The organism is Pseudarthrobacter sp. NPDC059871, assembly GCF_042731175.1.
GTDB lineage: Bacteria > Actinomycetota > Actinomycetes > Actinomycetales > Micrococcaceae > Arthrobacter.
Genome location: NZ_JBHWJV010000006.1, coordinates 54,768 through 167,257, shown reverse-complemented (window position 1 = coordinate 167,257; position 112,490 = coordinate 54,768). Strand labels below are relative to the sequence as shown.

Below are 112,490 nucleotides of genomic sequence, written 5' to 3'. Positions count from 1 at the left end.
CGGATCAGACGCGAGCCGAAAGCCTCCGCAGGACATCCCGGCTGAGCAGTCCGTCCTGGGCGGCATGATGCTGTCCAAGGATGCCATCGCGGACGTTGTGGAGATCCTCCGCGGCCAGGACTTCTACCGCCCCGCCCACGAAACCATTTACGAAGCGATCATCGATCTTTACGGCCGCGGTGAGCCCGCGGACGCCGTCACCGTCTCCGACGAGCTGACCAAGCGGGCCGAAATCAACAGGATCGGTGGCCCGGCCTACCTGCACGAGCTGATCCAGACTGTTCCCACGGCAGCCAACGCCGGCTACTACGCCGAAATCGTTGCCGAGCGTGCGGTGTTGCGCCGTCTCGTCAACGCCGGGACCAAGATCGTCCAGCTGGGCTATGGCTCTGACGGCGAAGTAGAGGACCTGGTCAACCAGGCCCAGGCCGAGGTCTACGCCGTTGCCGAGCGCCGGACGGCTGAGGATTACGTGGTCCTCAAGGACGTCATGGAATCCACCGTGGACGAGATCGAGGCCTCCGGCCACCGCGGCGAAGGCATGGTGGGTGTGCCCACCGGCTTCTATGAGCTCGACGAACTTACCCACGGCCTGCACCCGGGCCAGATGATCGTCATCGCAGCCCGTCCTGCGGTGGGCAAGTCCACCTTCGCGCTGGACTTCGCCCGCTCGGCGGCCATCAAGAACAACCTGGCTACCGTCATGTTCTCCCTGGAAATGGGCCGGAACGAGATTGCCATGCGCCTCCTCTCGGCCGAGGCCACCATCGGGCTGCAGGATCTCCGCAAGGGCACCATCAAGGACGAACAGTGGTCCAAGATCGCCACCACCATGGGCCGCATGAACGACGCTCCGCTGTTCATCGATGACAGCCCCAACATGTCCCTCATGGAGATCCGGGCCAAGTGCCGCCGCCTGAAGCAGCAGCATGACCTCAAGCTCGTCATCCTCGACTACCTGCAGCTCATGAGCTCCGGCAAGAAGGTGGAGTCGCGTCAGCAGGAAGTCTCCGAGTTCTCCCGTGCCCTGAAGCTGCTGGCCAAGGAACTCCAGGTTCCGGTCATCGCCCTGTCCCAGCTGAACCGTGGCTCCGAGCAGCGGCAGGACAAACGCCCCATGGTCTCGGACCTGCGTGAATCCGGCTCCATCGAGCAGGATGCCGACATGGTCATCCTGCTGCACCGTGAGGACGTCTACGACAAGGAATCCCCGCGCGCCGGTGAGGCCGACATCCTGATCGCCAAGCACCGTAACGGCCCCACCAAGGACATCGTGGTGGCGTTCCAGGGCCACTACTCCCGTTTCGCGAACATGGCCGGTGACGCCGGCGGCGGCGGAGGCTTCTAGGCCGGGCGCCGGAGCGGCCGGCCCGGGGTCAGTCCTTTGCCAGAAGGTGGTTCGGCAGCCGGTTCCCCGGCGCCGTGCCCCTGATCTCCAGCAGCTCCCGCGCGTGGGCGTGAAGCCGCTTGTCTTCGTCGCTCACCGGCACCCAGGCCGGGATGGGCACTGAGTTGCCTGCGCCGTCGCGTGCCACCATGACCGTGAGGCAATACGTGGTGAGGTTCAATTCACGGCCCTTGGGATCGCCGGAGCGGACGTGTACTGCGATGTGCATCCCCTTCGTGCCGGTGTAGACGAGGCGGGCCTCCACCTCCACCACGTGCCCGATCAAGAGGGGCCGGTAGAAGCGGACACCGCCGGAAAACACGGCCACCGTGTCCTTGCCGCAGTAGCGTGACGCGCAGACATAGGCGGCCTCATCGATCCACTTCATGACGATTCCGCCGTGTACCTTGCCGCCCCAGTTCACATCGGTGGGCGCAGCCATGAAACGCAACGTCACCCGCTCGGCCGTTCCGGCGTCGGTATATTCCTGATGGTTCATAGCTTCGACGATCTGTTCCCGGACCTTGATGCGGGCCAGGGCGTGGTCGCGCTGTTCGATCTCCGCGGCGCTGACCGGCTCAAACTGCTTGACCGGGATGGGCTTGCCGTCCTCGCCCACCGCCACAAAAATCACCATGCACTGGCTGCGCATGGTGGCGGGGCCGCCCTTGGGGTCGCTGGAGGAGACGACGGTGCGGATGTGCATCGAAGACCGGCCGGTGTAGACGATGGTGGCCTCCACCTCCACCATGTCGCCGCTGTTCACGGGATCCGCGAAGTGGATGTTGCCCACGTATGCCGTGACGCAGTAGGACTTCGCCCACCCTACGGCGGCGGCATAGGCGGCCTTGTCCACCCACTCCAACACCGTCCCGGCATCCACGGAGCCGCTGTGGCCAACGTCGGTAGGTGCCGCCAGGAAGCGGAGGGTCACGGAGTTGGGCGCACCGGTCTCAGTCATGCTGCCGATCATACTGACGCTGCCGGTTACCGGCCGGTTCGGCTCCGGCGCCGGTTAAACCACGACGGCGGCCACGCACCGTGGTGCGCAGCCGCCGTCGGGCGTTTCGTCTTTAGGCCAGGACTGCCAGCTTGGAGTTCCTGCGGCCGAAGAGGGCGCGGTCCACGGAGACGCGGCCGGCGCCGGTAAGGGCCAGTGCAAACGCGGCAGCTGCCAGGAGCAGAACCAGCTCGTAGCCGCCGTTGGCAGCGAAGACCCCGGCGGGAGCGTGCACCAGGAAAAGGGCGCCCAGCATGTTGAGGGCCAGGAGGGCGGCCACCACGCGGGTCAGGATGCCCAGGATCAGGGCGATTCCGCCGGCGAGTTCAAGGACGGCAACTGCCGGGGCCATTACGTCGGCGGCAGGCACGCCCATCTTGGCGAAGGACGCCTGGGTGCCGGCAATTGTCCACTCGTTGAACTTCTGCCAGCCGTGGGCTGCGAAGAGGAAGCCCAGGACAATGCGGAGGGCCGTGATGGCGGTGGTGGTCAGGCGGGACTGGTTCATGGGGTTTCACCGTTTCGGATATCGGTCGGAGCTGGACACATGCAAGCAGGGGCCGGATCGCAGCGTTGAACCCTTCCAGTGTTCCGCAGTATTGGTTGAAGAGTCAACCAATTGCGGGATACTGTGGGATATGTCATGACCGTGACGTCACACTCTCCGGGCTTCCCGCGCCGTCGACGTTAAGCTGGCACGGTGTCCCAACCCTCCACCTCCGCGCCTGTAGCGTCACGCCGCGGCAATGCCCGTGAGATTCTCCGGCTCGCCGTTCCCGCGTTCGGTGCCCTCGTGGCCGAACCCCTGTTCCTGCTGGCGGACTCCGCCATCGTGGGGCACCTGGGAGTGGCCCAACTGGCGGGCGTGGGTCTGGCTTCAGCCGTGCTGCACACTGTGGTGGGGCTGATGGTTTTCCTCGCCTACTCCACCACCCCTGCCGTGGCCCGGGCCATCGGCGACGGCCAGCTTGGGAAAGCGCTGGCGGCAGGGCGCGACGGCGTGTGGCTGGCCATGCTGCTGGGCGTCGTCCTGGCGGCAGCCGGCTTTGTGGCCGCAGACCCGCTGATCGGGCTCATGGGCGCCCAAGGCGAGGTGCGCGCCTTCGCCGTCGACTACCTCCGTTGGTCCATGCCGGGACTCGTGGCGATGCTGCTGGTCTTTGCCGGGACCGGGGTACTCCGCGGACTCCAGGACACCCGCACCCCGCTGGTGGTGGCCACTGCCGGCTTCGGGCTGAACATCGTCCTGAACCTCTGGTTGGTCTACGGGCTCAACTGGTCCGTCACCGGCTCCGCCATAGGCACCAGCGTGGCGCAGTGGGGCATGGCGGCCGTCTATGTGCTGATGGTGCGGCGCAACGCTCTCCGGCATGGCGTGTCCCTGTTGCCCAGCTGGCGCGGCATCCGCAGCATGACCAGGGTGGGGTCCTGGCTCATGCTGCGCACCCTCAGCCTGCGGGCCGCCATCCTGGTGACGGTCCTGGTGGTCACCGGGCAGGGTGCCACCAACCTGGCGGCACACCAGCTCGCCATGACCATCTTTTCCTTCCTGGCCTTCGCCCTGGACGCCCTGGCCATCGCCGCGCAGGCGCTGATCGGCAAGGAGCTCGGCGGTTCCAACGCCGCCCGGGCCCGGGCGCTCACCACCACCATGATCCGCTGGGGCATCGGCTTTGGCGTTGTCACGGGGCTGCTCCTCGCGGCCGTGGCGCCGTGGGCGGGCGCCCTCTTTACCCCGGACCGGGATGTGCAGGCGGCCCTGGCGGTTGCCCTGTGGATCCTGGCCGCGGGCCAGCCGATTGCGGGCTACGTGTTTGTGCTGGACGGAGTGCTGATCGGCGCGGGGGATGCCCGCTACCTTGCCCTGGCCGGCCTGATGAATGTTGCGGCGTATGCCCCGATGTTGGCAGCTGTCGCATTCTCCGGAGTTTCAGGGGTTGCGGGGCTTGGTTGGCTTTGGGCGGCATTCTCCATCGGATATATGGCTGCCCGGGCGCTCACCCTGGGCCTGCGCGCCCGGAGCGACCGGTGGATGGTGCTGGGTTCGGCCTAACCGGGACACGCAACTAAACTGGACCGGTGACACAACCCTTGACACCCGCAGGCGCCGCCCAGGGAACCGCCCCCCGCACCGACCTGTGGAAGCCGGTCCTGCTGCGCTCCGCCGCCTCGCTGGTCTTCGGAGCCGTAACGATCTTTTGGGCAACGCCCTCCGTGGAAGCCATGGGCTGGGCAGGCGGCCTGTACCTCCTGGCCATCGGCGCCATCACCCTCTGGGGTATCCCGGCCACCGGCTTCGGGCGCGACTCTGCGTCAGGCAAGCTGCTCTCGGCTGCCGGATCCGTGCTGGCGGGCGCGGGGTTCGCGGTGCTCCTGCTGCACAGCGACCTCCTGTTCGGTGTCATCGCGGCGCTGGGCCTCGGCGTCGCCGGAGCCCTGGAGCTGGCCTGCGGCATCCGGAACCGCGGCCGGCACGTCCTGGCCCGCGACTGGATCACCTCGGGCCTCATCAGCCTCGGAACCGCGGTGATCCTGCCGTTCTTCGTCAGCCTCGGTGCGCACGCGCTGCTGGGCGTGGCCGGCGGCGGGGCCATCATTCTCGGTGTGCTGTGGGCGCTGTCCGGGCTGACGCTCAGGCACGATTCCCGCAGTACGGCCACGAAGCCGTAAACTAGGAAGGTCCCGGTTCTACTCGTTGTAGAAATTTCGCCGGGGCCACCCACAACGTACACCGGGCAGGCCATCCATGCCGCCCGCAGGGAGGACTTACCGTGGCAGACCAGCACCAGGGAAAACCGCGCAAGCTGCGGACCTCTGTGAAGGGCCCGCTGATGTTCTCCGCGTTCTGGGCCGTCGTGGCCTTCTTCGCCGTGGTGATTTTCGCTTCCGGCGGCAGCGCCCGCGCTCCGCGTTTCGACCTTGCCTTCACGGGTGCCGGGATCGCCTTCATCGTCACCCTGGTGATCGCCGCCATGCTGTCCATGAGCCACAAGGACAATGCCGAGCACTTGGGCAAGGGATCCGGCGTAAACCTCAGCTCGGCAAAGAACACGTCCCACGGCTTCGGGGGGACCAAAGCCCCGGGCTCGCCTGAGCAGCAGGACCCCGACGGCGGCACTGAAGGTTCCGCGGGCCGCTGACCAACCGCCGGTCCCGCCGTCCGCGCCAGGCTTATGAAGCCAACTCGCCGGACGTCGAGAGCTGGCGCGCCACTAGCCCGCCGCCGCCTGCCGTGCCCGGTAGGCCGCCACATGCGCCCGGTTGGCGCAGTTGCCCGTATCGCAGTAGCGCTTAGAGCGGTTTCGGCTGAGGTCCAGCACCGCCGCGTCGCAGTCCTCGGCCTCGCAGACGCGAAGCCTGTCCATCTCCTTGCTGCGCACCACATCCGCCAGCGCCATTGCGGCCTCCGTGCTGATCCGGTCCGCAAGCGGGGCCTCGGGCGTGGTGGCGTGCAGGTGCCAGTCCCAGCCATCGTGCCTGACCAATTGGGGGAGGGCGTTGGCGTCGCGGAGCAGGCGGTTGATTGTCTCTACGGCACCGTCTTCCCCGGCTACCCACGCCCCGGCCAGTTCCCCGCGCAGCCGCCGGACGCTGGCCAGCTCTGCCTCGTCCCTGGCCCTGGAACCTGAGAACTGCTCCGCCGCCAGGAATCCGTCTAGATCCTGCTGGGATCCCAGGCTCTCGCGCCCGTTGGCGCCGGAATTGATGAGGTTGACCACGCTGCGCAGCGCAACCTCAGTGTCAGGGGCAAATACCATCTTGACTCCTTACAGCGCCGAAGCGTACTGTCATGACCAATACCCCACTTTACTCCTGACAGGAGGCGACGGTGCCTGCCGCAAAGAACCATCCCGCCACGCCAAGCCCGGTGGCACCCCGCCGCAGTTTCCTGGCCTCCGGCCTGGGCGTCGCCCTGTTCTCGTCCGCCGTCTTCGGCACGTCGGGATCGTTCGGCAAGGCGCTCCTGGAAACGGGATGGTCCCCGGGCGCCGCCGTCACGGCACGCCTCACCGGCGCCGCGCTCATCCTGGCCATCCCGGCGGTCATCGCCCTGAAGGGCCGCTGGCACCAGCTGCGGGACAACTGGCTCACTATTGTGCTTTTTGGCCTGATCGGCGTGGCCGCGTGCCAGTTGTTCTATTTCAACGCGGTGGAGCGGCTTTCCGTCGGGGTCGCGCTGCTGCTCGAGTACCTTGCCCCGGTGATCATCGTCCTCTGGATCTGGGCAGCCAGCCGCAAGCGTCCGCGCGCGCTCACTTTCGGGGGAACCCTGCTGTCGCTGGCTGGCCTGGTGCTGGTCCTGGACCTCACCGGTGCCGTGAAGGTGGACCCGGTGGGGGTCCTCTGGGGTATGGCCGCAGCGGTCTGCCTGGCCATGTATTTCTTCATTACGGCCAAGGAAAATGACACCCTGCCGCCCTTGGTGCTGGCATCCGGCGGCCTGATGGTGGGCGCCGCCGTTATGTGGCTGGCCGGCGCCACCGGACTGTTGCCGATGGCGTTCAACACGGCGGACACCACACTCGGCCCCTGGGTGACCCCGTGGTGGGTTTCGCTGGCTGGATTGGTGGTCCTGGCAACAGTGCTGGCCTACGTCTCCGGAATCATGGCGGCCCGCGCATTGGGCTCCAAGGTGGCCTCGTTTGTCTCACTCACGGAGGTGCTGTTCGCCGTGATCTGGGCGTGGCTGCTGCTCGGCGAGCTGCCCGGTGCCATCCAGCTTGTGGGCGGTGTCCTCATCGTGGGCGGCGTCCTCCTGGTCCGGCTCGACGAACTCCGGGCTCCGGCCCCGCAACCCTCAGCCGGCCAGCCCTCGTCCAACGAGCCAGCGGCGAAGGCGGCCTCACCGCTCGAGCACGCGAACGACGTCGAACCCGTACCCTGAGTGCCCCGGCGTGCGCTGTCACCCGCGCATGGCCGTCCGGGGTAGCGGAGTTGGGCAGGTCCGCCGGCACCCGAACCGTGGTTAAACGGGGGAGGGCCCGGACACCTTGCGGTGCCCGGGCCCTCGCCGTTTACTAACAGGTTCCTGGTGACAGGACCTGCGCAGCCAGTGCTTAGCGGGAAGCCTGGTCCTGCTCTTCGGCGTTGCGCTTGGCCTTGTCGCCGGCTTCCTTCAGTGCTTCAGCAACCTTGGTCAGCATGGTGGTGTGCTGGCCCGACCATTCGTTGCGGAACTTCTCAGCGTCGGGGCCTTCCCAGTTGGTGCTGCTCAAAACCTTGGTGAGAGTGGACTTCTGCGTCTCAATCTCGGACGCACCTGCCTGAAGCTTGCTGCCCAGCTGACGAAGCTGCTGAACGTCTGCACCCCAAATAGCCATCAGTATCTCCTTGTTGGTAAGTGGATCCGAACCAGGTCGGCATCCCCAGCGGCCCCCCGGCTCATCCGGAAGATCCATTGCCTAAAACCTATCCCGGCCCTCAAAGGAGTGTCGATGGGCACCCCTGCCCATGCTGTCCTCCCCATGGACGGACCTCCTCAGCCTGCCGGTAAAGCAAGCCTCGAAGGGTCGATCTTAGGCGCTCCAGAGCCTAGCATGGGCCTATGTGCCGGAACATCCGAACCCTTCACAACTTCGAACCGCACGCCACCTCGGAGGAGGTGCACGCCGCCGCGCTGCAGTACGTGCGCAAGATCAGCGGAAGCACCAAACCGTCCAAGGCCAACCAGGACGCTTTCGATGACGCGGTCCACGAGATCGCCCACATCACCCAGCACCTCCTGGACGCGCTGGTGACGCAGGCGCCGCCGAAGGACCGCGACGAGGAAGCCGCCAAGGCCCGGGCGCGCGCCGCCGTCCGCTACGGCGCAGCCTGAGCCCGGGCTGCGTCGGCTGTAAAGAAGCCGCTACTTTCCGAAGCTCCGGAGCCGCAGCGAGTTGGCCACCACCAGCACCGAACTGGCGGCCATGGCTGCGCCCGCGATCATGGGGTTGAGCAGTCCGAGCGCGGCCACAGGGATCCCGACGGCGTTGTAGAAGAACGCCCAGAACAGGTTCGTCTTGATGGTGGCCAGGGTCCTGCGGGACAGCTCGATGGCCTGCGCCACCTGGGCAAGGTCGTTGCCCATCACCGTGAGGTCCGCAGCCTCGATGGCCACATCCGTTCCGGACCCCATCGCGATCCCCAGGTCCGCCTGCGCGAGGGCGGCGGCGTCGTTCACGCCGTCACCGGCCATGGCCACTGTTGCGCCCGCTGCCTGCAGCCTGCGCACGGCCTCCACCTTGCCTTCCGGCAGCACTCCCGCGAAGACATCGGCAGGGGGAATCCCGACGGCGGCAGCCACCTGGGCGGCCACGGCGGCGTTGTCTCCGGTCAGCAGGATGGGGCGCAGGCCGAGTTCCTTCAGGCGTGCCACCGCAGCGGCAGAGCCTTCCTTGACCGTGTCCCGAAGGCTGATGATTCCTGCGGGGACGCCATCCACCGCCACCCAGACGGCGGTGGCACCCGCCGCTTCTGCTTCCGCCAGTGCCTCCAGTTGCCCCGGGGAGGGCTCGATGCCGTTGTCGCGGAGCCAGCCGGACCGTCCGGCCAGGACCACCCGCCCCTCCACGGTTCCGGTGACGCCGCCGCCCGGTGCGGAACGGAAGCCCTCGACGCCGGGCAGGCGGCCGTCGTCGTGCGCGGCTTGGCCGGGGTGGGCCGGAGCGGTCCCTTGGGCCGCCGCCGCAATGGCGCGTGCCACGGGGTGTTCCGATGCCGCCTCCACCGACCCAGCAAGCCGCAGCACCTTCTGCCCATCGAAGGGGCTGAACGCGGTGGTGGAGCCCACCGCCAGTACACCGGTGGTCACGGTGCCCGTCTTGTCCAGCAGGATGGTGTCCACCGTGCGGGTATCTTCAAGGACCTGCGGCCCCTTGATGAGGATGCCCAGCTGGGCCCCGCGCCCGCTGCCCGTCAGCAGCCCCACCGGTGTGGCGAGGCCAAGGGCGCACGGGCACGCAATCACCAGCACCGCGACTGCGGCGGTGAATGCCTGGCGCAACCCGGCGCCGCCGGCGTCCGGACCGGCTGCCAGAAGCCACAGCAGGAACGTTGCCGCTGCAATGGCCAGCACCACCGGGACGAAAACGGCGCTGATGCGGTCCGCCAGGCGGGCAATGGGGGCCTTGCCGGTCTGCGCCTGCGAAACCAGGCGGGCCATCTGCGCAAGGGTGGTTTCGGCGCCCACGCGGGTTGCCCGGACCAGCAGCCTGCCCGAGGTGTTGATGGTGGCGCCGGTGACCTTGCTGTCGGGGCCCACCTCCACTGGCACGGACTCGCCGGTCACCAGTGAGGCGTCCACCGCTGAGGTCCCGTCGAGGACCACGCCGTCGGTGGCGATTTTCTCGCCCGGGCGGACCACCAGGACATCCCCCACCTGGAGCCGGTCCGCCGGAACCCGGTATTCCACCCCTTCGCGAAGGACTGCGGCGTCTTTGGCGCCCAGGTTGAGGAGGGCCTTGAGGGCATCCCCGGCCTTTTGCTTGGCATTGGCCTCCAGGTAGCGGCCCAGGAGCAGGAAAGTGGTAACCACTGCTGCCACTTCAAAGTAGAGGCCGCCCGCGTCCATGCCCTCCATGCCCGGGTGCTGGGTCATCCGCGGATCCGTTGCCAGCTGCCAGGCCGAGAACAGGTAGGCTGCCGTGACGCCGATGGAGACCAGTGTGTCCATGGTGGAGGCCAAGTGCCGGGCATTGACGGCCGCGGCGCGGTGAAACGGCCAGGCCGCCCACGTGACTACCGGCAGCGCGAGGGCTCCTGCCGCCCAGCCCCAATGTGGAAACTGGAACACCGGAACCATGGATACCAGGAACACGGGAACTGTGAGAATGGCTGCCAGGATCAGGCGTGGACGCAGCTGCGCGGCCGTGCCGCCGTGCGCCATGTGATGGTCAGCGCCACCCGCTTCCGGTCCGGCGGTATCCGCGGGGGCCGGCGGGGTGCGCACCGTGGCGGTGTAGCCGGCGGCGTTGACCGTGGCCACCAGCTGTTCGTCGGTGATTCCCTCTGGTGCCGTGACGTGGGCTGATTCCAGGGGGAGGTTGACCGAGGCCGCCACGCCCTCCAGTTTGCCGAGCTTCTTCTCCACCCGGTTGACGCAGGAAGCGCAGGTCATGCCCTCGATGTCCAGTTCCACCACGCGGATACCGGACGGTTGCAGCAGTTCCTGGTGGGTCATGCCGTCCTCTCAGGGTTGGTGCGGTGCGCGGGGATCCCTACGCTTCGTTGGCGACGACCAGGTAGCCGGCCTCGGCCACGGCTTCACCGATTTCGGAGGGTGACAGTTTGCCCGTGGAGGTGATGGTGACGGTGGAAATGCCGCCGGCGTTGAGGTCCACGTCCACGGCTTCGACGCCGCTGAGGGCTTCGAGCTCCTCACTGACGGCGGAAATGCAGTGGCCGCAGGTCATACCGGAGACGCTGACCTTCGTGGTGGTGGGGGAGGTGGTGCTCATGGCTGCTCCTTCGTAGCGCCCGGCGGGTGGCCGGGATGGGTGGTGGGTCTGGCGTGGAAAATTTTGACTGGCTCTCAGCGGAGCAGGCGGCCGATGGCTTCAGCAGCTTCCTTGACCTTGGCATCGATGGCCTCGGCGCGTGCTTCCGGGTCCGGCTCAGCAGCGGCGCCCACCACGCAGTGGCCGATGTGCTCTTCCACCAACCCCAGGCTGACGGCGTGCAGGGCCTTGGTGACGGCGGAAACCTGGGTGAGGATGTCGATGCAGTACTTGTCCTCGTCCACCATCCGCGCAATGCCCCGGACCTGGCCTTCAATGCGTTTGAGGCGGCGCAGGTAGGCGTCCTTGTTGGCTGTGTATCCGTGCTCCGGTGCGTGCTGCACCTGCTCCTGCGCTAATTCCGAGGGTGGCGCGGCTTCTGCTTGCTCAGTGGCGTCCATGGCTTCAACATATACCCCGTTGGGGTATCGGCACAAGTACCCCCAGGGGGTATCTGAAACTTCCGCTTTGGGCACAAAAAAGCTCCGGAGTGCGTTATTGGGGGATACGCACTCCGGAGCAGCTCTTGGGCAAGCCCGGCATCCACTCTCCGCGGAACCGGCCTGCTTGATTCAGCTTACTGTCTGGTAGGGAACTCCGCCACCACCCGGAATAACTACTTTCGCTTTATTTTATCGGGCCTTGTTTGACGCTCACATCGAGGCCCTTCAGACCCCTTACACCTTCCTCCGGCGCGTGCCTGCCAGTACATCAGCTGTCCTGGTGCGCCGGCATCCTGTAAGGAACCACCAGAACCGGCAGGCTCTGGTGGTGGCTGAGCCAGGCGCCCACCGAACCGTTGAGCGCCTCCGAAAGCCGGTGCGAGAATCCCCGCTCCGAGGTGCCCACCACGATCATGGGTGCGTTGGTTTCGGCGGCCAGCCGGGCCAGCGCCCGCGCGGGATCCCCGGCGAGCGTCCGCAGCGTCCACGCCACCGTTCCAATGCCGGCAGGGACCTTTTGCACAGCTGCCATAATGTCCGCCTTCAGCCCGGTGGTCAGGGCGCGGATGTCCTCGTCATCGGCGTCCGGATGGAGGGACAGCCGGTGGGCGGAGCGTGCAGGGTCCCATTCCACCAGGTAGCTGGCCTCGTCCACATAGGCGCAGACCAATGGCTGGCCCAGCCGGGCGGCCAGGTTGGCAGCTGTGAGGAGGACTTCCGGATGCTGCTTAGGCATGATGCCCACCAGCAGCGGGGCGGTGCCGCTGAACCGTTCCGATGTCATAGCCCATTGTCCGCCCGGGATGCGGCAGGTGAACAGATCCCGCCGGCCCTTGTCAGGGGACTGCGGGGGAGGCGGTCACCACCACGTTCTTCCCCCACGGATCCTGCGTGTAGCAGCTGATGAGGACCAGCCTGTTGGGGACGATGTCCCAGATGGGACTGTCCTTGAGGCTGGCCTTCACGTAAGTGGTCACGCTGTCCACCCGGTAGGGGATTGCTCCCGTGCCGGTCTCCACCGTGAACGTGTCGCCCACGTGGGCGGCTGAACTCAGGTGGTTGAAGGGGGCGTCCGCACCGTCCCAGCTGTGGCCGACGACGTACGTGGTGTTGGCGGAGTTGTTGCCGGGTGTTCCGTAGGGGGTGAGCCAGTAGGCGTCCTTGGTTTCCGGCGGAACGATGGTCCGGTTGGCAGCCGCGGCTGAATCAGGTTCCAGCGGGTGGACCGGGACGTCGAGATCGGCGGATGCGTAGCTGATGCGGACCGGTGCCGCCGCTTCCGGAAGTGCAGGCTGCGGTGCCGCCCGCACCGGTATCCCTGTGGCAGGCAAGCCAAGTGCCGGCGTCGTACTGGTGGACGCGGCAGCCGCTACGGGCGCGGGAGTGGCGGAAGGGACGGGTTCGGCGGTTGCCGGTGCGGCCGCCACGGCGTTGACGACGGCGGGAGGCGGGCCCTGCTCCAGGAGCGGGGCGCCGAACGTGATGCCCATGGCTGCTGTGATGCCGCACAGGAGGATCGCCAGGTCAGTGCGGTTCAGGCGACGCCACCGCCGCCCTGGCCGCGCGGCGCGGCGGCTGTTCTCCTCGGCCATGGCACTCCTCCGGTGGATCGCTGGTGATGGAAGGAAGGCGTCCCGCCGGGCACTGGCGGAACGCCTTCCTTGTCAGGGGCCGCAGCGCTGCGGCGTTGACGACGGCGTCAGCGGGCCATCGGGGAGGAAGCCGACCGGCGGCGGATGGCCACGGCAGCCCCGGCGGCAACCATTGCGCCGATGCCGCCCAGCCAGGCCGGTGAGGCCGGGTTGCCGCCGACGGCGGTCTGGGCGTTGTAGCCCTGGTTGGTTCCCCTGCTGACGGGCGCAGCGGCCACCGCTCCCGTTGCCTGCTGCACCTGGGTGGCTGCGGGCTGGGCGGGCACCACCGGAGTCACCGCTGCCGGAGGCGCCACTGCCGGCGCTGCGGCGGGCGGGACAACCGGCGTCACTGCCGGCGGGACGACGGCCGGCGGGTTGTTCACGGGTGGATTGACGACGGGTGGGTTGTCGACCGGGGGATTATCCACCGGAGGATTGTCGACCGGGGGGTTGTCGACTGGAGGATTATCCACCGGAGGATTGTCGACGGGCGGGTTGTCCACCGGCGGGTTGTCGACAGGAGGCGCCGCACAGCCGTTGTTGTAGATCGCCTGCCCGGCAGCGTCCCAGTTCTGCCCGTTCTTCAAGCCGTCGTTGGGCGGAATGATGTCCTTGCCGTGCTTGCCATGCCCGTTCAGGGATGGGACCGCAACCCAGTTCACCGTGTAGTGATTGGCGTTGGAGCCCGAGCCTGCATGGCAGATGATGACCTTGTCGTCGTCGCTCCAGCCGCGGTCGGCCACTGCAGGGGCAGCGACGACGAGTGCCGCCAGGCCCACGGCGCCGAGTGTTCCAATGGTGCGTTTCATTGTTCTCTCCCCAATTTTTGGCGTGAAACGGACCATGGTGGGGAAGGCCAGCGGTGGCGCCCGTATGCCCCAGCGGCACGGTCAGCTTGCTTGAGTTTTCAGGCTAGGGCGGCGCCCGGGGCAGGTCCTCAGTAGGGTGTACTCGTCTTTTCCGGACCTGCCGGCCGCCAGGTTACTTGCCGGTACCCGATCTGTGCCCGCAACTACCTGTGGGGGAGCGCGGAGCCTTGTCCCGGAATTCGCCCGCGCCTAACGTTGATTTCGTAGAAAGGCAGGTGGATCTGGCATGGAAATCTTCATGTGGTGGCTGGACCTGGACCTGGACAGCAAGGAGTGGCTCCGCGAGAACCTTCGGACCGGTGAACTGCCCTTGCCGGTGCTTCAGGGCATCGCCGAAGCCGGCGGACCGCACCCGGACAACCCTGCTGCCGTGCTGACGGCCGCCGACTGGGACTTCATCGAAACGCAGTCCGAGTTCGTCGATTAGGGCCGCCGGCGGGGCGGGCCCTCTTTTTCCCGTGCGCCCAAACCGTTGCGGCCTGCACACGGCGGTGGTTGCATGGTGGGCATGGCAACCGCAGAGAACTTTGTCTTAGCGATCGGGACCAAGAAAGGCCTGTGGCTGGCCACCAGCCAGGACAGGCGCGAATGGTCCTTCACCGGCCCCCACTTCCTGATGGCGGAGATTCCCAGCGTCGGGATCGATACCAGGGGCGGCCGCACCCGGATCATGGTGGGAGTCCGCAGCGAACACTGGGGACCCACCGTGGCCCACTCGGACGACCTGGGCGCAACCTGGTCCGAACCCGAACAGGGGGCCATCAGGTTCCCCGAGGACACCGGAGCCGCCGTGGAACGGGTCTGGCAGATCTACCCGGACGCCGAGTCCCGGCCGGGCGTGGTGTGGGCGGGGGCGGAACCCATCTCCGTGTGGAAATCCACCGACGGCGGTGAACACTTCGAATTGAACCGCGGCCTCTGGGACCATCCGCACCGCAGCGACTGGGGCGCCGGCTACGGTGGCGCGGCAGCACACTCCATCGTGGTGGATCCCGCCGGGGACACGGTCCACGTCGCCATGAGCACCGGCGGCGTTTACCGATCGCTCGACGGCGGCACCTCCTGGGAGCCCCGCAACAAGGGTATTTCGGCGTACTTCATGCCGGACCCCAACCCCGAGTTCGGCCAGTGTGTCCACAAGATCGCGGCTGATTCCGCTGTGGAAGGCCGCCTGTACGCGCAGAACCATCACGGTGTGTACCGCACGGACGACAATGCGGACACCTGGACGTCGATCGCCGACGGCCTGCCCGCGGACTTCGGGTTCGTCATGCTCACGCACCCCCGCCGGGAAGGAACGGCCTGGGTGGTTCCGCTGAAAGCCGACGGCGAACGCATCCCTCCGGACGGGGACCTTGCAGTGCACCGGACGGACGACGCCGGAAGCTCGTGGAAGCGGCTCAGCACCGGCCTGCCAGGCAAGGAGTACAACAGTGTGCTGCGGGACGCCGCGTCGGTGGATACCGCAGAACCGGCAGGGGTGTACTTCGGCACCCGCGGCGGGACGGTGTACGCCAGCGCCGACGAGGGGGAGACGTTCTCAGAGGTGATCGCGCACCTCCCCGACGTCCTGTGTGTCCGGGCGGCTGTGGTGGCCGGTGCCTGACATTACGGTGGTGCTGCCCAGCGTCCTCCAGCCCCTGGCCGGCGGGCAGTCCGTACTGACTGCGCCCGCCGACGGGCCGGTGACAGTGGGGCAGCTCCTCGATTCGGTCACTGCCGGGTTCGCTGTGCTCGCCCGGCGGCTCCGGGATGAAACAGGTGCGCTGCGCCGCTTCGTGAACGTCTACGTGGACGGTGACGAGGTACGGCGCTTGCGGGGGCTGGATACCGAGGTGTCTCCGGGCCAGGAGGTGCTGGTGATCCAGTCGGTGGCCGGCGGCTGACGGTTAGCGCCGTGGCTTCGGGCAGTCCTTACTGACTGCGCCCGAGGCCGCGCCACTGGTGTGCCGCCGTCGTGCGTCAAGAAACGGGTCAGGCCACGCGCCAGACCGTGCATTCGTCTGTATTGATGGCTTTGCGGAGGCCCGTGATCCGGTCCATGATCCAGACGACGCCGATTCCTGGCGCTGTTTCCTGGACGCTGCCGCGGCGGATCACCACATCGTCGTAGGAGGGCCCCACGGACAGCCGGGCTTCGATTTCGTCGCCGCGGTGGAGCTGGTCCAGGGTGCGGACTCTGGTTACATGCGTGGTCGCCTTCTTCAACATCCGGGCCTCCTGGCTGGAGCTGGTGCCGGCTCTTGCCTGCATTCACCAGTGTGGGCTGCGAATGTTGCGTGCCCGTTTCCCCGCGGTTAGCTGCCGGTTAGTTCTTGGCGCCGGACCTGTAAATGTCCGGGCCGCGCCTATGGTGGTGCCATGGAGATTCTGCAGGGGATCTGGGCCGTGGTGCTCGGGGCGGCGTCCCTGGCGCCCCTGGCGACGTTCGGCGTCGTCCTCGTTGCCTACCTGGCATACCGGCAACGGGACCGCGCGGACCGGCGGGACCAATGGTGGAAACGGGCACAGTGGGCCATTGATGCTGCCTTGGACGGCCGTGACCCGCAGCGCAGGCTCGCGGGACTGAAGGTGCTGGTCCAGCTCATCGGCAGCGACCTGGCAACGGCGGAGGATGCCGACCTGATGAGCGCCCTGGCCGTGGGAATCCGGGAGGAAGAAGGCAGCGGCCGGCAAGGGGCGGCCGTCCCGCCGCCGGTCCAGGGACTGATCGTGGCTGAGGCTGAGCGGCTGATTAAGGCCGCAGGGGCCAAAGGCCGTCCCTGACCCCGGGCGTTTTAGGCCGCTTCGCGGTTGCGGTAGGTGGCCAGGAACGTCGAAATCCGGCGGACCGCTTCCTCGATGTCCAGGACGGACGGGAGGATCACGAACCGGAAGTGGTCCGGCGTGGGCCAGTTGAAGGCCGTGCCGTGGGACACCAGGATTTTCTGGTCCTTGAGCAGGTCGATGACGAACTGCTCGTCGCTGGCGATGGGGTAGAGCTCCGGGTCCAGGCGCGGGAACAGGTACATGGCCCCCGCCGCGGGGACGCAGGTGATGCCCGGGATGGCGGTCAGCAGCTTGTAGGCGAGATCGCGCTGTTCGCGGAGCCGGCCGCCCGGCCGCACCAGGGCTTCGATGCTTTGGTATCCGCCCAGGCAGGTCTGGATGGCGTGCTGGGCGGGGACGTTGGGGCACAGCCGCAGGGACGCGAGCAGTTCCAGGCCTTCCCGGTAGGCGGCGGTTGCTGCGAGGGGTCCGGTGACCGCCACCCAGCCGGCCCGGTAGCCGGGCATCCGGTAGGCCTTGGAGAGCCCGCTGAAGGTCAGGCAGCACACGTCCTCGGCCACGGCTGCGGTGTGGATGTGCACGGCATCCCCGTAGAGGACCTTCTCGTAGATCTCGTCGGAGAACAGGACCAGGTTGTGCTTGCGGGCAAGGTCGGCGAACTGCTCCAGGATGCGGCGCGGGTAGACGGCGCCGGTGGGGTTGTTCGGGTTGATGATCACGATGCCCTTGGTGCGGCTGGTGATCCTGGCTTCGACGTCGGCCATGTTGGGCCACCAGTTATCGTCCTCGTCGCAAAGGTAGTGAACCGGTGTGCCGCCGGTCAGCGTCACGGCTGCGGTCCAAAGCGGGTAGTCCGGTGCGGGCACCAGGATCTCGTCGCCGTTCTCCATGAACGCCTGCAGGCACATGGAAATCAGCTCGCTGACGCCGTTGCCGATGAAGATGTCCTCCACGCCAATGTTCATGAGGCCGCGGGTCTGGTAGTACTGCGAGATCGCTGTCCGGGCGGAGAAGATTCCCTTCGAATCGCTGTACCCCTGGGCGCCCCGCAGGTGGTGGATCATGTCCACCACCACGGACTCGGGAGTCTCCAGGCCGAACGGCGCAGTGTCGCCGAGGTTCATCTTCAGGATCCGGTGCCCCTCGGCCTCCATGTTCTTGGCTGCCTGGAGGATGGGTCCGCGGAGTTCATACCGGACGTTCTGGAGTTTGCTGGAGTGTTGCATGGCGCGCATGGTTGATTTTTTCACAAAGCACGACGACGGGAGTCCGGTTCGCGGGCGAGTCCCCGCCCGGGCCGGTGCGCGCGCAGGAGAAGTCCCGTGCCGCCGTCGAACGTGGTGGTGTGAAACCGCGCGGCGCGGGCCACTTCGACGAAGCCCCACGCGCTGTGCAGGCCGATCGATGCGGTGTTTCCGGCGTTGACCACGTACCAGGCGTCCGGGGTGCGGTCCCAGATCCAGTGGAGCCGGGCCGCCGTGAGGGCGGCCCCCACGCCGTGCCGGCGCTGCGGCGGCCGGACGGTCACGCCGCCAAGGTAGTGGCCGGCGGGTGCGGGGCCGTCCGGATAGTCCCAGTAGTGGGTTTTGCCCCAGCCCACCACCTCGCCCCCGGATTCCGCGACCACGACGAGCCGGTTTGGGTCTGACAGGGCAGCGGCCAGTGACGCCAATGTTGAAGGATTCCGGCCGCTTTGCCGGTCGGTGTCGAGGATGCCGGGCAGGTCCCCCTCTTCCGCTGGACGCACCGTAGCCATCCTTAACGTCTACCCTTCCGGGCCGGTCTGTGTCGAGGACGTGGCTTGCGATACACGGCGGGACATACTTGACCGATAAGTTTGGTACTTGTAATACCGCTGGGACTGCGCCGTGCAGGAACGCGGGACGGGAAAGGAAGTATCCCTATGGGCGGCGTGCTGGTGGGGCTGGCCGTGATCGGTGCGGTGATTGCCGTGGGCTATCTGGCCGCGCGGTGCGGACTGGGTGACGAACACACGGTCTCGGCGCTGACGAAGATCGCTTTCTTCATCACCAATCCGGTGCTCCTCTTTACCGTGGTGCTGGAATCTGACATCTCGGTGGTGTTCTCCGCCTACGTCCCGCTGGCCTTGCTCACGGCCACCATCACCGCGCTGCTGTACGTTGCCGCCAGCCGCATTTGGTTCCGCCGCCCTATGGCTGACACGGCCGTGGGCGCCATGGCCAGTTCCTACGTCAACGCCAACAACATCGGCATCCCCATCACCCTGTACGCCCTGGGCGACGCCACGCCGGTGGCCCCGGTGCTGCTGGTCCAGCTGCTCCTGCTGGCGCCCCTGGTCCTGACCGTCCTGGACCTCTCCGCTGCGGGCCGCTTCTCCCCGCGGCTGATGCTGACGCAACCCTTCCGGAACCCGATGATCATTGCCACCCTGCTCGGAGCCGTCCTGGCCGCCTTCCACGTGAAGTTGCCCGAACCGGTCATGGCACCTTTGACGCTGCTGGGCGGTGCGGCGGTGCCGGTGGTGCTGCTGGCCTTCGGGATGTCCCTCCGCGGCACGCGGATGCTCCGAAGCGGCGGGCACACGGCCGAAATCCTCACCGCCACCGCGCTGAAGTCCGCGGTGATGCCGGCGGTGGCCTACGTCGTCGGCCGCTTCCTTTTCAACCTGGAACCGCACATGCTCCTGGGCGTGGTGCTCATGGCCGCACTCCCGCCGGCCCAGAATGTGTTCCTCTTCGCCAGCAGATACGGCCGGGGCATGGCGGTGGCGCGGGAGACTATCCTCATTTCGACGGCGGCGGCCGCCCCGGTCCTGGTCCTGATCGTCTGGCTCCTGGCCGGCTGAGTCCGCTGAATCCGGCGAAGGCCGCGCCGCGCCGGGCGTCCCTGGGGTACCGCCCCCGCCACCTGCCGGGCAAGAATGGGCACATGGAACTTCCCGTGATGCCGCCCGTCCCGCCCATGCTTGCCAAGGCCGTCAGCGGCATCGACGGCATTCCGAAAGGCGGGGACCTCAGCTACGAACCCAAATGGGACGGATTCCGGTCCATCATCTTCCGCGACGGGAACGAGCTCGAGATCGGCAGCCGCAACGAAAAACCGATGACCCGCTACTTCCCCGAACTCGTGACCGCACTCAAGGAGAACCTCCCGGAGCGGTGCGTGGTGGACGGTGAGATCATCCTGGTTGGTGCCTCCGGTGACCGCCTGGACTTCGACACCCTGCAGCAGCGCATCCATCCCGCCGCCAGCCGGGTGAAACTCCTGGCCGAGCAGACCCCCGCCTCCTTCGTTGCCTTCGACCTGCTGGCTCTGGACGGTGAAGACTACACCGGCAGGCCCTTCGCCGAACGCCGGGCCGCCCTGGAAAAGGCGCTCGCGGCCAGCAAGGCCCCGGTCCACCTCACCGCCGCCACCAGGGACAAGGGCACGGCGGGCCAGTGGTTCGAGCAGTTTGAAGGTGCCGGGCTGGACGGCTTGGTGGCCAAGCGCCTGGACGGGACGTATGAGCCGGACAAGCGCACGATGTTCAAGATCAAACACGAGCGCACCGCCGACTGCGTAGTGGCCGGCTACCGGCTGCACAAGAGCGGCCCGGATGTCATCGGGTCACTGCTCCTGGGCCTGTACAAGGACGACGGCGGCCTGGCCAGCGTGGGCGTGATCGGCGCCTTCCCGATGAAGCGCCGGCAGGAACTCTTCCAGGAAGTGCAGCCGCTGGTGACCGACTTCGACAACCATCCATGGGCCTGGGCAAAACAGGAGGAAGGGGAACGGACACCCCGCAACGCCGAGGGCAGCCGCTGGAGCGCCGGCAAGGACCTGTCCTTCGTGCCGCTCCGGCCCGAACTGGTGGTGGAGGTCCGCTACGACCACATGGAAGGCGAGAGGTTCCGCCACACCGCCCAGTTCAACCGCTGGCGGCCGGACCGGGACCCGGAGTCCTGCACGTACGCGCAGCTGGAGGAGCCGGTGAACTTCGATCTGGCGTCCGTGCTGGACACCGGCCGGGGGTAATTCCTTGCGGCCGTCGTGCAGTCCTGCCCAGTTGCCGGCACCCCAACGCCGCCGGTGGCATGGAAAAGCCCGCCACCTCCGGGTTTTCCGGAAGATGGCGGGCTTTGTCCGGTCAAGTAACCGGGAAGGAATGTACGCGCTGGGCGCCTACTTGAGGCCGAGCTGCTTGGTGGGGATCCTGTAGGACTCCTTGGCCGTCATGGCCGAAACAGCAGCGATGACGCAGATGACAGCGGTGAAGATGCTGATCTGCACCCAGCCGCCGGGCTTGATGCCACCCATCGCGGCCACGATGGCCGGGGCGAACCCTGCCATCAGGAAGCCCAGCTGGGTGCCGATGGCCAGGCCGGAGAAGCGGACCTTGGTGCTGAACATTTCGGCGTAGAAGGACGGCCATACGGCGTTGGCGGCGGCGTAACCGCAGGAGAACATGCCGATCGCGGCCAGGAACATCAGCGGGACGTTGCCGGATTCCAGGCTCAGCAGGAACAGCGGGGTGAGCACCGCACTGGCCAGGGCACCGTAGATGTAGACGGGCTTGCGGCCGATCTTGTCTGCCAGCATGCCGAACAGCGGCTGGGTGCCCAGTGCCACCAGGTTGGCGCCCACTACGAGCCACAGGGTGGTGGTGCCGTCCACGCCGGCCACGGTCTTGGCGTAGCTGATGGCGAGGGTGCCGAACACGGTGGACACGGCGGCGATGAAGGCGCAGCAGATCACGCGGAGCACATCGCGCCAGTGGCCCTTGAGGAGGTCGGCCACGGGAAGCTTGGAGATCTGCGCGGACTTCTGGGCTTCGGCGAAGGCGGGCGGCTCGTGCAGGGTGCGCCGGATGAAGAACGCCACCACAACCACCACTGCGCTGAGCCAGAACGGGATGCGCCAGCCGATGCCGTACTTGATCTCGTCCGGCAGGGCCAGGACGGGGATGAACACCAGGGCCGCGAGGATCTGGCCTCCCTGCGTGCCGGTCAGGGTCCAGGACGTGAAGAAGGACCGGCGGTTGTCCGGGGCGTGCTCCAGGGTCATGGAGGAAGCGCCGGCCTGCTCACCGGCGGCGGAGAGGCCCTGGCAGAGGCGGGCCAGCACCAGCAGTGCGGGAGCCCACCACCCCACGGTGTTGAAGTCCGGCAGGCAGCCGATGAGGAAGGTGGACGCACCCATCAGGACGAGGGTGAACATCAGGACTTTCTGCCGGCCCACCCGGTCGCCGAAGTGGCCCAGGATGACGGCGCCCACCGGCCGCGCAACGTACGCGAAGCCGAAGGTGGCGAAGGACATGATGGCCGCGTTGGCGTCAGCGCTGGGGAAGAAGACTGTGGGGAAGATCAGTGCGGCCGCCGAGCCGAAGATGAAGAAGTCGTAGTATTCGACGGCGCTGCCCAGGAAGCTGGCGAGTGCGGCTTTCTTGGGGGTGCCGGCATGCGTGGCGGTGCCCGCTCCGGCGGAAGGAAGTGTCTGGCTCATGGAGTTCCTTTGTGTGACGACATTGTCGCGGATGGTTCAGGAGTCGCAGCCGCCGCGGCCTGGGTGCGGGCGGGGCGCGATGCGGCTGGAGTCCTTTCAAGACCCGAGCGAGTAGCCACATGGTGAGAGCTACTTGTGCGATACAGCAATGATGGCTGTGAGGGGTGTCACTTGTCAAGAAAATAATCACCATCTAGAAATAGCTCTCACATTGTGGCAACATCGACGTATGAGTGTGAATCAAGCCACAATGGCCGATGATGTCCAGGGTGATCCGACGGGCGAGGATAGCCCTGCCGGCGCCCCGGACATGCAGGGCGAATCCCCGGACGCGGCCAAGGGTGCGGGCAGGAAAAGTGCCGAGCGGACCGACATGGTGGGCAAGGCCCTTGGCTTGCTGGTGCTCCTGGGCGATGAGCCGCGCGGTGCCAGTGCGGCAGAGATTTCGCGGCGCGCGGAGCTGCCCTTCAGCACCACTTACCGGCTCCTCGGTTCGCTCGCCCGTGACGGGTTCGTGGACTATGAGCCGGATGGCCGGCGCTACCACCTGGGCCTGCGGATCTTCCAGCTGGGCCAGCGCGTTTCCAACCATCATGGTTTCGCCGGAGCCGCAATGCCGGTCCTTCGCCGGGTCACGGAACAGACCGGCGAGGCCACCATCCTCAGCGTCCGGGACGGCCATCACCACCTGACGGTCAATAAGGTGGACGGCCCGCAGATGTTCCGGGTGACCAGCGACCCCGGCCACCTGGGCTCGCTGTCCGCCACCGCCGTCGGCAAGGCGCTGGTGGCCTTTGCCGAGGACGCCGAGCGCGAAAAGCTCCTCGCGGAGCTGCCGCTCGAGCCGCTGACGGAAAAGTCCATCACGGACCGCGATGACTTCCGCCGGGAGATCGACCAGGTGCGCCGCCAGGGCTACGCCGTGATGGACGAGGAAAACGAGATCGGCATGCGTGCCGTCGCGGTCCCGCTGCTCAACAGTCAGGGGCACGCCTTTGCGTCGCTGGCGACGGCGGCTCCGGTCTTTCGGATGACCCTGGACGAGCTGAAGGCGCACGTATCACTCCTGCAGGATGCTGCGGCCGAGCTGGCCGCGCGGCTTCCGCAAAGGTAGACCCGCGCCACTAGTGTTCGCTAGTCGAACACTAGTGCGCAGAATGAACAATTGCTGTACTGTAATCCCTGTCACCGGCGTGCCGTCCCGCGGCCCGGTGCCGTTACCAAAGGAGCTGCACGGATGAGCCTACGAACTGAGTCCTACCTGGTGGGACTGGTTGGAGATGGCGTGACGCCATCGCTCACCCCGCCCATGCACGAACGGGAAGGTGACGTGCAGGGCCTGCGCTACCTGTACCGCCCCATTGACCTCCTCGAACTTGGCCTGGCGGGGGACTCTGTGGGCGAGGTCCTCCGCAGCGCCCGCACGCTGGGCTTCAACGGCCTGAATATCACGCATCCCTGCAAGCAGCTGGTCCTGCAGCACCTGGACGAGGTGAGCCCCGATGCCCGCCGGCTCGGCGCCGTCAACACCGTGGTCATCCGGGACGGCCGCTTCATCGGCCACAACACCGACTTTTCCGGCTTCGCCGCAGCCCTCGCCTCGGGTCTCCCGGGCGCCCGGCTGGACCGCGTGGTGCAGCTCGGCGCGGGAGGTGCCGGGTCCGCCGTCGCGTACGCCCTGCTCAGCGCGGGCGTGACAGTGCTGGACCTGGTGGACATGGATCCCGAACGGGCGGCCGCGCGGGCCGCGGAACTGTCCGGCTTCTTCCCGGACAGCACCGTCACGGCGCGCACCACGGCGGAGCTGCCGCAGCTCATGCCGCTGGCCGGTGGCCTGGTGCACTGCACCCCGGTAGGCATGGCCGCGCACCCAGGCGTTCCGCTGGACCTCGAGCTGCTCGAACCCCGGCACTGGGTTGCCGACATTGTCTACCGGCCCATCGAGACCGAGCTGGTCCGCGGCGCCCGCGCCAAGGGCTGCGACGTGCTGGACGGCGGCCGCATGGCCGTGGGCCAGGCCGCCGACGCTTTCCGGATCTTCACCGGCCTCGACGCCGACCCGGAGCGGATGCGCAGCCACTTCCTTGAGCTTGTGGCTGCCGAGGTGGCCGCCTGATGCGTACGGGTATCGCCACCGTCTGCCTTTCCGGCACCTTGAAGGAAAAGATGCAGGCCTGCGCCATCGCGGGCTTCGACGGCATCGAAATCTTCGAACAGGACCTTGTCACTTCTCCGCTCAGCCCGGAAGACGTCCGGAAAATGGCTGCAGACCTGGGGCTCGGCCTGGACCTTTACCAGCCTTTCCGGGATTTCGACGGCGTCACCCCGGACCTGCTCAAGGCCAACCTCAGGCGCGCCGAGGCCAAGTTCAAGCTCATGTCCCGCCTGGGCATGCACACCGTCCTGGTGTGCTCCAACGTTGCCACCGCCACCATCGACGACGACGGCGTCCGCGCCGAACAGCTGGCCCAGCTTGCCGGACTGGCCGGGGACCACGGCATCAAGGTGGCCTACGAGGCGCTGGCCTGGGGCAAGTACGTCAACGACTACGAACACGCCTACCGCCTGGTGGAGATGGTGGACCACCCCAACCTGGGCACCTGCCTGGACTCCTTCCACATCCTGTCCCGCGACTGGGATACCGCACCGATCGAGCAGATCAACGCGGAGAAGATCTTCTTTGTCCAGGTGGCGGATGCCCCCAAACTGTCCATGGACGTCCTGTCCTGGAGCCGCCACTACCGGGTCTTTCCGGGCGAAGGGCAGTTTGAGCTCGCTAAGTTCATGGGCCACGTGGTCCGCGCCGGCTACACCGGGCCGGTGTCACTGGAGGTCTTCAACGACGTCTTCCGGCAGTCCGATGTGGAGCGCACGGCCGTCGATGCGATGCGCTCGCTCATCTGGCTGGAGGAACAGAGCGCCAAGTGGCTCGCCGACAACGCCGGGAACGGCATGGACGGTGCGGCGGGCGGCGCCGGGCTCCGGCGTCGTTATCCCATGGAACTGGCCACGCTCCCCAAAGTGAACGAACCCGCGGGCTTCAACTTCGCCGAGGTGAAGGCGGACGACACCGCACAGCTGGAGAAGCTCCTGGGCCAGCTCGGCTTCGGCTTCGAGGGCCGGCACCGCACCAAGGATGTCCAGCTGTGGACCATGGGGCAGGCCCGGGTCATCATCAACGAGCAGGCGGCCTCGCACGCCGAGCCCTCCATCGCGGCCCTGGGGTTCGACGTCGATTCCCCAGTGATTGCCTCAGCCCGTGCACAGCAGCTCAAGGCACCGGTGGTGGCCCGCAAGGTCCAGGCCGACGAGGAAGTCTTCCAGGGCATCTCCGCCCCGGACTCCACCGAGATCTTCCTCTGCCAGGGCAGCCCGGACGGCACTGCCGCGTGGACCCACGAGTTCGGGGAAGGGCTCGAGCACGCACGTTCCGCGCAGAATGCGGTGATCGACCACGTGAACCTGGCCCAGCCGTGGCAGCACTTCGACGAGGCCGTGCTCTTCTACACCAGCGCCCTCGCCCTGGAACCGCAGCCCTTCGCCGAGGTCCCCAGCCCCAGCGGCCTGGTCCGCTCCCAGGTCATGGAAACGGCCGACGGCGCGGTCCGGCTGGTGCTGAACCTCGCCCCGGTGCAGCAGGCCCACGGCCCGAAGACCTACCAGGAACACATCGCCTTCGCGGTGGACGACCTTGTGGCGGCGGCACGGGCAGCCCGGGCCCGCGGCCTGGACTTCCTGCAGATCCCCGCCAACTACTACGAGGACCTGGACGCCCGGTTCGACCTCGCCCCCGGCTTCCTGGCCACACTCCGGGAGCTCAACCTCCTGTACGACCGGGACGCGGACGGCGAATTCCTTCATTTCTATACAGCCACCGTGGGCAGCGTGTTCTTCGAAATGGTGGAACGCCGCGGAGCCTACAGCGGCTACGGCGCCCCGAATGCGCCCGTCCGCCACGCCGTCCAGTACGACTCACTGCACCGCTGACCATCCAACGCACCAGAGAACACCCCCAGAAAGGAGCCGGACGTGCCGGAAGAGACCAACGCCCAGCCTGAATCGGACGAATCCGTACCGCCCGCCGAGCCGAAGGCGGCCCACCTGCCGCTGGACAAGGCCATCGAGACCCAGGCCGACCTCAGCGCCGAGATCAGCTCCATCGGCGAGGCCTACCGGCGCGCGCTCAAGGACGGTGCGCAGCCGGAGGTCCAGCCGCGCCTGGACTACCCGCCGTACCGGAGCAGCATCCTGCGCCACCCCACCAAGAGCCTGCACCACACGGACCCGGAAACCATTGAGCTGTACTCGCCGGCGTTCGGGCACCAGGACGTGCACGCGCTGGAATCGGACCTGACCATCCAGCACAACGGTGAACCCCAGGGTGAGCGGATCATCGTGGCCGGCCGCGTCCTGGACGGCGACGGCCGCCCCGTGGCCGGGCAGCTCGTGGAAATCTGGCAGGCTAACGCCTCCGGCCGCTACATCCACAAGCGGGACCAGCACCCGGCACCCATCGACCCCAACTTCACGGGAATCGGCCGCTGCATCACCGGCCCGGACGGCTCCTACCGCTTCACCACCATCAAGCCCGGCGCGTACCCGTGGAAGAACCACCTGAACGCCTGGCGCCCGGCACACATCCACTTCTCGCTGTTCGGCACCGAATTCACGCAGCGCATCATCACCCAGATGTACTTCCCCGGTGACCAGCTCTTCCCGCTGGACCCCATCTACCAGACCATCGTGGACCAGGACGCCCGCGACCGGCTGGTGGCCAGCTACGACCACAGCCTCACCGAACCCGAGTGGGCCCTGGGCTACAACTGGGACATCGTACTGACCGGGGCCAAGCGGACCTGGACCGAAAACGAGGCACTGGGTGCCGCCGGCGACGACGACAACGAATAGGCAGAGGACCACGCACATGAGCAACTCCACCAAACTCGTTCCCACCCCCGGCCAGACGGTAGGCCCGTTCTACGGTTACGCGCTCCCGTACGAGAAGGACAATGAGCTGCTGGCCCCCGGTTCGCCTGGCTCCATCCGCCTGCAGGGCACAGTGTACGACGGCGCCGGCCAGGCCATCCCGGACGCCATCCTGGAAATCTGGCAGCCTGACTCTGACGGCAACGTGGTCCACCGCACCGGCTCACTGGTCCGTGACGGCTACACGTTTACCGGCTGGGGCCGCGGCGCCGTGGGCAACTCCGGCGTCTACACCTTCACCACCGTGAACCCCGGCCCCACCAAGCCCGGCTCGGCCCCGTTCATTTCGGTGGCCATCTTTGCCCGCGGCCTGACCAACCGCCTCTTCACCCGCATCTACCTTCCGGAGGACACCGAGGCCCTGGCCAACGACCCCCTGCTCAGTTCGCTGGATCCGGAGCGCCGCAGTACGCTGATCGCCCGCCGCGACCCCGATGGCGGCCTCACCTGGGATGTCCGACTCCAGGGTGAGGGCGAGACGGTTTTCCTGGACTTCCAGTGACGCATCCCGCCCCCGGAGACCTGCACCCCTTCGCGGACGGAGGCGACGCCGGCCTGCTCAGTCCCGTCTCGGCGTCGCCCCTCGTGGCGGCGCTCACCGGCGACCGTGCCGTGCTGGCGGCTATCCTCGCCGTCGAATCCGGTTGGGCCGCCGTGCTGGAACACGCCGGCCTGGCACCTGCCGGGTCCGCCGCCGTCGTAGCCTCCGCTGCCGAGGCCGGGCGCTACGACGTGGCGGACATCGCCCGGCGGGCCCAAGGCGGCGCCAACCCGGTGATCCCGCTGCTGGCTGACCTCCGGAAGAACGTCGCGGCGCTGGACACCGCCGGGATTGGGGCCGGGAAAGCCGTGCACACCTCGCTGACCAGCCAGGACGTGCTGGACACGGCCCTGATGCTGCTGGCCAGGAACGCGGCCCACGCCGTGCTCGCGGATGTGAAAGCTACAACGACGGCGCTCGCCGCCTTGGCGGGGCAGCATGCGGAAACGCTGTGCGTGGGCAGGAGCCTGACGCAGCATTCGCTTCCCTTCACCTTCGGGCTGCGGGCTGCGCAGTGGTTCCAGGGTGTGGCCGCTGCAGGCCGGCAACTGGAAAACCTGGACTTCCCTGTCCAGTTCGGTGGTGCGGCGGGAACGCTCGCTGCCGGGACAGTGCTGACGGACGGTACCTCCGCCACCCCGTTCACCCTTGCCGATGCGCTGGCGGCCCAGCTGGGCCTGGCTCCGGCCCCGGCTCCGTGGCACACCAACCGCGTGGCCATCACATCCCTGGGCCATGCGCTGGCCTCCGTACTGGATGCTTTCGGCAAGATCGGCGCCGACGTCCTGTTCCTGAGCCGGCCCGAGGTGGCTGAGCTCGGAGAACCGCGTGCGGCCGGACGGGGAGTGTCCTCCGCCATGCCGCAGAAACAGAACCCTGTGCTGTCCGTCCTGGCCCGCAGCGCCGCCCTGCAGGCACCCCATTTGGCCGCCCAGCTGCATGTGGCGGCCGCCAACTTCAATGACGAACGCCCGGACGGCGCCTGGCACACCGAGTGGCCGGCCCTGCGCCAGCTGCTGGCCCTGGCCCTCGGCGCCGCTGGCCACATCCGCGAACTCGCCGAAGGCCTCCGGGTGTTTCCGGACGCCATGCGCCGCAACCTTGACCTCTCCGGCCCGCTGCTGCTGGCCGAGGGCGTCGCCGCCGCAGTGGCACCCCTGCTCGGAGACCAGGACGGCCGCAGCGGCAAGCAGCAGCTGCAGGACGTGGTGGACCGGACCCTCCAGGCGTCGCCCGCCGAGCAGGCCGGCACCTACCGCAAGCTGTTCCGCGAGGCCGACCCCGCCGTCGTCGTTACCGATGCCCGGCTGGAGGAACTCCTGGACCCCGCCAACTACTTGGGCCAGGCGGCGGAAATCTCCCGCCGCATCCTGGCGGCCTACCCCGAATTTGCTACCCCTACCGACGCGAATGGAGCTCCCCGTGGCTAAGCCGGCACTGAAGGCAGCGCTGCTGTCCCCCCAACGACCCCTGGGCGAGCACCCCCTTCTGTTGGTGGGCCCGTCCCTGGGTACCTCCTCCATCCTCTGGAACAGAACCGCATCCCTGCTTGGCACTGACTACGACGTGGTGGCCTGGGACCTGCCCGGCCACGGCGTTTCGCCAGCAGCGACCGAAGCGTTCGACGTTGCAGCCCTCGCGGACTCCGTGGTGGACCTGGCCGACTCCGTTGCCCCGGGTGAAAACTTCCACTACGCCGGGGTCTCCCTGGGCGGTGCGGTGGGCCTGCAGCTGGGCATCAAGCACGGAGCACGGCTGAAAAGCCTGTCCGTGCAGAACAGCGGTGCCAAAATCGGAACCCCTGAAGGCTGGCTGGAACGCGCCGAAACCGTCCGGACCCAGGGCACGCCGGTGATGATCCAGGGCTCCGCCGAGCGCTGGTTCGCCCCCGGATTTATGGACAGCCAGCCGGAACTGAGCAGCCGCCTCCTGCACGCCCTGCGCGATGCCGACCGGTTCAGCTACGCGTTCTGCTGCGAAGCGCTGGCGGCGTTCGATGTCCGGTCCGAACTCGGCAGCATCCGGGTTCCCACCCAGGTGATCGCCGGTGCCCTAGACGGCGTCGCCACGCCTGCGATGGCCGATGACGTGGCCGCAGGAATCACCGGCGGCGGCGGAACCGCCACGGCCGTCACGCTCGAAGGCACCGCCCACCTGGCCCCCGCCGAAGCTCCCGCCCACGTGGCCGAGCTGATGCGCGGGCTGATCAGCTGGGCCGAATCACAGGTGGCAGCAAAGTGAGCGGCCCCGGACAGCCTGATCCGGCGCGCAACGGCGTGGTCCAGCCCGGTGCCACCAGCCAGGACATTTACGACGGCGGCATGGCCGTCCGGCGCGAAGTCCTCAGCGACGAGCACGTGGACCGGGCCAACGCCGCCAAGGACGGGTTCACCGAGGACTTCCAGGACATGATCACCCGCATCGCGTGGGGTGGCATCTGGACCCGGCCCGGCCTGACCCGGCAGATGCGATCCGCCGTCACCATTACCGCCATGGTGGCCCACGGCCACTGGGAGGAACTGGCGATGCACATCCGGGCGGCCCTCCGGAACGGCCTCAGCCGGGACGAGATCAAGGAAATCCTGCTGCAGACCGCTATCTACTGCGGCGTCCCGTCCGCCAACACGGCCTTCAAAACCGCACAGCAGGTCTTCCACGAAGTGGACAACGCTGACATCGATACCACCCACGTGGACGACTGACTCCCAAAACCACGCCCCCAAACTAGGTAGCGCAAAGTGCCGTTTTGGACCCTCATAACGGCACTTACTGCTACTTAGTTGGGTCCCCAGAGAACCAGAGGAAATGATGAACCAGGCTTTTGTGTACGACGCGGTGCGCACTCCGTTCGGTAAGTTCGGCTCCGGCCTTGCCGGGGTGCGTCCGGATGATTTGGCCGCTCACGTGATCAGGGAGTCGGTGCAGCGCGTGCCGGGCCTTGATCCGGAGCGGATTGACGAGGTGGTGTTCGGGAACGCGAACGGCGCCGGCGAGGAGAACCGCAACATTGCCCGGATGGGTACGCTGCTGGCGGGCTTGCCGGTCTCGATTCCCGGGACCACGGTGAACCGTTTGTGCGGGTCTTCGCTGGACGCGGCGATCATTGCGTCGCGGCAGGTCAACGCCGGCGACGCCGATCTGGTCCTGGTGGGTGGTGCTGAGTCGATGTCCCGCGCGCCGTGGGTGTTGCCGAAGACGGAGAAGCCGTACCCGGCCGGGGATATGACGCTGGCGTCCACGACGCTGGGCTGGCGGCTGGTGAACAAGACGATGCCGAAGGAGTGGACCATCTCCCTGGGCGAGGCCACCGAGCGTTTGCGCGAGAAGTACGGGGTGACCCGGGAGGCGCAGGATGAGTTTGCTGCGAACTCGCACAACCTCTCCGCAGCTGCGTGGGATGAGGGGTTCTACGACAACCTGGTCACCCCGGTCCCGGGCACGGACCTGGTCCGTGACGAGGGCATCCGTGCCGGTTCGTCCGCGGAGAAGCTCGCCGGCCTGAAGACGGTGTTCCGTGCCGAGGACGGGACGGTGACGGCGGGGAACGCTTCGCCGTTGTCCGACGGCGCCTCCGCGGCCTGGGTGGGCAGTGAAGCTGCCGCGGGGCTGCTGGGCCTGGACCCGCTGGCTCGCATCGCCGGCCGCGGTGCGCATGGCAACGATCCCCAGTTCTTTGGGTACGCACCGGTGGAGGCGGCGAACAAGGCCCTCGCGAAGGCGGGGATCGGCTGGGACCAGGTGGGCGCCGTCGAACTTAACGAAGCGTTCGCCGCGCAGTCCTTGGCCTGCATCAACGCCTGGGGCATCGACCCGGGAATCGTGAATGCCCATGGCGGGGCGATCGCGATGGGCCACCCGCTGGGTGCGTCCGGGACCCGGATCCTGGGCACCCTTGCCCGGTCCCTGCAGGCCTCCGGGGAGCGCTGGGGTGTCGCGGCGATCTGCATCGGCGTGGGCCAGGGACTTGCCGTGGTCCTCGAAAACGTCACTGCTTCCGGTAACAACGCAGGAAAGGCTTAAGCGCATGCTGACTTTTGTTGATTCGGTCCGGGAGGCCGTGGCCGGGATCCAGGACGGTTCCACCGTGATGATCGGCGGGTTCGGCAACGCCGGGCAGCCGTTCGAACTGATCGACGCGCTCCTCGAATGCGGGGCGACGGGCCTGACGGTGGTGAACAACAACGCCGGGCAGGGCGACCAGGGCCTCGCTTTGCTGATCAAGGAAGGCCGGGTGCGGAAGATGATCTGCTCGTTCCCGCGGCAGTCCGATTCCTGGCACTTCGACGCAAAGTACAAGGCCGGCGAGATCGAACTGGAGCTGGTGCCGCAGGGCAACCTGGCCGAACGGATCCGCGCCGCGGGCGCGGGGATCGGCGGGTTCTTCACCCCCACCGGGTACGGGACCGTGCTCGCCGAGGGCAAGGAAACCCGGATCATCGACGGCCGCGGGCAGGTCTTCGAAACACCCATCCACGCCGACGTGGCCCTGGTCAAGGCGTTGAAGGCGGACGGGAAGGGCAACCTGGTGTACCGCAAGACTGCCCGTAACTTCGGCCCGATCATGGCAGCGGCGGCGAAGCACACCATCGTCCAGGTCTCCGAGATTGTGCCCACGGGCGGGCTGGACCCGGAAAACGTGGTCACCCCCGGGATCTACGTCAACAGCATCGTGAAGGTGGCCGGCAGCGGCGCGGGCACCGCAACCGCAGAAGGGCAGGTGGCCTGAGATGAGCCTCACCGAAACGTCCATCCAGACCTCCGAGACCCCGCTGGGCCGGGACGACCTCGCCCGGCTCGTGGCGCGAGACATCGCGCCGGGATCCTTCGTGAACCTGGGCATAGGGCAGCCCACCCTGGTGTCGAACTACCTCACCGAGGAACAGAACATCACCCTCCACACGGAGAACGGGATGCTCGGCATGGGCCCCGCCGCCGAAGGGGACCAGATCGACGGTGACCTGATCAACGCCGGCAAGATCCCCGTCACCGAACTCCCCGGCGCGTCCTACTTCCACCACGCCGACTCGTTCGCGATCATGCGCGGCGGTCACTTGGACATCTGCGTCCTGGGCGCGTTCCAGGTCTCCGCCACCGGTGACCTCGCGAACTGGCACACCGGGGCACCCGGGGCGATTCCCGCCGTCGGCGGTGCCATGGACCTCGCCACCGGCGCCAAGGACGTCTTCGTCATGATGACCCTGCTGACCCGCGAAGGCGCGTCGAAGATCGTGGAGTCCTGCACCTACCCGCTCACCGGCGTCGGCTGCGTGACCCGCGTCTACACCGACAAAGCCGTGTTCCTCACCGGCCCCGACGGCGTCACCGTCCGCGAAACCTTCGGCACCACCCTCGAAGAACTCCAGGAACTCCTCCCCGTCCCCCTCAAAGCCGCGCCCGCGGGCGGGCGCCGGGACCCGGGCGCACCCTAGGATTGGTAACCATGACCGACGCCGTCCGCATGGACACCCAGCCACCGCAGGCCAGCGACCAGTACGTCCAGTCGCTGGCCCGCGGGCTGGCCGTGATCCGGGCCTTCGACGCCGACCGGCCCGTCATGACCCTGAGCGAGGTGGCGGGCCAGACCGGCCTGACCCGGGCCACGGCGCGGCGGTTCCTGCACACCCTGGTGGAGCTGGGATACGTCCGGACGGATGGGAAGACGTTTGCCCTCACGGCCAAGGTCCTCCAGCTCGGCTACGCCTATCTGTCCGGGCTGTCCCTGCCGCAGCTGGCCCAGCCGCACCTGGAAGAGCTGTCCCTGAAACTGGGGGAGTCGACGTCGGCCGCTGTCCTGGACGGCGTGGACATCGCCTACATCGCCCGGGTGACCACGCGCCGGATCATGACCGTCGGCATCACCGTGGGTACCCGCTTCCCTGCCTACGCCACCTCCATGGGACGGGTGCTGCTGGCCAACCTGCCGGCCCCGGCCCTCAAGGAATACCTGGCCGCAGCTGAGATCCGGCCGCTCACACCCCGGGCGCTCGGGACGGTCCCGGAGCTGCTGGCGGTACTGGAGACCGTCCGGGCGCAGGGGTGGTGCCTGCTGGACCAGGAACTGGAACCGGGGCTGATGTCCGTGGCGGCACCGGTGTTTGACGGAGCCAAGGTGGTGGCGGCGGTCAACGTGTCGCTGCAGGCCCAGTCGGTGGCAGCCCGGGAGGACCCGGAAGCCTACCTGGCATCGGTGGCGCAGGAGATCACGGCCACCGCCAAGCTCATCTCCGCGGACCTCACCGCCCGCGGCTGATTTCCCCCGGCCAAGCCACAGGCAGGCCCAGGCAGCGCACCCCGAAGGTAACTGTTTGCCCTCCAAGCCCGCCGCACTACTCCCGCAGCAGCAGCCCGCGCTCTAGACTCAACCCAACTGTGCGCAGCAGAGCGGCTGCCGCAAGACTGCCGGACGGCGGCAGGAAGGGAGCGTGCGGGTGAAACTGGGCATTCCGCGGGAGCGCCGGGACGGCGAACGGCGCGTGGCCGCGTCTCCCGACACGGTCAAGCAGTTGGCCGGCATGGGCCTGGATGTCCTGATCGAGGCGGGTGCGGGCGCAGCCGCAGGGCACCCGGACCGCGACTACACGGAGGCCGGCGCCGCCGTCGTTCCTGAACTGGACACCGGTGCCGTGGATATCCTGGCGCACGTCCGCCCGCTGGACCCGCGCACGGCCGCCGGGCTGAAGAGGGGAGCGGTCACCGTGGGGCTCGCGTCGCCGTCGTCCGAACTGCCCACCGTGCAGGCGCTCGCGGAGGCGGGGGCCACGTCCTTCGCCCTCGAGCTGGTGCCGCGCATCTCCCGCGCCCAGTCCATGGACGCGCTCAGCTCCCAGGCCCTGGTGGCCGGGTACCGCTGCGTGCTGGAAGCCGCCATCCGGCTGCCACGGTTCTTCCCCCTCTACATGACCGCCGCCGGCACGGTCCCGCCCGCACGCGTCCTGGTTCTCGGCGCAGGCGTGGCCGGACTGCAGGCGATCGGCACGGCCAAACGGCTTGGCGCCCGGGTGTCCGCCAACGACATCCGGCCCGCCTCCGCGGACGAGGTCGCGTCCATGGGCGGCACCTTTATCCGCCTGGACCTGGAAACCGCTGAGGCTGCCGGCGGCTACGCCCGCCAGCTCAGTTCCGACGCCGGCACCCGGCAGCGTCAGTTGCTCGCTCCGCACGTGGCGCAATCGGACGTCCTGATCACGACGGCGGCCGTGCCGGGCAGGCGCGCACCGCTCCTGGTGACCCGGGACATGGTGCAGGGCATGCGGCCCGGGTCGGTCGTCGTCGACCTCGCAGCAGAGTCCGGCGGAAACGTGGAAGGCGTGGTTCCCGGCGAGGACCTCGCCGTCCCCACCGCCGACGGTGCCGGCCACGTGATCCTGGTGGGACTGAAGGACCCGGCCTCCGCCATGGCGTCCGACGCCTCCCGCCTCTATGCCAAGAATGTGGCCAACCTCCTGGCGCTGATGGTCCGGAACGGGGAACTCGTCCTGGACTTCGATGACGAAGTGGTGGCGGGGGCCTGCTTTACCCACGCCGGCGAAGTGCGGCACCGGCCCACCGCAGAGCTGCTCGGTGAAACAGCCCGGGCCCGGCAGGAAGGGGTGCTCTGATGGACGGAATGAGCCTGCTGACCATCACGGTCCTGGCCGTCTTCGTGGGATTCGAGGTGGTGTCCAAGGTCTCCAGCACCCTGCACACCCCGCTGATGTCCGGCGCCAACGCCATCCACGGCATCATTTTGGTGGGTGCCATCATCGTTGCCGGCCAGGCCACGGACCCGTGGGTCCTTTCGGTGGCGCTGCTCGCCGTCGTCCTGGCCACGGCCAACCTGGTGGGTGGCTTCGTGGTGACGGACCGGATGCTGCACATGTTCCACGCGAAGAAGGAAATTCCGCGTACGGGCCGCGCGCAGCCGGGTGCCACGCAGTCCGGTGCCGCACCAAAGGCGGACGGCAAATGAGCATCCTCGACCCCGCCTGGACCGCCCTGCTGTACCTGGCCGCCTCGGTCTTCTTCATCCTCGCGCTGCGCGGGCTCAGCTCGCCCCGGACCGCCCGCCGCGGCAACCTGATCGGCGCCTTCGGTGCCCTGATCGCCGTCGTCACCGTGTTCCTCTCCGCCCGGCTCGAGAACATCCCCTGGATCCTGGGCGCCATTGCTGTGGGATCCGCGGTGGCGGCGCCGGTGGCGCGGCGCGTGAAGATGACGCAGATGCCCCAGCTGGTAGCGCTGTTCAACGGTGTGGGTGGTGGTGCAGCGGCGTTGGTGGCGCTCCTGGAACTGCCCCACGCGGACGGTCCCTGGGTGCGGCTGGCCATCGTGTTCACCCTCCTCGTGGGTGCGGTTTCCTTCGCCGGTTCCGGGGTGACGTTCGCCAAGCTGCAGGAACTGATGACCACGCGGCCGGTGCTGTTTCCCGGCCTGCCTGTGGTGATGGCCGCGGTACTGCTGGCATCCGTGGCGGCCGCCATCGCCGTCGTGATCACCGGATCCACGGCGTTCGCGGTGGTGCTGCTGGTCCTGGGCCTCGCGGCCGGCGTCCTGCTGGTGCTGCCGGTGGGCGGCGCGGACGTGCCCATTGTGATTTCGCTGCTGAACGCCTTCACCGGCCTGGCCGTTGCGGCGTCGGGCCTGGTGCTGGGCAACGTGCTGCTGGTGGTGGCCGGCACCCTGGTGGGGGCGTCCGGCACCATCCTGACCCGCGCCATGGCGGCGGCGATGGGCCGCAGCGTGGCGGGCATCCTGTTCGGCGCGTTCCGGGGAGGCTCGACGGCGGGATCCACCGCCGTGAGCGACCGCCCGGTACGCTCGTCCACACCTGAGGACGTGGCGGTGCTCCTGCGGTATGCGCAGCGGGTGATCATTGTTCCCGGGTACGGCCTGGCGGTGGCGCAGGGGCAGCACACTGCGGCGGAACTGGCGCAGGCGCTGGAGGCCCGGGGGATCGAGGTGGACTTTGCCATCCACCCCGTGGCCGGCCGGATGCCCGGGCACATGAACGTGCTCCTGGCCGAGGCCAACGTGCCCTACGAGTCGCTCAAGGAAATGGTGGAAATCAACCCCGAGTTCAAGACCGCGGATGTGGCGCTGGTGGTGGGCGCCAACGACGTGGTGAACCCCGCGGCCAAGACGTCCTCCGGCTCACCGATTTACGGCATGCCCATCCTGGAGGTCTCCGCCGCGCGCCAGGTGGTGTTCCTCAAGCGCTCCATGCGCCCCGGGTTCGCCGGGATCGAAAACGAACTGCTGTACGAGCCGCAGACCTCCCTGCTGTTCGGCGACGCCAAGGATTCGCTCGCCCAGGTGTTGGGGGCGGTCAAGGCCCTCTAGTGGGAATTGGCCGGAAGGCGGCGGCGGGCAGGCTACTCTTCTCTCAGAAGCTTGCTTTCCATTCCGCCACTGAAGGACGCCATGACTGCCAACAGCTCCACTTCTCCCAAGCGCGCCGCCATCATCGTCAACCCGTCCAAGCCGGTGGAGTTCGATGTGCGGGGCCTGGTGGCCAAGCACTGCGTGGAAAACGGCTGGGGCGAGGCCATCTGGCTGGAAACCACCAAGGAGGATCCCGGTGTGGGCCAGGCGAAAGAAGCCCTGGAGCAGGGAGCGGACATCGTCATCGCCGCCGGCGGCGACGGCACCGTCCGGTGCGTGGCCGAGGTCCTGGCGGGCGGCGACGTCCCCATGGGCCTCCTTCCGCTGGGCACCGGTAACCTGCTGGCCCGCAACCTCGGCATGGACGTCACGGATTACGACGGCGCCATGGCGGGGGCCCTGAGCGGCACCGAACGCAAGATCGACGTGGTCCGCGCCAAGCGCAACGATCCGGACAAGGAACAGATCTTCCTGGTGATGGCCGGCGTGGGCTATGACGCCACCATCATGGCGGACACCAACGAGGACCTGAAGGGCAAAGTGGGCTGGCTGGCCTACGTCGACGCCGGTATCCGCAACCTGCCCGGGAAACCGGTCAAGGCCACCGTGGTGATTGACGGCGAGACGGTGCTGCACCGCGGTGTCCGCAGCGTGATGGTGGGCAACTGCGGCAAGGTCCAGGGCGGCCTGGAGATCTTCCCCGATGCCAAGGTGGACGACGGGCTGCTGGACATTGCCGTGCTGGCCCCGCACCACGGCAAGCTGGGCTGGCTCTCCGTGCTGGCGGGCATCATCGGCAAGGGCCGCAACCGGGACACCGCCGTCGAGTACTTCCAGGGCAAGGCCGTGGAAATCACCCTCGAACATGCGGACAACTACCAGCTGGACGGCGACCACGAAGGCGAGGGCAAGCACGTCCTGATGACCATGGAGCCCGGCGCCCTCACCCTCCGGATGTAACCCCCAACTGAGTAGCGCCAAGTGCCGTTTTGAACCGTCAAAAGGGCACTTCGCGCTACCTAGTTGGGGGTGGCAGTGGCGGACTTGTGGGCCAGGATCTCCGCCAGTTCGGCCAGCCGGTGGGCGCGCGCTGATTCGGCCGGGGTGAAGGGCTCCCCCGGCCGGGCGAAGATTAGCGGCCCGTGCCATGCCGTGGGGACCTTGAGATGGGTCCCGTCGTCGGGCATCTTCACGGGAACGCCCGACGACGGCACGATCCGCGCGCCCAGCAGCTCTGCCACGGCGTGGGGCAGTTCGTCGGGGGCGCCGGCGATCCGGGCCGCCAGGCTGAGCGCCCTGGTCTGGCCGTCAGCCATGGCCAGCGCCGTGGTGGGCCACACGTGCGCCCGGCTGCCGCCGCCGTCGTGCAATGCCTCCAGCAGTTCCCGCTCACCCAGGCTGCCGGGGGCGGACAGCACAAACTCATCCAGCACGCCGCCCGGGACCGGGTGGACGTGGATGCCCAGGATGTTGATGCCGTTGCGGGCCAGGGTGCCCGTGATTTTCTCCAGCGAACCGGGCTCGTCCCGCAGGAGCGTGCGCGCCCGCCACAGGGCCGGCGCGGCTCCAAGCTTCCGCCGGTGGCGCAGCGCAGGAGCGTGCAGCCAGCCGCGCAGGATCCGGGCGGCGGACGGTTCGGCCACCCAGATCACCAGCACGGTGGCCGTCAGTGTGAGCACCAGCACCTTGGCCACGTACGGCAGGTGGGTTTCCACCACCAGGGCATGGACCACCAGCTCGATGGGCAGCATCACGGCCACGTTGGCCATGGTCAAACGGGCTTTGGGCGGCTCGGGCATCATTCCGCAGACTTCGCAGCTCAGTTCGGCGGCGGGCGTGGCCCGCGGTGCGTGCTTCATGACCCAAGCATCCGGGGGCGCTGTTTCTGCCGCATTGCCTGCCGATTCCATTCAAGGGAATTTAATGGGCGGGTCCGGCGGCCCCCGCCGTACGATTTACCAGGAACGTCAGTGCGGCCGGCCGCCCATCAGGACAACCGGTTACCGCAGGAAGGCGCTGCCCACGTGAAGTTGCTTGCTGAGATGTTCAGCATTGGTCCAGGCAACAAGGACCACCACCCCGCCCTCCGCTGCGCCACCGGCGTGTTCGTCCCGCTGATCACCCTGGTGCTCCTGGGCCGGCTGGACTTGGCCATTTTCGCGTCCTTCGGCGCTTTCACGGGAATCTACGGCCGCGGCGAACCGCACGCCGCCCGCTTCGCGCTGCAGCTGCGCGCCGGGCTCCTGATGCTCCTGGTGATGCTGCTGGCCGCCCTGTCCGCCCGGATCGAAACGGCGTGGGGCCTTGACCGCACCGCCACCACCTGGCTCCTGGTCCTCGCCACCACGCTGGTGGCGGGCGGCTGTTCCGTGGCCATTTCCTGGCTGCGGCTGCGCCCAGGCGGCTCCCTGTTCCACATCTTTGCCTTCGCCGCCATCGCCTCCATCCCCAACCAGCCGCCACTGTGGCAGGGCATGCTGGTTGCGGTCCTCACCACCGTGCTGTGCCTGCTGATCGGCTTTTCGTCGCGGATCCTGCCCAGCCACCGCACCCCGTGGTCGTGGCCGCCCCGCATCCGGCGCACGCCGGCGGAGAAGCGGACCGCCTGGCTTGAAGGCCTCGGCTACCTGGTGGCGGCGGGCCTGGCGGGATCGCTGGCCACCTGGGCCGGGCAGCAGCTGGGATTCGGGCACAACTACTGGGCCATGGTGGCCGCTGTTGTGCCTCTGGTGGGCCACACCACCCGGCACCGGATCCGGCGCGGCGTCCAGCGAATCGTCGGCACAGTCCTTGGCCTGCTGGTCCTGGCGGCGGTCCTGCTGCTCGGCCTGGAGCCGTGGCAGACCGTGCTGGTGATGGCCCTCTGCCAGTTCGGGGCGGAGATGTTCATCATCCGCCAGTACCTGCTGGCCCAGGTCTTCGTGACGCCCCTCGCCCTTATTTCAACCCTCCTGGTGGTCCCCGCCTCGCCGTCCGCACTGCTGCGGGACCGCATCATCGAAACCGTCATTGGTGCCGCCGTGGGCATTGCCGTGGTGCTGGCTCCCGCGGCGTGGCGCCGCCTCAGGCCGGGCCCAGGGCAGCGTACGACGCCGGCCTGACCGCCTTCCAACCCCGGCGGGCCTTCCGGGGCGCAGTCTTTCTGAGGGCCTGCCGCGGTACGCTGGACTTCCCATTGAACGGAAGGTGTGGCGGTGGCGAACTCACAGTCGGGCGACTCGGTGGTGGACCGGATAGTCCGGCTGATCTCCGCCTTTCCGCAGGACGTCGGCGCCCTGCAGCTTTCCGACCTGGCCGCACGGGCCGGGCTGCCGCTGACCACCACCCACCGGCTGGTGGGCCAGCTCGCCGGCCACGGGCTGCTCGAGACTGAACCCGGCGGCATGGTCCGGCCCGGCCTCCGGCTCTGGGAGCTGGTGAACCGTGCCTCGCCGGCTTTGGCGCTGCGGCAGGCAGCCATGCCGTTCATGGAGGACATCCAGCACGTCCTCAACCAGAACGTGAACCTGGCGGTGCTGGACGGGTGGGATGCGCTGTTCGTGGAGCGGCTCTCGCGACGCGGCTCAGTGGCCAACCGGGCGCAGGTGGCGGGCAGGATGCCCATCCACATCTCCTCCGCCGGGCTGGCACTGATGGCGCACCAGGACAAGGGGCTGCAGGCGGACTATCTCGCCCAGTTTTCCAATCCGGACGGGAGGCTCACCAGCGGTGATGTGCGCACGCTCTTGGCCGAGACGTCGCACCAGGGCTTCGCCCAGCTGAAGGGTGTGGTGGATCCGGACACGTGGGGCATTGCCGTGCCCGTCCTCAACCGCCGCCAGCGCGCAGTGGCCTCGCTCGGCGTCGTGGTTCCTCTCCAGGAGATGCGGCTGCAGGCGCTGGTGCCCGCGCTGCAGACGGCGGCCCGGGGCATCGCCCGCCGGCTTGCGGATTCCTGACCCATTCAACGGAATCTCTGTAACGCCGGTCACTGGAGGTGGCCCACACTGGGTGCCAAGCAATCCTCTGGCCTCCGGGCCCGCAACGAAGCGAGACGCAGCCATGGCACGGAAAACCATCACCACCCAGGTAGCCATCATGGGCGCCGGCCCCGCCGGACTCATGCTCTCCCACCTGCTGGCCAAAGCAGGCATCGAATCCACGGTGATCGAGGTCCGCAGCCATGACGAGATCGCCCGCACCGTCCGCGCCGGGATCCTGGAGCACGGCACTGTCAACCTCCTGGTGGACAGCGGGGTTTCGGACCGGGTCCTGACCCACGGCGACCGGCACGACGGCATTGAACTGCGTTTCAACGGCGAGAGCCACCGGATCGACTTCAAGGACCTCGTGGGCGAGTCCGTCTGGCTCTACCCGCAGACGGACGTATTCACCGACCTTGCCGCACGCAGGGCTGACGACGGCGGCGACGTCCGGTACAGCGTCACGGACACCTCCGTCCACGACCTGGAGGGCAAGCCGAAGGTCTGGTTCACCGAGGCCGACGGGACCGAATGCGAGATTCAGGCCGACTTCCTGGTGGGTGCCGACGGGTCCCGCAGCCACTGCCGGTTCCAGATTCCCGAGGCCAACCGCAAGTGGTACTTCCACGAGTACCCGTTCGCCTGGTTCGGCATCCTGGCCGAGGCGCCGCGCAGCGCGGACGAACTGATTTACGCCAACTCCGCCAACGGCTTCGCACTCATCAGCCAGCGGACCGAAACGGTCCAGCGGATGTACTTCCAGTGCGATCCCAAGGAAAACGTGGCCGAGTGGGACGATGACCGGATCTGGGCCGAGTTCCGCAGCCGAGTCAACGGCAATGGCTTCGAACTCAAGGAAGGCCCGGTCATCGAGAAGATGGTGCTGCCGTTCCGCAGCTTCGTCCACACTGCCATGCGCCACGGCAACCTGTTCCTCGCCGGCGACGCCGCGCACACGGTCCCGCCCACCGGCGCCAAGGGCCTCAACCTGGCCATCCACGACGTCAAGGTCCTCTTCGAGGGGCTGGACAGCCACTACAACTCCGGCTCGGACCGGCTCCTTGAGACGTACAGCGACCGCGCGCTGGAGCGGGTCTGGAAGGCCCAGCAGTTCTCCTACTGGATGACCACCATGCTCCACACCCCCACCGACGCAGACGATTTCTCCCGCGCCCGCCAGCTCGGCGAGCTCAACTCGGTGGTCTCTTCGCGCCACGGCATGGCCTACCTCGCCGAGGCATACACCGGCTGGCCGGGCCGCGGCTAACATCCTCCCCCCAAAAAACTCAGGAGGATTACGACGGCGGGAGGCCGGGTTTCGGGATGCCCGCTACGGGCCCAGGAGTCGGCGGATGGTGGCGGCGACGGCGGCCACGTCCGGCTGCTCGTCCCGCCTGACGGTGAGCAGGTGAAGCAGCAGGCCGTCGCCGTAGTCCGCCACATCCCGAGCCCGGGCTGCCGCATCCGCTACGCCCATGGCGGTGAGGGCCAGTTCCAGGTTGCCCACCAGCAGTTGGTGGCCAGCCGTCACGGCTTCTGGGCGGTCCAGTGAGAAGGCCATCCGTGCCCGGCTGATGCCCCCGTGCCGCCTGGCCAGCGTCACCACCGTGGCGGCCAGCTGGCGGGCGAGTTCCTCGACGTTCCGTGGCGGCCCTGCCGCCCCCTGCTCCCGCAGGAGTCCGGCGTCCAGTTCCAGCAGCCGCTCCAGTACTGCGTCCACGAGAGTGGCCCGGTTCCGGTAGTAGTTGGAGGTGGTTCCTTCGGTGAGTTCCGCTGCGGCATCCACCGCCCGGTGGGTCAGCCCCTTCATCCCCTTGTCCGCCACCACTGCCAGGGCGGCGTCGAGGAGTTGGGTCCGGCGGTCGGGCATGGCCCCAGTCTAGTAACAGGGGCGACGGCACCTTCCCGCGCTACTACAAAAGTAGTAGCTTTAAGCCATGGAAACAGTCTCGATAGTGGGCGGCGGCATTGCCGGGCTGGCTCTGGCCTCGTGCCTGGACCCGGACAAGTTCCAGGTGACTGTCTACGAGAAGCGGCCGGAGCTGCCCACTGTGGGCAACGCCCTGGGAATGTGGCCCAACGCCCAGCGTGCGCTGGCACGGCTCGGCATCCTTGACGAAGCGAAGGCGGTCAGCCCGGTGATCGGCAGCGGCTCCGTGCGGGACGCGCAGGGCAAGCCATGGATCACGGTCAATGCCGGAGACATGTTCGGCATCTCCCGGGTTGATCTCCTGCGGTTGCTGGATGCAGCAGTCCCCGCAACCGTCCGCCGGGTCACCGGAAATGTCCGGGAGATGCCAGCAGACGGCGGACTGGTGGTGGGCGCTGACGGAGTGCACAGCATGGTCCGCCGCGAGGCGTGGGGCGCCGCAACGGATGCCCGCCTGACGCCGTACCTGGCCCTCCGCGGGACCCTTCCCACTTCCGTCAGTCAGGATGAGGTGGGCGAATACTGGGGCCGCGGCGATCTCTTCGGCATGGCCGCCGCCCGTGGGGGGTCCTTCTGGTACGCCAGCTACCGGTCCGGGGCCGGCCCCTACGGCATGGACGCCGCGTCAGTACTGGACCAGGCCCGGGAGCGGTATGCCACCCATGCGCCGGCCATCCGCCGGACCCTCGCCGCAGCCACTCCCGGAGAGTGCCTCGTCCAGCGGCTTTGGACGGTTCCCCGGCTGGGCTCCTATGTGCGTGGCCGTGCCGTGCTCACCGGCGATGCCGCGCACGCCATGATGCCCACCCTCGGCCGCGGCGCGTGTGAATCCCTGGTGGATGCGGTGACCCTCGGCGACCTCCTCAACACCCTGCCCGAAACCCAGGCGCTCCGCGCCTACGACAGGCAGCGCCGGCTCCGGACCCGCGCCCTGAGCATGGCGTCGTCGGCGATGGGCCGCATCGCGCTCGCGGAAGGTGCGCAGCCCTTCCGGGACCGGCTGCTCGGCCTGGCCCGACGGCGCAACCCTCGCGCCGCCGTCGTCCGCGGTTCTGCCGGGTGAAGCGTCAGTCCCGGTCACCGCACGGGCGCGGCGGGGACCTTGCTGTCGGCGCCGGACACGGCTGGTCCGTCAGCCGGCGGTACATCTGCGGCACCGATGCTGCTTGCCGGCGGAACCTCCGGCAGGCGCTTCCGGCTGCGCCGTTTCCCGGACCGGCCATAGACGAGGTACATCGTGACGCCGGTGATGACCATCAGCAGCACGGTGTACACGAACGTGTTCGCCACCCCTTCAGTGCCCTCGGCACCGTCCGTGTTCGCCTTGATGACCAGGCCCAGCGGTTGGACCAGCGGGTGGGCCAGGAAGATGGCGGTGTCGTAATCGTCCAGGAGGCTGTTGAAGTTCAGGGCGGTGATGGCCGCTGCCGCCGGGAGCGCCAGCGGCAAGAGGATCCGGCGGAACACGTACAGGGTCTTGGCGCCCATGATGGCGGCCGCTTCCTCCAGCGACGAATTCACGGAGGCGAACGACGCCTTCAGCATCCGCAGCGTAAAAGGGATCTTCACCGTGACGAACGCGATCAGCAGAATCACCGTGGTCCCGGTCAGGACCGCCCCGCCCACCAGCGGATTCGGGTGGTCGTAGCTGATGATCAGGCCCAGCGCCAACAGGGCGGACGGCAGGATCCAGGGGATATGCAGCAGGTACTCAAAGACTGACGCCACCCAGTTCCGATACTTCTGCAGCAGCCGGGCCACGAACAGCAGGCCGCCCACCGCGATCACAGCCGCCAGCGCGCTGTAGACCACGCTGACGACGAACGGCCGCAATCCGGCCGGCTGCGTCAGCACCCGGACGTAGTTATCCAGGGTCAGGCTGCCCGGAGTCAGCTGTCCGGTCTGGATGGCGGCGCCGTCCGCGAAGGAGTACAGCACAATGAGCACCACCGGCAGCGTGTACACCGCGAACAGCAGGTACGCCACGGCGTGGACTGCCACGTTGGCCACCGGGTTGGTGATGTCCTGCTTCTGCAGTTCCGAGGACACCTTGGAAACCGAGAAGTACGTGCCGCCCTTCTCCAGCCGGGACATCACCGCCAGCATCACCATGGTGGCCAGGCCCAGGATGACGGCCAGCAAAGCAGCCAGATCGCGCGACGTGGGGCTGTTGGTGAACGTCAGGATCATGGGCGTGATGGTCTGGAACTCCCGTCCACCCAGGACCTGCGGTGCGCTCAGGGCGCCGAGCCCGGTCAGGAAGGACAGGATGGTGACGGCGAACAGCGTGGGTTTCAGCATGGGCAGGACGATCCGCCGCAGGATGGTCCACGTGGAGGCGCCGAGGTTCTTCGCCGCTTCGATGGTCTGGTAGTCCACCCCCTTCAGCGCGTTGGCCACGAACAGCATGTGGTTGGTGGTGGTGGCAAACGTCATGACCACCAGCACGGCGAAGAAGCCGGAGAACCAGGCGGGGTCCATGGAGGGGAACACCTGCAGCAGCAGTGAGGTGACGATTCCCTTGTCCCCGTAGATGAACTTGTACCCCGCCGCCAGCACGATGCCGCCGTAGATGAAGGTGGTGGCGTAGCCCAGGAACAGGATCCGCGAGCCCCGGATCCGGAAGTAGTACGTCACCAGCACAATGAAGATTCCCACGGCGTTGACCGTGATGGACAGCGCCACCGCCAGCAGGAAGCTGTTGCCCAGGGCCTTCATGGCGCGCTGCGAGGAGAACAGTTTTTCTGCCGCCCGCCCCGAAAAACTCCCGTCCGGGAAGAACGTGGCCATCAGGACGTTGATGTTGGGCCACACCAGGAACGCCGCGATGAACCAGGTGAGGACGACACCCACCACCAGGACGAACGGGGAGCGGACCATCGAACGGACCGGAGTTCCGCTCATGGCAGGGCGACCGCCTGGTCCTGCTCCTGCTGGTCCTGCTCCTGGAGGGCCGCGCCCGTTTCGGGGTGGTACTGCAGGATGTGGTCCGGCCGCACGTACACGGTGGTTTCCGTACCCGGTTGGGGGTGGGCACCGCCGTCCTCGCGTACCAGGAGCCGGATGTCCGCCCCGTGGCTGCGCACCACGTACCTGCTGTGCAGGCCGTGGTAGGTACGGGACAGAACCTTTGCGGGAAGTCCGACGGCGGAGCCGCCTCCCTCGGGCGCGTCCAGGGACGCCTTTTCCACCCGCAGGTAGGAGCTCGCCCGGGTGCTGAGCCGGGCCCCGGACGCAGCGTTGACCTGCGTCACGAATTCCGGTGTCAGGGTGGAGCTGTCACCAATGAAATTGCAGACGAATTCCGTGGCAGCGTGGTCATAGATCTCCTGCGGCGTGCCCACCTGCTCCACTACGCCCTTGTTGAAGACCGCCACCCTGTCGCTCATGGCCAGGGCCTCGTCCTGGTCGTGGGTGACGTAGACGGTGGTGATGCCGAACTCGCTTTGCAGGTCCTTGAGCTGCTGCCTCAGCTGGTGGCGGAGCTTGGCATCGAGATTGGACAACGGCTCGTCCAGCAGCAGGATCTTGGGCCGCAGGACGAGTGCCCGGGCGACGGCCACCCGCTGTTGCTGCCCGCCGGAGAGCTCGGCGACGTTCTTGGCCAGCTGCTCGTCGCTGAGTTCCACCCGGCGTGCGATGTCCCGGACCATCCTGTCGCTGTCGGCGCCCTTCTCCTTCCGGACGCGCAGTCCGAAGGCGATGTTCTCCCAAACGCTCATGCTGGGAAACAGGGCATAGTTCTGGAACACCATGCCCACCTGCCGCTTGTCGCTGGGAAGCCGGGTGACATCCTTTCCGTCCACTGTGACTGTGCCCCCGGCCGGCTGGATGAAGCCGGCCAGGGTTCGCAGCGCCGTCGTCTTTCCACATCCGGAGGGCCCCAGCAGCGTGAAGAACTCGCCGGGCCGGACGTGCAGGTCCAGGTGCGGGATGGCGGTGAAGTCGCCGAAGGAAACTTTGATGCTGTCCAAGCGGATCATGGCAAACCTGTCTGTGGAACTCGGGCGGAGACGGAAGGCTTGAGCAGGGCTAGGTCATGTACTCGAGTTCGATCTTCTCCACCCAGGCGCCCATGTTCTCCTGCACGAACTCCCAGTCAATGTCCTGCTGCTTAAGGTCCGCGAAGAAGTCCACCACCTCGGGGTTGGCCTGTGCCTGGGCCGACTTGTTCACGGGCATGGAGTTGAACTGCTTGGCGAACTGGCCCTGGACGTCGGCACTGCCGAACCAGTCGATGAACTTCTGGGCCTGGTCTTTCTTCTTGGTGCCCTTCACGAGTGCGATCTGCTCCACCGCAAGGGGGACGCCAACGGAAGGTATGACCGTCTCCACGTTCACCTTGAAGGACTTTTCCCGGTCGGCAATGATCGAGGACGGCATCTGCCCCATATCCACCTCACCCGAGGCGATGCGGGCGAAGAGATCGGTCTTGGCCACGGCGGGGCTGCCGTTCTGGAAGTACTGTTCCACCTGCTTCCAGCCCTCATCGGAGATGCCGAGATCGCCGGAATCGTCACGGTACCGGCTGAGGATGCCGGCGAAGACCAGTTGGGCGGTGGCCGTGCCCAGGCCGGTAACACGCTCGTACCGGGCCTTGAACTCATCCTTGGTCCACAGGTCCGTCCAGTCCTTCGGCGCGGCATCCTTGGAGAACTTGTCCGAGTTGTAGCCCAGCAGGATGGCCTGCTTCACCAGCGGCCAGTACGTCTCACCGTCAGCGAGCTGGGTGTCCACCTCTCCGGCCCAGGCAGGCTTATAGGGTTCCAGCGCGTCCGCGGCTTTGACCTGGGAGAAGTACATGTTGTTCAGCCCGAAAGCGACGTCCGCGATGGGGTTGTTCTTTTCCGCGATGAGCTTGTTGGTGGCGTCGGCGCCGCCGGCCCCCACAATCTCGATCTTGAATCCGGCTTCGCCCGCCTTTTGGGTCAGCCAGTCCCCGCGGCCTTCGCCGTTGGAGTTGGTGTACACCACCAGGGTGTCGCCGGATCCTCCGGCCGGGGCGGAAGAAGCCTCACCCGAGGCTCCCGGTGAGGCTTCTCCGCCACATCCGGCAAGCAGGGTGACGGCAACGGCGGCGGCAACCAAGGTCTGTAATTTACGCACGATCAGGACTCATTTCTGCACTGGAACCGGAGCATGTCCGCACAGCCTATAGCCGGGCATGCGGAATGCGGGGCTGCTATTGCTATCGATTCGATAAACAGCCCGGCTGACTAACTTGGTCCAGCGAAGAGAACGACCGGTGGTTTAGGAGTGAACGCCGGGTGAAGCGTCAGTCCTGCTGCAGTGTTTCCGTCAGGTGGTGGGTGGGGATCCTGTCCCGGTCATAAGTGATTTCGGTATATCCGTGCGGTTCCGGCTTGCCGGCGTGGTTGAGGTTGACGAACACGATTTCCTCGATGGTGAGGATGCTTTGCCGCGTGATCATGTTGCGCACTTCAGCCCGCATGGTCAGCGAGGTCCGGCCAAACTTCGTGGCGGTCAGGCCCATTTCAATCAGGTCACCCTGGACGGCGGAGCTGACGAAGTTGATTTCCGAAATGTACTTCGTGACGGCCCGGCCATTACCCAGTTGAAGGATGGCGTAGATGGCGGCTTCCTCGTCGATCCACTTCAGCAGGCTTCCGCCGAACAGGGTCCCGTTGGCATTGAGGTCTTCCGGCCGGACCCATTTGCGGGTGCGGAAAGTGATGTCTGCTGTTTCCATAGGCCGAGATTAGCCGAGGCCGGTGGGGCCGCACGCAGTGTGACGCCCCAGGTTCCAGGGCTACGCCATGGCCGTGTGTGCCGCGCTGTGCGAGTCGATGCTCTTTGCGTAGCAGGACGAGTGCTTGACGCCAATGTAGGGGCCGAAGTTGGGCACCGGCTCGAAACCGGAGTTCTGGTAGAAGTTCCGGCCGTCCGATTGGGCCGAGCCTGCCTCGGCCTTGATGCGGGTGATGCCTTGCTTGTAGGCCTCCGCCTCCAGGGCAGCGAGGACCGAACTGGCCACGCCGGAGCCGCGGGTGTACGGGACCACGTAGAGCCGCTTGATTTCGGCGGTACTGGCATCCAGCAGCCGCAGCCCGCCGCAGCCCACGGGCTGGCCGGACCCCTTGTCGTACGCCACGAGGAAGACGGCGCAGTCAGCTTCCGACGGCGGAGGGCCGGGTTCGTGGTCTGCCGTACCGAAGCGGGCGTCGAGTTCGGCCTGCTGCGCGCGCCGGAGGTCTGCTCCCACAGGGTGGGACCAGGCAACTTGCCTGATGTTCAGCCGCGGATTGGTCTGCATGTAGGCCTCGATTCGCCGAAGGGTTATGCAGATCAAGGCTAGGAGTGGCGGGTTACGCGGGTGTTTCCTGCCGGTAAGGGTCCGGATAACGTCTTATGCCCTGAGCGGAGGCAGCGCTCGCAACTAGCTTGGCTGTCTAGTTAGCAGTTGGCCTAAGATATAGGCATGGCTTCTACAGGCAACGAGGGCTCCGGCTACTGGTATGGACCCGACGGGCAGCTGGACTACGGAGCGGCAGTCCTCAAGTCGCTGCGGGACTACCGGGCGGCGGAGACCATTATCCGCAGGTCAACCCGCGACTCCATGGGGATGGGCGAAACAGACATCCTCGCCCTGCGGTACCTCCTGCGCGCCCAGGCCTCCGGCAAGACGGTGGTGCCTAAGGACCTCAGCCTTTTCCTGGGTATCACCAGCGCCTCCACGACGTCACTGATCGACAGGCTGGTGTCCAGCGGGCATGTCCGTCGGGAGGCGCACCCTTCGGACCGGCGCTCGGTGGTTGTCGTTCCCACTGTGGAGTCGGATACGGAGGTCCGGGAAACCCTTGGCGCCATGCACCGGCGGATGATGACCGTCGCGGAGTCACTCAGTGCCGAGGAGGCGAGGATCGTCGTCGCGTTCCTGCAGCGGATGGCCGAGGCCATTGCAGTCCTGGACGAGGAACACACCTAAAAAAATACCTAGCTAAACTAGCTAGCTGGACTAGATATATGTAAGCTTACGATCAGCCCGGTAATACTGCCTTATGGAGTAGTGAGCGCGTTGATCACCTTTGAGAAGACCTCTGCTGGGGAAGCAGAGCAGACCGTTCACTGCGGCACGCCCATGGAGCTGGTGACGCCCGCAGTGGGGCGGGCTGCCATGGGGTACTCGTTCGACCCGGACGACTTCGTGCCGGTCAAGCTCCCGCCGGTGTGGCGCTGCCAGTGCGGTTTCCAGCTTGATGCCTGGGTACCGTACGGCGGACCCATTCAGGCGTCCCGGTGATCGCCGGCCGCTTCCTGCTCCGGGAGCGGTTGGGTCGCGGCTCTGCGGCTGAAGTCTTCCGTGCTGTGGACGTGGCGGGAGGTCCGGACGTGGCCATCAAGGTGGCGTCCGACAACTCGGAGAGGCAACACCAGCGCATCCGCAATGAGGCAAGGGTGCTCGCGTCGCTGCGGCACCCGTCCATCGTCAGGTTCATCGAACAAGGAGTCATGCCGGCCGGCACCAATCGCCCGGGGCATGCCTTCATGGTTGAAGAGCTGGCGTTGGGAACCAGCCTCTCCGAAGCCGTGCGGTCCCACCGCCACAGTGCCGACGCCGTGGCGGTGTGGGCGCGGAGCATCTTCAGCGGCCTGGCCCACCTGCACGCCGCGGGACTGGTGCACCGGGACATCAAGCCGGGAAACCTGATGCTGAGCGGCCTCCGGCGAAGCCCGGTCCGGGTCATCGATTTCGGCATCGCGGCGCTGGCGGGCGCGGCGCCGGAGCCGGGAATCTCGTCCGGAACAGTCCACTACATGAGCCCGGAACAGGCTGCAGGCGGAGTAGCCGATCCCGCCTGGGACGTCTATGCCATGGGCCTGGTCCTGCTGGAACTGCTGACCGGATCCAAGGCGTTTCCAGGGACGGCGGTGGAGTCGCTCGTGGCAAGGACGCTCAGGAGTCCGCACATACCCGAGTCCCTGGGGCCGCGGTGGCACCACTTCCTGAGCTCGCTGACGGCAATGGAAAGCAATGAACGGCCGACGGCGGCTGATGCTTCCGCGATGGCCGCGCGGCTGGTTCCCCCGGCTCCGGCCGCCTCAACAATTCTGCGCGGTGCCCCGCGGCTTCGGCTGGCAGCGGCCGCGGCGGGGTGCGCGCTTCCCCGGTAGCAGGCCGGGGCGCCGGAACGTCGCCGGACCTACGGGCGGCTGACGTCCTGCCCCGTGGGATCTTCGGCCGTGGGATCGGCCAGGGCCAGGCCGCCCACCGGGCTGCCTGCCCAGTGGATCAGCTTCCAGCCACTGTCCGGATCTCCCTCCAGCGCCACGATTCCGGTGTTGGCCAGCACATGCTTGGCCGCAAACTCATGATCGATGCCCTCGGCGCGAAGCCCTGCCCACGTCCTGATGGCGGCGCCATGGCTCACCACCGCCACCGTGTCCCGTTGCCCGGCGGTCCTTTCGATGACCCTCGCGATCGCGGCGTCAAACCGGTTGAAGAATGCGTGGCCGTCGGGACCTGCGGGCATCCGGTTGTCCAGGTCGCCTGCGGCCCAGGAGATCACCGTGCCCATGTAGCGCTTATGTGACTCATGGTCGGTCAGCTTCTCCAGCGACCCGGCCTCGATTTCGTGCAGCCCGTCCAGCACCGTGACCTCCAGGCCGTGGAGCCTGCCCAGCGGCGCCGCGGTAATCTGCGTGCGGACCAACGTGGAGGCGTAGAGCGCCCGGATGGGTTCGTTAGCCAGCGACCGCGCCATGGCCTCTGCCTGCCGTTCGCCCAGTTCGGTCAGGCCCGGACCAGGGTGCGCGGTGTCCAGTTGGCCAAGGACGTTTCCGGGAGTCTCTCCGTGGCGGATGAGCAGCAGTTTCATGCCCTCCAGTTTCGCACTCCGCCGCGGTGCCGCCGAAACGGCCGGCACCCAGGCCCGGACGGCACGCCGCGGATAAACGAAAGGCGCCGGACCCTCACGGGCCTGGCGCCGCCGTCGTACGTGTGGAGGTAGCCCCCGGACGCTTACTTGAGGTGGTCCACCAGCTGGTCCGCGATGCCCGTGTACTTGCCGGGCGTCAGGGCCAGCAGCCGGGCCTCGGCGTCGGCGGACAGGCCCAGGCCCTGCACGAATTCCTGCATCCGCGCGGCGTCCACGCGGTTGCCGCGGGTGAGGTCCTTGAGCCGCTCGTAGGGGTTTTCCATGCCTTCGACGCCGGCAATCGCCTCTGCGCGCATCACCATCTGGATCGCCTCGCCCAGGACTTCCCAGTTGGTGTCCAGGTCCCCGGCCAGCACGTCCTCGGCCACGTCAAGGCGCTCCAGGCCCTTGGCCACGTTGGAGATGGCGAGCAGGGAGTGGCCGAAAGCGACGCCGATGTTGCGCTGGCTGGAGGAGTCGGTGAGGTCGCGCTGCCAGCGGGAGGTGACCAGGGTGGAACCCAGGACGTCCAGCAGGCCGGAGGAGATCTCCAGGTTGGCTTCGGCGTTTTCGAACCGGATGGGGTTGACCTTGTGCGGCATGGTGGAGGAGCCCGTGGCACCGGCGACGGGGATCTGCGCGAAGTAGCCGATGGAGATGTAGCTCCAGATGTCGGTGCAGACGTTGTGCAGGATCCGGTTGAAGCGCGCCACGTCGGCGTACAGCTCGGCCTGCCAGTCGTGGCTTTCGATCTGGGTGGTCAGCGGGTTCCAAGTGAGGCCCAGCCCCTCCACGAAGGACTTGGACACCTGCTGCCAGTCGGCGCCGGGGACGGAGGCGACGTGGGCGGCGTAGGTGCCGGTGGCGCCGTTGATCTTGCCCAGGTATTCGGTCTTGGCAATGCGGTCCAGCTGGCGGGTCAGGCGGTGTGCGATGACCGCCAGTTCCTTGCCGAGCGTGGTGGGGGTGGCCGGCTGGCCGTGCGTGCGGGACAGCATGGGCACGGCGCGGTTGTCCTCGGCCATCGTGCTGATCTGTGCCACCAGGGCGCGGGCTGCGGGCAGCCACACGTCCTCCACAGCGCCCTTGACCCCGAGCGCGTAGGAAAGGTTGTTGATGTCCTCGGACGTGCAGCCGAAGTGGACCATGGCGGTCAGGTTTTCGATGCCGATGGCGGGGAGGCGGCGGCCGATGTAGTACTCCACGGCCTTCACATCGTGCACGGTGACGGCTTCGATTTCGGCCAGTTCCGACACGGAAGCGGCATCGAATTCCGTGACGACGGCACGCAGCTGCTGCTGCTGTTCCGCGGACAGGGGGCCCGCCCCGGGGAGGACGTTGTTGCTGGTCAGGTGGATCAGCCATTCAACTTCGACGGCCACGCGGTCCCGGTTGAGCGCTGCCTCGGACAGGTAGTCGACCAGCGGGGCCACTGCCGGCTGGTACCGGCCGTCCAGGGGGCCCAGGGCGATTTTTTCCGTGGACGCGGCGAGGGCCAGGCGTCCTGAGGGCGTGCGGGTATCAGCTGTGGCGGCAGTTTCAGGCATGTGCTGATTCTTTCACGAACTCCGGCGGCGCCTTAAGTGGGCTGCTTACGTTACTTATCCACATGGCCGACGGCGGCACTTAGGCTGGTGCGCCGTCTTCCGTAGCGTGGGCCCCTCAGCAGGTAAGCAACAGGTCCGGGAAGCCCGGGGAAAGAGGTCACATGGGAAACATCCTGGGGGATGGACTGCCGGGCGCCGCCGAGCACGTTGCCGCCGACCTGTTGCCCCTCGTCAACCGGCTTGCGCGGTGCGGAGCGCGCGTCGAGGAGGCTCTGGCCGGTCTGCGGGACATCCAGATGCTCGACTGGCAATCGCCGGCCGGGCGGGCGTACCGGGACACGGTGGGCCGGCAGGGCGCAGCCCTGCGCCATGCTGTCGACGCACTGGAGGCGGCGAGGGCCGCCGTCGCGAGGCACGCTGAGGACAGCGTGGCGGCGGCCGCCAGTGCCTGCAGGGTGCCCTGATGGACCTGGCGGATGAGACCTATCCGGAGCCCATCAGGCTGTCCGGTGCGTCGCGGGACGGCCACCTGAGCATCCGGGGTGGCAGCGGCGGCATCGGGGTCCAGCTGGAAGAGTTGACTGCGGGCGCCGAAAAGCTTGAGGCGCTGGCCGGTGACCTGGCCGCTGTGGAACAGGAGGCCGGACGAATCCTGGACCAGCTCTGCTGGGCTGACCGGCAGCCACCCTGGTCCGCTTCCGGGCACATCGCGGCAGTGCGGGACGGCCAGTGGCGGGTCCAGGCAAGCCGGGCAGAGCTGCAGCGGATCAGCAGCCAGGTCCGTGCCTGCATGCGTGATTACCAGGATGCGGAATGGCGGGCCAACGTGGGAAGAAGCCTCGGAATCGCCGCCATGACGGAGACCGGTCTCTCATGGGGCACCATGGCAGCCACCGGCGTTCCGGACCGGCGGGTCACCGAGAACGTCATTGCCATGATGCAGTTGGCGGCGCCCCAGGTGCAGGCAGTGAACGAACATGTCCCCTTGATCCGGGATGCCTTGATGGCCTTGGTGGCAACCTTCATCCCGCGGCAGATCACGCTGCGGAAACAGGAAACGGTCCAGGTGGACCTTGACACGTCACCTGCAGGGTTGCTGGCCCGGATCCAGGAAGTGGAGGCCCGCGGTGCCGGAGCCATTGAGGTCCTGGAAGTGGATAACGGCGGCGAAAAGGCCTACGTGGTCATTGTCCCGGGGACCCAGGCTGCCGGAAGGGACGCCGGCGGGGACAACCCCTTTGATGAGGCGGGCATCGTGGAGTCCATGCTGTACAACTCCCGGGACGTGAACCAGGCTGTCCTCGCGGCGCTCGACGAAGCTGGAGCAGAAAAGGGCGCTTCCGTGGTTGCTGTGGGTTACAGCCAGGGCGGCATCCATGCCATGAACATGGCAGCGGATCCCCGGATGCTGGAGCAGTACGACGTGAAATATGTCCTCACTGCCGGGTCGCCGGTGGCGGGGATCCAGACCCGTGAGGACGTGGAGTCCCTGCACCTTGAGCACCAGGCGGACTGGGTTCCCGGCAGCGACGGTGCCGCCAACCCCGAAACCCGCAACCGGGTGACAGTATCGGTGGACACGCCCATCGAGCCCGGTGGGGACAAAGGCCTTGGTCCCGGCCACCGCCTGGGCGGGTACCAGGACGCCGCCCGGCTGGTGGCAGCGAGCGATGACCCGTCGCTTGTGCACTCCACGGCGGTCCTGGGTGGTGTGCTCGGCGCCGGGGGAGCGGCCACGGCAACGCGCTATTCCCTGACGCGGGCCAAGGGCCCCTCCACTACCCTTGCGCCGCCGGACCCCCGCGCCCACGAGCGCCACCTTGGCGGGCGCTAGCCGGTGTTCACGCGATCTGGGCGGCGGGTATCTCGGCGTAGCGGGTGGAGCGGGTTTTTGCGGGCGCCGGGGCAGGCTTCGGGGCTGTCGGCGGAGTGAGCGCCGGCGGTGGAGCAGCCGGCTGCGCCACAGGGCAGCGGAAGTTGTAATCGAGGTTGCCGGCGGTGAACTGCGTGAGTGCCACGACGCCGCCGGAGGTGAGGGGAGCGGCCCCGCAAAGATCCGCCGCGCTGGAGGTGGATTCAGCGCCCGCCAGCCAGCTCTTCAGGGAGTAGAGGTTGCTGTGGGGGCCCACCTCACCCACAATTTCGCCGAACTGGTAGCCGGTGGAATATATGCCTACCTCAACCCCGGCGCCCTGGAGGTAGGCGGTCACGCCCTCCAGCTCCGCGGTGTTGGCAGCCTTATTGGACAGCCAGCTGTTACCGGTCTCGACATCCAGCCACCACATGCGGTGGGCAGCACCGCCTCCTGCCTCGGCGAGGCTTCCGGCGTCGTTGTATGCCATCGCATAGCCGTGGACATAGGCGCAAGCGGGGGATGCTGTGCCATCGCACATCCCGTAGGGGTTTCCGATGTCCGTGCCCATCACGCTGTTGTTTGCAGGCCACCACAAGGAGCCCACTGGGCCCGTCGCGGCGGTATTGACGTAGACGGCAGACGGAACTCCCGCCGCTGCCTCGGAGCTGCCATCCGCCCAGGCCAGCTGCTCCGCGAGGCAAGGGTTCGCCGTCGTTGGCCGGCCGCCGTTGACGCCCACCACGGCAAACGCCGGCGGCACGGGGAGCTGGCCACCGCATTGGGGCCAGGAAACATCGTTGCCCAGAACGGCGGACTCCTGGGGCGACGGTACCGCTCCGGAATCCGCGTGGACCGGTCCCGCCTCACACGCCATCAGCAGGCAGGCCGCAGCCAGGATTGTTCGTGCCTTCATTCTTGCCCCCGTATCCGGAACTGACAGCTACGGGCCTGTCGCCGGCCCAGTTCGCAGCCTAGGAGCGGTGGCCCCGGGCGGTCATGGGTAGCGGGTACTGGAGTTTCGGCAGCCAGCCGGGGCGCTGCACCTGCCGGGTACCTGTTTCAGGCTCGTCCGGTACTTGGGCGGAAGCCCACAATGCGCCGCCTCCCAGCCCACCTTCAGGAAGGCTGCCGGCACGGGTTCAGGGGAACGTCAGCGCCGGCTGCCCGGCACCAGCCCGGCCACCAGGGACACCAGGGAGATGATGATCGCGGCCAGGATGGCCGTCCAGAAGAAGGAATCGATGGTGAGATGCACGGGGGTGTAATTGCTGATCCAGGCGGTCAGGTAGAGCATGGCGGCGTTGATGACAATCGCGAACAGGCCAAGCGTCAGGATGGTGATCGGGAGCGCAAGCAGGCTCACCAGCGGCCGCACCAAGGCGTTGACCACACCGAAAATGAGGCCGATGAACAGGTAGGCAAGGACTATCCCAATGGTGTCGGTATCCTGCGAGATGCCGGTCCGTGCCACGGCATCGGAGGCGGCCGTGCTGGTGATGTCCATGCCCGGCAGGACCCAGCTTGCTACCCATAGGGCGGCTGCGTTGAAGATGACCCGAAGAATGAAGGAACCCATGGCCCCATGCTTCCACAACAGTCTTTGGACATCCTGGTAAATCCTGCTCCGCTACACGCTGGTGGCGTGAAGTGCGGATTCTCAAATTCTGTCAACCCTATTGACAGATCAGAAACCGGTTTCACAGACTAGGGAAACCGGTTTCTGATGTGCCGCACAGTGAAGTCGGCAGCGGAGGCGGTTCATTCCAATGGAGGAAGACAGCACATGCGCATCAAACGTCCCTTGGCAATCGCAGCAACGGCGGCAGCGGCGGCGTTCTGCCTGCCGGCCCAGGCCACGGCCGCACCACCCCCGCCGCAGTCCAATCCCATCGCCCAGACCGAGCAGCAGCCCCTGGAGCGCCAGGTTCTCGCTGACCGCGACGGCTGGGCGTCCTCCGGCGCCGGAACAACGGGCGGATCCGCAGCAGTACCGGAACGCGTCTTCGACGTCCGCAGCAGGGCCGAGATGGTTTCGGCGCTCGCGGCAAACGGCGCTGAACCCCGCATCATCCGCGTCCACGGCGACATCAGGGCAAACACCGGCCCTGCCGGCGAACTGAGCTGCGTCGATTACGCGGCGGGCACGGGCTTCTCCCTCGAGCAGTACCTCTACGACTACGACCCCGCCCGGTACGGAACTGAGCAGCAACCGGCCGGGGAACAGGAAAATGCCCGGCGCAAGGCTGCCGCCAACCAGGCAGCGGTCATCCGGTGGGACATTCCCAGTAACACCACCATTGTTGGCGCCACTGCTGACAGCAGCATCACCGGCGCTGCCCTGCGCATCAACCGGGCCAACAACGTGATCTTCAGGAACCTCACCGTCCGGGATTCGGCTGACTGTTTCCCCGCCTGGGACCCCACCGACGGCGACCACGGCAACTGGAACAGCGAATACGACCTCCTCCAGGTCATCAACGGATCAACGAACGTCTGGGTTGACCACTCACACTTCACTGACGCCCCCAACCTGGACATCAACCAGCCCTCGTACTTCGGACGCCCCTACCAGGTCCACGATGGAGCGGTGGACGTCACCAACGGCTCAGACCTGGTCACGCTCTCCTACAACCGCTTCTCCGACCATGACAAGCTCCTCCTGATCGGATCCACCGACTCGACCAGCCGCGGAGACGTCGGCAAGCTGCGCGTCACCATCCATCACAACTCCTTCGAGAACGTCGGCCAGCGCGCCCCGCGGGTCCGCTACGGGCAGGTGGACGTCTACAACAACCACTTCTTGACGTCGGCCACCTCGCCGACGCCCTACACGTACACCTTCGGCGCGGGCGTCGAGTCACACATTTATGCCGAGGCCAACGCCTTTACACTGCCCCAGGACATTCCAGCGTCCTCGCTGATCAGGCACTTCAAGGGTCAGGCCATCACCGCCGTGGACAACACGGTCAACGGAAAGCGCGTGGACCTCCTGGCTGCGTACAACTCTGCCGCACCAGCCGATAAGCAGCTGGTGGCGGACGGATCCTGGACTCCCATATTGCGGACCAAGGTCCACCCGGCGCAGGCAGTGCCGGCCCTGCTGAAGAACAACGTGGGTCCCGTCTTCACGGCAGGCGGGGGCAACTGATGGCGGCATTTTCACCCAGCCGGCGCGCTGTCCTGGCAACAGCGGCAGCAAGCGCCGCAACGGTGGCCACTGTCCTGGCGGCCCCCGGGGCAAGCGCCGACACAGCAGGCCGCGCCGCCCGGGTGCAGTCCCGCAGCAAACCGGTGATCTTCGTGGTGGGGGATTCCACCTCGTCCGCCTACCAGCACTCGGAGCATCCCCGGGCCGGCTGGGGCCAGGCCCTCCCCCTGCTGCTCGGGCCACAGGCGACGGTGTTCGACTACGCCTGGTCCGGCGCCTCCTCGAAGAGCTATGCCGACGCCGGCTTGCTGGGAGAGGTGGCGGGGGCGCTTCAAGCGGGCGACTACCTGCTCATCTCCTTCGGCCACAACGACGAAAAGGTCGAGGACCCTGCCAGGGGAACCGACCCGCAGACCACCTTCAAGGACTACCTCCGGAAATACCTGGACGCAGCGGCAGGCGCGGGTGCCAAGGCCGTGCTGGTCACGCCGGTGGAGCGGAGGCGGTTCAGCCCCCTGGGGATCGCCCAGGAGACCCACGGCGCCTATCCCCAGGCGGTCAGGGAATTGGCCGCAGCCGCCGGAGTTCCCCTGGTGGACCTGACGAGTTCCTCCAAGGACCTGTGGCAGCGGCTCGGACCGGACGGAACCACCTCCCACTTCCTCCATGCCTCCCCTGGCCAGTACCCCCAATACCCTGACGGAGTCACGGACAACACCCACTTCCAGGCCACGGGAGCCCTGGCCGTCGCCAAGCTCGTGGCGGCAGCGCTTGCGGAACAACGGGTCATGCCGCCCGGCTGGTTTCAGCACCCCGGCACGCCGCTCGATCCGCTTACAGGCATCTACTGGCCAAGCGAACGCCCGGTGGATAAGCCGCTGGTCCTCAATGTCGGCAGGGGGCAGGCCTTCGGGACCGTGCAGGCCGCCGTCGATGCTGTGCCGTTGAACAGTACCCGCCGCACCGAGATCCGCATTGATCCCGGCACTTACCGTGAGCTGATCCGGGTACCGGCCAACAAACCAAGGGTCTCGTTCATCGGACGCGGGCAGGCGCCGGAGGACGTGGTGCTGGTCTACAACAATGCGTCCGGCACCCCGAAACCCGACGGCACAGGGCCCTACGGAACCGGCGGGAGCACCAGCGTGCGGATCGACGGCCCGGATTTCATGGCAAAGAACCTGACATTCAGCAACGACTTCGACGAAGCCGCCAACCCCGACATGAAGAACCGGCAGGCCGTGGCACTGTTCCTGGCCGGGGACCGGGCTGTCCTCCGCAATGTCCGCTGCCTGGGCAGCCAGGACACGCTGCTGGTGGATTCCGCCGCCCGCGGCGTCCAGGCGCGCTCCTACTTCACGGACTCCTACGTTGAAGGCGACGTGGACTTCATCTTCGGCCGGGGAACTGCCGTGTTCTCCGGCTGCCGGATCCGTTCCCTGGACCGCGGGTCCAGCACCAACAACGGCTACGTCTCCGCCGGCAGCGTCAATATCGGCATCAAGCACGGATACCTGTTTACCCAGTGCCGGTTCGTCTCGGATGCAGCGTCCGGATCCGTCCACCTGGGCCGGCCGTGGCATCCCGGCGGGGATCCGGAGGCCATTGCCCAGGTGCTGGTCCGCGACTCGTGGCTGGGAGCCCACATCTCCGGCGCGCCCTGGACCGACATGAGCGGCTTTTCGTGGCAGGAGGCCCGATTCCACGAGTTCAACAACAATGGCCCCGGATCAAGGACCACCCAGCACCGGCCGCAGCTGGATCCCCGGCTGGCGGAGGAATTCACTGCCGGCGCGTACCTGCAGGGGGCAGATGCCTGGGCGCCCCAGCTGGCTGGAAGCAAGGCCGACAGTGCCGCCCTGAACGTGGGCCGGCCGGCGTAGGGCGTGATGGAGGGGTGCCGGTGGGTCCCGCGGGTTCCGCTGCCCGGCCGGCACCCCGGTTCCAGCCCTGAATCCGTGAAACACCCGCAGCAGTAGGCTAGTTTTCATGACCTCCTCTGAAACCCCGGCCGGCGGCATCGCTCCGCGCCCGGTGGTGGGCCGGTTGCCCCGTTACGCCGCCGGAAAGCCGCCCGCCGCCGTCGACGGACTGGCCAGTTACAAACTGTCCTCAAATGAGAATCCCCTCCCGCCGCTGCCGGCGGTCCTGGAAGCCATCGCACGGCAAACAGACTTCAACCGATACCCGGACCCGCTCAGCAGCAGGCTCCGGACGGCGCTCGCGGAATTCCTGCAGGTTCCTGCGGAGGACATCGTCACAGGGGCCGGCAGCCTGGGCGCCCTTAACCAGATCCTGGCTGCCTTTGCCGGCCAGAACGACGACGGCAAGGCCGACGAAGTCATTTACGCCTGGCGTTCCTTCGAGGCCTACCCCATCAGTGTGGGCCTCGCCGGGGCCGAAAGCGTCCGCGTCCCGGTCACCGCCGACGGGCGGCACGACCTCGACGCCATGGCCGCGGCAGTCAGCGCGCGGACCAAAGTGATCCTCCTGTGCACCCCCAACAACCCCACCGGGCCCGCCTTGACCACCGCCGAAACCGAGGCCTTCATCCGGGCGGTGCCGGCCAACGTGGTGGTGGTCATTGATGAGGCCTACCAGGAGTTCGTCCGGGACTCCGACGCCGTGGACGGCATTGCCCTCTACCGCAAATACCCCAACGTGGTGGTCCTGCGGACTTTCTCCAAGGCCCACGGGTTGGCAGGCCTCCGGGTGGGTTACAGCATTGCCAATCCCGAACTGACGCAGCACCTCAGGGTGGCTGCCACCCCCTTTGCCGTGTCGCAAATAGCCGAATCAGCCGCGATTGTTTCACTGCAGAATTTCGACCAGGTTGTAGGAAGGGTACAAAGCCTGGTGGATGAGCGGGTCCGCGTACTGAGGGGACTCCGGGACCTCGGCTGGGCCGTCCCCGATGCGCAGGGTAATTTCGTGTGGCTGGACCTGGGTGATGCCAGCGCTGACTTTGCGCAGCAGGCGGGGGCCAGGGCGTTGTCGGTCCGGGCATTCCCCGGTGAGGGCGTCCGGGTCAGTATCGGCGAGCAGGAAGCCAACACCCGGTTCCTGGAGCTGTGTGCGAACTATACAAAGGTGCCCCGGGGTTCCTAGCACTTAACAAGTAGGCCTGCGCCAACCTACTGAAGATAAAGTTAGGATCAGTAAGCCATTGTATATGCCGCTTCGGGAATGTATTCCTTGTGAGGCATATATCCCAGCGACATTGCATTGCATCCGCATGCGGGAAGCAAGGAGACGGTATGGGCACACATCTGCCTTCCACCGAGTTCGACGGAACAGCGGTTGACGACCAGCGGGAAGCTGACGCGGAAGCCGTCATGGGCCAACCCCCGGCACAGATGGTCCAGTTGCTGGGCCCCGATGGAAAACTCGGCGCTGACCCCGTGTACAGCAGCTACGCGGACAAGCTCACCCCCGAAGACCTGCGTGGACTGTACGCGGATATGGCCAGGATCCGGCGTTTCGACGTTGAGGCAACGGCCCTGCAGCGGCAGGGCCAGCTTGCGCTCTGGGTTCCGCTGACGGGCCAGGAGGCTGCCCAGATCGGTTCGGGCCGGGCCAGCCAGCCGCAGGATTATATCTTCCCCACCTACCGTGAGCACGGCGTGGCGCTGACCCGCGACGTGGACCTCGCCGAACTGCTCCGCCAGTTCCGCGGCGTGTCCAACGGAGGCTGGAACCCCAAGGACACGAACTTCCACCTCTACACGCTGGTCCTGGCAGCGCAGACGCTGCACGCCGTCGGCTATGCCATGGGCATCCAGCGGGACCAGAAGCTCGCTGCCGCCGCGGGCAAAGCCGGAAACGAACCGGACGCGGCTGTCATCGCCTACTTCGGTGACGGCGCCAGCTCCGAAGGCGACGTCCACGAGTCCATGGTCTTCGCCTCCTCGTACAACGCCCCCGTGGTGTTCTTCTGCCAGAACAACCACTGGGCCATCTCGGTCCCCACCAACGTGCAGACCCGGGTACCGCTGTCCAACCGTGCGAAGGGCTACGGCTTCCCCGGCATCCGGGTGGACGGCAACGATGTCATCGCCGTGCACGCCGTCACCGAGTGGGCGCTGGAGCATGCCCGCCAGGGCAAGGGACCGGTCCTCATTGAGGCGTTCACCTACCGGGTGGGTGCCCACACCACCGCTGACGATCCCACCAAGTACCGCGGATCCGAGGAGGAGGACGCCTGGCGCGCCAAGGACCCGCTGGCGCGCCTGGAGAAGTACCTCCGCGCTGAACGCCTGGCCGACGACGCCTACTTTGCCAAGGTCAAGGCCGACGGCGACGAGCTCGCCGCGTACGTGCGCCGGACCGCCCATGACCTCGAGGACCCGGACATCCGGGCCGCATTCGCCAACGTCTACGCTGAAGCGCACCCCCTGGTGGCTGAGGAACTGGCCTGGTTCGAGGAATACAGCGCAGGATTCGCCGGCGGCGACGAACCGTCCGCCCAGCACGGCGCAGCAGCAAAGGCAGGCCACTGATGACCACCATGACCATCGCCAAGGCCATCAACGAAGGCCTTCGCGCCACGCTGGCAGCCAACCCCAAGTCGCTGCTGATGGGCGAGGACATCGGCCCCCTGGGCGGCGTCTACCGGGTCACCGACGGGCTCATCGGCGAATTTGGACCCGACCGCGTGGTGGACACCCCGCTGGCCGAGTCCGGCATCATCGGCACCGCCATCGGGTTGGCGCTGCGCGGGTACAGCCCGGTCTGCGAAATCCAGTTCGACGGTTTCGTGTTCCCCGGCTTCAACCAGATCACCACCCAGCTGGCCAAGATGCACGCCCGCAGCCACGGCAACCTCACCGTTCCGGTGGTCATCCGCATCCCTTACGGCGGCGGCATCGGCTCGGTGGAACACCACTCCGAATCACCGGAGGCCCTGTTTGCCCATACCGCCGGGCTGCGCATCATCACCCCGTCCAACCCGCACGACGCCTTCTGGATGGTCCAGCAGGCCGTGCAGTGCCAGGATCCGGTGATCATCTTCGAACCGAAGCGCCGGTACTGGCTCAAGGGCGAAGTGGACACCGCAGCTCCCGGCCCTTCAGGCGACCCCTTCAAGGCCCACGTCCTCCGTGAGGGCACCGACGCCACCATCGTGGCCTACGGTCCCCTGGTTCCCGTGGCCCTTGCGGCCGCCAACGCCGCCCGGGAAGACGGCCACAGCGTGGAGGTCATCGACCTCCGCTCCATTTCGCCGCTGGACTTCGATACCGTCACCGCATCCGTGGAGAAGACCGGCCGGCTGATCGTGGCCCACGAGGCCCCCACCTTCGGCGGCATCGGCGGCGAAATCGCGGCCCGCATCAGCGAGCGTGCCTTCCATTCCCTCGAAGCCCCCGTCATCCGGGTGGGCGGCTTCCACATGCCCTACCCCGTTGCCAAGGTGGAGGAAGACTATCTTCCGGACATCGACCGCATCCTGGAGGCGCTGGACCGCGCCCTCTCCTACTGAGGACACCATGACGCTGAATAAATTCAACCTGCCTGACGTCGGCGAAGGCCTCACGGAAGCGGAAGTCGTTTCCTGGAAGGTCAAGCCGGGCGACGCCGTCGCCATCAACGACGTCCTGTGCGAGATCGAGACCGCAAAGTCGATCGTCGAGCTGCCGTCCCCCTTCGCCGGGACCGTCACCGAACTCCTCGTGCCGGAAGGGGTGACCATCGACGTCGGGACGGCCATCATCAGCGTCAGCGACGACGTCGCGGGTGACCCCACGCCTGCTGACGTCCGGGCGCCCGAAGCCCCGGCGCAGGCCGAGGCGCTTGCGCAGCCGCTGTACGGCAAGCTTCCCGACGATGCCCAGGACAACGGCGCGAACGACGCCGGCGCGCAAGGCGGTGGCCCGGCGGGTGGACCGCTGGTGGGTTCGGGACCGAAGGCCGACGCCGTTAAACGGCGTCCGCGCACCACGCGGGCCGCGGCGGCGGTCAAGCCGGCCGACTCGCTGACAGTCAACGCTCCCGAAGTGGAGCCGGTTCAGCCGCATACCCCGGCAGAGGTCACCGGACGCCCGGCAGCCGCCGCACCGCAGGCCGGCCAGGCCGCCGTCGTGGATACCCGGCCCACGCTGGGCGGCACCATTACCGGGCTGGTCAACCGTGTCCTCGCCAAACCTCCCGTCCGCAAGATCGCCCGGGACCTCGGAATCGACCTGGCCGACGTCGTGGCCACCGGCTCGCGCGGCGAGGTGACCCGCGAGGACCTGGTCAGCTACCAGGCACAGCGCGACGCCGAACTGGACAAGGCGGACGGCTTCTGGGGCAAGGCCGGAAAGCCACAGGACCAGCGGATCGAGACTATCCCCGTCAAGGGCGTGCGCAAGGCAACCGCCAAGGCCATGGTGGAATCGGCCTTCGCCGCCCCGCACGTCAGCATCTTCGTGGATGTGGACGCCAGCCGGACCATGGAATTCGTCAAGCGGCTCAAGGCCTCACGGGACTTCGAGGGCATCAGGGTCTCGCCCCTGCTCATCCTGGCCAAGGCGGTCATCTGGGCTGCCGCCCGGAACCCCAGCGTCAATGCCTCGTGGGTTGAGAGCAGTGACGGCAGCGGCGCTGCCGAGATCCAGGTCAAGCACTTCATGAACCTGGGCATTGCCGCAGCAACGCCCCGCGGCCTGATGGTGCCTAACATCAAGGACGCCCAGGACCTGTCCCTGAAGGAGCTGGCGCTGGCCCTGAACAACCTGGCCACCACCGCGCGTGCGGGAAAGACCCAGCCGGCCGAGATGCAGGGCGGCACGCTGACCATCACCAATATCGGCGCCCTGGGGATCGATACCGGTACGCCCATCATCAACCCGGGCGAGGTGGCCATCGTCGCCTTCGGCACCATCAAGCAGAAGCCGTGGGTCCTGGACGGGGAGGTCATTCCGCGCTGGATCACCACTCTGGGCGGCTCCTTCGACCACCGGGTGGTGGACGGCGACCTGTCCGCCCGGTTCATGGCCGACGTCGCGGCCATCCTGGAAGAACCCGCGCTGCTTCTTGACTGACGCGGGGGCGGAGGCAGGGACTGGCGTGGCCGCGTCAGGACGGGCCATCCGGGTGAAAAACAAAACCGCCCGGTGGCTGACCGAGGCATTCCAGCCGCCGGTGGTGGTGACCATCCAGCTGCTGATCAGCCCGCTGGTCCAGGACGGTTTCCCCGCCACGATGGCCTATGGAGCGCTGGCGGCCCTGTTCGTCTGCGTGCTGCCGCTGCTCCTGCTGCTGGTCCTTGTCCGGCTGGGAAAGGTCACGGACCACCACGTCAGTGAGCGCCGGCAGCGCCTTCCCGTGCTGCTCATGGCCTTGGCGTCCATCCTTGCGGGATTGCTGGTCCTGGCGGCAGCAGGGGCCCCAGCCAGCGTCATAGCCATGGTGCTGGCCGTGGTGGGGGGAGTGGTGGTGCTGGCAGCCGTCAGCCCGTTCTGGAAGATCAGCGGGCACGCAGCCGCGATCTCCTGTTCGGCCGTTGTTGCGGTCGTGATGCTCGGCCCCGCGTGGACACCGTTGCTGCTGCTCATCCCGGCGGTTGGCTGGTCACGGGTGGTCCTGCGCGCCCACACGCTTGCGCAGGTAGTGGCCGGCTCGCTCTTCGGCGGTGTGGTGATGGCCGGGATCTGGTGGCTGTTGAGGCTCTGGCTGGTGCCGTAAGGCGGCGGTGCCGCCGGAACTGCTAGTAGGCCGGGTAGGCGTACATCATCTCCACGGCGGCAGGGTCGCCCATGGAGGATGCGATGACGACGGCGGCGCCCACCATGAGTGCGGCCCAGGCCGTGGCGGCACCGGTCATGATGGAGAGCAGCTTCCAGTCCTCGCGCATGACGCTGCGGACCGTGCGGGGGAGGTTGAGGTCCGGGTCGATCATGTTCGGCGCGGAGTCGGTGGTGCCGTCATCCAGCAGCGCAACCACCGTGCCGTTGCCGCGGTCCACGCGCATGGAGCAGATGTGGTTTCCGTGGCGGGCCAGGAGGATGTCGTGGCCTACGAGCTGGCGGCGCTGAAGAGTGATCAAGGGGTCCCCTCTAGTGGTGGGTTGTTGTCGTCCGCACCGTTGGGGGCTCCCTCAATTTTATCGTTTCGCCCGTAGCTGAATGGGTGTTTTGGGCGTGAGAACGCCCACCCCCCGCAGCGATCTGTGCCACCACGGGGAGTGTCCGGCGTAACTCCTAGTCGGCGTCGTACGTGTTCGCGATGTACACATCGCACGGGGCGTTGTGCGCCACGCTGTTGGCCACGCTGCCCAGCACCCGGCCGATCCCCTGCATGCGCCGGTTTCCCACCACGATGATCCGCGCGTCCATGCGGACGGCTTCCTTGATCAGTGCGTCTGCCGGCCGCCCACGCGCCGCCGAGTAGGTCACCTTGATCTGCCCGCCCAGGGACTCAGCCACCGTCCGGGCCACGTGCTCGGCCCCGTCGGCGTCGGACACGATCCACTGGTCACTGCCACTGCCGAAGACTTCCGTGCGGTCGCTGTCAAAGGCCGAGACAACGTGGAGCGTAGCGCCCAGCGCTGCTGCCAGGTCCCGGGCCGACTCTGCGGCCTTCTTGGCCGTACCGCTCCCGTCGACGCCTACAACGATGATTCCGCTCATGAAATGCTCCTTTGCTTGGTTCCTGACGGCACTAATGAGCCCAACGCTACCGCGCGGCCAGCGCTTCCTGCAGTACCGGCGCCAGGCGGCGCACCCCTTCACGGATGGCATCCGGCGGGACGGCGCTGAACGCGAGGCGCAGTTTGTTGGACGGCTCGTCCGACGGCGTGAACGCGGCTCCCGGAATGAAGACCACCCCGGCGTCGATCGCCTTGTGCAGGAGGGGATAGGTGTCCACCCCTTCGGGGAGGGTCACCCAGACGAAGAAGCCACCGTCCGGGCTGGTCCAGGAGGTCCCCTCCGGCATGTACTCGGTCAGGGCCGCCAGCATGGCCCGGCAGCGTTCGGCGTACAGGCCGCGGTAGGTGGCGATCTGGCCCTTCCAGTCGTAGTCACGCAGGTAGGCCGAGACGAGCATCTGGTTCAGGGCCGGCGGGCAGAGCGTGACGGCCTCCGCCGCCAGGTAGTACCGCCGCTGCAGGTGCTCCGGCACCAGCGCCCAGCCGATCCGCAGGCCGGGCGCGAAGATCTTCGAGAACGAGCCCATGTAGATGACGTCGTCAGGGTTGGCGGCGCGCAGCGGGGCCAGCGGCTCGCCATCGAACCGGAGCAGGCCGTACGGGTTGTCCTCAATGATCAGAACATTCGCGTTGCGGCATATATTCACGATCTCCTGGCGCCGTTCCGCGGCAAGGGTGATGCCAGAGGGGTTGTTGAAGCTGGGGATGGTGTAGAGGAACTTGATGCTTTTTCCCGCCAGCTGGAGGGCGGCGATCCGGGCCTCGAGGAGCTCGGGGACCAGGCCGGACTGGTCCATGGCCACCGTTTCCACCTGCACCTGGTACGCCTCGAACGTGTTCAGGGCGCCGACGTAGGTGGGGTCTTCCACCAGGACGACGTCCCCGGGGTTGCAGAACAGTTTGGTGGCGACGTCCTGGGCTGACTGGGAGCCGGCCGTGATCACCACATTCTGCGGCAGCGCATCTACGATGCCTTCGGCTGCCATGACCTCGCAGATCTGTGTGCGGAGCTCCTCCGTGCCCTGGCCGGCGCCGTACTGCAGGGCTGTGAGCCCTTCCCCGGCGATGATCCGGGCCGCTGTTTCCGCAAGGCGGTCGAGGGGGAGCGACTGCAGGTAGGGGCTTCCGCCGGCCAGGGATACCAGTCCGGGGCGCAACGAGATGTCAAAGACGTCACGCACGGCCGACTGCCTGATGTTCGCGGCACGCTCGGAGAACAGCTCCTCATGGCGGTGGGCCGAGGTGGCCGCCCGCTCGATGGCGTCAATGGCTTCGGCTGGAAGGGACGCGGCTGCGGCGTCGAGTGTCTCGTGGCTCACACGCTCAGGATACAGCCGTGCGTTGCCTGAAAAGCAACACTTGTTGTTCCAGGAATTACTGGGCGCCAGCTCATCCCGTGCCGTTGCCTTCCAGCCGCAGCACCTCTGCCAAGGGTCTCCCGTTCAGGTAGACCTGCGCCCTGACGGCGCCTACGGCGGCCAGCGCCGTCTGGGTGAGCTGGGCTTCCAGCCGCGGAACGTCGCACACGCCGCCCAGGCTCAGTGCCCCTGAAAGGTAGACGGTCACGGTGGTTCCGTCGAAGCTGCCGGACAGGAACTTGAGCCGCGATCCAGCCAGCGCATTGTAGATTTCGCGCCCGGCCGGGATGTCCGATGCCGGAAGGCTGGCGCCGTTGCCTGCCGCCAGAAGGGCATTCATGGCGGCCGGTAACGGATCCTTGCCCGCCGGCCGTGCCTGGTCCACGCCAACCAGGCTGTCATTGCAGCCGAACCGCACTCCGTTGTTGCCGCCGTCGTCCAGCAGCACGAAGTAGGCCGTGACGGTTCCCTGGGCTGCGGGCATCCTTTCCGGGGCGGCCGCGGGGGACGGTGACGCGGAGGGCTGCGGTTCAGCTGACGGTGTTGGGCCCGGCTCCGGCTCCCCGCTGGCCGTGGCGGCGGAACCGGGCCGGCCGGTCTCCGGCTGTCCCGGTGCGGCAGCGGCTTTCGGCCCGGCCGCGGACGGCTGCTGCGGGGATGTCCCGCCTGATGGAGTGCTGGAACCGGAAGGGCCGGCGGCCGCTCCGGCCGGCGGGGGTGCTTGCGGCTGGGGGGCCGGCACGGCGGCGCCCGGAGCCGCCGCGGGGCTCGCCGCGGTACCGTCCCGCGGTGCCGCCGGGAGGCCGTCGCAGGCGGCGAGCCACAGTGGAAGCGCTAGGGCGGCCAGGATGGCCACCCGTGCGCCCCGCCGCGTCACGGTCCGCGCTTCTCTTGGCATGCTGCACCGCAATTCCATCCGGTTTTTCCAGTGGATTAACGTTACGGCGGGGCCCGCCCGCGGAGATGTCCGTGCGGTACCGGTTGGGACAAGAGTTGGTCACGGCGGACCGCGGCGGGGTGGTTGGGGTGGTGGTGGGTCGGGTCGGCGGGGGCCGCCCCGGATACAGCTGCGCCCGGCACGCGAGGTGCGTGCCGGGCGCGGCAGGAACTGCGCGGAGGGTCCGCGCGGGAGGCTAGGCTGCCGGGGCGGTTGCGGCCAGTGCGTCGAAGACGCCCTTGATCTGCTCTACAACCTCGGCGTCGTCCTTGGGGTGGATCTCGGCGAAGCGCACCATGGAGCCGGGGACGGCGAGCTTGACGTCCTCGATGACCTGGGCGCCGGCAATGCCGGCGGCCTTGCGGGCCTCGTCCTGGGCCCAGACCCCGCCGAACTGGCCAAAGGCGGTGCCGACGACGGCGGTGGGCTTGCCGGCGAGGGCGCCGGCGCCGAAGGGGCGGGACAGCCAGTCGATGGCGTTCTTCAGGGGAGCGGGGACGGTGCCGTTGTACTCCGGGGTGACCAGCAGGATGGTGTCGGCTTCGTTGGCGGCGGCGCGCAGGGCGGCGGCGGCGGCGGGAACCTGGCCCTCGACGTCGATGTCTTCGTTGTAGAAGGGGATGTTGCCCAGGCTCTCGTGGATGACAACGTCAACCTGCTCGGGGGCGTTGAGCTGGATGGCCTCGGCCAGCTGCTGGTTGGTGGACCCGGCGCGCAGGCTGCCAACGAGGGTAAGGATGGTGCTCTTCGTCATGGAAACTCCTTGGTAGGGGCCGCGGGAGGGCCGTCGGCCTTGTCAAAGCTGGGGCATGTGATGCCTTCACCAGACTAAACGGACTACGGTCCGTTTATTATTCCCGGGGTCTAAACTTGATCCTGTGACCTCCATCCCACTGCGCCCACAGCCGACTCCGGCAGCGGCCGAACGCAGCGATGCCGCGCGGAACCGGGAGCGCCTGCTACTCGCCGCGAGGGAGCTGATTGCCGACTGCGGCACCGAGGGCCTCACCATGGACCGCCTCGCCGAGCGTGCCGGGGTGGGCAAGGGCACGGTATTCCGCCGCTTCGGCAGCCGGGCAGGCCTGATGCTGACACTGCTCAATGACTCCGAGGCAGATTTCCAGGCGCGGTTCATGTTCGGGCCGCCGCCCCTTGGCCCCGGGGCTCCGGGCCTGGAACGGCTCATCGCCTTCGGTGCTGAGCGCATTGCCTACGTGGTGGAGTTCGGCGACCTGGTGCTCGCCGCCGAGAATGCCTCGCGGGGGCGGTTTGAGGTGCCCGCCGCGGCGCTCTGGCTCCGACATATCGAGGTGCTGCTGCGGGACGAAGGGTTCGACGCCGACCCCTGGCTCATGGCGGGGTCGCTCAGCGCAGCCCTGGACCCCGAGCGACTCCTCGACCTGGTCCGCCGGCACGGCGTTCCGCCGGAGCGGCTGGTGGATTCCTGGCGGGATCTTGTCACACGCGTGGTGAGGGCCGCCTAGATTAGCCCCATGGGCGGGATCAGTCCAGTCAAATCAACTCCACAGAGTTATTCATAACGATCTGATACGGGCGTGTGCTTTTCCGGGCATTGGCGGGCATCTTGCGTTTACGGCTGTGATAGTTTCCTCTGGAATGTGACCCGCAACATAGTCCATCAGGGCCGGCCCGCCAGGGCTGCGGGAGCCAGCTATCCGCTGGCAACGAACTCCGGCGACGCGGCACAACCCCCGCCCAGCCGGGGAAGACGGAAGGACCATCGCGTGATTGTTGTTTTGCCCCGCATTCCGGCACACCGGCGGGCCTGGCTGTGTCCGCCGCAGCAGCACGTGGCGGCGAAGCAAAAGTAGCCGTCCCATGCTCAAGTACCTTGCCAAGCGCGGCATCACGTATGTGGTGATGATCTTCCTGACCACCTCCGCCGGATATTTCCTGGCGGTCAGCTCCCTCAAACCGGCGCTGCTGGAGCAGGAACGCATTCCCCGGCCCACCCCTGAACAGGTGGCCAACTCAATGCGCCTGAAGGGCCTCGACCCGGACATGAGCGCCTGGGACCGCTACGTCCAGTGGCTCACCGGCGTCGTCACCCGCTGGGACTGGGGCAGGAGCCCCAACGGCGCCTTCATCAATGCCGAGTTTGGTGACCGCGTGTGGATTTCCACGCGGCTGTTCCTGGCCTCGATCGTCCTTACCCTCATCATCGGCGTAGCCCTTGGGGTGTATTCGGCAGCCCGGCAGTACAAGTTCCAGGACCGGGTCATCACGTCCTACAGCTACCTCGCCTACATCGTCCCGGCGCCCATCGCCTATTTCCTGGTGCAGCTCGGTGCCATCAACATCAACGAGACGGTGGGGAACCGCATCTTCTTCGTCACCGGCATTTCCACTCCCGGGATGGAGGCCGGCTGGCCCCAAATAGTGGACATGGCGGCCCACTACGCCGTCCCCACCGTGGCCATCACGCTGGTGGGCTGGGGCGCGTACCAGATTGCCCAGCGCCAATACCTGCTGGACAACGTCAACGCCGACTTTGTCCGGACCGCCCGCGCCAAGGGCCTCAGCAGGAACCAGGCCATTGCACGGCACGCCCTCCGGGTGTCCTTCATCCCGGTGGCCCAGAGCATCGCCTTCACCATCCCGGCCATCTTCGCGGGCGGTTTCTTTGCCGAAAAGATCTTCGCCTGGCCCGGCGTCGGTTCCTGGAGCATCGACGCCATTTCCCTCCAGGACGTCAATGCCGCCACCGCCACCCTGGCGTACGGTTCGGTCATCTTCGCCCTGGGTGCCATCCTGGCCGACTTCGCAACCACCCTGGTTGACCCGAGAGTGCGGGTGCAGTAACCATGACCAACCTGAACGCAGTGGACCCCGCAGCCGTGGCGCAGGACGCGCACCTGGAAAGCGCCGACGTCGTCATCGCCAAGTCCACCATCATCTTCCGCCGCTTCATGCGGAACAAAACCGCCGTGGCCGGCCTGGTCATCTTCCTGGCCCTCACTGTTTTCTCCTTCGTGGGAGGCTTCCTCACCACCTGGGACAAAGAAACCATCGACCCCTTCAACATCGGGATGCCGCCATCGGCCGAGCACTACCTGGGCACATCCCAGGCGGGGATCGACCTCTACGCGATGACCGTTGAAGGCACCCGGATCTCCATCCTGATCGGCCTGATCGTCGGCCTGGTCTCCGTCCTGATCGCCGCCGTCTACGGCTGCACCATGGCCTACTTCGGTGGCAAGGTGGACAAGGTGATGCTCTTCGTCCTCGAAGCGCTCATCATGATGCCCGCGCTGCTGGTTGTGGCAGTGGCCACCAGCGGTGGAGGCGCCGGCCTCAAGCGCGACCTTCCGTCCTGGCTGCTGCTGATCATCGTTTTGCTCGTCTTCAGCTGGATGGGCACCGCCAGGCTGATCCGCTCCCTGTCCATGTCCCTGATGCAGCGCGACTTCGTGAAGGCGGCCCAGTACATGGGTGTCCCGCCGCGGCGGATCGTCTGGCGGCACCTGGTCCCCAACATCGGCTCGCTGCTGGTACTGGACATCACCCGCGGCGTCACCGGCGCCATCCTCGCCGAGGTGGCGTTCTCGTTCATCGGCATCGGCATCAAGGTTCCGGACGTCAGCCTGGGCGTCCTGATCGGCGGTGCCACCTCACAGGTACAGACCTTCCCGTGGATGTTTTGGGTGCCGCTGACGGTGATGTTCCTGCTCACCGGCTCCCTGGCCATGATGAACGACGGCCTGCGGGACGCGTTCGACCCAAGTTCCAGTTCCACGGGCAAGGCCCGAAAGGCCAGGAAAATCCGGGCGGAGAAGAGCAAATGAGCAGCGAAACCACTACCGGGTCCGGCACCACGGCGTCGGTCAACTCCACCGCCGACGCCGTCGAGCGGCTGCACATAGCGGGGCTCCACGCACCCACTGACGCTGTGCTGTCCGTGCGCGACCTCAACGTCCGGTTCAACTCCGAGAACGGCGTGGTCCACGCCGTGCGTGGAGTGGACTTCGACCTGCTGCCGGGCAAAACCCTGGGCATCGTGGGCGAATCGGGCTCCGGGAAGTCCGTGACATCGCTGGCCATCATGGGCCTGCTGCCGGAGACCGCAGAGGTCACCGGTTCGGTCCGGCTCAACGGCCGCGAACTGCTGGGGCTCAGCGACAAAGCCATGTGCGAATACCGCGGCAACGAACTGGCCATGGTGTTCCAGGACCCGCTGTCCTCGCTCACGCCCGTCTACACCGTGGGCACCCAGATCATCGAAGCGCTGACCATCCACAACCCCACCATGAGCAAGCAGGCCAAAGAAGCCCGCGCCGTCGAGCTCCTGGCCATGGTGGGAATCCCCAGCCCGAAGGACCGGCTGAAGGCCTTCCCTCACGAATTCTCGGGCGGCATGCGCCAGCGCGTAATGATCGCCATCGCCATTGCCAACAACCCCCGGGTCCTCATTGCGGATGAGCCGACGACGGCCCTGGACGTCACCATCCAGGCCCAGGTCCTCGAGGTGCTGCACACCGCGCAGGAGGAAACCGGCGCCGCCGTCGTGATGATCACGCACGACCTTGGCGTGGTGGCGGGCATGGCCGACGACATCATGGTGATGTACGCCGGAAAGCCCGTGGAAACCGGCGCGGTGGACGACATCTACTACAACCCGCGGATGCCGTACACGCTGGGCCTGCTTGGAGCCGTTCCGCGCGTGGACATCTCCGAAAAATCATCTCTGGTACCCATCGACGGCATACCGCCAAACCTCCTGCACACCCCCACGGGATGCTCCTTCGCACCGCGCTGTCCGCTGGCCACCGATGCCTGCCTCGACGGGGAACCTGCACTGGCACCGGTGTCCGGCCGCACCCTGCACCACGCCGCCTGCATCAAGTCGGCGGCCCTCGGCGGTGACGTGGACGTCCACGACATCTTCGCCGCCCCGCCGGTGCCTGTTTCACGCTTCGACGCCATCCCGCGGGAGGACCGCTCCACCGTCCTCCAGCTCAAGGACGTGCGCAAGCACTTCCCGCTGACCAAGGGCGCGCTGATGAAGCGGCGCATCGGCACGGTCAAGGCCGTGGACGGGCTGAGTTTTGATGTCCGCGAGGGGGAGTGCTTCTCCATAGTGGGCGAGTCCGGCTCCGGGAAAACCACCACCCTGCTGGAAATCATGGAGTTCCACAAGGACCAGGACGGCGAGGTGGTGATCGGCGGCATCAGCAATAAGCAGGCCGCCGACACCAAAACCAAGAACGCCATGCGGCGCGAACTGCAGATGGTGTTCCAGGACCCCACCGGCGCCCTGGACCCGCGGTTCACCGTCTACGAGGTCCTCGCGGAACCGCTGCAGAACGCCGGCATGGACCGCCAAGCCATCCGGAAACGGATCATGGAGCTGATGAAGCTCGTGGGCCTGCAGCCGGACCACGTGAACCGGTTCCCCAACCAGTTTTCCGGCGGCCAGCGCCAGCGCATCGGCATCGCCCGCGCGCTCGCGGTCAACCCCAAGCTCGTGGTCCTGGACGAGCCGGTCTCAGCACTGGACGTGTCGGTGCAGGCAGGGGTCATCAACCTCCTGGACAAGCTCCGCGCGGAACTGGGCCTGAGCTACCTGCTGGTGGCCCACGACCTCTCCGTTGTCCGGCACATTTCCAACCGAGTGGCGGTGATGTACCTGGGCAAGATCGTGGAGATCGGCGAGGTGGACCGTGTGTTCGACAACCCGCGCCACCCGTACACCCGCGCCCTGCTCTCCGCCATCCCGGTGCCGGACCCGCACGTGGAACGCACCCGGGAACGCATCATCCTCAAGGGCGACCTCCCGTCGCCCCTGGATGCCCCCAAGGGCTGCAACTTCGCCACCCGCTGCCCCGTGTTTGCCGCCCTGCCTGCCACAAAGCAGGAAAAGTGCCTCACCCTGGAACCGCCGCTGGAAGCCGTTGCCCCGTCGCCGGCGGCCCAGGCGCTGGAACCCGCGGCGCCGGCACCGGATCAGCGCTTCGCCTGCTTCTTCCCGGACGGGGAACTGGACGAAGACATGCTGGTGACCCACGACCAGGCGGAACACCATGCACCCTAGATTTAGCCGACCCACCCGCACCATTCGCATCAATGAAGGGAAAACCATGAGGAATCTGAACAGGATCGGCGGAGCTGCAGCCATTGCTGCGGCTCTGGCGCTGACCGCCTGCGGCAGTGGCGGCTCCACGGGGCCGGAGACAGCCAAGGGGCAGGAGGCAGGCAGCGACCTGTCCAAGCTGATCAGCATCAACGAGAAGCCGGCAGCCGATCTTGAGCAGGGCGGCAAGGTCACCCTTCCGCTGGGCAACATCGGCCCGGACTTCAACGGCTTCTCCAACAACGGCAACAGCGCGGACAACTCCGCCCTGCAGGTCCCCATCAACCCGGTCGCCATGAACAGCGGCGGCATGGGTGGCTGCTGGAAGGTCGACTTCACCGGAAAGGTCACGCCCAACACGGACTTCTGCGAGTCCGTGGACAGCGAGGTCAAGGACGGCAAACAGACCATCACCATCAAGGTCAATGACAAGGCCACGTACAACGACGGCACCCCCATCGATGTGAAGGCGTTCAAGAACACCTGGAACATCCTCAAGAGCCCGGACAACGGCTACGACATCGTCAGCTCCGGCGCCTACCAGTTCGTCGAGTCGGTCGAGGCCGGCAGCAGCGACAAGGAAGTCATCGTCAAGACCACGCAGCCGGTCTACCCGGTTGACTCGCTCTTCTTCGGCCTGATCCACCCGGCCGTGAACAGCCCGGAGGTGTTCAACGAAGGCTTCAACGGCAACATGCACGCCGAGTGGATGGCCGGCCCGTTCAAGCTGGACCAGTACGATCCTGCGGCGAAGACCGTCACCATGGTCCCCAACGACAAGTGGTGGGGCAAGAAGCCGGTCCTGGCCAACGTCACCTTCCGCCAGCTTGAGACCAGCGCCCAGATCGCTGCCTTCAAGAATGGCGAAATCGATGCGATGTCCGCCAACACCATTGCCCTTTACAAGCAGCTGGAAGGCACCAAGGACTCCGATGTCCGCCGCGGCCAGCGCCTCTTCGCCGGCGGCATGAACATCAATGCCCAGAAGATCACTGATGTCGCCGTCCGCGAAGCCATCTTCGCCGCCGTCGACCGCGAAGCGCTCCGCAAGGTCCGCTTCAACGGCCTGAACTGGGAAGAGCCCAGCTCCGGTTCCATGATGCTCCTGCCGTTCTCGGAGTACTACCAGGACAACTACCCGGTGAAGGAAACCGGTCCGGACGCTGCCAAGAAGGTTCTGACGGATGCCGGCTACACGGCCAACGCCAGCGGCGTCATGGAGAAGGACGGCAAACCTGCCGCTTTCAAGATCAGCAACTTCGGTGACGATCCCACCACCCTCGCCTTCACGCAGACCCTGCAGAAGCAGCTCCAGGCTGGCGGCATGGACGTCGGAATCGACCAGCGCGCATCCGCGGACTTCGGCAAGGTCATTGGCGGCCGCGACTTCGACATGAGCGTCTCGGGCTACACCGTTGGCCCGGACGCCACCGACGCAGTGAAGCAGTACTACGACTCCAAGACCAACGAGAACCAGCTGGGCGACGCCGAGCTGGACAAGAAGATCGCCGACCTCGCCTCCATCGAGGACAACGCCGAGCGCAACAAGGCGGCCATGGAGGTCGAAAAGGAGCACATGGCGAAGTACTTCTCCATGGGCGTGGTCATGAACGGCCCGCAGATCTCCTTCGTCCGCACGGGACTGGCCAACTACGGCCCGTCGCTGTTCCAGAGCCTGTCGCAGGTTCCGGACTGGACCACCCTCGGCTGGGAAAAGAAGTAACACTTTCCAGGCGCTTTCCCGCATCCTGCGGATAGCGCGCCAGCGCCCTCCCACTGTTCGTCCGCTTCGGCGGCGGACAGTGGGAGGGCTTTTGGTTTAAAAGGTGCAGGAGGGCGCTCCGGAGTAGCGTTGGTTGCATGACCGGAACTGAAGCTGAGCCACGCACCATCCGTACCGCCGTCGTCGGCTTTGGGCTCTCCGGCAGCGTCTTCCACGCGCCCCTGCTGGACGCAGACAGCAGGTATTCGCTGGACATCGTGGCCACCTCCAACGAAGACCGGCAGGCGGCGGCGACGGGCCGCTACCCGGGTGTGCGGACCGTGCCGGACGGACGCGCCGTCTTCGAGCGGGCAGACAGCCTGGACCTCGTAGTGCTGGGCACGCCGCCAGCAACCCACTATCCACTGGCTAAGGCGGCCCTGGAGGCCGGGCTGGACGTGGTGGTGGACAAACCGTTCGTCATCTCCTCCAGCGAAGGGGAGGAGCTGGTCTCGCTGGCCCGGGAGCTCGGCAGGACCCTGACGGTATTCCACAACCGGCGCTGGGACGGCGACTACCTGACCCTGCAAAAGCTGCTGGCGGCCGAGGCACTGGGCACGGTGCTTCGCTTCGAGTCCCGCTTTGAGCGGTGGACGCCGTCGATCGCCAAGGCCTGGAAGGCCAGGGCAACAGCGTCCGACGGCGGCGGCGCACTTTTCGACCTCGGCAGCCACCTGATCGACCAGGCACTGCAGCTCTTCGGCCCGGCCGACGTAGCCCATGCCGAGCTGCATGCGCGCCGCTCCGACGAGCGGGCCGACGACGACGTGTTCCTGGTACTCCGCCACCACTCGGGGGTGCTCAGCCACCTCAGCATGAACATGCTGTGTGCGCAGCAGTCCCCGCGGTTCCGCGTCCTTGGCTCCGTGGGCGGCTTCACCAAGCACGGCGTGGACCCGCAGGAACCGTTCATCGTGGCCGGCGGTAGCCCCCTGGACCAGGAATACGGCGTGGAGGCACCCGATTGGGCGGGCCTCCTGGGCCGCGACGGCCACCTGGACCGGCTCCCCACCGAACGGGGCAACTACCCCGAGTTCTACCGCCTCCTGGCAGACAAGATCCTCGACGGAGGGACAGAGTCACCCCTGCCCCTCCCGGTAAACCCACAGGACGCGGTTGACGTCTTAAAAATTATAGAAAAAGCGCGGGAACTCGCCTCGTAAGTGCCCGAAAAAGCCGAACGCCGAACGACAGGCATCCGGCAGCGTGCTCCCCACCAGCACCCTAACCTCGCAAGCTCGGCCAGGGAACCCTGCTGGCGTGGGCCCAAGCGACGAAGGAGCAGCACGCAGAGGATGTCTGTCGTCCGGCGCAGCAGGACGACCTGTGAAGGGGCCTAGGCCGAAACGAGCTCGTGCCAGTCGGAAACCAGAGGCAGGTTGTGTGCCTCGGACACGGAGTGGTGAGCCACGTGGCCGGCGGCGATGTTGAGGCCGGCGGCGAGGGCAGGATCGCGGTCGAAGGCGGCCTTGACTCCCAGGTTGGCGAGGGACACGGCGTAGCGCAGGGTGACGTTGGTCAGGGCGTACGTGGAGGTGTTCGGCACCGCACCCGGCATGTTGGCCACGCAGTAGAAGATGGTGTTGTGCACCTTGTAGGTGGGTTCCTGGTGCGTGGTGGGGTGGGTGTCCTCGAAGCAGCCGCCCTGGTCCACGGCGATGTCCACCAGTACCGAACCGGGCTTCATGCGGGCCACGAGGTCGTTGGTGACCAGCTTGGGGGCCTTGGCACCGGGGATCAGGACGGAGCCGATCACCAGGTCTGCGTCTACTACGGACTTTTCGATTTCGTAGGCGTTGGATGCCACGGTCTTCAGCCGGCCCTGGTACTGGGCGTCCAGTTCGCGGAGGCGGTTGATGTTGATATCCAGGATGGTGACGTCGGCGCCCAGGCCCAGGGCCATGGCGGCGGCGTTGGTGCCGGCTACACCTGCGCCGAGGACAACAACTTTGGCGGGGCGGACGCCGGGAACGCCGCCCAGCAGGACGCCCTTGCCGCCGGCCGGGGCCATCAGGGAGGACGCGCCCACCTGGACGGACAGCCGGCCGGCAACCTCGGACATGGGGGCGAGCAGAGGGAGGGTGCGGCCCTCCTGGACGGTCTCGTAGGCGATGGCGGTAACGCCGGAGTTGATCAGTTCCTGGGTCAGTTCGGGCTCGGCGGCCAGGTGCAGGTACGTGAAGAGGATCAGGCCCTTGCGGAACCGGTGGTACTCGGCCTTGACGGGCTCCTTGACCTTCATGACCATGTCCGCGCGGGACCAGACGTCATCGGCTTCGGTGACGATCTCTGCGCCGGCAATGGCGTATTCCTCATCGGTGATGCCGGAGCCCAGGCCCGCGCCGCGCTCCACCAGCACCGAATGGCCGTGGGTGCGGAATTCGTGCACGCCGGCGGCGGTGATGGCGACGCGGAACTCGTTGTTCTTGATTTCTTTCGGGACACCGATGATCATCGTGGGCTCCAGGTTCTCGGCGGATAAGCCGGAAAGTACGGAAGGATTTCGTGTTTCCACGATAAATCCGCTGTGAGCCAGCCGACACTGGCCGCGGCTGGGATCATCGGCGGAATCCCCGGAATTCCGCGGATTTTGGCTGGCTGCGGTAGACATATGTCGAGGGCGGAAGCGTCAGGTGTCGCCTGTTGTCCGTTCGTGCCCACAGGCTGCCGGGCAGTAATGTTGGCGCATGCAGCAGCAGGGTGTGGAACAGCTCGTGGAACAGGTGGCGCAGAAGCTGGGCCGCGGCCTTTCGCTGGAGGACCTGGACGGCCTGCTCCTCGCCTACAGCTCCAACCAGTCCCATGCGGACCGTGTGCGCGTGAACTTCCTGCTCAGCAAGAAGGTGCCGGCGGACGTGAGCGCCTGGCAGCTCTCGCAGGGCATCGCCACTGCCGTGCGGCCCGTGGTGGTGCCTGCCAATCCGGACCTGGGCATGCTGGGCCGCGTCTGTGTCCCGCTGATGGTGCGCGGCTTCCGCGTGGGTTATCTCTGGGTGCAGCAGGACTCGGCGGAGGAGAGCCCGACGGCGATCCTCACCCAGTTGCCGGCGGTGAACCATGAGCTGGAGCTGCTGTCCGGGCTGCTGCTTGACTCCAATACTGCCGAGTCCGAGTTCCGGCGCAGCCGTGAACGTGAGTTCCTGTCCGCCTGCGCCGGCGAACCGAACGCCGTGGCCGCAGTTGCCGGCTGGAAGGAAGTCCAGGGCCGGGGGCCGTGGCAGATGGTCACCGTGCTGGACGCCGACGGCTGGGCCAGCGGTCCGGACCCCATCGCATCCACCCTGATCCACCGGTCCACCGCGCTGCAGGCCACCGTGGGCGTGGACGCGGCACTGTTCAGCGCCGGTACGGAGACCCACTCGGTGGTGCTGTTCCGTGAGCTGTCCGGCCGGGCCAACCATGCGCAGGTGCTGGTGCACTACCAGTTGGAGCTGGCCAAGCGGTCCGGAAGGCCGGTGCACCGCATCATCCTTGGGATCAGCGAAGGGTTCACCCGCACCCGCCAGCTGGGCGAGGCATACCGGCAGTCGAAACTCGCGGCCCAGGCAGCCGCCGTCGACCCCCAACTGGGTGAGCTGGTGGACTGCCGGGCCACCGGCGTGTACCAGCTGCTGGCATCCGCCGGGGGCGGGGTGGGGGCCTGGGCCGATTCGGGATCCGTGTACTTCCGGATGCTCGAAGACCATGACCGGAACGGCGAACTCATTCCGGTGCTGGAACTCCTCTACGACAACGACGGTTCCGTCCAGGACGTGGCCACGAAGCTCCATCTGCACCGGAGCAGCATCTACAACCGGCTGGGCAGGATACGCCAGCTGCTGGGCGTGGACCCGTTAAAGGGCTTGCCCCGCCTGGAGCTTCACGCCGCCCTGAAGATGCGCCGGTGGGCTGCCCGGCCGAGGATCTAGCGGCGGGCCCGCCCGGATGTCGCGGTTACAAAGGACTTGATGGCCTCGGCCACCTGCTGCGGCCGGAGGTGCTGGGCCACATGTCCGGCGCCCGGGATTTCCGTAAAGTGCCCGTGCCGGGCCGTGGCAGCCAAACGCCGGGACCACTCCGGGCCGGCAACCTGGTCCTTGCCGCCGCGCAGCACCAGGACGGGCAGGTCGATTCCCGCCAGCCGTTCCTCGGTGGAATAGTTCATCATGACGGGCAATTCGGTGAAGTACCAGCGCGGGCCGCAGCGGAAATAATCGCTGAGAACGGCCCAGTTGGACGACGCACTTTCCCGCAGGAGGGCGTCCAGGAACAGGGCGACACTTTGGCGGGTGACCGTCCGGTGCCGTTCATCAACCACGGGGCCCATCAGCACCAGCTGCCGCACCCGGTCCGGCGCGTGGCGGGTCGCCTCGATGGTGAACTGAGCACCCATCGAATGGCCCACCAGGATATAGGATTCGATGCCGCTGGACGCCAGGGTTTCGCCGATAAAAGCGCCGTATTCCTCCGCGGACACCTGCTGACCGGGACGGGGCGTGCCGCCGAACCCGGGCAGGTCCAGCGAATACGTGGGGGCGGAGGCTGCCAGCAGCTGGTGCAGCCGCCGAAGGTAGCGGTGCGAGACGCCGATTCCGTGGACCAGCACGTACGCCGGCTCCGCATCGCCCGGTACTGCGCCGGGCGATGGCGGCGGCGTGCCGTCCGTCCAGAAGATCCGGCCGGACAGGCCGCGTGCTTCAACCGCCGAGGACCGCAGGGGGACCGTCATCGCGGCCCCGCGCCGCCGTCGGAAACACCTGACGCGCCGGAACCGCCGGCGCTGCCTGCAGCCACGCTGTCCGGCGCCGAGCCGTCCGAACCCGCACTGTTCGTTCCGGCGGCATTTGTGCCGCCGTCCACCGCGGCCTCGCGTTCCTTCCGCCGCTGGGTCTCCAGCCAGGCCAGGATGGCGCTCTGCCGGATCCGCCGGTGGGTGCCCCGGTATTCCACCGGGATTTCGCCGCGGTCCGTCATGTTGCGCAGGTACGTGTGGGAAATGCCGGCCAGTTCGGCGGCCCGCGAGGTGGTCAGCATCTCCTCGACGCTGCTCACGGTCACCGCCTCCCCGCGGCTGAGCCGTGCCAGGAGGTCCACGACGGCGTCCCTCGCCTGGGCGGGCAGCCGGTGGACAGTGCCGTCCACGAATACGGTGATGTCGTTGCTGTCCAGGAGAGCGCGGGCGAGGCCGCCGGCATCATCGGCGGGCAATCCGGCTGTTACGCGGGGGGCTATCAGTGCCATAGAGGAAGCCTAACCCTCCCGTCAGACGGTTCCCTGCGGTCACGATGGACGCACACGTCCACTATGAGCGGAACTTTCGAAAAGGGCAGTGCGGGTGCAAATAAAAGAGACCGTTGACACGGAGTTAGTAACGCGCGTAACCTCAATCACACGATTCAAGTAACGCGCGTTACCCACAAGGTCTCCGCGCTACAGGGAACACCTCACCACGCAGAGCTGGCACAGCCCAGTCGACGAAGACCCGGAGCATTCAATGGCGAAAAGCACCACACCTCCCCAAGCCGCCTCCGTGCGGCAGCGGGGCGTCACCATGAATGATGTCGCCAAGCATGCCGGCGTTTCCCGGACCGCAGTTTCGTTCGTCCTGAGCAACCGCGAAAACGCCAGCATCTCCGAGGAGACCCGCATCCGGATCAACGAGGCCGTCCAGGAGCTCGGCTACCGGCCCAACGCCGGCGCCCGTGCCCTGGCATCCCAGCGCAGTGGCTGGTACGGCATTGTCACCGAGATCGTCACGGCCCCTTTCGCCGTTGACATCATCAAAGGTGCCCAGGACCAGGCCTGGCTTGACCACCGGTTCCTGCTCATCGCGCCCTCCGACCAGGCCGATGCCGTAGGACCCAACCAGGGCCTGGAAGATGCTGCAACGGAAAAGCTGTTGGAGCAGCGCGTGGAAGGACTGCTGTACGCGGCCACCTTCCACCGGGGCGTCCACGTTCCGGAGAGCGCCAATGAAGTACCCACTGTCCTGATCAACTGCTTCGACGCTGACGGAAAGCTGCCTTCGATCGTCCCTGACGAGCGCGCGGGTGGCCGGGTCGCCGTCGAACGTTTGCTCCAGGCCGGCCACACCCGGATAGGCGTCATCAACCTTGACCCGGTTATCCCTGCTGCAGTGGGGCGGTTGGAAGGTGCACGCGAAGCACTGGCCAACGCCGGACTGGACCTGGATCCGGAACTGGTGGTGTCCGGCTACGCGACGGCCGACGGCGGCTACGAGGCTGCCGGCCAAATCCTGGACAGGTACGAGGGGGCGCGCAGGCCAACCGCCTTGTTCTGCCTCAATGACCGAATGGCGATGGGCGCCTATGACGCCATCAAGGAACGGGGCCTGACCATCCCCGGAGACATCGCCGTAATCGGCTTCGACAACCAGGAACTGATTGCGGCCTACCTGCGGCCCAAACTGACCACCGTTGCGTTGCCGTTCGAAAAAATGGGCGCCCTGGGAGTCCAGACGCTCGCCGCCCTTACAGCAGGACAGCCGATCATTGCCGACCAGCAACTGGTCGACTGTCCGCTGCTAGAACGCTCTTCGGTCTGACCGCGAAATCAACTTCCGAAGAGCAAAACCCCTAACCCACCCTTCACCTCGCTGATGAAGACAGGAAAGAGATAACCATCATGACACAACCCCGATTCTTCCGGGCTGCCCGGATCACGGCCGCGGGCCTGGCCGTGGGAGCGATGCTGCTGACCGGCTGCGCCGCCAACGTCAACAACACAAACAGCAACGACGCCGGCTCCAACTCGAGTGCGCTGCTGACCATCCCGCGTGAGGACATGGGCACGTTCGTGCAGAACTTCAACCCGTTTGCCCCCACCGTGAACCCCATGGTCCAGCAGGCGATTTACGAATCGCTCCTGATCTTCAACCCGGCCAACGGGGACACGGTGCCGTGGCTCGCCACCGAATGGAAGGCCGCCGACGACGGCAAGTCCGCCACCTTCACCCTGCGCGACGGCGTGAAGTGGTCCGACGGGCAGCCGCTGGTTGCCGACGACGTGGCCTACACCTTCGAGCTGCAGAAGAAGATCAAGGGCGGCTTTGAGTACCTCGACGGCGTCACCGCCGAAGGCAACAAGGTCACCTTCAATTTCAACAAGCCATGGTCCCCGGCGCTGTACGACGTCGGCCAGCTCACCATCCTGCCCAAGCACATCTGGTCCACACTCGCCGACCCTGAAAAGGAAGCGAACGCCAAGCCCGTCGGAACCGGGCCCTACACCGAAGTGGACAGCTTCCAGGCCCAGTCCTTCGTGCTGAAGAAGAACCCCAACTACTGGCAGCCGGAGAAACAGAAGATCGCCGGTATCAAGATGCTCGCCTTCGCCGGTAACGACGGTGCCAACCTCGCGGCGGCCAACGGCGACGCGGACTGGGCGCCGCAGTACATCCCGAATATCGAAAAAACGTTCGTCTCTAAGGACAAGGACCACCGCCAGTACTGGTTCCCGCCCACCGGGGCCATGATCAACTGGCAGCTCAACACCACCAAGGCGCCATTCAACGATGTTGACGTCCGCAAGGCACTGAGCATGGCCGTTGACCGTGACCAGGTCACCAAGATCGGCATGAGCGGCTACGCCCAGCCGGCTGACTGCACAGGCCTGTCCGGCAACTACGAAACCTGGAAGAACAGCGCCGTCAAGGACAACTGCACCTGGACCAACCACGACGTGCAGAAGGCCAACGAGCTCCTGGACAAGGCCGGCTACGCCAAGGGCGCGGACGGCAAACGCACCCTCAAGGACGGATCCCTGTTCGAGTTCAAGATCTCCGTGGGAGCCTCTTCCTCCGACTGGCTGTCCGTAGCCAACGTGATCGCCCAGAACCTGGCCGAGGTGGGCGTAACCGCCAAGGTGGAGTCGCCTGACTGGGCCGCCGTGGTGGCCAGCTACGAAACCGGAACGTTCGACTCCGGCATCGTCTGGAGCGCCAACGACCCCAGCCCGTACAAGTACTTCAATACCGCCATGGGCTCGGCAACCGTGAAGCCGGTGGGCACCAAGACGTTCGACAACTACCACCGCTTCGGCGACACGAAGGCCGACGCCCTGCTGGCCCAGTTCGCCGCGGAATCGGACCAGTCCAAGCAGAAGGACATCGCCAACAAGCTCCAGGAGGAGTACAGCGACGCCGCGCCGCTGGTGCCGCTCTTCTCCGGCCCGGAATGGGGTGCCTTCAATGACACCCGTTTCACCGGGTGGCCCACCCAGGACAACCCCTACGCCACCCTCTCGGTCCGCGCACCCACCACGGTGCTGGTGCTGACCTCGCTGGAACCGCGCAAGTAAATTCCTCAGCTGGCCGCCGGAATCTCCGGCGGCCAGCCTCCCAAAACTTTCACCACTCCCGAATTGGAGGGAACCCGTGCGCTTCATCCTGCGCCGGCTGGGTTTCTACCTGGTCGCCTTCTGGGCATCCATCACCCTGAATTTCCTGCTCCCGCGCTTCATGCCGGGGGACCCCGTTTCCCGCATGTTCGCCCGCTCCCAGGACAGAATGCAGCCCGAACAGATCGAGGCGCTGCGCAAGCTGCTCGGAGTGGACGACCGGCCGCTGTGGGATCAGTACGCCGGCTACCTCCAGAACGTCTTCACCGGCCAGATGGGCGTCTCCATCTCGCGCTTCCCGGCCCCTGTCACCGAGGTCATCTCGTCCCAGATCGGCTGGACCCTCCTGCTGGGCGGAACCGCCCTGGTGATTGCCGCCGTCGTGGGTAACCTGCTGGGCATCGTGGCCGCGTGGCGGCGCGGCGGCGCGATCGACTCCGCCCTGCCGCCGGTACTCGTGTTCATCGGGTCGTTCCCCTACTTCTGGCTCGCGATGGGCGCCCTCTACCTGTTCGGCGTGGTGCTGGGCTGGTTCCCCATCCGGCACGCGTTCACCGCCGGATTGGAACCGGGCCTCACCTGGGAGTTCATCGGCGACGTCGGCGCGCACCTGGTGCTCCCGGCGCTGACCATTGTGCTGGTGTCCATCGGCGGCTGGATGCTGGGCATGCGGAACACCATGATCGCCACCAACTCGGAGGACTACATCACCATGGCCGAAGCCAAGGGACTGCGCCCGGGCCGCATCATGCTCCGGTACGCGGCCCGCAACGCCATGCTGCCGTCCGTGACCAGCTTCGGCATGGGCCTGGGCTTCGTGGTGGGAGGGGCGCTGCTCACCGAGGTGGTGTTCGCCTACCCCGGCGTGGGCTACCAACTCCTCAACGCCGTCCAGGGCCTGGACTACCCCCTCATGCAGGGCCTGTTCCTGACCATCACCGCCGCCGTGCTGCTGGCGAACTTCCTGGTGGACATCCTGTACGTCCGCCTCGACCCGCGCGTGCGCAGCAACTGACCGGCCGCAGAAAAAGGACCCCACCATGGCAACCGCAATCCTCCAGCAACCCGCCACCACGGCCGGCCAAACCCCCGCCGCTAAACCCAAAACCAAACCAAACCGCAGCTTCATCCACGGGCTGGCCACCAACAAGAAGGCCCTGGTGGGCATGGCCATAATGACCGTCTTCATCGGGCTGGCCCTGCTGGCCCCCGTGCTGTTCCCCGGCGACCCGTCCAGGATTACCGCGATGGCGTCCCTGGAACCGGATGCTGACCACTGGCTGGGCACCACGGCGAAGGGGCAGGACGTGCTGGCATTGACCGTGCACGGCGCCCGGAGTTCGCTGCTGGTGGGCCTCACGGTGGGCTTCGCCTCCACGTTCATCGGCATCCTGGTGGGCCTGGCCTCGGCCTACTTCGGCCGGTTCATCGATGAAGCGCTGTCCCTGGTGACCAACGTCTTCCTCCTCCTTCCCGGGCTGCCGCTGCTCGTCATCCTCGCCGCGTTCCTCCCGCCGGGCCTGGGAACGGTGATCCTGGTGCTCATCGTCACCGGCTGGGCAGGATCGGCCCGCGTCCTCCGCAGCCAGGCACTGTCCATCCGCTCCAAGGACTTCGTGGCCGCGGCGGTGGTGTCCGGCGAACGGGCGGGCCGGATCATGTTCCGGGAAATCCTGCCCAACATGGCCTCGATCGTGATGGGCACGCTGCTGGCCTGCGTGATCTACGGAATCGGCGCCCAGGCGGGGCTGGAGTTCCTGGGACTGGGCGATGTCAGCACCGTCTCGTGGGGCAACAACCTCTTCTGGGCCGGCAATGAGGGCGCGCTGCTCACCGGAAGCTGGTGGGTCTTCGTACCGTCGGGCGTGTGCATCGCCTTGGTGGCCTTCGCCTTGGCCCTCATCAACTACGCCGTGGACGAGGTCACCAACCCCCGCCTGCGGAAAATCAAGACCTCCGGGCCCGCCACGGCCGAAACCCCGGCACCTGTCGAAAGGAGCGCCGCCAAATGACTGTCTCCCAAACCTCCTTCGGATCCCATGAACCCGTCCTAGACGTTCAGGACCTCACCGTGAAGTACATCGGCGATACCCGCTCCACCACCGCCGTGGACCGTGTTTCCTTCAGCATCGGCACCGGCGAGGTCTTCGGCCTGGCGGGGGAATCGGGCTGCGGCAAGTCCACCATCGCCAACTCGATCATGCGCCTGCTCAAGGACCCCGCGAAGATCGCCGGCGGCAGCATCTCCTTCGGCGGCAGGGATGTCCTGGCCATGAGCCCGGAGGAGCTGCGGCGCTTCCGCTGGCAGGACGTGGCCATGGTGTTCCAGTCGGCCATGAATTCGCTCAACCCGGTGCTGACCATCGGCGAGCAGATCGTGGACATCTTCACCACCCATGCCGGGCTGTCCCGCAGGGAATCGCTGCGGCGGGCGGGGGAGCTGCTGGAGCTGGTCCGGATCGACCCCGCGCGGCTGAAGTCGTACCCGCACCAGCTCTCCGGCGGAATGCGGCAGCGTGCGGTTATCGCCATGGCCGTGGCGCTCAAGCCTTCCCTCCTGATCCTGGATGAGCCCACCACCGCCCTGGACGTGGTGGTGCAGCAGGAAATCATGGCCCAGATCAAGGAACTCCAGCGCGAGCTCGGCTTCTCCGTCCTGTTCATCACGCACGACATGTCCCTCATGGTGGAACTGTCCCACCGCATGGCTGTGATGTACGGCGGGCGCATCGTCGAAACCGCCAGGGCCCACGACGTCTACGCGGATCCCCGCCACCCCTACACGCAGGCGCTCATGGGCGCGTTTCCGCCGCTCACCGGCCCGCGGGTGCCGCTCTCCGGATTGCCCGACGGCGTGAAGTTCCGGAATATCCCCGACCTCGCCGAGGTGGCGCCCGGCCACCTCGTGGCGCCGTTCGGTGCCGACGACCTGTCCATCGCGCACGGCGCCCACGCCGCCGATCACGCGGCCGAGACGCTGCAAGGAGCTGTCCGATGAGCCATTCAATGCTTTCCACCACCGGTGCTGGCCCCTCCAGCTCAGGCACCGCCCGGACGGACACCCCCGCCCTGGAGGTCCGCGGCCTGGGCAAGTCGTTCCCCATCGGCGGGCTGTTCTCCAGGGACTCAGTCCGCGCCCTGCACGGCGTGGACCTGGCCATCGGCCGCGGTGAAATCGTTGCGCTGGTGGGCGAATCCGGTTCCGGCAAGAGCACCCTGGCCCGCTGTGTTGCCCGGCTGGAACGGCCCAGCGAGGGTTCAATCCTGCTGGACGGCGCCGACGTCCTCAAGCGGGACCGCTTCCAGGCCTCGCGGGCGTTCCGCTCCCAGCTGCAGATGGTGTTCCAGGATCCCTTCGGGTCGCTGAACCCGGCACACAGGATCGGCCATTTCCTGCGGCGTTCCCTGGCGATCCACGGGAAGGGCGGACGTTCCGAAACGGAAACCCAGGCCCGCCTCGAACAGCTCATGGACACCGTGGGTCTGCAGACGGACATGCTGGATTCCTACCCGCATGAACTCTCCGGCGGCCAGCGCCAGCGCGTCGCTATCGCCCGGGCGCTCGCCGTGGAACCGCAGGTGATCCTCGCCGACGAACCAACCTCCATGCTGGATGTCTCCGTCCGGATCGGCGTACTCAACCTGATGCGCAGGCTCCGGGACGAGCAGGGCATCTCGATGCTCTACATCACCCACGACCTCGCCTCGGCCCGCTACCTCGCGGACCGCACGGCCGTGATGTTCGCCGGCGAACTTGTGGAGGAGGGCGAGTCGCTGGACCTGCTGGCCAATCCGGCCCACCCCTACACGCAGCTCCTGGTCTCCGCCGTTCCGGATCCGGGCCGTGCCGGTTCCTACGATCCCGTCCGGCGGGCCGAACTTCGGCAGGCCGTCATGGCCTCTACCAGCTGCGCCTTCGACGGCGACCCGGACCAGCCCTGCTCCGCCGACCAGCCCGTCCGGCACCAGGTGGGCGAGCCCGGCAACCGGCACTGGGTCCGCTGCCACCTCTACCGCCCGCGTGCAGCCGCCGGCGGCCACGCGCTCGCTGCAGACCCGGCAGCCGGCAACTCCGCACTCGCGGGCACCTCCGCAGACGCCGGCCCTCCGGCGTCGTCCCGTCCCCGGAAGGCTTCGGCATGACTGAACTGACCCACCCGCTGGCCACCGTCCCGCGCGGTGAGCTGGTTGCCCGCGCGGAATCTGATCCGCTGCGGCCCCGTTTCCATTTCGTCTCTCCCGCCGGCTGGCTTAACGATCCCAACGGCGTGGCCCAGTGGAACGGCATCTACCACCTCTTCTACCAGTACAACCCCGAGGGCGCCTTCCACCACCGCATCCAGTGGGGCCACGCCACCAGCACGGACCTCGTCACCTGGACGGACCTGCCGGTGGCCCTGGAACCCTCCGCAGGTCCGGATGCCGACGGATGCTGGTCAGGCGTGCTGGTCAACGACGCCGGCACGCCCACCCTGGTCTACTCGGGCAGGCTGGGGGAGCGCGAACTTCCCTGCGTCGCCGTGGGCTCACCGGACCTGTCCACCTGGACTAAGGCCCCGGAGAATCCCGTCATCGCAGCCCCGCCGGCCGGCGTGGACATCACCGCCTACCGTGACCACTGCGTGTGGCGCGAAGGCAGCAGGTGGCGTCAGCTGGTGGGCTCGGGCGTCCGCGGCCGCGGCGGAACGGCGTTCCTGTACGAGTCGGCGGACCTGCGGTCCTGGGATTACGTGGGGCCGATCTTCATCGGCGACGCGTCGCAGGGCAGCCCCGAAGACGCCGACTGGACCGGCACCATGTGGGAATGCGTGGACCTGTTCCGTGCCGGCACCGGAACCCTGGGTACCGAACCCGCGGACGGTTCACCCGACGTGCTGGTGTTCTCGGCCTGGAACGACGGCGACACGCGCCACCCGCTGTACTGGACGGGCCGGTATTCCGGGGACTCCTTCGAACCGGCCGCGCTGCACCGCCTGGACTACGGCGGCCGGTACTTCTACGCGCCGCAGTCCTTCCTGGACGACGCCGGCCGGCGCATCATGTTCGGCTGGCTGCAGGAGGGCCGCACGGACGCCGCGATGGTGGAAGCCGGCTGGGCCGGCGTGATGAGCCTGCCGCGGGTCACCACCCTGGCGGAGGACGGGACGCTGCGGTTCGCGCCTGTCTCCGAACTGGAAAAGCTTCGAGGCAACCACACCAGGCTGCCGGGACGTGAGCTGGTGGCTCCGCTGGATACCGGAGTCCGCGGCAACCAGCTGGACCTCGAACTGGACCTCCACCTGGCGCCGGGCGCCGAGCTGCGGCTGGGCGTGCTGGGTTCAGGCGACGGCGCGGAGGACACCGTCATCGAAGTGGCCCGTCCCGCACCCGGCCCCGGTGACACCGAAGGAACCCTCCGCCTCGACCGCACCCGCAGTTCCCTGGATTCGTCAGTGGACGTGGAGGACAGGTCCGGGTCCATCCAGATGGCCGGCGGCCACGTGCACCTGCGCGTCCTGGTGGACCGGTCCGCCGTCGAGATCTTCGCCAACGGCAAGCCGCTCACCGCCCGCGTCTACCCCACCCGCGGCGGCGGCCACGTCACCCTCTCCACAGCGGGAGCCGTACACCTGAACGCCTTCGATGCCTGGACCATGGCCGACATCTCGGGAGGTGCCCGCACCCTCTTCCCATAGCCCCAAACCCAACCTCCGAGATCAAAGGCGATCTGCATGCACAAGAGACTAGCCGCGGGCCTCACGGCAGCGGTCCTTGGTGCCGGCCTCGCGGGAACGGGGGCCGCTGCTCCGGCAGTGGCCCTCGGCACCGCGCCCGTCACCCTCAACAGCACCACCAGCCCCATCCCGGACGTCGCCGGCACCAGCGGCACGTGGACCCGGACCGCGCAGGGCGGGTACACCGCCGTCGCGCCCTCCGGCCAAAACGCGGCCGCCACCAGCGAACAGGTCATCACGGGAACTGCCCGCTACACGGCCAGCGTGACGGTCGATTCCGGAAGCCCCTACGGTGTGGGCGCCCTGGTATTCCGGGCAACCCCTGATGCCGGCGTCGGCTACGCAGCCACCATCGATCCAAACCTGGACCGGGTGCGGCTGTTCGATCTCGCCACCGGCCAGGACGTGGTGGCCCCGGTGGCCCTCGCGCTGAACACGGGACAGCCCTACAACGTGGACGTCCACGTTGACGGGCCACGGATCTATGTCGCCGTGGACGGGACCTCAAGGATCGACGCTACGGACTACCGCTACGAATCGGGCCGCGTCGGCCTCCACGCGTTCAATGGAACCGTGGCCTTCGGGACCCCCGGCGTGCGGACCATCGACGCGAACGTCTCCGGCTGGACTGCCGGCGGCGGCTGGTCCGCAACGGCCACCGGATTCCGAGGCACCGCCCCGGCAAATGCCAACATCCGCGCCATCGCCACCGGACAGTCACCCACCGATGTCGACTTCTCCACCGACATCCAGGTGGCATCCCCCTACGGCGTGGGAACAGTCCTCTTCCGGACCAACGCCGACGGGACCACCGGGTACGCCGCCGAAGTGGACCCCAACGCGGGCAGGCTGCGCCTCTACAGGGTCTCGGACAACGCCACGCTCGGCACGTTCCCCGCCACCATCACCCTCAACCAGGTCTACCGCCTCCGGGTCACCGCCCTGGGCAATGCGCTGGCTGTCTACTGGCAAACGGACTTCCTGGACCCCAACGGCGCCACGCCCGCCATCACGGCCACGGACTCCGGCGCCGGTACGGGCCACGTGGGCCTGGGCTCCTACAACGGCGCCGCGGTTTTCCAAAGCATGACCCTCCGCGGTCTGGAGAGTTCGCTCCAGGGCTGGCGCACGCTGTCCGGCTCCTGGGAACCCGATGCCGCCGGCCTCCTCGCCGCAACGGCGGGCGGCACCGCGGCGAGGTTCATCCCGGCGGTGGCGTCCGACGTCGTTGCCTCCCTGGACCTGACCGCCACCTCCCCAGCAACGGCCTCGGTGGTGGTCCGCAGCGGTGCTGATGGCGCCGGCGGCCTCGAACTGCGGATCGATCCCGGCGCCGGCACGGCAAAGCTGTACAACCGGGCCGGATCCACGCTCCTGCACAGCGGCACCCTGCCCGCCACCAGCTTTAAGGCCGGGCAGCTCAACCGCGTCCAGTTCACAGCACGTGGCACGGAAGCATCCGTACTGATCAACGGCACGCCCGTCCTGAACGGCACGGTTCCCGCCGCCTCCGGGTCCGGCTTCGCCCTCCTTGTCACCGGCACCGCCTGGTTCCAGAACGTCCGCGCGGACGCCGTGGACCAGTACATGAACGGCCTCTACCAGCCCGGCTACCACTACACGCAGAACTCCGGAAACAGCTCCGACCCCAACGGCCTGGTGTTCTTCGACGGCGAATACCACCTCTTCCACCAGGACCGCGGCCGCTGGGCGCACGCGGTCAGCACCGACCTGCTGCACTGGAAGCAACTGCCCATCGCCCTGCCGCACATGGCCGCGGGGGAGTCCTGGTCCGGCTCTGCGGTGGTGGATGCCACCGACGCCAGCGGGCTTTTCGGCGGCGGCTCCGGGCTCATTGCCTACTACACGAGCTTTAACCACGACGCCGTGAACGGCAACCAGTCCGTCCGCGCCGCGTACAGCAAGGACAAGGGCCGCAGCTGGCAGACCGTCCAGGCCGCGCCGGTGGTGGAGAACCCGGGCGGCCCGGACGGCGGCTGGGACTTCCGCGATCCCAAGGTCACCCGTGATGAAGCGTCCGGCACCTGGATCATGGTGGTGGCGGGCGGGGACCACCTCCGCTTCTATTCCTCCACAGACCTGCTCCACTGGACCTTCTCCAGCACCTTCGGCTACGGAAGCTGGGTCCGCGGCGGGGTGTGGGAGTGCCCGGACTTCTTCGAACTGCCCGTGGACGGGCAGCCCGGCGTGAAGCGCTGGGTGCTGTGGTGGAGCACCGGGGCCGTCCGCGCCACCAACGGCTCGGCGGCTCAGTACGTGACTGGAACGTGGAACGGAACAACCTTCACCCCCGACACCCCCGCCTCCACGGTGCTGCAGGCGGACCATGGCCGCGACTACTACGCAGCCATGAGCTTCTACGGCACCCCGGACGGCCGGCGGATCATGATCGGCTGGATGAGCAACTGGGATTACGCCTTCAGCCCGCCCACGGGCCGGTGGAACGGGTAGCTTTCAGTGCCCCGCGAGGTCAGGCTGGTGGACGTGCCCGGCGCGGGACTCCGGCTGGCGCAGGCCCCGGTGGCGGAGGCAGAATCGCTGCGGACCTCCACGTGGCAGGCCTCGGACGTGGCGGTCTCGCCAACCTCCGGCAACCCGCTGGCCGCCGCCACGGGGCGTTCGTTCGAACTCGAGGCCGAGGTGGGGATCCCGTTGTCAGGTGGAGCCACCTCCTTCGCGTTCGGGGTTCGCAAAGGAAACGGCTCCACCGGCGCGCAGCAGACACTGGTGACGTACGACGCCGGTGCTGCCGCCCTCACGGTGGACCGCGGCGCCGCCGGACGCAAGGACTTCACCCGCTACTTCGCGGGTTCGGCCGCGGACAATGCCACGGCCCCCTGGAGTTCCACAGTGGTGGGCGCGGAGCGGCGCGTGAAAGTCCGGATCCTGGTGGACGCGTCCTCGGTGGAGGTCTTCGGCGGTGACGGCACGGCTGCCGTCACCTCACTGATCTTCCCCGATCCGTCCTCCACAGGGCTGTCCTTCACGGCTGCCGGGGGCACCGCCCGGCTGGTGACGGTCAAAGTACACCAGCTCGGCGACACCGCACGCCTCACCGGTGCTCCGCCGTCGGCCGTCCTTCCGCCAGTGGCCGGCAACGCCAGGCACAACCTGGGCGCCTATTCCGTGGTTCCGGGCGGACGCTGGGAGGGCACGGGCGCAGGCCTGGCCGGCACGTTCGACAAAGACTCCACCGCCATGGGCCCGGCCACCTACGCCAACGTCCGGCTGCAGGCCACCGTCAGGTTCGGCGGTGAGCCCTTCACAGGTGAGCTCCTGAACCGGGACCTGGCCCCCGAAAAAGGGTACGGCGGCGCCGGCTCGGTGCTGCTTCGGTCCTCGGCGGACGGTTCCACCGCCTACTACTTGAACCTGGACCCGAACCTGCGCGTGGTGCGGGTGTTCAAGTTATCCGGTGGGGAGTTCACGGTCCTGGCCAGTGTGCCCTCGAACCTGGGCCATGGGGTCAGCTACGCCCTGGACGCGGCTGTCAGCGGGAGCCGGATCACGGTGGCAGTGGACGGGACGCAACTGATCGACGTGGCCGACTCTGCGCCCCTGGCCGCCGGACGGGTGGGCGTCAACGTGTTCGACGGCAGGGCCGCGTACCAGGATGTGCTGGTGACGGCCCTGCCGTAGGGCAGGATTGCCGGGCTGGCGGGACTGGTTACAGGCCCAGTTCCGCCAGGACGGGCAGCTTCTCCCGCACCCGGTCGCGGGCTTCGGAGGCGCTCGGTGCGGAGAGCGCCAACTTGGCCAGTTCCTGGGCTTCCTGGAGGGTCACGGTCTTCAGGACTGCGGCGACGGCGGCGAGGGAGCGGGCGGTCATGGACAGCGTGTTCACGCCCAGGCCCGTCAGGACGACGGCGAGGGCGGGGTCCGCCGCCGCCTCGCCGCAGACGCCCACGGGCTTGCTGTTGCCTTCCGCCCGGGAGCCCTCCACCGTCAGGCCCACCAGGCGCAGGACGGCCGGCTGCCACGGGGTGTTGAGGTTGGCCAGGGGACCGAGCTGGCGGTCCGCTGCCATGGCGTACTGGGTGAGGTCATTGGTGCCCAGGCTGGCAAAGCCCACCTCGCGGAGGATGGCCTCGGCGGTCAGGGCGGCGGAGGGCACCTCCACCATCACGCCGGGGGTCTGCAGGCCGGCGTCAGCGCACATCGAGGCAAAACGTGCCGCTTCTTCGGCGGTGGAAATCATCGGTGCCATAACCCACACGTCCGCCTCGGACGCGTTGGCGGCCAGGGCGATGGCTTCCAGCTGCCGGTCCAGCACGCCCGGGGTGGTGAAGTCAGTGCGGTAGCCGCGGACGCCGAGGGCCGGGTTGGGCTCGGTGGAGTCGGTCAGGAACGGCAGCGGCTTGTCGGCGCCGGCGTCCAGCGTGCGCAGCACCACCTTCTTGCCGGGGAAGGCATCGAAGACGCTCTTGTACGCGGCGGCCTGTTCTTCCACGGAGGGCTCGGTGTCGCGTTCCAGGAAGCAGAACTCGGTGCGGAACAGCCCCACTCCCTGGGCGCCCAGCTTCGCGGCAGCCACCGCGTCCTTGCCGCCGCCAACGTTGGCGAGCAGCGGGACCTGGTGGCCGTCCGCCGTCGCGCCCGTGCCGGTGAACTCTGCCAGCAGCGAGGCTGTGGCGGCCCAGCCCTCCGCGGCCTCGCGCAGGGCGCCGTCCGGTTCGGAGGTGACGGAACCGGCGGCGCCGTCCACGTAGACCTCGGTTCCGTCAGCGATGTGGTCCACGCCGACGGCGGCCACGACGGCGGGAAGGCCGAGCGAGCGGGCGATGATGGCCGTGTGCGACTGCGGGCCGCCGCCGGACGTCACCAGGGCCAGGACCTTGTTCGGGTCCAGCGTGGCGGTATCGGCCGGGGCGAGGTCGTCTGCCACCAGGACGAAGGGATTCTCGGACGCGGGAATGCCGGGCGCTGCCACGCCGCGGAGCTCGGCCACGATGCGGGCCCGCACGTCCAGGACGTCGGTGGCGCGCTCAGCCATGTAGCCGCCCAGGTTGTGGAGCATCTCCGACACGGAGGATCCAGATTCCCAGATGGCCCGTTCAGCGGACGTACCCCGGGCCACCAGCTTGGCGGCGCCCTTGATCAGCATGGTGTCCTTGGCCATCAGTGCCGTGGCCTCCAGGACGGCCTTGCCGTCGCCGCTGGCGTGCGCGGCGCGCGCCTTCAGTTCGTCATGCACGGCCTGGGAGGCCGCCTTCAGTGCTGCGGTGGCTTCCTCGGCGGTGGTGTCCGGGGCCAGCTGCTCACCGGCGGGAGGTTCGCTGATCGGTTTGGGCATCTGCCGCACTGTGCCGATGACGCGGCCTGGACTGACGCCTACTCCTGGGAAGTTCTGCACTGAAGGTCCTCATTCTCTGCCGGTAGCCAGGCCCGCCAAACAATCCCGGCGCCATGCCGGAACACCTCCGCCCCGCCACAACGCGTCACGTCAGGAGATGGAAACGAGCCTGAAAAAATTGTATGTGATTCAGTTCATATAGCAACGCTATAGGTGCTAGGGTAGCGGTTATGAGTTTGGATGGCCAGCTTCCCCCCAAAATGCGGCTGCTCCGTGCAGCGGCGGAGCTGCTGGCAAAATCCGCGGGAGCGCCGGTCTCCACCCGCCAGATCACGCAGCTGGCAGGGGTATCTGCACCCACCCTGTACCACCACTTCGGCGACAAGGAAGGCCTTTTCGACGCCGTGGTGGCTGCAGGATTCGAAGAATATGTCGCAGGCGAAAGGGATTTCGCCCCCTCCGGGCAGCCTCTCGAGGACATCCGGAGAATGTGGGACAACCACGTGCAGTTCGGGCTTAACCAGCCGGAGCTCTACCTGGTGATGTTCGGCAACATCCGCCCGGAAAACCGCCCCGCCATCGTTGCCGATGCCGAGGCGCTGATGGAGGAGATGCTGAACAAGGCCGCAGCGGCGGGCCAGCTCAACGTCCAGCCCAGGGAGGCGGCCAGGTCCATCCTGGCGGCCAACGTTGGCGTGACGCTGATGCTGATCGCGGAACCCGCTCCGGACCGGAACCTCGAACTGTCCACCATGACCCGGGATGCCATGATTTTCGCGGTGTCCGCCGAGCCCGCCAGTGGCTCGGCCCCGGGCAGCGCCGGAAAGTCCTCGGTGGTGGTGGCAGCGATTGCCCTGAACGCCGCACTTCAGGCCTCGCACTCAGACCAGCTCTCGAGCTCGGAGCTCAAGCTCTTCCTCGAGTGGCTGCACCGGATCTCCGCCACCCCCGCCGGTTAGCCCGGCATAACCTGCGCCACCCGGTTCCACCAGCACTACGTCGTCGTCAGTATCGGACCATCCTGCGGAGCAGCAGGACGAACGGTTAGGAAATCACATGGCAACAGAGACAGTTGCAAAGCCCCGTACCAGCGCTCGGGTACACGTCCAGAAATTCGGGACGTTCCTGTCCGGAATGATCATGCCCAACATCGGCGCCTTCATCGCCTGGGGCATCATCACAGCCCTCTTCATCGAAAAGGGCTGGCTGCCGGTTCCCCAGCTTGGCGGCTTCGGTGAAACCGACGGGAAGCCGAACATCGGCCTCGTAGGGCCCATGATCACCTACCTGCTGCCGCTGCTGATCGGTTACACCGGCGGCAAGATGGTCTACGACGTCCGCGGCGGCGTGGTGGGCGCCATCGGCACCATGGGCGTGATTGTGGGCGCAGGCATCCCGATGTTCATCGGCGCCATGATCATGGGCCCGCTGGGCGGCTGGACCATGAAGAAGATCGATTCGCTCTGGGACGGAAAAATCCGCCCGGGCTTCGAAATGCTGGTCAACAACTTCTCCGCGGGTATTTGGGGCGCCCTGCTTGCCATGCTGGGCTTCTACGCAGTCGCTCCGGTGGTTTCAGGGTTCAGCGCCGGTGCCGGCAACGTGGTGCAGTTCCTGGTCAACAACGGCCTGCTGCCGCTCACCAGCATCTTCATTGAGCCCGCCAAAGTCCTCTTCCTGAACAACGCCATCAACCACGGTGTGCTGACCCCGCTGGGCGTCCAGCAGTCGCTGGAGCAGGGCAAGTCCATCCTCTTCCTGCTCGAGGCCAACCCCGGCCCGGGCCTGGGCATCCTGCTGGCTTACATGTTCTTCGGCAAGGGCGCGGCAAAGGCCTCCGCCCCGGGCGCCGCAATCATCCACTTCCTCGGCGGCATCCACGAGATCTACTTCCCGTACGTCCTGATGCGCCCGCTGCTCATCCTGGCCGCCATCGCCGGCGGCATGACCGGCATCGCCACCCTGGCGGTCACCGGTGCCGGCCTGGTGGCACCGGCGGCTCCGGGTTCCATCTTCGCCGTACTCGCCCAGACCTCCCGTGACAGCTACCTCGGGGTGATCCTCGCGGTGCTGCTTGCCACGGCCGCGTCCTTCCTGGTGGCCTCGGTGATCATGAAGACCACCAAGCACAGCGACGAAGGCGACCTCAACGCCGCCACCTCCCGCATGGAGGAAATGAAGGGCAAGAAGAGCTCCGTCTCCTCGCACCTGACCGGTGCGGGTGCCGGCGTGGGAACCGCCGTGATGGCTGGTCCCATCAAGAACATAGTGTTCGCCTGCGACGCCGGAATGGGCTCCAGCGCCATGGGCGCTTCAGTGCTCCGCAACAAGATCAAGGCCGCCGGTTTCCCGGATGTCAAGGTCACCAACTCGGCCATTGCCAACCTCAGCGACACGTACGACATCGTGGTCACGCACCAGGACCTCACCGAACGTGCCAAGCCGTCCACGTCCAGCGCCGCGCACTTCTCGGTGGACAACTTCATGAACAGCCCGCGTTACGACGAGATTGTTGACCTGGTCAGGGAGAGCAACACCGACGGCGGAACGTCCGACGCCGGCGCCGCGGCCGAACCGGATGCCGGAACCTCCGGCGGTGCTGCTGCAGCGGGGGCTGCAGGAGTTGGCACCGCGGCTGGTGCCGCCGCAGGCCAGGGTGCGCACGCCGCAGACGCCCCGGCCGCGGGACAGGCAGAGATCCTGGCCCGTGAGAGCGTCATCCTGACAGGAACGGCCACCACCCGCGACGCCGCCATCGACGAAGCCGGCCGGCTCCTGCTGGCCCGCGGCGCGGTGGACCAGGGCTACATCGACGCCATGCACGAGCGCGAGGAATCCGTGTCCACCTACATGGGCAGCTTCCTGGCCATCCCGCACGGCACCAACGCCGCCAAGGACCACATCCGGAAGTCGGCAGTCTCGGTGATCCGCTACCCGCAGGGCATCGACTGGAACGGCAAGGAGGTCAAGTTCGTGGTGGGCGTCGCCGGCGTGAACAACGAACACCTGCACATCCTGTCCTCCATCGCCAAGGTCTTCACCAACAAGGAGCAGGTGGCCCGCCTCGAGGCGGCCAGCTCCGTGGATGAAGTCCTGGAGCTCTTCGGGAAGGTTAACGCATAGTGAAGGCTGTACATTTTGGTGCCGGCAACATCGGCCGAGGTTTCGTGGGGCTGCTCCTGCACAATGCCGGCTACGAGGTGGTGTTCGCTGACGTCGCCGACGCGCTGATCGACCAGCTGGCGGCCGCGGACAGCTACGCCGTCCATGAAGTGGGGGAGAACCCCGCCGTGCAGACCGTTGACAACTTCCGCGCCCTGAATTCGAACACCCAGGAAGCGGAACTCATCACGGAAATCGCGACGGCGGACCTCGTCACCACCGCGGTGGGGCCGCACATCCTGAAGTTCGTGGCACCGGTGATCGCGCGGGGCATTGCCGCACGGGGCGCCGGGATGGCGCCGCTGCAGGTCATGGCCTGCGAGAACGCCATCAACGCCACGGACATCCTGGCCCGGGAGGTGGCCTCCCGCCCGGAGGCCGCCGGCGGGGCGCTGGACGGCCAGGCCGTGTTCGCCAACACCGCCGTGGACCGGATCGTGCCCAACCAGGAGTCCGGGCAGGGCCTGGACGTTACCGTGGAATCCTTCTATGAGTGGGTCATCGACCGGACGCCGTTCGCCGGATCGGAGCCGGAGATCCCCGGCGCCACCTTCGTAGACGAGCTCGCGCCCTACATTGAGCGCAAGCTGTTCACCGTGAACACCGGCCATGCCTCGGCCGCCTATTTCGGGTTCGAGGCAGGACTGGAGAAGATCTCCGATGCCATGGCGGACCAGGACGTGGCGGAAGACGTGCGGGCAGTGCTGGAGGAAACCAAGCAACTCCTGGTGTCCAAGCACGGGTTCAGCAACGAGGCGCAGGAAGCCTACGTGCAGAAGATCCTGGTCCGGTTCACCAACCCGCACCTGCCGGACACCGTGAACCGGGTGGGGCGCGCCCCGCTGCGCAAGCTCAGCCGGCACGAGCGGTTCATCGGCCCCGCGGCCGAGCTGGCCGAACGCGGCGTGGTGCCCGAGGCTCTGCTCGGAGCCATTTCAGCGGCGCTGCGTTTCACTGATCCCGCCGACGCCGAGGCCACCGAACTGGCCGGCATCCTCGCGTCGGGCAGTGCGGCGGACGCCACCGCCAGGATCACCGGCCTGGAACCGGAGCACCCGCTCTTCAACGCCGTGGCCACCCTCGTGGAGGAACGGCAGGCAGAGATGGCCGCCACCTCCGCCTGATGTCCGCAGCGGGCAGCACGCTGCCTGCCGCACCATCCGACGTATGACTGCATCGACGTAATGCACAAGGACGACGCCGGCACTGACCCCAGTGCCGGCGTCGTTCTTCTGTGATGTCCCCCACAAACAGGCCGAAAGCGCATTGGTTAGCCTCACCTTACTTATAGGCTCAGCTCTATTAGGCAACGAAGTTGTGACGTTATTACCGAGTGGAGAACATCGTGAAGAAGAGGCTGCAGGGCTATCTGGGGGCAATGGCGGCTGGGGCGGCCCTCCTGACCGTTACCGCGTGCGGCGGCAGTGCCACGGCAACCCCCGCAGCGGAAACCTCCACCATCACCGTCGAGCACGCCCAGGGGAGCACCGCCAACGTCCCGGTCAACCCGGAAAAGGTCTTCACGTTCGACCTTGGCGTCCTGGACACCATGGATGCCCTGGGCGTTGAACCTGCCGGCGTGCCCGAAGCCGCCTACCCGGACGCGCTGAAGAAGTACTCCGACGCCAAGTACGCCAAGATCGGCTCCCTGAAGGAACCCGACTTCGAAGCCGTCAGTGCCGGCGACCCGGACCTCATCATCATCTCCGGCCGCACCGCCGGAGCCTATGAAGAGCTGAGCAAGATCGCCCCCACCATTGATCTCTCCATTGATGCCGCCAAGCCCATGGACAGCTTCAAGGAGCAGGCCGGAAAGCTGGGGACCATCTTCAACAAGTCAGCCGAGGTTGAGGAGAAGCTCGCCGCCGTGGATACCACCGTGGCCGACACCAAAGCCAAGGCAGCTACAGCCGGCAAGGGCCTGATCGTCCTCACCTCCGGCGGCGAAGTCACCGCCTACGGCGCCGGCTCCCGCTTCGGCATCATCCACGACGTCCTGGGCGTACCCACCGCGGCGGACGTGAAGTCCGAGGGATCCCACGGTGAGGCCATCTCTTTCGAATACATCAAGCAGGCCAACCCGGACCTCCTCTACGTGATCAACCGCGATACCGCCATCGGAACCGAAGCCACCGCCAACGCCATCCTGGACAACGAGCTGGTCCAGTCCACCAATGCCGCCAAGAACGGCAAGGTCATCAACCTTGACCCTGCGGGCTGGTACATCGTGGGATACGGCCTGAACAACGTCAAGGCCATGGTGGACGCCGTAGCCGGCTCCGTCGCTTAAACCCCCACCGGGCTACAGCATGACCATCACCGCCGCGCGCCCCCAGGCGCCGGCAACCCGCAGCCAGGCCCGCCACTACGCGGGCCTGGCTGCGGCCGCAGTTGCCGTCCTGGTCCTCGCCGCCGGGAGCATGTTCGTGGGCGTCAGCGACGTCTCGCTCCCGTCCCTCCTCGCGGGGGACGCAGACACCATCGACATCTTCTGGATCTCCCGGGTGCCCCGCACCCTGGCTGTGCTGCTGGCAGGAATGGCCGTGGCCGTAGCCGGGCTGATCATGCAGCTCATGGCCCGGAACCGCTTCGTGGAACCCTCCACCGTGGGTACCGTCGAGTCCGCCACGCTTGGCATCCTGGTGGTCACCGTCCTCGCACCGGGCGCTCCCATGCTGGCCAAGATGCTGGTGGCCAGCATCTTCGCGTTGCTGGGCACCGCCCTGTTCCTGGCCATCCTGCGGCGGCTGCCCGCCAGGAACACCCTGCTCATCCCGCTGGTGGGCATCATGCTGGGTGGCATCATCGCCGCCGTTACCACCTTCTTCGCCTACCGGTACGACCTGCTGCAGACGCTCAGCAACTGGATGATCGGCGACTTCTCGGGCGTCCTCCGCGGCCGGTACGAGCTGCTTTGGATCGTCGCGGCGCTCATGCTGGTGGGCCTGCTCGCCGCGGACCGTTTCACCGTGGCCGGGATGGGGCAGGACTTCACCACGAACCTTGGCCTGAACTATGCCCGCACCATGCGGCTGGGGCTGCTGATCGTCTCACTGATCTCCGCCGTGGTGGTCACCACCGTGGGCGCGGTACCCTTCCTGGGCCTGGTGGTGCCCAACATCGTCTCCCTTATCTTCGGTGACAACCTCCGCCGCGCCGTCCCGTGGACCGCCCTGTTCGGGGCGGCGTTCGTGCTGGTCTGCGACATCATCGGCCGGACCATCCGGTACCCCTACGAGGTTCCCGTGGGGATGGTGATGTCCGTGCTGGGCGCCATCCTCTTCCTCGCCCTGATCCTGAGGAAACGCAATGCCTAAGGCGCCCGCCCTGACCTCCCCGGCTCCCGTGGACTCCGCCGTGGCCCCGTCCCGCGGCCCTGTCAGGCGCCGGTTCCGCAATGCCCCGCCCCAACTCGTGGTGGGTGTCCTGCTCGCGGCGGCCGCCGCCGTCGTCCTCTTCTTCCTGTTCTTCGAACTCAAGGGCAACGTGGGCTACATCCTGCCGCGCCGCGCCATCAAGGTCTCCGCGATGCTGCTGGTGGCCGTTGCCGTGGGCGTATCCACGCTGCTGTTCCAGACCGTGACGGCCAACCGCATCCTGACGCCGTCCATCATGGGCTTCGACTCGCTGTACATCCTGGTGCAGACCGTCATGGCCTTCGCCCTCGGTGCCGCCGCGGTGGTGACCGCCCCGCCCACCCTGCAGTTCGGCGCCGAGGTGGTGCTGATGGTAACCTTCAGCGCACTGCTGTACCGCTGGATGTTCACCGGTGCCACCCGGTCGCTGCACCTGCTCCTGCTGGTGGGCGTGATCCTCGGCAGCCTGTTCCGCGGCTTCTCCTCCCTGCTGCAGCGGCTGATGGAACCCAGCGAATTCATCATCCTGCAGGACCTGTTCTTCGCATCCTTCAACAACGTGGACCCCGCACTGCTGGGAGTGGCCGCGGTGATCGTCGCCGCCGTCTGCGCTGCCGTGTGGCGGGCCCGGCACACCCTTGACGTCCTGGCACTGGGCCGGGACGTGGCCATCAACGTGGGCGTGGACCACCGCAGGGTGGTGATGCGCGTGCTGCTGGCGTGCTCGCTGCTGGTGGCCGTCTCCACCGCGCTGGTGGGACCGGTGACCTTCTTCGGACTCCTGGTGGTGAGCCTGGGCTACCAGCTGTGCCGCGAGTTCAGCCACGCCTGGCTGCTGCCCATCGTGGTACTGATCGGCGCCATCGCACTGGTGGGCGGCCAGCTGGTGTTGGAGAAGGTCTTCGGCTTCGGCACTGCGCTCAGCGTGGTCATCGAGTTCACCGGCGGCATCCTCTTCCTCTACCTCCTGCTGAAAGGCTCGCTCAAATGACCATCGCGGTCCGCAACGTCTCCAAAAGTTACGGCGGCCAGACGGTCCTCGACGACGTCAGCTGCGAGATCCCGCAGGGCGGCATCACCTCGATCATCGGACCCAACGGCGCCGGCAAATCCACCCTGCTCTCCCTGATCAGCCGCTTGCAGCCCCTGGGCTCAGGTGAGGTGTCCGTGGGCGGCCTGGACATCGCGTCCACGGACAGCCGCCAGCTGGCCCGGACCATGGCCATCCTCCGCCAGGAGAACCACCTCACCATGCGCCTCACCGTCCGCGACCTGGTGGCCTTCGGCCGGTTCCCCCACTCCGGCGGCCGGCCCACCATTGAGGACCTCGCCAAGGTGGAGGAGGCCATCGCGCACCTGGACCTGACGCCCATGGCGGACAAGTTCGTGGACGAGCTCTCCGGCGGGCAGCGGCAGCGCGCGTTCATTGCGATGGTGCTGGCCCAGGACACGCAGTACCTGCTTTTGGACGAGCCGCTGAACAACCTGGACATGAAGCACTCGGTGGAGATGATGCGGCTCCTGCGGCGCCTTGCCGACGAATTCGGCAAGACCATCGTGATCGTGGTCCACGACATCAACTTCGCCTCCTGCTACTCGGACACCATCCTGGCCATGAAGGACGGCAGGCTGATCCACCAGGGCAGCCCGCGGCAGATCATGCAGCAGGCCATGCTCCGCGACGTCTACGACATCGACATCCGCATCGAGGAAATCGGTGCGCACCGGATCGGCGTCTACTTCACCTGACGCGCGCTCACTTGTGGTGGGTATTCCTGCAACGCCCGCTCACTTGTGGTGGGTATTCCGGTAACGCCCGCTCACCCGTGAAAGGCTGGGCAGGTGAGTGAAACCGCTGGTGCCCCGGAACCTTTGCTGACCGCCGACGTCGAGCGCGGGACTTTCCGCCTCCGCCACGCCACGACGGCGGACCTGCCCGCCGTGGTGCAGCTCCTCGCCGATGACGCGCTGGGCGCGGGCCGCGAGGCGGGCCAGGACATGGCGCCCTACGAACGCGCCTTTGACGCGATCGACGGCGACCCCCGCCACATGCTCCTTGTGGGCGAGCTGGTGCCGCCCGGGGAAGCCGCGGGTCCGGTGGTTGCCACGTTCCAGCTGAGCTTCCTCCCCGGCATCTCGCGGCACGGGGCGTGGCGCTCGCAGATCGAGGGCGTGCGGGTGGCCGACACCCTCAGGGGCCAGGGCATCGGCAACCTGATGATCCAGTGGGCCATCGGCGAGTCCAGGCGGCAGGGCTGTTCGCTGGTGCAGCTGACCACGCACAAGACGCGGACGGCTGCCCAGCGCTTCTACCAGCGGCTCGGATTTGAAGGCTCGCACGAGGGCATGAAGCTCACGCTCTGACCACATAGCTTTGACTGTTAGGTACCCTAAATGTTAGGGTACCTAATGATGAACGAGAACAAGCTCCAGGAACTCGCCGCAGGCTTCCGCGAAGCCCTGCGCCACAGCGTCTACCTGGTCCGCCGCCTCGACGCGGACGGAGACCTCAGCGCCGCCCAGCTCAGCACCCTGAAGATGCTGCTGGACGACGGCGTACGGGTAGGTGAGATCGCCCGCAACCTCGGCGTCAGGGTACCCAGCGCCACCGAGCAGATCATCAAGCTCGAACGCGCCGGGCTGGCCCGCCGCGAACCCGACCCCTCCGACTCCCGCGCCGTCCGCGTCATCCTGACCGCCGAAGGCCGCGCCGCCGTCGAGTCCGCAAACCAGCGGCGCAACGCCGTCATGGCCGAACTCCTCGGCGAACTCACCGAGCAGGACCGTGAAGCGCTGGCGGCGGCGCTGCCCGTCATCGACAAAATCAACGCGTCCCTCCAGAACTGACGCACCGCACCCCCTTTAGGAGCACCCTCCATGAACCGCCAAGCAGACACCCTGCCGGCACCCGGGAACACCCTGCAGGCCGAGAAGGCCTCCTTCCTCAAGCAGCCAAAAGCTGTGTGGGCCACCGCCCTGGCCGCGGTCTTCGCGTTCATGGGCATCGGCCTGGTGGATCCCATCCTCCCCGCGATCGCCACCAACCTGGACGCAAGCCCCAGCGAGGTCTCGCTGCTGTTCACCAGCTACTTCCTGGTCACCGCCCTGGCGATGCTGATCACCGGCTTCGTCTCGTCCCGGATCGGCGGCAAGAAAACCCTCCTGATCGGGCTGGCCATCATCGTGGTGTTCTCCTCGCTCTCCGGCCTGTCCGGCAGCGTGGATGAGCTGGTGGGCTTCCGCGCCGGCTGGGGCCTGGGTAACGCCCTCTTCGTCGCCACCGCCCTCGCCGTCATCGTTGGGGTGGCCAGCGGCGGCGCCGGCATCGCCATCATCCTCTACGAGGCCGCACTGGGCCTGGGCATCTCCCTCGGCCCGCTCCTGGGCGCCCTGCTGGGCGGCTGGCAGTGGCGCGCCCCGTTCTTCGGTACGGCCGTGCTGATGGCTGCCGCGTTCATCGCCCTGCTGGCACTGCTTCCCAAGACGCCGCTGCCCGAGCGCAAGGTGCGCCTCCGCGACCCGCTGCTGGCCCTGGGCCACAAGGGATTGCGCACGACGGCGGCCAGCGGCTTGTTCTACAACTACGGCTTCTTCACCATCCTGGCTTTCACCCCCTTCATCCTGGGCATGGACGCGTATGGAATCGGCGCCGTCTTCTTCGGCTGGGGCGTGGCGGTGGCCGTGTTCTCCGTCTTCGTCGCGCCGGTCCTGCAGCGCCGCTTCGGTGCCGTCAAGGTGCTGACCGGCACCCTGTTCGTCCTGCTGCTGGACCTTGCCGGGCTGGGACTGGCGGCCGGGCACTCGGTGCCTGCCGTCGTCGTACTGGTCATTGTGGCGGGCGCCCTGCTGGGCATCAACAACACCGTCTACACCGAACTGGCCATGGGCGTCTCCGATTCCCCGCGGCCGGTGGCTTCCTCCGGCTACAACTTCGTCCGCTGGATGGGTGGCGCGCTGGCGCCGTTCCTGGCCGCGCAACTGGGTGAGCACTTCGGCCCGCAGGTGCCCTTCTACGCCGGTGCCGTGGCCATGGGAATTGCCATCCTGGTGGCGTTCAGCGGCCGCAAGTACCTTACGGCGCACGAACCGCACCTGGTCTAGGAGCCGCTACTGCCTCCCGGAGGAAGACTTGGTGCCGGACAACAGGACCACCAGCACCGCAGCCAGGCTCACCGCGGCCTGCACTATGACAAGCGCCGGAAGGGCCTGCCCCACGAAGAGGGCGATCCCCACCGGCAGCAGAGACAGGACGGTGACGTCGAGTCCCCGCAGCAGCGAGGACAACTGGGCCCGGGGAACCGGGCCCATTGGCGTATCCACCGGCGGCAGTGTCCAGTCCGCGGGCGGCCGGGTAGCTCCGCGGAGGCAGCCGGCGCCCATGCCGATGCCGGCCAGCGCACCCATGGCAGGCAACAGCGGTCCGCCCGCCCCCAGCAGGGCCAGGGCGCCCGTGAGCAGTGTCATCCAAGCGGCCAGCGCCAGCGCGGGCATCAACAGCCGGCTCGCCCGGACAGCGGCGCGGGGAAGCGGCAGCAGGGCGTCCAGCTCGGGCAACAACGCTGTCCGCCGGGCCACGGTGCCCATACCGCTGGCCACTCCACAGCCGGCCACCAGCAGGAAGACCAGCTGCAGCCAGGCGGGAAGCCCGGCGTCGGACACCACCACGGCCAGGCATGCCGCCAGCCACAGCAACGGAACTGCCAGGAGGGGCTGCAGGCGAAGGAACGCCGTGACGTCCGCCCTTACGAGGCCGGCAAACGGGCCCCGCGCCCTGCGGGCATAGAAACGCCGGGCCCGGGAACCGGCTGCGGGACGCGGCGTCCCCGCCATCGAGCGGAGCAGCTCGTTGGTGTCCAGGAAGAACACCGCCGACGCCGCGTGCCCGGACACGTTGCCGCCGCGGACCAGTTCCGTGCCGGTGACCTGGCCCGCGCGGCGCAAAAGGGGAACAAGGACCACGACGCCGGCCAGCACCGCGGCGGCCAATGGCCACCCGGCGGCTGCCATCCCCGGCAGCAGCGCAAGCGGGGCGACGGCCAGCAGTGCGGCGGCCCGGCCGCGGCGCGGAGCCACCAGACCGAGCTGGAGCAGACCCGCAATCCCCAGGACCGCCACGCTCGCCGCCCCGAACGTCGCCGCGGCCAGCGCATGGTCCGCGGCGTCCGCCGCCAGGTCAGTGACGATGCTGAACGGGACATAGCCGAGGGTGGCACCGAGGCCTACCGAGACCATGCGGCGCCGGAAGGTGGGCAACACCATGGGGCGGCGGTCAAGGGGCAGCGGCAGCCACCATGCACCCTGCGCGCCCGTGACCGCGATGGGACCCAACCGCCTTGCCACTGCCAGGATGGCCGCCAATCCGCCGTAGGTCAGCAGGGTCCACAGGAGCGGGGCCGGAAGCACCAGCGGGCTCCCCGCCACCAGGCTTGCCGCCATGGCGTTGTCCCTGGTCATTTCATCGCGCAGCCCGCCCACGAAGGAAACGGCAATGGCAGCGGCGCAGCCCAGGGCCACCAGGGAAGTATAGATATCCGCGAAGGCATCTCCCACGGACGTCTGGGTGCGGTTGTACGCCCGGGAGTGCCGCCTGGTGAACGTCACCAACTCGCCGGCAAGGGCTGTTCCGGCAGGGGCGCCTGTCACGGGATCAGAGGCCAGCAATGAAGCCTGCCCCTTCTTCGGCGGACACCAGTTCCACATCGTCCTTAATGACCAGTGCAGAGGTTGCCGTGCGGACCAGCAGCCGCGGGTCGTGTGTCACCAGCAGCACGGCGCCACCGCCGTCCGCGTAGGCGGCGATCCGGCCTGCCAGGGCGTCCCGCATGCCGGGGTCCAGGCGCTGCTCAGGCTCGTCCAGGATCAGCAGGGCCGATGGCCGGATGAATCCTGCGGCCAACAGCAGGCGGCGCCGCTGCCCCGAAGACAGGGCATCCGGTACGGCGTCCGCGCGCGTGGACAGGCCAAAGAACTCCAGTTCGGCAGCCACCCGCTCCCCGGGATCCGCCAGCGAGTGGCCGCGGGCCACCAGGAGCAGGTGCTCGGTGACGCTGAGCGACGGAAAGAAGAGGTCGTCGTCGAACACGGCGGCAACTTCACGGCGGAAATGGACGGAATCCGGGTCCACGGGCAGTCCGCGGATCCGGGCGTCGCCGCTGATGGCGGGCTGGCGGCCGGCGATGGTCTGCACCACCGTGGATTTCCCGGCCCCGTTGACGCCCACCACGCCCAGCACCTGGCCTGCGCGCACTTCCGCCGTCACTTCGCCGCAGACGGGCGCGCCGCCGTAGCCCACTACCAGCTGTCCGGCCTCGAGGACCGCCCCCAGATCAGTCACCCGTCCAATCTAGCGGGTGGTTCCCTGAAGGAGTTCAGCCGGACCCGCGTTCAGCAGGGCCTGCTGTCAGCCCTTCGCCGAGCCCTTCGCCACGAACAGGGTCTCGGCCTGCTCAAGGGACATGCCGTTGGTCTCCGGCACCTTGAACATCACGAAGAAGAAGGATGCCGCGGCGAACAGTGCGTACATGGCGTAGGTCAGCGGCAGGGACACGGCGGACATCACCGGGAAGCTGAGCGTAATGGCGAAGTTGGCCACCCACTGTGCCGCCGCTGCGAGTCCCAGGGCGCGGGCACGGATGCGGGACGGGAAGATCTCGCCGAGCAGCACCCACACCAGCGGACCCCAGGAGGCGCCGAAGCTGACTACGAACACGTTGGCCGCCACCAGGGCCACCGGCCCCCAGGCGCCCGGGAGGGTGATGTCTTCGCCGGATCCGGTTGCGGAGGAGAAGGCCAGGGCCATGGCACCCAGGGAGACGGCCATGCCCACGGAACCAACCAGCAGGATGGGGCGGCGTCCAATCCGGTCCACCAGGGCGATGGCCACCAGGGTGACCAGGATGTTGGTGACGGATGTGGCCACCGAGATGGCCAGGGAATCCTCTTCCCGGAAACCGACGGCCTTCCACAGGGTGGTGGAGTAGTAGAAGATCACGTTGATGCCCACGAACTGCTGCAGCATGGAGAGGATGATGCCCACCCACACCACCGCCTGCAGGCCGAAGGTCTTGCCGCGCAGCGAGCCCTTCTGACCGGCGATCTTGTCTTCCTCGATGGCATCCCGGATTTCCCGGATGTGGCGCTCGGTGTCATCGGCCGGGGCGATGCTGTCGAAGATCTTGCGTGCTTCTTCGTCCTTGCCCTGGAATACCAGGAACCGCGGGGACTCCGGGAGCGTGAAGGCAATCCAGCCGTAAACCAGGGCGGGAACGGCGGCGGCCAGGAACATCCAGCGCCACGCCTCGATGCCCAGCCAGAAGGACTGGTCCGCGCCGCCGGCGCTGGTGGCCAGGAGGGCGTCCGACAGCAGGGCCGCGAAAATACCGGTGGTGATGGCCAGCTGCTGCAGGGAGGCGAGCCGCCCGCGGACCTGCCGCGGCGAGATTTCGGAAATATATGCAGGGGCAATCACGGAGGCGAGGCCAATGCCGAGCCCGCCCACCAGCCGCCAGAAAATGAGGTCCCACACGCTGAACGCGAAGCCGGTGCCGATGGCGCTGACCAGGAACAGCAGCGCGCCGATCTTCATGGCGGGGATGCGGCCGTACTTGTCGGCCACCTTCCCGGCCAGGTAGGCGCCGGCGGCGCAGCCCAGCAGCGCAACGGCGACGGCGAACCCGGTCACCGCTTCGGAGAGCGCGAACTCGCCCTTCATGGCGTCCACGGCACCGTTCACCACGGACGAGTCGAAGCCGAAGAGGAATCCGCCCACCGCTCCCGCAAGGGCCAGCCAGATCACCCGCTGCGGTATGCGGGTCTTGGTCTGCTCCTGTGCAGTGGGCATGGTTCTCCCTGGGTTTGGGGTGTGGTGGAGTTCGCGCGGACGTCGTCGGCTGCGGACCGGCTAAATGGCCAGTGTACTTACGGTAGTGTTCCATGCCACGGCGAACCGTTCCAGTTGAAGCAGGCCCGCGCCGGCTCCCCTCCCGCAGTGGACGCGGACGACGACGGTGCGTGCCGCCGTCGTACGCCTCGCCCGGGCGCGCAGTACTTAGGGAGAAACGCCGGAACCCTCCCGCACGGTGTGCGAAAGGGTTCCGGTTAATGCCGCCACAAGTGAGCGCGCGTTGGTGTTTTGGACACCACAAGTGAGCTCGCGTTTAGTGGGCGGGGACCTGCAGGGTGTCGTTGTCCTGCGGGGGAGTGGCGTTGGGGTCCGTCAGCTTCTTCTTCGGCAGCGCGAGGCTGATGAGGAACGCGATTCCGGTCAGCACCGCAGCTGTCAGCATCACGGCGTCGATCGAACCGGCGAAGCCTTCAGTGATGGGCCGGGTCAGGGTGCTGTTGGCCGTGTGCAGCCAGCTGGTGTCGTTGAGCGAATCGTTGGACGCGCCGTTCTTGAAGAAGTCGTACAGCTTGGCGTTGGCCGGGTCCGCCGCCACCGCAGGGTCCTTCAGGACGGCAAGGTACGCGGCATCGGTGGTTGCTGCCTTCATGCCGTCGGCGATCTTGTCGGCCGCCAGGCTGAACAGCATGGAGATGAAGACGGCGGTTCCCACGGCTCCGCCCATGGACCGGAAGAAGGCGGCCGAGGATGTCCCCACGCCCATGTCACGCGGCGGCACGGAGGTCTGCATGGCCAGGGTGAGCGGCTGCATGCAGAAGCCCAGGCCCACGCCGAAGAAGACGGCGATCAGTCCGGGGACCCACAGGGCCGTGTCCACGCGAAGCGACAACCCCATGACCAGTGCTGCGGCCGTGAGGATTCCCGTGCCCATGATGGGGAAGATCCGGAAGGTGCCGGAGGCGGAGATGGTCCGCCCGGCGGTGATGGACCCGAACAGGATGCCTACGGTGAAGGTGATCATCATCAGGCCGGCCTCGGTGGGCGTGAGGCCCTTCACGAGCTGGAGGTACATGGGAAGCATGGCGATGGCGCCGAACATGCCGATGCCGATGATGAAGTTCAGCAGCGAGGACAGCCCGAAGGTGATGTTGCTGAAAAGCCGCAGCGGGATCAGGGCGTAGTCCCCGGCGCGTTTCTCGGCCAGCAGGAACCAGGCGATGCCCACCACGCCCAGGCCATAGCAGAGGAAGGAGTTGGTGGACGCCCAGCCCCAGGAACGGCCCTGCTCGGCCACCAGGAGCAGGGGGACGATGGCCACGGTGATGGCTGCCGCGCCCCAGTAGTCGATTTTCTGCTTCAGGTGCTTGGCCGGCAGGTGGAGGAACAGGAACACCACCACCAGGGCGGCGAGGCCGATGGGAACGTTGATGAAGAACACCCAGCGCCAGCCGTCAAAGCCCAGGATGTTGGAGGTTCCGGCGAAGGCACCGCCCACCACGGGTCCCAGCACCGAAGAGATGCCGAACACGGACATGAAGTAGCCCTGGTACTTGGCCCTGTTCTTGAGCGAGACAATGTCGCCGATGATGGTCAGGGCGAGCGCCAGCAGGCCGCCGGCGCCGAGGCCCTGGACACCGCGGGCCAGGGCAAGCTCCGTCATGGAGTGGACAGAACCGGCATAGACCGAGCCCGCCAGGAAGATCACGATGGCACTCAGGTAAAGGGGCCGGCGGCCGA

Annotated in this window: 107 protein-coding genes and 1 pseudogene (2 of these 108 cut by a window edge); 70 read left to right on the top strand and 38 right to left on the bottom strand. The window is 67.3% G+C overall.

Annotation, left to right across the window (positions count from 1 at the left end; all coding sequences use genetic code 11):
- Nucleotides 1–1,348 carry the 3' portion of a replicative DNA helicase gene (gene dnaB / locus ACFV4R_RS10225; protein WP_015939029.1) on the top strand. The gene continues 38 nt to the left of window position 1, outside the view, so 1,348 of the gene's 1,386 nt are visible here — the last part of the coding sequence; its start codon lies off the left edge, out of view; the stop codon is at nt 1,346–1,348.
- Between the two features lie 28 nt (nt 1,349–1,376).
- Here dnaB and ACFV4R_RS10220 read toward each other — a convergent pair whose 3' ends face one another.
- The gene (locus ACFV4R_RS10220) at nt 1,377–2,348 is read right to left on the bottom strand and encodes an acyl-CoA thioesterase (RefSeq protein WP_377202422.1); all 972 of its coding nucleotides are present in this window, start codon (nt 2,346–2,348) and stop codon (nt 1,377–1,379) included.
- A 112-nt stretch (nt 2,349–2,460) separates the two neighbouring features.
- Nucleotides 2,461–2,895: a DoxX family protein gene (locus tag ACFV4R_RS10215; protein ID WP_377202421.1), complete on the bottom strand. Its 435-nt coding sequence runs from the start codon at nt 2,893–2,895 to the stop codon at nt 2,461–2,463.
- A 192-nt stretch (nt 2,896–3,087) separates the two neighbouring features.
- On the opposite strand from ACFV4R_RS10215, the gene ACFV4R_RS10210 reads away from it, so the two are divergent.
- From ACFV4R_RS10210 to ACFV4R_RS10200, 3 genes are all read left to right on the top strand, one after another.
- A complete protein-coding gene (locus ACFV4R_RS10210; RefSeq protein WP_377202420.1) occupies nt 3,088–4,440 on the top strand; it encodes an MATE family efflux transporter in 1,353 nt (450 codons plus the stop codon).
- Between the two features lie 26 nt (nt 4,441–4,466).
- Complete coding sequence (locus ACFV4R_RS10205) at nt 4,467–5,057, top strand: hypothetical protein (protein ID WP_377202419.1); 591 nt, start codon at nt 4,467–4,469, stop codon at nt 5,055–5,057.
- 101 nt (nt 5,058–5,158) lie between these two features.
- Nucleotides 5,159–5,527, top strand: a complete 369-nt coding sequence (locus ACFV4R_RS10200) for a hypothetical protein (RefSeq protein ID WP_091716859.1) — start codon at nt 5,159–5,161, stop codon at nt 5,525–5,527.
- Nucleotides 5,528–5,599: 72 nt separating this feature from the next.
- Here ACFV4R_RS10200 and ACFV4R_RS10195 read toward each other — a convergent pair whose 3' ends face one another.
- Nucleotides 5,600–6,145, bottom strand: coding sequence for a CGNR zinc finger domain-containing protein (locus ACFV4R_RS10195; protein WP_377202418.1), 546 nt, complete (start codon nt 6,143–6,145; stop codon nt 5,600–5,602).
- Between the two features lie 71 nt (nt 6,146–6,216).
- Here ACFV4R_RS10195 and ACFV4R_RS10190 point away from each other — a divergent pair, with 71 nt between their 5' ends.
- Nucleotides 6,217–7,272, top strand: a complete 1,056-nt coding sequence (locus ACFV4R_RS10190; RefSeq protein WP_377202417.1) for a DMT family transporter — start codon at nt 6,217–6,219, stop codon at nt 7,270–7,272.
- A gap of 172 nt (nt 7,273–7,444) precedes the next feature.
- Here the strand turns inward: ACFV4R_RS10190 and ACFV4R_RS10185 are convergent, their stop codons facing one another.
- Complete coding sequence (locus ACFV4R_RS10185; protein ID WP_015939021.1) at nt 7,445–7,708, bottom strand: WXG100 family type VII secretion target; 264 nt, start codon at nt 7,706–7,708, stop codon at nt 7,445–7,447.
- Nucleotides 7,709–7,932: 224 nt separating this feature from the next.
- On the opposite strand from ACFV4R_RS10185, the gene ACFV4R_RS10180 reads away from it, so the two are divergent.
- Complete coding sequence (locus tag ACFV4R_RS10180) at nt 7,933–8,205, top strand: DUF2277 domain-containing protein (protein ID WP_015939020.1); 273 nt, start codon at nt 7,933–7,935, stop codon at nt 8,203–8,205.
- A 30-nt stretch (nt 8,206–8,235) separates the two neighbouring features.
- On the opposite strand, the gene ACFV4R_RS10175 is transcribed toward ACFV4R_RS10180, so the two are convergent.
- From ACFV4R_RS10175 to ACFV4R_RS10150, 6 genes are all read right to left on the bottom strand, one after another.
- Nucleotides 8,236–10,548, bottom strand: coding sequence for a heavy metal translocating P-type ATPase (locus ACFV4R_RS10175; protein ID WP_377202416.1), 2,313 nt, complete (start codon nt 10,546–10,548; stop codon nt 8,236–8,238).
- Nucleotides 10,549–10,585: 37 nt separating this feature from the next.
- Nucleotides 10,586–10,825: a heavy-metal-associated domain-containing protein gene (locus ACFV4R_RS10170; protein ID WP_091716853.1), complete on the bottom strand. Its 240-nt coding sequence runs from the start codon at nt 10,823–10,825 to the stop codon at nt 10,586–10,588.
- Nucleotides 10,826–10,899: 74 nt separating this feature from the next.
- Nucleotides 10,900–11,265 carry a metal-sensitive transcriptional regulator gene (locus ACFV4R_RS10165; RefSeq protein ID WP_377202415.1) on the bottom strand — a complete coding sequence of 122 codons (366 nt, stop codon included), beginning with the start codon at nt 11,263–11,265 and terminating at the stop codon, nt 10,900–10,902.
- Nucleotides 11,266–11,575: 310 nt separating this feature from the next.
- On the bottom strand, nt 11,576–12,091 hold the full coding sequence (locus ACFV4R_RS10160) for a universal stress protein (RefSeq protein ID WP_377202414.1): 516 nt from the start codon (nt 12,089–12,091) through the stop codon (nt 11,576–11,578).
- 52 nt (nt 12,092–12,143) lie between these two features.
- Nucleotides 12,144–12,899: a class F sortase gene (locus ACFV4R_RS10155; protein WP_377202413.1), complete on the bottom strand. Its 756-nt coding sequence runs from the start codon at nt 12,897–12,899 to the stop codon at nt 12,144–12,146.
- Between the two features lie 107 nt (nt 12,900–13,006).
- Nucleotides 13,007–13,750 (bottom strand): hypothetical protein, encoded by a 744-nt coding sequence (locus ACFV4R_RS10150; protein WP_377202412.1) that lies wholly within the window; start codon nt 13,748–13,750, stop codon nt 13,007–13,009.
- Between the two features lie 286 nt (nt 13,751–14,036).
- Between ACFV4R_RS10150 and ACFV4R_RS10145 the strand changes: the two genes are divergently transcribed.
- The 3 genes from ACFV4R_RS10145 to ACFV4R_RS10135 all read left to right on the top strand — a co-directional run bounded on the left by ACFV4R_RS10145 (nt 14,037) and on the right by ACFV4R_RS10135 (nt 15,696).
- Nucleotides 14,037–14,237 (top strand): hypothetical protein, encoded by a 201-nt coding sequence (locus tag ACFV4R_RS10145; RefSeq protein ID WP_056080394.1) that lies wholly within the window; start codon nt 14,037–14,039, stop codon nt 14,235–14,237.
- 72 nt (nt 14,238–14,309) lie between these two features.
- The gene (locus ACFV4R_RS10140) at nt 14,310–15,416 is read left to right on the top strand and encodes an exo-alpha-sialidase (protein WP_377202411.1); all 1,107 of its coding nucleotides are present in this window, start codon (nt 14,310–14,312) and stop codon (nt 15,414–15,416) included.
- Nucleotides 15,409–15,696: a MoaD/ThiS family protein gene (locus ACFV4R_RS10135; protein ID WP_377202410.1), complete on the top strand. Its 288-nt coding sequence runs from the start codon at nt 15,409–15,411 to the stop codon at nt 15,694–15,696. The genes ACFV4R_RS10140 and ACFV4R_RS10135 overlap by 8 nt, the downstream gene beginning before the upstream one ends.
- Nucleotides 15,697–15,784: 88 nt before the next feature.
- On the opposite strand, the gene ACFV4R_RS10130 is transcribed toward ACFV4R_RS10135, so the two are convergent.
- Nucleotides 15,785–16,021, bottom strand: coding sequence for a hypothetical protein (locus ACFV4R_RS10130; protein ID WP_015939010.1), 237 nt, complete (start codon nt 16,019–16,021; stop codon nt 15,785–15,787).
- 150 nt (nt 16,022–16,171) lie between these two features.
- On the opposite strand from ACFV4R_RS10130, the gene ACFV4R_RS10125 reads away from it, so the two are divergent.
- Nucleotides 16,172–16,576: a hypothetical protein gene (locus ACFV4R_RS10125; RefSeq protein WP_377202409.1), complete on the top strand. Its 405-nt coding sequence runs from the start codon at nt 16,172–16,174 to the stop codon at nt 16,574–16,576.
- 11 nt (nt 16,577–16,587) lie between these two features.
- Here the strand turns inward: ACFV4R_RS10125 and ACFV4R_RS10120 are convergent, their stop codons facing one another.
- Both ACFV4R_RS10120 and ACFV4R_RS10115 read right to left on the bottom strand, forming a co-directional pair.
- Entirely contained in the window at nt 16,588–17,814 is a 1,227-nt protein-coding gene (locus tag ACFV4R_RS10120; RefSeq protein ID WP_377202408.1) for a pyridoxal phosphate-dependent aminotransferase, read from the bottom strand.
- Nucleotides 17,815–17,825: 11 nt separating this feature from the next.
- Complete coding sequence (locus tag ACFV4R_RS10115; protein ID WP_377202407.1) at nt 17,826–18,335, bottom strand: GNAT family N-acetyltransferase; 510 nt, start codon at nt 18,333–18,335, stop codon at nt 17,826–17,828.
- A gap of 147 nt (nt 18,336–18,482) precedes the next feature.
- Here ACFV4R_RS10115 and ACFV4R_RS10110 point away from each other — a divergent pair, with 147 nt between their 5' ends.
- Together ACFV4R_RS10110 and ACFV4R_RS10105 are read left to right on the top strand one after the other, a co-directional pair.
- On the top strand, nt 18,483–19,406 hold the full coding sequence (locus tag ACFV4R_RS10110; protein ID WP_377202406.1) for an AEC family transporter: 924 nt from the start codon (nt 18,483–18,485) through the stop codon (nt 19,404–19,406).
- Between the two features lie 83 nt (nt 19,407–19,489).
- Nucleotides 19,490–20,578, top strand: coding sequence for an ATP-dependent DNA ligase (locus tag ACFV4R_RS10105; protein WP_377202405.1), 1,089 nt, complete (start codon nt 19,490–19,492; stop codon nt 20,576–20,578).
- Between the two features lie 147 nt (nt 20,579–20,725).
- Here ACFV4R_RS10105 and ACFV4R_RS10100 read toward each other — a convergent pair whose 3' ends face one another.
- Nucleotides 20,726–22,045, bottom strand: a complete 1,320-nt coding sequence (locus ACFV4R_RS10100; protein WP_377202404.1) for an MFS transporter — start codon at nt 22,043–22,045, stop codon at nt 20,726–20,728.
- A 310-nt stretch (nt 22,046–22,355) separates the two neighbouring features.
- Between ACFV4R_RS10100 and ACFV4R_RS10095 the strand changes: the two genes are divergently transcribed.
- The 16 genes from ACFV4R_RS10095 (at nt 22,356) to ACFV4R_RS10020 (ending at nt 37,892) form a co-directional block, all read left to right on the top strand.
- The gene (locus ACFV4R_RS10095; protein ID WP_377202496.1) at nt 22,356–23,159 is read left to right on the top strand and encodes an IclR family transcriptional regulator; all 804 of its coding nucleotides are present in this window, start codon (nt 22,356–22,358) and stop codon (nt 23,157–23,159) included.
- A 123-nt stretch (nt 23,160–23,282) separates the two neighbouring features.
- A complete protein-coding gene (locus tag ACFV4R_RS10090) occupies nt 23,283–24,161 on the top strand; it encodes a shikimate dehydrogenase (RefSeq protein ID WP_377202403.1) in 879 nt (292 codons plus the stop codon).
- Nucleotides 24,161–26,032 (top strand): bifunctional sugar phosphate isomerase/epimerase/4-hydroxyphenylpyruvate dioxygenase family protein, encoded by a 1,872-nt coding sequence (locus ACFV4R_RS10085; RefSeq protein WP_377202402.1) that lies wholly within the window; start codon nt 24,161–24,163, stop codon nt 26,030–26,032. Before ACFV4R_RS10090 ends, ACFV4R_RS10085 begins: the two co-directional genes overlap by 1 nt.
- Nucleotides 26,033–26,074: 42 nt before the next feature.
- A complete protein-coding gene (pcaH, locus tag ACFV4R_RS10080; protein WP_377202401.1) occupies nt 26,075–26,953 on the top strand; it encodes a protocatechuate 3,4-dioxygenase subunit beta in 879 nt (292 codons plus the stop codon).
- A 16-nt stretch (nt 26,954–26,969) separates the two neighbouring features.
- Entirely contained in the window at nt 26,970–27,533 is a 564-nt protein-coding gene (gene pcaG, locus ACFV4R_RS10075; protein ID WP_377202400.1) for a protocatechuate 3,4-dioxygenase subunit alpha, read from the top strand.
- Complete coding sequence (locus tag ACFV4R_RS10070; protein ID WP_377202399.1) at nt 27,530–29,002, top strand: lyase family protein; 1,473 nt, start codon at nt 27,530–27,532, stop codon at nt 29,000–29,002. The genes pcaG and ACFV4R_RS10070 overlap by 4 nt, the downstream gene beginning before the upstream one ends.
- Nucleotides 28,995–29,813, top strand: a complete 819-nt coding sequence (locus ACFV4R_RS10065; protein WP_377202398.1) for an alpha/beta fold hydrolase — start codon at nt 28,995–28,997, stop codon at nt 29,811–29,813. The genes ACFV4R_RS10070 and ACFV4R_RS10065 overlap by 8 nt, the downstream gene beginning before the upstream one ends.
- Nucleotides 29,810–30,274: a 4-carboxymuconolactone decarboxylase gene (gene pcaC / locus ACFV4R_RS10060; RefSeq protein ID WP_377202397.1), complete on the top strand. Its 465-nt coding sequence runs from the start codon at nt 29,810–29,812 to the stop codon at nt 30,272–30,274. The genes ACFV4R_RS10065 and pcaC overlap by 4 nt, the downstream gene beginning before the upstream one ends.
- A 106-nt stretch (nt 30,275–30,380) precedes the next feature.
- On the top strand, nt 30,381–31,592 hold the full coding sequence (locus tag ACFV4R_RS10055; protein ID WP_377202396.1) for a thiolase family protein: 1,212 nt from the start codon (nt 30,381–30,383) through the stop codon (nt 31,590–31,592).
- A gap of 4 nt (nt 31,593–31,596) precedes the next feature.
- Entirely contained in the window at nt 31,597–32,298 is a 702-nt protein-coding gene (locus ACFV4R_RS10050; RefSeq protein ID WP_377202395.1) for a 3-oxoacid CoA-transferase subunit A, read from the top strand.
- 1 nt (nt 32,299) lies between these two features.
- On the top strand, nt 32,300–33,001 hold the full coding sequence (locus ACFV4R_RS10045; protein WP_377202394.1) for a 3-oxoacid CoA-transferase subunit B: 702 nt from the start codon (nt 32,300–32,302) through the stop codon (nt 32,999–33,001).
- Between the two features lie 11 nt (nt 33,002–33,012).
- Nucleotides 33,013–33,822, top strand: coding sequence for an IclR family transcriptional regulator C-terminal domain-containing protein (locus tag ACFV4R_RS10040; RefSeq protein ID WP_377202393.1), 810 nt, complete (start codon nt 33,013–33,015; stop codon nt 33,820–33,822).
- Between the two features lie 178 nt (nt 33,823–34,000).
- The gene (locus tag ACFV4R_RS10035; protein WP_377202495.1) at nt 34,001–35,170 is read left to right on the top strand and encodes a Re/Si-specific NAD(P)(+) transhydrogenase subunit alpha; all 1,170 of its coding nucleotides are present in this window, start codon (nt 34,001–34,003) and stop codon (nt 35,168–35,170) included.
- Nucleotides 35,170–35,520, top strand: coding sequence for an NAD(P) transhydrogenase subunit alpha (locus ACFV4R_RS10030; protein WP_377202392.1), 351 nt, complete (start codon nt 35,170–35,172; stop codon nt 35,518–35,520). Before ACFV4R_RS10035 ends, ACFV4R_RS10030 begins: the two co-directional genes overlap by 1 nt.
- On the top strand, nt 35,517–36,890 hold the full coding sequence (locus ACFV4R_RS10025; RefSeq protein ID WP_377202391.1) for an NAD(P)(+) transhydrogenase (Re/Si-specific) subunit beta: 1,374 nt from the start codon (nt 35,517–35,519) through the stop codon (nt 36,888–36,890). Before ACFV4R_RS10030 ends, ACFV4R_RS10025 begins: the two co-directional genes overlap by 4 nt.
- Nucleotides 36,891–36,971: 81 nt before the next feature.
- Nucleotides 36,972–37,892 (top strand): diacylglycerol/lipid kinase family protein, encoded by a 921-nt coding sequence (locus ACFV4R_RS10020; RefSeq protein WP_377202390.1) that lies wholly within the window; start codon nt 36,972–36,974, stop codon nt 37,890–37,892.
- A gap of 59 nt (nt 37,893–37,951) precedes the next feature.
- Here ACFV4R_RS10020 and ACFV4R_RS10015 read toward each other — a convergent pair whose 3' ends face one another.
- A complete protein-coding gene (locus tag ACFV4R_RS10015; RefSeq protein WP_377202389.1) occupies nt 37,952–38,791 on the bottom strand; it encodes an ACT domain-containing protein in 840 nt (279 codons plus the stop codon).
- A 165-nt stretch (nt 38,792–38,956) separates the two neighbouring features.
- Here ACFV4R_RS10015 and ACFV4R_RS10010 point away from each other — a divergent pair, with 165 nt between their 5' ends.
- From ACFV4R_RS10010 to ACFV4R_RS10000, 3 genes are all read left to right on the top strand, one after another.
- On the top strand, nt 38,957–40,033 hold the full coding sequence (locus ACFV4R_RS10010) for an FUSC family protein (RefSeq protein ID WP_377202388.1): 1,077 nt from the start codon (nt 38,957–38,959) through the stop codon (nt 40,031–40,033).
- A gap of 93 nt (nt 40,034–40,126) precedes the next feature.
- Entirely contained in the window at nt 40,127–40,870 is a 744-nt protein-coding gene (locus ACFV4R_RS10005; RefSeq protein ID WP_377202387.1) for an IclR family transcriptional regulator, read from the top strand.
- Nucleotides 40,871–40,973: 103 nt separating this feature from the next.
- Nucleotides 40,974–42,161, top strand: coding sequence for a 4-hydroxybenzoate 3-monooxygenase (locus ACFV4R_RS10000; protein ID WP_377202386.1), 1,188 nt, complete (start codon nt 40,974–40,976; stop codon nt 42,159–42,161).
- A gap of 63 nt (nt 42,162–42,224) precedes the next feature.
- Here the strand turns inward: ACFV4R_RS10000 and ACFV4R_RS09995 are convergent, their stop codons facing one another.
- On the bottom strand, nt 42,225–42,764 hold the full coding sequence (locus ACFV4R_RS09995; protein WP_377202385.1) for a TetR/AcrR family transcriptional regulator: 540 nt from the start codon (nt 42,762–42,764) through the stop codon (nt 42,225–42,227).
- A gap of 67 nt (nt 42,765–42,831) precedes the next feature.
- Between ACFV4R_RS09995 and ACFV4R_RS09990 the strand changes: the two genes are divergently transcribed.
- Complete coding sequence (locus ACFV4R_RS09990) at nt 42,832–43,887, top strand: FAD-dependent monooxygenase (protein ID WP_377202384.1); 1,056 nt, start codon at nt 42,832–42,834, stop codon at nt 43,885–43,887.
- Between the two features lie 14 nt (nt 43,888–43,901).
- On the opposite strand, the gene ACFV4R_RS09985 is transcribed toward ACFV4R_RS09990, so the two are convergent.
- The 5 genes from ACFV4R_RS09985 to ACFV4R_RS09965 form a co-directional block, all read right to left on the bottom strand.
- Complete coding sequence (locus ACFV4R_RS09985; protein WP_377202383.1) at nt 43,902–45,728, bottom strand: ABC transporter permease; 1,827 nt, start codon at nt 45,726–45,728, stop codon at nt 43,902–43,904.
- Nucleotides 45,725–46,807 carry an ABC transporter ATP-binding protein gene (locus ACFV4R_RS09980; RefSeq protein ID WP_377202382.1) on the bottom strand — a complete coding sequence of 361 codons (1,083 nt, stop codon included), beginning with the start codon at nt 46,805–46,807 and terminating at the stop codon, nt 45,725–45,727. The genes ACFV4R_RS09985 and ACFV4R_RS09980 overlap by 4 nt, the downstream gene beginning before the upstream one ends.
- Before the next feature lie 49 nt (nt 46,808–46,856).
- Nucleotides 46,857–47,930, bottom strand: coding sequence for an extracellular solute-binding protein (locus ACFV4R_RS09975; RefSeq protein ID WP_314212824.1), 1,074 nt, complete (start codon nt 47,928–47,930; stop codon nt 46,857–46,859).
- 169 nt (nt 47,931–48,099) lie between these two features.
- The gene (locus tag ACFV4R_RS09970) at nt 48,100–48,534 is read right to left on the bottom strand and encodes an acyl-CoA thioesterase (RefSeq protein WP_377202381.1); all 435 of its coding nucleotides are present in this window, start codon (nt 48,532–48,534) and stop codon (nt 48,100–48,102) included.
- A 60-nt stretch (nt 48,535–48,594) separates the two neighbouring features.
- Nucleotides 48,595–49,098: a GNAT family N-acetyltransferase gene (locus ACFV4R_RS09965; RefSeq protein WP_045732661.1), complete on the bottom strand. Its 504-nt coding sequence runs from the start codon at nt 49,096–49,098 to the stop codon at nt 48,595–48,597.
- A 165-nt stretch (nt 49,099–49,263) separates the two neighbouring features.
- Between ACFV4R_RS09965 and ACFV4R_RS09960 the strand changes: the two genes are divergently transcribed.
- From ACFV4R_RS09960 to ACFV4R_RS09950, 3 genes are all read left to right on the top strand, one after another.
- Nucleotides 49,264–49,770, top strand: a complete 507-nt coding sequence (locus ACFV4R_RS09960; protein ID WP_377202380.1) for a MarR family winged helix-turn-helix transcriptional regulator — start codon at nt 49,264–49,266, stop codon at nt 49,768–49,770.
- An 81-nt stretch (nt 49,771–49,851) separates the two neighbouring features.
- Nucleotides 49,852–50,085 carry a hypothetical protein gene (locus ACFV4R_RS09955; protein WP_377202379.1) on the top strand — a complete coding sequence of 78 codons (234 nt, stop codon included), beginning with the start codon at nt 49,852–49,854 and terminating at the stop codon, nt 50,083–50,085.
- Nucleotides 50,082–50,957 (top strand): serine/threonine-protein kinase, encoded by an 876-nt coding sequence (locus tag ACFV4R_RS09950; protein WP_377202378.1) that lies wholly within the window; start codon nt 50,082–50,084, stop codon nt 50,955–50,957. Before ACFV4R_RS09955 ends, ACFV4R_RS09950 begins: the two co-directional genes overlap by 4 nt.
- 29 nt (nt 50,958–50,986) lie before the next feature.
- On the opposite strand, the gene ACFV4R_RS09945 is transcribed toward ACFV4R_RS09950, so the two are convergent.
- Entirely contained in the window at nt 50,987–51,661 is a 675-nt protein-coding gene (locus ACFV4R_RS09945) for a histidine phosphatase family protein (RefSeq protein ID WP_377202377.1), read from the bottom strand.
- 143 nt (nt 51,662–51,804) lie between these two features.
- On the bottom strand, nt 51,805–53,247 hold the full coding sequence (gene purB / locus ACFV4R_RS09940; RefSeq protein WP_377202376.1) for an adenylosuccinate lyase: 1,443 nt from the start codon (nt 53,245–53,247) through the stop codon (nt 51,805–51,807).
- Nucleotides 53,248–53,408: 161 nt separating this feature from the next.
- Here purB and ACFV4R_RS09935 point away from each other — a divergent pair, with 161 nt between their 5' ends.
- Nucleotides 53,409–53,711, top strand: a complete 303-nt coding sequence (locus ACFV4R_RS09935) for a hypothetical protein (protein ID WP_377202375.1) — start codon at nt 53,409–53,411, stop codon at nt 53,709–53,711.
- Nucleotides 53,711–55,081, top strand: coding sequence for a hypothetical protein (locus tag ACFV4R_RS09930; RefSeq protein WP_377202374.1), 1,371 nt, complete (start codon nt 53,711–53,713; stop codon nt 55,079–55,081). The genes ACFV4R_RS09935 and ACFV4R_RS09930 overlap by 1 nt, the downstream gene beginning before the upstream one ends.
- Nucleotides 55,082–55,088: 7 nt before the next feature.
- On the opposite strand, the gene ACFV4R_RS09925 is transcribed toward ACFV4R_RS09930, so the two are convergent.
- Together ACFV4R_RS09925 and ACFV4R_RS09920 are read right to left on the bottom strand one after the other, a co-directional pair.
- Nucleotides 55,089–56,015, bottom strand: coding sequence for a hypothetical protein (locus ACFV4R_RS09925; RefSeq protein ID WP_377202373.1), 927 nt, complete (start codon nt 56,013–56,015; stop codon nt 55,089–55,091).
- 237 nt (nt 56,016–56,252) lie between these two features.
- Nucleotides 56,253–56,678 (bottom strand): phage holin family protein, encoded by a 426-nt coding sequence (locus ACFV4R_RS09920; protein ID WP_091716767.1) that lies wholly within the window; start codon nt 56,676–56,678, stop codon nt 56,253–56,255.
- Between the two features lie 207 nt (nt 56,679–56,885).
- On the opposite strand from ACFV4R_RS09920, the gene ACFV4R_RS09915 reads away from it, so the two are divergent.
- The 7 genes from ACFV4R_RS09915 (at nt 56,886) to ACFV4R_RS09885 (ending at nt 65,915) form a co-directional block, all read left to right on the top strand.
- The gene (locus tag ACFV4R_RS09915; RefSeq protein WP_377202372.1) at nt 56,886–58,250 is read left to right on the top strand and encodes a polysaccharide lyase family 1 protein; all 1,365 of its coding nucleotides are present in this window, start codon (nt 56,886–56,888) and stop codon (nt 58,248–58,250) included.
- Nucleotides 58,250–60,133 (top strand): pectinesterase family protein, encoded by a 1,884-nt coding sequence (locus ACFV4R_RS09910; RefSeq protein ID WP_377202371.1) that lies wholly within the window; start codon nt 58,250–58,252, stop codon nt 60,131–60,133. Before ACFV4R_RS09915 ends, ACFV4R_RS09910 begins: the two co-directional genes overlap by 1 nt.
- Nucleotides 60,134–60,239: 106 nt before the next feature.
- Nucleotides 60,240–61,358, top strand: coding sequence for a histidinol-phosphate transaminase (locus tag ACFV4R_RS09905; RefSeq protein ID WP_377202370.1), 1,119 nt, complete (start codon nt 60,240–60,242; stop codon nt 61,356–61,358).
- 149 nt (nt 61,359–61,507) lie between these two features.
- Nucleotides 61,508–62,749, top strand: a complete 1,242-nt coding sequence (gene pdhA, locus ACFV4R_RS09900; RefSeq protein ID WP_377202369.1) for a pyruvate dehydrogenase (acetyl-transferring) E1 component subunit alpha — start codon at nt 61,508–61,510, stop codon at nt 62,747–62,749.
- A complete protein-coding gene (locus ACFV4R_RS09895) occupies nt 62,749–63,729 on the top strand; it encodes an alpha-ketoacid dehydrogenase subunit beta (protein WP_377202368.1) in 981 nt (326 codons plus the stop codon). The genes pdhA and ACFV4R_RS09895 overlap by 1 nt, the downstream gene beginning before the upstream one ends.
- Nucleotides 63,730–63,736: 7 nt before the next feature.
- Nucleotides 63,737–65,272 carry a dihydrolipoamide acetyltransferase family protein gene (locus tag ACFV4R_RS09890; RefSeq protein ID WP_377202367.1) on the top strand — a complete coding sequence of 512 codons (1,536 nt, stop codon included), beginning with the start codon at nt 63,737–63,739 and terminating at the stop codon, nt 65,270–65,272.
- A 46-nt stretch (nt 65,273–65,318) separates the two neighbouring features.
- On the top strand, nt 65,319–65,915 hold the full coding sequence (locus tag ACFV4R_RS09885) for a phosphatidic acid phosphatase (RefSeq protein ID WP_377202494.1): 597 nt from the start codon (nt 65,319–65,321) through the stop codon (nt 65,913–65,915).
- Nucleotides 65,916–65,937: 22 nt separating this feature from the next.
- Here the strand turns inward: ACFV4R_RS09885 and ACFV4R_RS09880 are convergent, their stop codons facing one another.
- From ACFV4R_RS09880 to ACFV4R_RS09860, 5 genes are all read right to left on the bottom strand, one after another.
- The gene (locus tag ACFV4R_RS09880) at nt 65,938–66,276 is read right to left on the bottom strand and encodes a hypothetical protein (protein ID WP_377202366.1); all 339 of its coding nucleotides are present in this window, start codon (nt 66,274–66,276) and stop codon (nt 65,938–65,940) included.
- Nucleotides 66,277–66,430: 154 nt separating this feature from the next.
- Nucleotides 66,431–66,859: a universal stress protein gene (locus tag ACFV4R_RS09875; RefSeq protein ID WP_377202365.1), complete on the bottom strand. Its 429-nt coding sequence runs from the start codon at nt 66,857–66,859 to the stop codon at nt 66,431–66,433.
- A gap of 46 nt (nt 66,860–66,905) precedes the next feature.
- Complete coding sequence (locus tag ACFV4R_RS09870; RefSeq protein WP_377202364.1) at nt 66,906–68,198, bottom strand: PLP-dependent aminotransferase family protein; 1,293 nt, start codon at nt 68,196–68,198, stop codon at nt 66,906–66,908.
- A 70-nt stretch (nt 68,199–68,268) separates the two neighbouring features.
- Nucleotides 68,269–69,135 (bottom strand): GerMN domain-containing protein, encoded by an 867-nt coding sequence (locus ACFV4R_RS09865; protein ID WP_377202363.1) that lies wholly within the window; start codon nt 69,133–69,135, stop codon nt 68,269–68,271.
- Between the two features lie 235 nt (nt 69,136–69,370).
- Entirely contained in the window at nt 69,371–69,928 is a 558-nt protein-coding gene (locus tag ACFV4R_RS09860) for an NAD(P)H-dependent oxidoreductase (protein WP_377202362.1), read from the bottom strand.
- Nucleotides 69,929–70,052: 124 nt separating this feature from the next.
- Between ACFV4R_RS09860 and ACFV4R_RS09855 the strand changes: the two genes are divergently transcribed.
- The 6 genes from ACFV4R_RS09855 (at nt 70,053) to ACFV4R_RS09830 (ending at nt 78,190) form a co-directional block, all read left to right on the top strand.
- Entirely contained in the window at nt 70,053–70,658 is a 606-nt protein-coding gene (locus ACFV4R_RS09855; RefSeq protein ID WP_377202361.1) for a TetR/AcrR family transcriptional regulator, read from the top strand.
- A 355-nt stretch (nt 70,659–71,013) separates the two neighbouring features.
- Complete coding sequence (locus tag ACFV4R_RS09850) at nt 71,014–71,997, top strand: ABC transporter permease (RefSeq protein ID WP_377202360.1); 984 nt, start codon at nt 71,014–71,016, stop codon at nt 71,995–71,997.
- 2 nt (nt 71,998–71,999) lie between these two features.
- A complete protein-coding gene (locus tag ACFV4R_RS09845) occupies nt 72,000–72,980 on the top strand; it encodes an ABC transporter permease (protein WP_056080531.1) in 981 nt (326 codons plus the stop codon).
- Nucleotides 72,977–75,226, top strand: a complete 2,250-nt coding sequence (locus tag ACFV4R_RS09840; RefSeq protein ID WP_377202359.1) for a dipeptide ABC transporter ATP-binding protein — start codon at nt 72,977–72,979, stop codon at nt 75,224–75,226. Before ACFV4R_RS09845 ends, ACFV4R_RS09840 begins: the two co-directional genes overlap by 4 nt.
- A gap of 46 nt (nt 75,227–75,272) precedes the next feature.
- Nucleotides 75,273–76,988: an ABC transporter family substrate-binding protein gene (locus tag ACFV4R_RS09835; protein ID WP_377202358.1), complete on the top strand. Its 1,716-nt coding sequence runs from the start codon at nt 75,273–75,275 to the stop codon at nt 76,986–76,988.
- A gap of 137 nt (nt 76,989–77,125) precedes the next feature.
- Nucleotides 77,126–78,190, top strand: a complete 1,065-nt coding sequence (locus tag ACFV4R_RS09830) for a Gfo/Idh/MocA family oxidoreductase (RefSeq protein WP_377202357.1) — start codon at nt 77,126–77,128, stop codon at nt 78,188–78,190.
- Between the two features lie 173 nt (nt 78,191–78,363).
- Here the strand turns inward: ACFV4R_RS09830 and ald are convergent, their stop codons facing one another.
- Nucleotides 78,364–79,482 carry an alanine dehydrogenase gene (gene ald, locus ACFV4R_RS09825; protein ID WP_015938949.1) on the bottom strand — a complete coding sequence of 373 codons (1,119 nt, stop codon included), beginning with the start codon at nt 79,480–79,482 and terminating at the stop codon, nt 78,364–78,366.
- A gap of 232 nt (nt 79,483–79,714) precedes the next feature.
- On the opposite strand from ald, the gene ACFV4R_RS09820 reads away from it, so the two are divergent.
- Nucleotides 79,715–80,935, top strand: coding sequence for a PucR family transcriptional regulator (locus tag ACFV4R_RS09820; protein WP_377202356.1), 1,221 nt, complete (start codon nt 79,715–79,717; stop codon nt 80,933–80,935).
- Here ACFV4R_RS09820 and ACFV4R_RS09815 read toward each other — a convergent pair.
- Together ACFV4R_RS09815 and ACFV4R_RS09810 are read right to left on the bottom strand one after the other, a co-directional pair.
- Nucleotides 80,932–81,735: an alpha/beta fold hydrolase gene (locus tag ACFV4R_RS09815; protein WP_377202355.1), complete on the bottom strand. Its 804-nt coding sequence runs from the start codon at nt 81,733–81,735 to the stop codon at nt 80,932–80,934. The two genes, ACFV4R_RS09820 and ACFV4R_RS09815, sit on opposite strands and share 4 nt — an antisense overlap.
- A 119-nt stretch (nt 81,736–81,854) precedes the next feature.
- Nucleotides 81,855–82,247, bottom strand: a pseudogene (locus ACFV4R_RS09810) (helix-turn-helix domain-containing protein); the annotation flags it as partial.
- Nucleotides 82,248–82,500: 253 nt separating this feature from the next.
- Here ACFV4R_RS09810 and ACFV4R_RS09805 point away from each other — a divergent pair.
- The 9 genes from ACFV4R_RS09805 (at nt 82,501) to ACFV4R_RS09765 (ending at nt 94,738) form a co-directional block, all read left to right on the top strand.
- Nucleotides 82,501–83,571: a LacI family DNA-binding transcriptional regulator gene (locus ACFV4R_RS09805; RefSeq protein WP_377202354.1), complete on the top strand. Its 1,071-nt coding sequence runs from the start codon at nt 82,501–82,503 to the stop codon at nt 83,569–83,571.
- An 80-nt stretch (nt 83,572–83,651) separates the two neighbouring features.
- Nucleotides 83,652–85,325 carry an ABC transporter substrate-binding protein gene (locus ACFV4R_RS09800; protein ID WP_377202353.1) on the top strand — a complete coding sequence of 558 codons (1,674 nt, stop codon included), beginning with the start codon at nt 83,652–83,654 and terminating at the stop codon, nt 85,323–85,325.
- Between the two features lie 76 nt (nt 85,326–85,401).
- Nucleotides 85,402–86,379: an ABC transporter permease gene (locus ACFV4R_RS09795; RefSeq protein WP_377202352.1), complete on the top strand. Its 978-nt coding sequence runs from the start codon at nt 85,402–85,404 to the stop codon at nt 86,377–86,379.
- Between the two features lie 25 nt (nt 86,380–86,404).
- Entirely contained in the window at nt 86,405–87,376 is a 972-nt protein-coding gene (locus ACFV4R_RS09790; protein ID WP_377202351.1) for an ABC transporter permease, read from the top strand.
- Complete coding sequence (locus tag ACFV4R_RS09785) at nt 87,373–88,362, top strand: ABC transporter ATP-binding protein (protein ID WP_377202350.1); 990 nt, start codon at nt 87,373–87,375, stop codon at nt 88,360–88,362. Before ACFV4R_RS09790 ends, ACFV4R_RS09785 begins: the two co-directional genes overlap by 4 nt.
- The gene (locus tag ACFV4R_RS09780) at nt 88,359–89,507 is read left to right on the top strand and encodes an ATP-binding cassette domain-containing protein (protein ID WP_377202349.1); all 1,149 of its coding nucleotides are present in this window, start codon (nt 88,359–88,361) and stop codon (nt 89,505–89,507) included. The genes ACFV4R_RS09785 and ACFV4R_RS09780 overlap by 4 nt, the downstream gene beginning before the upstream one ends.
- Nucleotides 89,504–91,039: a glycoside hydrolase family 32 protein gene (locus ACFV4R_RS09775; protein ID WP_377202348.1), complete on the top strand. Its 1,536-nt coding sequence runs from the start codon at nt 89,504–89,506 to the stop codon at nt 91,037–91,039. The genes ACFV4R_RS09780 and ACFV4R_RS09775 overlap by 4 nt, the downstream gene beginning before the upstream one ends.
- 36 nt (nt 91,040–91,075) lie before the next feature.
- Nucleotides 91,076–93,550 (top strand): family 16 glycoside hydrolase, encoded by a 2,475-nt coding sequence (locus tag ACFV4R_RS09770; protein ID WP_377202347.1) that lies wholly within the window; start codon nt 91,076–91,078, stop codon nt 93,548–93,550.
- 6 nt (nt 93,551–93,556) lie between these two features.
- On the top strand, nt 93,557–94,738 hold the full coding sequence (locus tag ACFV4R_RS09765) for a GH32 C-terminal domain-containing protein (protein ID WP_377202346.1): 1,182 nt from the start codon (nt 93,557–93,559) through the stop codon (nt 94,736–94,738).
- 28 nt (nt 94,739–94,766) lie between these two features.
- Here ACFV4R_RS09765 and ptsP read toward each other — a convergent pair whose 3' ends face one another.
- Nucleotides 94,767–96,452, bottom strand: a complete 1,686-nt coding sequence (gene ptsP / locus ACFV4R_RS09760; RefSeq protein WP_377202345.1) for a phosphoenolpyruvate--protein phosphotransferase — start codon at nt 96,450–96,452, stop codon at nt 94,767–94,769.
- Nucleotides 96,453–96,622: 170 nt separating this feature from the next.
- Here ptsP and ACFV4R_RS09755 point away from each other — a divergent pair, with 170 nt between their 5' ends.
- The 10 genes from ACFV4R_RS09755 to ACFV4R_RS09710 all read left to right on the top strand — a co-directional run bounded on the left by ACFV4R_RS09755 (nt 96,623) and on the right by ACFV4R_RS09710 (nt 107,011).
- Nucleotides 96,623–97,351 (top strand): TetR/AcrR family transcriptional regulator, encoded by a 729-nt coding sequence (locus tag ACFV4R_RS09755; protein WP_268160455.1) that lies wholly within the window; start codon nt 96,623–96,625, stop codon nt 97,349–97,351.
- A gap of 97 nt (nt 97,352–97,448) precedes the next feature.
- Complete coding sequence (locus tag ACFV4R_RS09750) at nt 97,449–99,515, top strand: PTS mannitol transporter subunit IICBA (RefSeq protein WP_377202344.1); 2,067 nt, start codon at nt 97,449–97,451, stop codon at nt 99,513–99,515.
- Nucleotides 99,515–100,678, top strand: a complete 1,164-nt coding sequence (locus ACFV4R_RS09745; protein WP_377202343.1) for a mannitol-1-phosphate 5-dehydrogenase — start codon at nt 99,515–99,517, stop codon at nt 100,676–100,678. The genes ACFV4R_RS09750 and ACFV4R_RS09745 overlap by 1 nt, the downstream gene beginning before the upstream one ends.
- A 221-nt stretch (nt 100,679–100,899) precedes the next feature.
- Complete coding sequence (locus tag ACFV4R_RS09740) at nt 100,900–101,844, top strand: siderophore ABC transporter substrate-binding protein (RefSeq protein ID WP_377202342.1); 945 nt, start codon at nt 100,900–100,902, stop codon at nt 101,842–101,844.
- Nucleotides 101,845–101,863: 19 nt separating this feature from the next.
- Nucleotides 101,864–102,871, top strand: a complete 1,008-nt coding sequence (locus ACFV4R_RS09735; protein ID WP_377202341.1) for an ABC transporter permease — start codon at nt 101,864–101,866, stop codon at nt 102,869–102,871.
- Complete coding sequence (locus ACFV4R_RS09730; RefSeq protein ID WP_377202340.1) at nt 102,864–103,901, top strand: iron chelate uptake ABC transporter family permease subunit; 1,038 nt, start codon at nt 102,864–102,866, stop codon at nt 103,899–103,901. The genes ACFV4R_RS09735 and ACFV4R_RS09730 overlap by 8 nt, the downstream gene beginning before the upstream one ends.
- Nucleotides 103,898–104,659 (top strand): ABC transporter ATP-binding protein, encoded by a 762-nt coding sequence (locus ACFV4R_RS09725; RefSeq protein WP_377202339.1) that lies wholly within the window; start codon nt 103,898–103,900, stop codon nt 104,657–104,659. The genes ACFV4R_RS09730 and ACFV4R_RS09725 overlap by 4 nt, the downstream gene beginning before the upstream one ends.
- Nucleotides 104,660–104,782: 123 nt before the next feature.
- Complete coding sequence (locus ACFV4R_RS09720; RefSeq protein ID WP_377202493.1) at nt 104,783–105,274, top strand: GNAT family N-acetyltransferase; 492 nt, start codon at nt 104,783–104,785, stop codon at nt 105,272–105,274.
- A 45-nt stretch (nt 105,275–105,319) separates the two neighbouring features.
- Entirely contained in the window at nt 105,320–105,757 is a 438-nt protein-coding gene (locus ACFV4R_RS09715; protein WP_377202338.1) for a MarR family winged helix-turn-helix transcriptional regulator, read from the top strand.
- A gap of 30 nt (nt 105,758–105,787) precedes the next feature.
- On the top strand, nt 105,788–107,011 hold the full coding sequence (locus tag ACFV4R_RS09710) for an MFS transporter (protein ID WP_056080583.1): 1,224 nt from the start codon (nt 105,788–105,790) through the stop codon (nt 107,009–107,011).
- A 6-nt stretch (nt 107,012–107,017) separates the two neighbouring features.
- Here ACFV4R_RS09710 and ACFV4R_RS09705 read toward each other — a convergent pair whose 3' ends face one another.
- The 4 genes from ACFV4R_RS09705 to ACFV4R_RS09690 all read right to left on the bottom strand — a co-directional run.
- Nucleotides 107,018–108,553, bottom strand: coding sequence for a DUF6297 family protein (locus ACFV4R_RS09705; protein WP_377202337.1), 1,536 nt, complete (start codon nt 108,551–108,553; stop codon nt 107,018–107,020).
- 4 nt (nt 108,554–108,557) lie between these two features.
- A complete protein-coding gene (locus ACFV4R_RS09700) occupies nt 108,558–109,235 on the bottom strand; it encodes an ATP-binding cassette domain-containing protein (RefSeq protein WP_377202492.1) in 678 nt (225 codons plus the stop codon).
- 75 nt (nt 109,236–109,310) lie between these two features.
- The gene (locus tag ACFV4R_RS09695) at nt 109,311–110,750 is read right to left on the bottom strand and encodes a sugar porter family MFS transporter (protein WP_349034440.1); all 1,440 of its coding nucleotides are present in this window, start codon (nt 110,748–110,750) and stop codon (nt 109,311–109,313) included.
- A 316-nt stretch (nt 110,751–111,066) separates the two neighbouring features.
- Nucleotides 111,067–112,490: the 3' portion of an MDR family MFS transporter gene (locus tag ACFV4R_RS09690; protein WP_377202336.1), read on the bottom strand. Its footprint extends 244 nt past the window's final position; only the last 1,424 of its 1,668 coding nucleotides appear in the window; its start codon lies beyond the right edge, outside the window; the stop codon is at nt 111,067–111,069.

What these genes read in the sequence shown, in the direction of transcription:
- ACFV4R_RS10220 (WP_377202422.1), bottom strand. Translation starts at nt 2,348, where the DNA reads ATGACTGAGACCGGTGCGCCCAACTCCGTGACCCTCCGCTTCCTGGCG.
- ACFV4R_RS10215 (WP_377202421.1), bottom strand. Translation starts at nt 2,895, where the DNA reads ATGAACCAGTCCCGCCTGACCACCACCGCCATCACGGCCCTCCGCATT.
- ACFV4R_RS10195 (WP_377202418.1), bottom strand. Translation starts at nt 6,145, where the DNA reads ATGGTATTTGCCCCTGACACTGAGGTTGCGCTGCGCAGCGTGGTCAAC.
- ACFV4R_RS10185 (WP_015939021.1), bottom strand. Translation starts at nt 7,708, where the DNA reads ATGGCTATTTGGGGTGCAGACGTTCAGCAGCTTCGTCAGCTGGGCAGC.
- ACFV4R_RS10180 (WP_015939020.1), top strand. Translation starts at nt 7,933, where the DNA reads ATGTGCCGGAACATCCGAACCCTTCACAACTTCGAACCGCACGCCACC.
- ACFV4R_RS10175 (WP_377202416.1), bottom strand. Translation starts at nt 10,548, where the DNA reads ATGACCCACCAGGAACTGCTGCAACCGTCCGGTATCCGCGTGGTGGAA.
- ACFV4R_RS10170 (WP_091716853.1), bottom strand. Translation starts at nt 10,825, where the DNA reads ATGAGCACCACCTCCCCCACCACCACGAAGGTCAGCGTCTCCGGTATG.
- ACFV4R_RS10165 (WP_377202415.1), bottom strand. Translation starts at nt 11,265, where the DNA reads ATGGACGCCACTGAGCAAGCAGAAGCCGCGCCACCCTCGGAATTAGCG.
- ACFV4R_RS10160 (WP_377202414.1), bottom strand. Translation starts at nt 12,091, where the DNA reads ATGACATCGGAACGGTTCAGCGGCACCGCCCCGCTGCTGGTGGGCATC.
- ACFV4R_RS10155 (WP_377202413.1), bottom strand. Translation starts at nt 12,899, where the DNA reads ATGGCCGAGGAGAACAGCCGCCGCGCCGCGCGGCCAGGGCGGCGGTGG.
- ACFV4R_RS10150 (WP_377202412.1), bottom strand. Translation starts at nt 13,750, where the DNA reads ATGAAACGCACCATTGGAACACTCGGCGCCGTGGGCCTGGCGGCACTC.
- ACFV4R_RS10145 (WP_056080394.1), top strand. Translation starts at nt 14,037, where the DNA reads ATGGAAATCTTCATGTGGTGGCTGGACCTGGACCTGGACAGCAAGGAG.
- ACFV4R_RS10140 (WP_377202411.1), top strand. Translation starts at nt 14,310, where the DNA reads ATGGTGGGCATGGCAACCGCAGAGAACTTTGTCTTAGCGATCGGGACC.
- ACFV4R_RS10130 (WP_015939010.1), bottom strand. Translation starts at nt 16,021, where the DNA reads ATGTTGAAGAAGGCGACCACGCATGTAACCAGAGTCCGCACCCTGGAC.
- ACFV4R_RS10125 (WP_377202409.1), top strand. Translation starts at nt 16,172, where the DNA reads ATGGAGATTCTGCAGGGGATCTGGGCCGTGGTGCTCGGGGCGGCGTCC.
- ACFV4R_RS10120 (WP_377202408.1), bottom strand. Translation starts at nt 17,814, where the DNA reads ATGCGCGCCATGCAACACTCCAGCAAACTCCAGAACGTCCGGTATGAA.
- ACFV4R_RS10115 (WP_377202407.1), bottom strand. Translation starts at nt 18,335, where the DNA reads ATGGCTACGGTGCGTCCAGCGGAAGAGGGGGACCTGCCCGGCATCCTC.
- ACFV4R_RS10110 (WP_377202406.1), top strand. Translation starts at nt 18,483, where the DNA reads ATGGGCGGCGTGCTGGTGGGGCTGGCCGTGATCGGTGCGGTGATTGCC.
- ACFV4R_RS10105 (WP_377202405.1), top strand. Translation starts at nt 19,490, where the DNA reads ATGGAACTTCCCGTGATGCCGCCCGTCCCGCCCATGCTTGCCAAGGCC.
- ACFV4R_RS10100 (WP_377202404.1), bottom strand. Translation starts at nt 22,045, where the DNA reads ATGAGCCAGACACTTCCTTCCGCCGGAGCGGGCACCGCCACGCATGCC.
- ACFV4R_RS10095 (WP_377202496.1), top strand. Translation starts at nt 22,356, where the DNA reads ATGCAGGGCGAATCCCCGGACGCGGCCAAGGGTGCGGGCAGGAAAAGT.
- ACFV4R_RS10090 (WP_377202403.1), top strand. Translation starts at nt 23,283, where the DNA reads ATGAGCCTACGAACTGAGTCCTACCTGGTGGGACTGGTTGGAGATGGC.
- ACFV4R_RS10085 (WP_377202402.1), top strand. Translation starts at nt 24,161, where the DNA reads ATGCGTACGGGTATCGCCACCGTCTGCCTTTCCGGCACCTTGAAGGAA.
- pcaG (WP_377202400.1), top strand. Translation starts at nt 26,970, where the DNA reads ATGAGCAACTCCACCAAACTCGTTCCCACCCCCGGCCAGACGGTAGGC.
- ACFV4R_RS10055 (WP_377202396.1), top strand. Translation starts at nt 30,381, where the DNA reads ATGAACCAGGCTTTTGTGTACGACGCGGTGCGCACTCCGTTCGGTAAG.
- ACFV4R_RS10050 (WP_377202395.1), top strand. Translation starts at nt 31,597, where the DNA reads ATGCTGACTTTTGTTGATTCGGTCCGGGAGGCCGTGGCCGGGATCCAG.
- ACFV4R_RS10045 (WP_377202394.1), top strand. Translation starts at nt 32,300, where the DNA reads ATGAGCCTCACCGAAACGTCCATCCAGACCTCCGAGACCCCGCTGGGC.
- ACFV4R_RS10040 (WP_377202393.1), top strand. Translation starts at nt 33,013, where the DNA reads ATGACCGACGCCGTCCGCATGGACACCCAGCCACCGCAGGCCAGCGAC.
- ACFV4R_RS10030 (WP_377202392.1), top strand. Translation starts at nt 35,170, where the DNA reads ATGGACGGAATGAGCCTGCTGACCATCACGGTCCTGGCCGTCTTCGTG.
- ACFV4R_RS10025 (WP_377202391.1), top strand. Translation starts at nt 35,517, where the DNA reads ATGAGCATCCTCGACCCCGCCTGGACCGCCCTGCTGTACCTGGCCGCC.
- ACFV4R_RS10020 (WP_377202390.1), top strand. Translation starts at nt 36,972, where the DNA reads ATGACTGCCAACAGCTCCACTTCTCCCAAGCGCGCCGCCATCATCGTC.
- ACFV4R_RS10015 (WP_377202389.1), bottom strand. Translation starts at nt 38,791, where the DNA reads ATGAAGCACGCACCGCGGGCCACGCCCGCCGCCGAACTGAGCTGCGAA.
- ACFV4R_RS10000 (WP_377202386.1), top strand. Translation starts at nt 40,974, where the DNA reads ATGGCACGGAAAACCATCACCACCCAGGTAGCCATCATGGGCGCCGGC.
- ACFV4R_RS09995 (WP_377202385.1), bottom strand. Translation starts at nt 42,764, where the DNA reads ATGCCCGACCGCCGGACCCAACTCCTCGACGCCGCCCTGGCAGTGGTG.
- ACFV4R_RS09990 (WP_377202384.1), top strand. Translation starts at nt 42,832, where the DNA reads ATGGAAACAGTCTCGATAGTGGGCGGCGGCATTGCCGGGCTGGCTCTG.
- ACFV4R_RS09985 (WP_377202383.1), bottom strand. Translation starts at nt 45,728, where the DNA reads ATGAGCGGAACTCCGGTCCGTTCGATGGTCCGCTCCCCGTTCGTCCTG.
- ACFV4R_RS09980 (WP_377202382.1), bottom strand. Translation starts at nt 46,807, where the DNA reads ATGATCCGCTTGGACAGCATCAAAGTTTCCTTCGGCGACTTCACCGCC.
- ACFV4R_RS09970 (WP_377202381.1), bottom strand. Translation starts at nt 48,534, where the DNA reads ATGGAAACAGCAGACATCACTTTCCGCACCCGCAAATGGGTCCGGCCG.
- ACFV4R_RS09965 (WP_045732661.1), bottom strand. Translation starts at nt 49,098, where the DNA reads ATGCAGACCAATCCGCGGCTGAACATCAGGCAAGTTGCCTGGTCCCAC.
- ACFV4R_RS09960 (WP_377202380.1), top strand. Translation starts at nt 49,264, where the DNA reads ATGGCTTCTACAGGCAACGAGGGCTCCGGCTACTGGTATGGACCCGAC.
- ACFV4R_RS09945 (WP_377202377.1), bottom strand. Translation starts at nt 51,661, where the DNA reads ATGAAACTGCTGCTCATCCGCCACGGAGAGACTCCCGGAAACGTCCTT.
- purB (WP_377202376.1), bottom strand. Translation starts at nt 53,247, where the DNA reads ATGCCTGAAACTGCCGCCACAGCTGATACCCGCACGCCCTCAGGACGC.
- ACFV4R_RS09935 (WP_377202375.1), top strand. Translation starts at nt 53,409, where the DNA reads ATGGGAAACATCCTGGGGGATGGACTGCCGGGCGCCGCCGAGCACGTT.
- ACFV4R_RS09930 (WP_377202374.1), top strand. Translation starts at nt 53,711, where the DNA reads ATGGACCTGGCGGATGAGACCTATCCGGAGCCCATCAGGCTGTCCGGT.
- ACFV4R_RS09925 (WP_377202373.1), bottom strand. Translation starts at nt 56,015, where the DNA reads ATGAAGGCACGAACAATCCTGGCTGCGGCCTGCCTGCTGATGGCGTGT.
- ACFV4R_RS09920 (WP_091716767.1), bottom strand. Translation starts at nt 56,678, where the DNA reads ATGGGTTCCTTCATTCTTCGGGTCATCTTCAACGCAGCCGCCCTATGG.
- ACFV4R_RS09915 (WP_377202372.1), top strand. Translation starts at nt 56,886, where the DNA reads ATGCGCATCAAACGTCCCTTGGCAATCGCAGCAACGGCGGCAGCGGCG.
- ACFV4R_RS09910 (WP_377202371.1), top strand. Translation starts at nt 58,250, where the DNA reads ATGGCGGCATTTTCACCCAGCCGGCGCGCTGTCCTGGCAACAGCGGCA.
- ACFV4R_RS09905 (WP_377202370.1), top strand. Translation starts at nt 60,240, where the DNA reads ATGACCTCCTCTGAAACCCCGGCCGGCGGCATCGCTCCGCGCCCGGTG.
- pdhA (WP_377202369.1), top strand. Translation starts at nt 61,508, where the DNA reads ATGGGCACACATCTGCCTTCCACCGAGTTCGACGGAACAGCGGTTGAC.
- ACFV4R_RS09895 (WP_377202368.1), top strand. Translation starts at nt 62,749, where the DNA reads ATGACCACCATGACCATCGCCAAGGCCATCAACGAAGGCCTTCGCGCC.
- ACFV4R_RS09890 (WP_377202367.1), top strand. Translation starts at nt 63,737, where the DNA reads ATGACGCTGAATAAATTCAACCTGCCTGACGTCGGCGAAGGCCTCACG.
- ACFV4R_RS09875 (WP_377202365.1), bottom strand. Translation starts at nt 66,859, where the DNA reads ATGAGCGGAATCATCGTTGTAGGCGTCGACGGGAGCGGTACGGCCAAG.
- ACFV4R_RS09865 (WP_377202363.1), bottom strand. Translation starts at nt 69,135, where the DNA reads ATGCCAAGAGAAGCGCGGACCGTGACGCGGCGGGGCGCACGGGTGGCC.
- ACFV4R_RS09860 (WP_377202362.1), bottom strand. Translation starts at nt 69,928, where the DNA reads ATGACGAAGAGCACCATCCTTACCCTCGTTGGCAGCCTGCGCGCCGGG.
- ACFV4R_RS09850 (WP_377202360.1), top strand. Translation starts at nt 71,014, where the DNA reads ATGCTCAAGTACCTTGCCAAGCGCGGCATCACGTATGTGGTGATGATC.
- ACFV4R_RS09845 (WP_056080531.1), top strand. Translation starts at nt 72,000, where the DNA reads ATGACCAACCTGAACGCAGTGGACCCCGCAGCCGTGGCGCAGGACGCG.
- ACFV4R_RS09840 (WP_377202359.1), top strand. Translation starts at nt 72,977, where the DNA reads ATGAGCAGCGAAACCACTACCGGGTCCGGCACCACGGCGTCGGTCAAC.
- ACFV4R_RS09835 (WP_377202358.1), top strand. Translation starts at nt 75,273, where the DNA reads ATGAGGAATCTGAACAGGATCGGCGGAGCTGCAGCCATTGCTGCGGCT.
- ACFV4R_RS09830 (WP_377202357.1), top strand. Translation starts at nt 77,126, where the DNA reads ATGACCGGAACTGAAGCTGAGCCACGCACCATCCGTACCGCCGTCGTC.
- ald (WP_015938949.1), bottom strand. Translation starts at nt 79,482, where the DNA reads ATGATCATCGGTGTCCCGAAAGAAATCAAGAACAACGAGTTCCGCGTC.
- ACFV4R_RS09820 (WP_377202356.1), top strand. Translation starts at nt 79,715, where the DNA reads ATGCAGCAGCAGGGTGTGGAACAGCTCGTGGAACAGGTGGCGCAGAAG.
- ACFV4R_RS09815 (WP_377202355.1), bottom strand. Translation starts at nt 81,735, where the DNA reads ATGACGGTCCCCCTGCGGTCCTCGGCGGTTGAAGCACGCGGCCTGTCC.
- ACFV4R_RS09805 (WP_377202354.1), top strand. Translation starts at nt 82,501, where the DNA reads ATGGCGAAAAGCACCACACCTCCCCAAGCCGCCTCCGTGCGGCAGCGG.
- ACFV4R_RS09800 (WP_377202353.1), top strand. Translation starts at nt 83,652, where the DNA reads ATGACACAACCCCGATTCTTCCGGGCTGCCCGGATCACGGCCGCGGGC.
- ACFV4R_RS09790 (WP_377202351.1), top strand. Translation starts at nt 86,405, where the DNA reads ATGGCAACCGCAATCCTCCAGCAACCCGCCACCACGGCCGGCCAAACC.
- ACFV4R_RS09785 (WP_377202350.1), top strand. Translation starts at nt 87,373, where the DNA reads ATGACTGTCTCCCAAACCTCCTTCGGATCCCATGAACCCGTCCTAGAC.
- ACFV4R_RS09780 (WP_377202349.1), top strand. Translation starts at nt 88,359, where the DNA reads ATGAGCCATTCAATGCTTTCCACCACCGGTGCTGGCCCCTCCAGCTCA.
- ACFV4R_RS09775 (WP_377202348.1), top strand. Translation starts at nt 89,504, where the DNA reads ATGACTGAACTGACCCACCCGCTGGCCACCGTCCCGCGCGGTGAGCTG.
- ACFV4R_RS09770 (WP_377202347.1), top strand. Translation starts at nt 91,076, where the DNA reads ATGCACAAGAGACTAGCCGCGGGCCTCACGGCAGCGGTCCTTGGTGCC.
- ACFV4R_RS09755 (WP_268160455.1), top strand. Translation starts at nt 96,623, where the DNA reads ATGAGTTTGGATGGCCAGCTTCCCCCCAAAATGCGGCTGCTCCGTGCA.
- ACFV4R_RS09750 (WP_377202344.1), top strand. Translation starts at nt 97,449, where the DNA reads ATGGCAACAGAGACAGTTGCAAAGCCCCGTACCAGCGCTCGGGTACAC.
- ACFV4R_RS09735 (WP_377202341.1), top strand. Translation starts at nt 101,864, where the DNA reads ATGACCATCACCGCCGCGCGCCCCCAGGCGCCGGCAACCCGCAGCCAG.
- ACFV4R_RS09730 (WP_377202340.1), top strand. Translation starts at nt 102,864, where the DNA reads ATGCCTAAGGCGCCCGCCCTGACCTCCCCGGCTCCCGTGGACTCCGCC.
- ACFV4R_RS09725 (WP_377202339.1), top strand. Translation starts at nt 103,898, where the DNA reads ATGACCATCGCGGTCCGCAACGTCTCCAAAAGTTACGGCGGCCAGACG.
- ACFV4R_RS09715 (WP_377202338.1), top strand. Translation starts at nt 105,320, where the DNA reads ATGATGAACGAGAACAAGCTCCAGGAACTCGCCGCAGGCTTCCGCGAA.
- ACFV4R_RS09710 (WP_056080583.1), top strand. Translation starts at nt 105,788, where the DNA reads ATGAACCGCCAAGCAGACACCCTGCCGGCACCCGGGAACACCCTGCAG.
- ACFV4R_RS09695 (WP_349034440.1), bottom strand. Translation starts at nt 110,750, where the DNA reads ATGCCCACTGCACAGGAGCAGACCAAGACCCGCATACCGCAGCGGGTG.